Here is a 113366-nt window from a genome sequence, read left to right as displayed (position 1 = left end):
TGTTGGCATTTTCGGGCGTTTTTGAGGGCTTACTGTGCCAAATTTGTGCCAAATTTTCCTTGTGACAAACCCCATAAGATATTACCCTGAAAGGGATTTTTTGAAAATATAGAAAGTTGATGATGAAAATTGGCTAACATTCAAAAGAGGGAAGGCAAGAATGGGCCGACGTACCGTGTTCAGGTGCGCGTCCATGGATTTCCGCCACAAAACAAAACTTTCAGACGGCTGAGCGACGCTAAAACTTGGGCCCAGCAGGTCGAGGCCGCAATCCATAGAGGTGAGTTCAAAAGCTCCCACCAGGAAGCCAAGCGGCACACCCTGAAGGATGTGGTCGATCGCTACCGCAGGGAGATTTTGCCGAACAAGGCCGCTTCTACCCAGCGCTCCGAAAGCACCTGCGTAAAGTATTGGGAAGCGGAACTGGGCGATTACGCCCTCTCCTACATCGATGTGAAGCTCATCAACGAGAAGCTACAGGCGCTCGCACAATCGCGCGATGCCCGCATGTCGGAAGAGAACCGCCAGAAAGCGGCCAAGCCGATTTCAAAGAGAACGCTGAAGCATTACCGGGACATACTGGAAATGCTGTTGAAGCACGCCGGACGTTGGGGCCTGATGGGTGCCAACCCAATGGAAGGCGTCGGGCGGGTCACTAAGGTTGATAACTCCCGTGTGCGCTACCTCGATGACGACGAGCGTGAGGCCCTTCTGAAAGCCTGCAAGGCCAGCGACAACAAGCAGCTCTATCCTATTGTAGTGTTCGCCCTGTCTACCGGCGCACGCTTGGGCGAAATCCTCAAGCTGCAACTGGCAGACCTCGACTTCAAGCGCGGCAGCGCCATTCTGCGAGACACCAAGAACGGCGAAACCCGCGTGGTCCCCGTGGTAGAGCACCTCGCCGAAGTCTTGAAGGGCCACCTCCAGTGGCGCGAAACATTTTGCGAGAAGATGGAAGAACCAACGCCGTGGCTCTTCCCGCGACGCGACGGACGCGCGGCAATCGACATTCGCAAGGCGTGGGTAAATGCGCGTGATGAAGCGAAGATCGAAGACTTTCGCTTCCATGACCTACGCCACTCGGCCGCCTCATACTTGGCGATGAATGGCGCATCCCTTCTTGAGATTGCGGCAGTGCTAGGACACAAGACGCTCCAAATGGTGAAGCGCTATTCGCATCTGTCCGAAGACCATACGCGCGACATCGTGACGAAAATGAACAAGAACATTTTCTAGGACAATTGGCGGGCACCCGTTCAGCTCGGCTGATTCACGCGGGAAACAAACGTTTTCATTGCGAAAAACCCAAAACAACCAACCACTTGCAATGGCGCGCAAGAAAGTTCATTGATTTTTTCGGCGTGCCTCATATTTTCTAACCACGTATCTCCTCCTTTTCCCTCTCTCCGTTTTTTCCGAATAAGAGGGATCATGAAAAATGGTCAACTACGAAGAACTGCGGACGGTGAAACAACTGGCCGCTGAGGCGCCATTCGTCACGGAAGCTAAGCTGCGTTGGTGGATTTTCCACGCAGACACAAACGGCCTGAAGGCCGCCCTGATCAAGATTGGTGGGCGCGTCTATATAGACCGGGCCGAGTTCAACAAGTGGCTTGAGGCCCAACGCCTCGCCCCCAAGACCTCCGCCGCATAGCGGTACAAAAAAGAGTTGGCCAAGAAAGCAGCCCCGCCTTAACCGGCGGGGCTTTTTACAACACAAATCATATTGAAAAATGGAACCTAAACGTCGTTTTTTCAATATGATTGTATCATTTCCAACATTTCATATTGAAAAATGGACAAATAACGTCCATAATTCAATATGATCTTAGAACGCAGCCATAGCCTTCCAATGTTGCTTGAGGAACTTTCGGCCTCAGGCCGCCTCACGTTCACGCGCAATGAGGCAATTGAACGGCTGCAAACGACGCGCGACGTATTCCTCAAGGCCGCCGCACGGCTGCAAAAACAAGGGCGGCTTCTTTCGCCGCGCCACGGCTTCTACGTCATTGTCCCCTCACAGCATAAGACCTGGGGAGCTCCTCCACCGGCTTGGTACATTGACGCGCTGATGAAGCATGAAGAGAGGCCCTATTACGTAGCCCTCCTGAAAGCTGCGGAGATTCATGGCGCATCCCATCAGGCGGTGATGGAGTTTCAGATCATCACCGACAAACAACTGCCGAAGATAAAAGCAGGCCGCTCCATCGTCGCCTTCTACTACAAGAAGAACATGGAGACGGTATCCGAAGGGATTGAGCGCCATAAAACCGAAACCGGTTATATGAACGTTGCCTGTGCCGAGTTGACGGCTCTTGATCTGTTTCGCTATCCGCATGCAGCTTCCGGCGCAAACCACATCGCCACCGTACTAGCTGACCTCGGGAAAAACCTCGACCCGAACAGGTTGAGCTTTCTTGCGACCGCGTTTGAACGGCCCGTCATTCAACGGCTTGGATATACCCTTGATTACCTAGGCCACGACGACGCCGCGCGCCATCTAATGCGGACACTCACCAACACCAAAGGGATGGTGTGGACTGAACTCGAAAATCCGCCACGAAATGTAGATCAAGACCTCATTGCACCGCCGATAGAGCGGGACAGGCGATGGCACATCGTCGTGCGCAATAAACTGGAGGTCGACCAATGATCCCAGCTATGCACATTACCGCGTGGAGCAAATTCGCTCCGTGGGGGGAACAACGGCAGATAGAGCAAGACCTCATTATCAGCCGCGCAATCATAGATATTTTCTCAAATCCCATGCTAGCAAGCGAACTTCGCTTCCGAGGCGGCACGGCTCTCAACAAGCTGCATTTTCCGAGGCCCTTGCGGTATTCGGAAGATATTGACCTTGTTCGCACAACCGAAGGCCCCATAGGGCCGATCTTGAGCGAGATCAGAAAAGTTCTAGAGCCGTGGCTTGGCAAGCCCGCATTTGACAACAGCCCCGTTGCTCCGAAGTTCAATTTCACGGTCGAAGCGGAAGACGGCAGCAGGCTCCGACTAAAGCTTGAAATCAATACGCGAGAACGCGAGGTCTATGATGCCTTGCATGAAATGTCCTATTCGGTTGACAACCCTTGGTTTGCCGGAACGGTGAATGTCCCGACATTCACCAATGAAGAAATGCTCGCCACAAAACTCCGGGCACTTCTCCAGCGTGACAAGGGGCGTGACCTTTTCGACATTTCTCACGCTCTCTCAGTCTTTGAGAATCTCGACACAAATCGCACTGTTGAAATGTTCGGCAGGTACCTAGAAAAATCGGACATGCAGATTACACGCGCCCAAGCTGAGCAGCGCATGTTTGCGAAGCTAGCCAACCCGCACTTCCTTTCCGATATGCGCCCGCTCGTCACCGCTGAGCAGGCGGAGAACATAAATGAAGATACAATCCGAAATGCTTTCGAGGCCGTATTCGTTGAACTTGTTCAACGAATACCCGGAAATGAATGGGCAAAGACACCGGAGATGGTGGAGAAGTTCGGTTTCAACAAAGGCACCTAGTGGACGGCGCCGCCCGCACGCCTCACTTTGAAGATTGCCGGTTTTGTTTCTTCCAGGTGCACAAATTCGTTCATTTTCAAAGTCGCAGCCGCCAGACGAGCGGGCGCACCGAGTGCCTTACATTCAATAGTGCACGGTAATTAAAATTCTGTCCCACAGCCCCTTTCATTGAATCAGTCTTATTTCTCTGCGGTCTGAACGCCGCTTCCATAAGCCCGCATCAACCCGGAACTTATGGAGGTTTTTGCTATGGGGAATTTACGACTACTGATCTTTCTGATCGCAAGTGTGTGGCGGCATTTGCCGTTTGTCGCCGCGCCGATTGGGTATCTGGCTTTTGCTGGGCCGGTGCATCATGGCCTTGTTATGGGGGCGCTGTTTGGCCTCTCAGGGCATCTGACGCGGCGGGCTGCTACGGGCATTCGCCTGCGGTTCTTTCCGCACAAACTCAGCCACGGCTCGGCGCGTTTTGCGACGATGGACGAACTTGCCGCTACCGGGCTCTTTAAGCCCGGCGGCGTGCTGCTCGGCCGCGCCCATGGCCGCATGGTGCGCTATAGCGGCCACGGGCACCTGCTCACCTTCGCGCCGACGCGAAGCGGCAAGGGCGTGGGGTGTGTGATTCCGAACCTGCTCTCCTGGGAGAAGTCGGCCATCGTGACCGATCTCAAGGGCGAGAACTTCGCCATCACCCATGCCCACCGGCGAACACTGGGCCCGGTCTATGCTATGGCCCCATTCGCAGAAGACGGCGAGAGCGCCCGCTACAACCCGTTTGACTTCATCCGCATTTGCACCCACTACGAGTTAGACGACGCGCGGCTTATCGCGGAAATGCTGGTCGCCCCAGAACAAGCGGAAGCCAACCACTGGGAGCGGGAAGCGCGCACGCTGATAACCGGCCTCGTGCTCTATATCCGGCGGCAATGCCTGGTCGGCAAACGCAACCCGGCTTACCTGCGCGAACTGCTGATGGAAGATCAGGAAGGGTTCGAGCTGGTCATACAAAGGATGTCCAACAGCGATATCGACACCGTTGCCCGTATAGCCCGGGGCTTTTCACAGAAGGAAGCCAAGGAACGCTCGGCGGTTATCTCCACCGCCCAAGCGGCAACAGCCGTCTTCGACAGTGAGCCACTGGCAAAGCTGACCGAGTGGTCGGACTTCGACCTGGAGGAACTCAAGGAGAAGACGGGCACGCTCTACATCATCGTGCCGCCTGAGCATCTGGAAGCCTACCGGCCCTTCATGCGGCTGATGGTGGGCCTGAGCATGGCCGCAATGACGCGGCGCGGCACCAGCGAGGCCAATCAAGTGCTGTTTCTGCTGGATGAGCTACCCGCCCTTGGCTACATGCGCCCTATTGAAGAGGGCATCGGCTACATGGCGGGGTATGGCGCGAAGCTGTGGCTCTTCGTGCAGGACTTGAATCAGTTGGAGAAGGTCTATCCGAAGGCCCGCTCGATGATCGCCAACTGCGCGGTGCGGCAAGCATTCAACGTGCAGGACTCCGGCACGGCACGCTTGCTGTCCGACATGCTGGGCGTAACCACGGTCAAGGTGAAGTCGCAAGGCCGCTCGTCACCGCTGCCGATGAACCTCCTGCCGGTGGCTTTTCACAGCGGCCTCTTTGAGACGGCGCGGCCACTGATGACACCGGACGAAGTCAGCACCCTGTCTCGCGACCAGCAACTGCTGTTCGTGGAAGGCTTGCACGGCATGGTGACGCGGAAGCTGCGTTACTTCGACTGGCAGGAATGGCAACTGCGGCAGCGCGCGCAATAAGCGCGCGCCCCTGCTCTATTTCTGCGGCCACTTTGGATAGCGTCCGCCGGTGGCGATTGCATATACAAAGAGCGGAACGAGCGAACCAAACGAGATGATCATCCATACGCTACCCCCTCTATAATGGAATTGGGACGGATAAAGCTGGTACCAAACCAACGCCACCACGGCGGCGGAAAGGACGTACACGCCCATGATTTTGAAGGCACGCCCCCTCAGAAACCGGTTGTACTCTTCCAAGAATTCGTTGGGGCCCATGCTCGCATAAGTGCTGTTCGGCGCTTCACGCTTGATACGCTCATGGTTGGCGGCAGCCACCCTGTTCGTCCGGTCTTCCGTCTTACGCCGCCCCATTGACGACAGAATCGCCAATAGCACCAAAGCCACCAGAATAAAAATTATGATCAAAAGCATAGCAGCCCCCTGCTTGCCGCCAGTGCGGCAGAAGTTTCATCACCAAGGTTGAGTTACGGATTGCCCACGACAATCTTGAGTTTGTCGTCAGACATTTTCGCGACGTAGATGCCGGGAATGCGCTTGAAGTAGCCCTTCCGGGTTGTCTCGCCGTTGATGATCCACTTGCCCGGCGCGACTTCCTCAGCCTTCGTCTCGGCCAGCTTTGCCGCGTTGTCCCAGTCGCGGCAATCCCTAGCGAGTTTTGCTGCACTTGACGGGTGCGTCCGCATGCGGACAAGCGTCTCTACATACCGAGCCACGCCGTAGCCGGGCGCCATGTACTTGGATGTGAGTTCTTCTTCTGACATGGAGCTACAGGCAACAGCCTTCTCAAACTCCACGTAAAAACTATTCGGCGTCTGGGACTCCCAACAGCCTGCAAGCACCATGGTGCTGGCCACTGACAACGCCGCCGCACTGCGGCTCCACAAGTTCTTCATGACTCCCCCCATCGGGCTCGTGAACAAACGTCAGTGCTTACTGGGCGAGTTCCTGCTCGCACTGCATTCCAACACGCGCGCCCTCAATCGACAGATGGTTGCTGACTTTCGTCAATTCAGCTTCTGTCATACCGGCTTTCTCAGCGGCTTCCTGCGCGGTAGTTGCGCCATCAACCGCTACCAAGAGCGTTACCCACGTTGAATAGTCTTCCTTGCTCATCGACTTCATCTTCGCAGCGGTGCATTCGCACAGCGCATCCGATGCACCCGATGAAAGACACCTCTCCATGCCGATCTCCTTGGCACGCGCCTCGTCAGCGGCGGTGTACGTCGCCTGCTCTTCGCCGCACGCGGCGAGTGCGAGCGCACCAACCGCCATGGCCAGCACTTTCAAGCCCATGGGCTTGTTGTTCATAGATTGAGATTTCATCCGTAGACCTATTGGTAGTGTGTTCGGTGGAACACGGAACATTGAAGAATGGAGTTACAGAATCCCCAATTCGGTCACTGCACCCACGCGAACCTGTTAGGCTGGATAGATATGAAATGCCGCATAAGGGAGAGACCGAGTTCAACAATGACCACCACAAGCAATGGAGCCTGTACGACCAATCCGGCCACCGGAAATATCTGACAGCCAAGGAACGCCGCGCCTTCATGGCGGCCGCTGCCGAGCGCCCCGCAGACGTGTACGCACTCTGCTGGCTCATCGCTGAAACCGGCTGCCGCCTTACGGAAGCATTGGAGCTAACCGCAGGCCGGATCGATCCGAGCCGGGGCGTCGTGATCTTCGAGAGCTTGAAGAAGCGCCGGAAGGGCATCTACCGGGCGGTGCCGGTGCGCAAGGAGTTGATCACCGCGCTTGACGGCATCGCCCAGGGCGACAAGGCCAGCCCTCTCTGGAGCTGGTGCCGCATGACGGCCTACCGCCGCATCACCGAAACGATGGAGCTTGCGAAGGTGTCAGGCCCTCAAGCCAATGCGCGCGGCCTCAGGCACAGCTTTGCGATTGCCGCGCTGGAAGCTGGCGTCCCGCTCAATCTCGTTCAGCGCTGGCTAGGCCATGCAGACATGGCAACCACAGCGATTTACGCCGATGCGATTGGCACGGAAGAACGCAAATTAGCCAGCCGACTTTGGAAGGCGGAAATGGGAAAATAGGGGGTTGATTTGTGTGACAAAATTGGGGATTCGGTCACACCGCGACACTAGCACTTTGCCGAGCAAATGAAAGAAGCCGCCCCCAAAGGGGCGGCTTCAATTCGTCGCTAAAAGGCCTAGGATGCTAAGCGCAGCGTTTCTCCAAGCAGGTGGCTAGGATGCCAGTTACCTGCGGATTTGGGGAGCGACTGCGTTCTTGTGGCATCCTCGCGGCCTAGGAAGTTACTTGTACCCTTCCGAAAGCAGCGAATTTTTCAAGGTGCATACCCCCTTTACGGGAGGGTAGCCATGAGATTACCGCCTCATGATAAGCACCCGTTCTGGACTGTCTTGAAAGAGTTGCTGCGGATCATCCGCATCATTCTCGAAACAGTCCTGAACAACCGATAAGACTTGAGGGGGCGGGCTTTGTGCCCGCCTCTTTTCATTGGAGCGCCCAACTTCTTGTGGATTGAAGCGCTTTAGAAAAGGGATGCAAGATTACTCTTACGCCCCTGTTATTGGTGTACGGATCATTTATTTCAAGCCCCGAACGAACATTTTTCTAGCGCCAGTGCGGCCCCGGCATCTCCCTCTCCATCTCTTTCACTTTTTCATTCTTCCGGCTGCGTTCCTCGTAGTCGTGTAGGGCGCGGACGAGCTGGCGCTTGTAGTCATAGGCGTAGTTGCTGGCGCGAATGGCCTTCTCCGTCACCCGTGACAGGGCTGCGGCGCGGCGCTCAAGTGCTCTTCCCAGCATCTTGTGCAAGTAGGCGTCGGTGCCGGTGCGCTGGTGGATCAGCTCAAAGTCCCGTTTGGCGATCTTCACCTGCCGGCGCCCGTCCTCGATCTTGTCGTTCCAGTGGCTGACATCCTGCTGCGCCCTGCGCCAGCGGCTGCGCCGGTGTTTGAGGTAACGCAGAGACACTTCCGCCTTCTTGCGCGTTTCATCCTTGGCGATGCCGACATTCAGGCCGCGCAGCCCTCCGGCAAGGCCGGGCTTCTCCTTGAGCATGCGGGTGGTTTCTTCAACGCCGAACTGCGCCTCCATCTTCATCCAGATACGCTCGGCCTTGGCCGGGTCTTTGAACGTGACCGAAAGCGACTCCCGGAAGCTCTCCCGCCAGCGTGTTTCAAACTTCGTCGCGCGGTCATGCCGACTGTGGGCATAGGCCGCATCCCGCTCGGCGCGGAACAGCCGCCTCTCGCCGTACCGGTAGTGCGCGTCCAGGCCCTTCCAGTAGTGGACGGCCATTTGCGCGTGATCGAGTTCGGTCATGGCATCTCTGGTCTTCTTGCGCGCAACCCGCTCTTCCGCCGCGCGGAGCCGGTCGGCGCGGCGCAGTTGGGCAGGCGTCATGTTCTCGCTGCCGGGGATGGGGTGCTTGCGCTTTTCCGCCGCCACAAGCTCGTCAATCCGCGTCAACTCCCAGTCGTCAAACGTCTCGCCGAACCGTTCCTCCAGCTCCGTAAGCCGCACCCCTTTGCCCATTTGCGAAAGCTTGGCCGCTTCGTCCCCGCGCACCAGCACGAGGCCCCGGCCCTTGCGCTGCAACTGGAGGCCGTAAGCCCCCACCCGCGCGGACAGGTCGGCCCACGACGTGGCGTTGTAGAAGTGCGGGGCCACGCGCTCCCGCAGTGATTTCACGTCTTCCCAGCTTATGTCCGGCATGGGCGGGCGGTTGTTGCGCCGGGCCAGCCAATACTCGGCGTCCGTCACGGCGGCGCGGGTATCGCCAAAATCCTCCTGTAGCTCTTGCTCGGGGATGCGGGCTTTGTCCCGCCCGCGCTCCTTGGCGATGTTGAGGTCGCGCTCGCGGGCGATCTCGCGCACCAGCGCGGTGAGGCGCTTGCCGTCGTTGTGACGGCTGTAGGCTTTGCCGGTCTGCGGATGAATCCGGTTCACCAGGAAGTGGATATGGGGATGCTCGGTGTCCCTATGGGCGTAGATGAGGGCTTGGTAGTCGCTGAGGCCAAGGCGCTCGATGGCGTCGATGGCGATCTCGCGCATGATGCCGGGGTCAACCTTTCCGGCCTTGGCGTCTTTCGGGTCAAAGGCCAGCACGAAGTGGTAGGCCGGATTGCGGCACCGGGTGGACTGGGCGGCGGTGGCCGCCATGATGGCGGCGGCAGCTTCGGGGCTTTCAGTCTGGAGGTTGCGCGTCTCAACCCATTCCACGCGATCGGGGCTGAGCTTGGCGGTGTTGCCCGACAGATAAAGCGCCGATGCGCGGAAGTTCGCGGGCTGCTTTTTCGGGATTTTGAAGCGCATCCATCACCTCCCCCCGCGTGACGGCGGCTCGTGAGACGGGCCCGGCCTCTCTTTCGGCGGCTTTCCTGCGTCCTTGTTGACGGCTGTTGGCGCCACTGAGGCTTCATGCAGCGGCTCCAGTGCTGCGCGCATGGCCTCGAACGCCTCGTCACGAAGCTCGCTTGGCACATCGTGGCCGCTGTTGGCCATATGCGCCAGCCGGTTGACCGTATGCCCGGCCATGTTGAGCGGCTCGATCTGGGCCTCGATCAGTTCAGCGAGATCGTTGCGGCCCAGCAGTTGCTCCACCAACTGCCCGCCGGTGTACCGCGCCCAGCGGGCGTAGACCTCCTCGCCGGTTACGTCCGCAAGCTGCTGGAAGTTCGTCGCTGCCGACTGCAACTCATACAGCATCTTCTGAAAGATGATGAGTTGGGCCGGGCGCGCACGGGGGCGTTTGCCCAGAACCGTCTCCCGCGCATAGCGCCCGAAAGGCATCCCAGCGGCGGCAGCATGGGTCTTGAGCTGCGCCAGCTCCGCATCCGTGAGGCGGATATTTACAACGTGGCGGCGTTGCTCGGCCGGGCTCTTACGCGGCCGTGCCATCGCCGTATCGCCCCGTTGTAAGGCGCAGAATGCGCCCCTCGCTTGCGAGCAAGACGAAGCCCTTGAGACCCCGCCAGGTGGTCGAATGTGGCTGAGTTTTCGCCTGAAAGCCCCTCACAGCACGTCTGACGGCACTGCCACCGGCAGCCGTCCGTGCGAGGAGTTTTTGTAGGCGAAAATACATCTTGCCTCCCTACTGAAACAAAGTTTCTTCTTCCACTGTATGGAGTTACGCGGGAACCAAGGAACAAGTGCACTCAAACACTAGCAATAAAAAGCCTACAATAACAACACCCATATGGGACCGCCAACACCTCTCAATGCCCATCAGCAAGGATTCCCGGTGTCAGGCGCAGCGCGGCTGACAGGGGGTGTCGTAGTGAAAAACGCGACACAAAAAACTAGTAACAGCGCAACACGATAAACTAATTGGCGTTCGGTCTGCTCGGGCGGCATGCCGGTTCGTGGAGGGTCGCATGGCTACGGAGATCGCACTACCGGATGGTCAAACTTGTGACTGAATGTGCCCTAGCGTTCCAGCTCTGGCTCAGTCCTTTTGCGGAGGATTTCGCGCTCCACATCCATGCTCATGTGCAGCACGCGCAAGACTTCAAGTCGCTGCCCAACAACCCTGAAGACAAGAAGGTGTTGTCCCGCCACAAATGTTCTGCATCCACGCTCTATGTCACCGCGCGACACAGCCACACGCGGCATTGCTGCTACTAGTTTCGCCTTCTCATTGAGCTGGCGCAGATACTCTCGGCGCTTGTCAGTTCCCCAGTTGCGCTGGGTATATTTTGCAATCGACTCCAGATCATTTTGTGCCTCGCGCGTGTAAGTCAGCTTCCGCACAAGTTTCTCCGTCATCAGCGCGTGCCTTCATCCATCTCCGATTGAAGTTTCTCTATTGAAAAGTCTTCCGCAAAATCTCCTCGGTCGGCTTGATCAATCCCCACTTGAACAGCGGCCCGAAGCCTCGCCAATTTTTCGCGTTGAGCATCATCAAGTTCCATCATCAACGTCAGAGCTGCTGCAATCACCTCATCAGCACTGTTGAATAAACCAGCTTCAATTTTCTCTTGAATCATCGCCTCTAAATCAGGCGGCAAAGTAATTCTCATCTTAAATTTCCTTCCAAATTTTCTGTATTTTATCAATTTTTGCGCTACCTGCCTTTTGAAAAATCGTTCTCCGTAGCTGCATAAACATTTGGACAACCGCCGCCCGGCGGTGAACCGGGCGGCGTGTCGCGAGGGTTAGCGTTTCCAGGTGAGGACGAACTTGTCGTCTTCGCCTTCGAAGAGGCTGGCGTAGATTGGGCCTGTGAAGCTCGGGTCATCCAGCTTGAGGCTGATGAAGGGCTTGTCCTTCTTCGAGGTGCGGTTCCACGCCGCGCCCAGTTCCGCGTCCCCAGCCATGATCCGAAAATCCGGCGCACCTGCCTTGTCGCTGTTGATGGGAACCAGTGTGACCTCGGCCTTGATTGTCAGCGTCTTGATTTCGCCGGTGTAGCCGTTGTCAGTCTTTGTGAATGTTCCGATGATAGTCATGTTTCAATTCTCCTTTGTCTGTTTCGGGGACCGCCCCATGCGGCCTTTCCGATGGCCGACCGAGAGCACGCGGAATGAGGCGGTGGAGACACCCGAAGGGCGAAGCGCAGCGGCAGACCGGCAGCCGCCTGCTTTTTGGAGCGCAGCGACCGCGAGGAAAGCGCCGCACCGCCAAAGGCGGGACAAGCTGGGGAAAAAGCTGGCGGAAGCCGGTTGGCTCCACCGCCGCCGCGTGCAGGGATGCCATCAAAAGGAAAGGCGCCTGGGAGCGGGCCTGTCAGCCAAAGGACGAAACAGGTGCGGCCACTCGGATCATGAATCCGACGACGGCGGAACCCGGCTCCGGCTCAAACGCTAGTACGGACAATCAGGAGAGGGCTTCTCAACACCATCGACAGTGACAAGCCCTTGCGCCACCTCTTCGCCGCGCTGGGTGAGCGTGAACGGCCAAGCGTCGTGCTCATCCTTCAGGACAACAAGCCCGGCAGACGCCAGCATGCGAATGTCCGCACGCAGTTCATCAGTCGCAACCGCCAGCCCCAGCTCCGGCAGCCAGTTCCGAAACACAAACAGATTAGCTGACCCGCCCGCCGTCCCCGCCAGCGTCCGCAAAATCGCCAGCCGCCGGTGACGGGTCTTCACCTCTTCAATGGTCAGGGACGGGTCTCGATTAGGCGCGCTCATATTTCACATGAAAAATTTGTCAATACGATAAGGTTGAGATATTATTCCGTACACGAATTATATCTTTTGACCTTTTCCAAAATTCTCATTTATCAGAGGACGTCGCAACTCGCGGCGACATTCCGATGCTCGCATGCTCATTTATAAATTGGTGGCCGCTGTTTACCATTTTACTTGTCACAGCCTTGCCCATTTCGATCAGCATCTTCTTTGACACGAAAATATTCATTGGAAACCGAAACATTGCACCGCTTCTTGGCGGTGTGCTGATGGCGTGTTGCCTTATTTCGATAGGCTTTCTTGGCCTATTCGCTTCATGTCCATCCCCATTCTAAGAAACGGTACGACTTATATCTTTTGACCTTTTCCCTTTTTTCAGAATTGACCCACACCTCAACTGAGGTGGGAAAGGATTCTGTTCAAATGAACAAATTTCTCAAGGCACTTCGTGTCACCGCAATCAATCTCATGACACTAGCTGCAGTCGTTGCCATTTCGTCGCCAGCTGGCTATGGCGTCGGTGCAATCATGATGCCCCCGAGCGCAACTGCTCTAATCCTTGTCTCCTTCATATACTCACTTTTCATAGTTGGCCCCGGTGTGTTGCTATCAGCGCTGAGCAGCAACTATCTGTCTGCCTCCTACAAGCAGCTCCGCATCTGCCTATCGCAAACAGCGCTTTATGCATTTTTTTGCGGCTGGTACGTCAGTCCGCAAGCCTCAGACATAGCATCCCTTCTCCATGTACTTATCGGCACCCCCCTAGTTACGATGATACTTGCTGCGATGCTGGTTCTCGGGCTCCCTCTTCTTCTTATCGTGTTCATTGGCGAACACATCGCCACTGAAACCGATTAGCGATAAAGGCCTCACACTTTCAAGTGTGAGGCCTTTCATAATTCAACTAGATGTACGGCTGACGTAACGCTGAGTAACCACGCCGAAGATTCTCTTATCTGCTTTGCTCTTCGCCCCCAACCAGGAAAGTCCGACCGCTAAAATCAAAAAAAGAGGCAATAAGCACAACAATACCAGTTGAACAGGCCAAGGAAGAAACTCCAATCCCACGCTATACAGATTAGGGCCAAAAAAGAGAGCGCCAACAAACAGAAGAATCAGAAAAGCTGGAACGACCGTAAAAATCGGGTGCCACACCCAAGGCGAATACAAAAGTTGTGAAGCCGCTCCTCGAGAGGGTTCTTTTTGATTCGCGCTGCGCCCTACGGCATCAACCCAAAACTTCTTGATCATGTCCAAAGCTTCCAAGTGTTTTTTGATTGCCTCCACCTCACGACTAAAATCAGCGTCATACCGCATCTTTGCAGTTCGCCCTTTAAGAAGACTTGCAGGAGGAAGCGCATATATTGCATGGGCAGAGGCGGCAATTTTCTCGGCGTGTCGTTCCACTTGCTCCATATCACGATAGAAGAAACGGACAGCGGTAATCTCCTCTCCCCACATGCATTCCAGAATATCCGCCTGTATCGAAGGATAGACGTAATGCCGATCCGGACTCAGCCGCAGGTACGGCACGACAGGAGGTTTCTGACTCAAGTCACTAAGCCACTTTGTTAGCCCTTCAACAGCTTTATCAAGAAAGAGAAGCTGATATTCCACATCCACATAGATTGTCCGAGCAATGTGCATCCGACGGAAAGAATAGGAAACGAGGTTCTTCAGAACCCAGAGCAATATAGGAGTGACGACAAACCGCGCTATCGTCAGCGGATCGCTGAGCGACAGCGACACACCGCTTTCTTTCTGCTCTTTATCGTTCTGCTCTGCTTTAGGGCCGCCCTCTTCAGAAGGGGTAGATTCACCTGGCGTCTCTTCACTAGGTTCAGGTGATGGCTCTACTTCGGATTCGACAATTGGCGAATCCGCCTGAGCGAGCGCCACCTGCACTGGCGCGGTCGCGCACGTCAGTGCCGCAAGGCATGTGATGATAAGAAAATGCCGCATCCCGCTCCCCCGACCGTAGCACCCAAAATATCTTAGGGCGCGCGGCACACTGAGAACAACAAATATGGCCGCTCCAACCGGCGCAATCGCCTCGGAAATTCCTCTGCCCACCTCCCAAAACGAGAATGACCGTCGCGCTGAAGCGCGGCGGCCAGTTCACCGGCACACCAATCAAGCGACGATGCAGCCACGCTGCAACGCCTCGCTGGCGTATGCAGACAAGCTCTTCGTGGCTTTGAAGAACCGGTCACGCTCAATGCGCAGACCGGCAGGCCCTCGGATGGCCTCCAACTCCGACAAGCGCACCGTACCCAGCTCCGGGCACCCCACGCCTAAGTCACACAACCCGAAGGCAATGTCCGTCTCTTCCGGATCAAGCTCGGTCAGCAGCCAGGTACCGCCGCCCCACGGGCAGAACAGCTTCACGACGGGGTGAAAGTCATACGTCTCCCCGTCACTATCCGGCTCCGCCAACCGGGCAGCGTTAGCGGCCCCGTTCTTGAGTAGTTTATCTTTTTGCTCCTTTGTCAAAAGTTTCATGGTCAATCGCTCCTTGTAGAGATTTCCCGCAGGGGCCCTTCCCCCGCGCGTTACCTCCTGCCCAGCGGCGAGCGATCAACCTTGTGTAATTGAAATGCTCATATGCGCTCGCGCCGGAGCCCGACGGCAACCGGAAGCCGCCCGCAAGGGGCGCGAACGCGCGGCGGCACAACACGGGAGCAAAGCGAACGGAGCGGGCCGTGCCGCCCGGCGACCTTGGGCCGCCGTCGGCCTCCGGCATAAGCTCAGCCAAAGAGGTCAACGCGCCGCAAAGCAGGCGCACCAAAACAAAAAAGCCGGTCACTCGTGACCGACACTCACCGGGGCGTTGCGGGGTGTCCCCCGCAGAGGGGGTAGCGGAAAACCGCGCTCTACGTGGGTTGCAGCGAGGGGGAGACTTCCCCCACATCACACCCAAATGAAATGCGTGGTGTCGTCTCTTTCACGCGATAGCTAGACTGGACGAAAGCATCAACAAAGCGCCCAAGGTGCACATCGGACAGGTGATCCCGTAGATGGTCCACGTTCACGGCAAAGCCCGCATTCGCCACGCAGAAACCGGCGAAGTCTATGAGATCACTCCGGACATGATCGACTTCCAATCTGTCGGGTCCGAGGAGCGCAGTATGGGAGCGGAGACCACGTACTCGGCAGTTGTCGATCACCCTCAACTCGGGCAACTAGTCTGGTCGATCTGGGAATACCCTGAAGGAGCCGAGAATGATCGAGAGACGGATGTCGGCCAGCACGAGCTTCTTGAGAATGTCGATTTTGAACTCGGACAGGGGCCTTTTGACGAAAGCGAGGCCGACGAAGGTGACGCCGCTGATGATCGCCAGGCGCGGATCGACGCTTTGGTTGAATGGTTTCACGAACACTATGAAGACCCTGCGCACCGACTCCCCTATGAAAGCGCCGAAGGCGGGTATCAATGGATTTACGGCGGTCCTTACGACGCTCAAGAAGCTCTGAGTGACAATTTTCAGGACGAACCGGAGGACATTATTGAAGCCGCCGTCGAGGAAATCGAGTCTGAGGGACAACTCGAATGGTCACCTGTACCAACTTCCGAAGACTACGACCCCTATGACGAAGACGAGCATGAAGACAGCGATCCCAACGAACTGGCGAATGAACTGGCCGGTCTCATTGCTGATCTGCCGATGCCAACAACTGACCCGGTGTTCGAACGGTGTGATGACGGCCTCATTCATATGGCTCTCCCGCCGGACGCGGCGGTTCCAACAGCACAAGATACACTCCTTGATGAACTGCGGGCTGCGACTGAGGACCTTCTTCAATCGCTCGCAGGAACCAATGGCCATCCTGACCTGTTGCGTGCGGCCGAGCGGTACAGCGAAGCCACAAGCGGTGAGACGGTTTCAATCTCTCAAGTCTATGCACGCGGGATACGCCTAACTAACGCCAAGACTGCTGCCGAGAGCGCCATTGCGAACGACGACCAGCCACCTCTGCCGGCAGGCGTTGAGGAGCATTTGTCTTCAGTGGTTGAACTCAACCGCGCATATGTCATGTCGCAACCGGAGGGGCGCGCCATTGCCGAAGGTGCGGACGCCTACCGCCGGACACCCGCAGAAGCAGAAGCGATGCGAAGGGCAGCACAGCAGCTGACAAGCGCCGTCGAAGATGCCTCCAATCTGTTTGGCCATGAAGTTCGGACGCATGTTGCAGAAGTAGCAGCCGATGTCGCCCGAGGACCGCAGCCTGAGCGTTCTAATCAGGCAGCAGCTACAACGTTCGGAAGTTTGACGATCACGCTCTTGAAATACGCCGTTCCATTTACAGCGGCGACCATTGCCAGCCAGGCGATAGGGGGCAGCATTCCCGCCGATGCGCTAGCGGCAGCGGGGACCGCGTCTATCGATCTCGTGTGGACTTTCTTAACCGCACACGCCTCAATCTTCCGCGAACTAGCGGGCGCCTTCGGCGCTGACCTCTCGTGGATGACGCCTATCGCTCGCTTGCTCGAAAGAATCAAACAGCTCATTCGACGATGATGTTTGGTGGCGGATAGACGCTTCGCCTCATCCTCGCAAAATACGCTGTAGCGCATAAAATCATTTTATCTGCTGCAGCGTATAAACCGGAAGCCACTCTTTCGAACCCGACGCTACGGCGACTTCATCGAGCGGATGCACGCTGACCGTCAAAGGCATCTTCGTAGATACGTTCGATGCGCTGTACTTCCTCGTCAGTGAGTGCCTCGAACTCGCGTTCACGGGCACGTTTCGACAACTGCCCTTCATTCTGTTGCAAGAAACGGAACAGAAGGTCGATCAACCGATCCGGCATGTCGATGAAGCCCGTCACCTGTTGCCGGAACTGATCGTAGCGGCGCAGAAAGTCCGTCTCATATGGCAGATCTTCCTCGATGGTCTTGCGCACGCAGGCATAGAGAAATTCAGCGTGCGGCGTCGCATCGAAGAACCGGTAAAAATCGCAGGTATTGTTCAAAACATGCACATTGAAATCTTCGGTTGGCTCCCAATCGATCAAAGGCAACAGCCGCGTAGAATAACTTTCCAGGACACGTCGGTACTCGTCGATCTGCTCCAGGATGGCCGAGGAAACCGGGAACACGACGCCGGGCGGATTAAATTCGCGCTGCGCCAGAACGTGATGAATAAGGTAGCGATGAATGCGGCCGTTGCCGTCAACAAAGGGATGGATATAGACGAAACCAAAGGCGAGAACGGTTGCCGCAATCACGGGATCAAGATCGCGCGCAGGCCCCCTATCGAAAGAGACCATGCCGTCGATCAAACTTGGCAGGTCCTCCGGTCTCGCGCTGATATGATCGGGCAAGGGCATGCGCATATCGCGGTCATGCTCTCCGATGAATCCCCCCTCGTCGCGCAGACCAAGCTTGATAAAGCGCGCATCGCCAATGACGATCCGCTGCAAGCGGAGCAGCTCTTCCAAGTCCAATTCATGCTGGCCTGCTTCGCCAATAGCGCGCCCCCATCGCTGGATGCGATCCTGCGGTGCGCGTTCTCCCTCAATCGCGTAGCTGGATTTGGAATCTTTGAGCAAGAGAAAGGCGGCGGTACGCGCCAGCAGGTCGCGCGAGACATTCGCGACAATCTCTTGCGCGCGCGCCGACAGATTCGACGCAACGAAACGCTCCAGCGTTTCTGTACGAAAAACCAGCGGGCAGAAGTCCGGCGTGCCGGGGAGATTGTTCTTCACGCGATGCCGGGGCGAGGTCTCCCCGGCTACCGCCCATTGCTGCTCCGAGTCGATCACCGGGGCATAACGGCCCGCTTGGGCATCGGCCAGGTCGAGCCTTTCACCGGTCAACCATTCATAGAGAAACCAGAGGCGGCGCGCGTATGTGCCGGTGGGCGTATCACGCACCAAAGCCTCAATGGGAGCAGCACCGACCGTCAGGAAAATCCGCTTCAGGACTGCAAGGTCGAGCCCCTCATATTTGAGAGCGAAAGTGAGATGGCCCTCCAAAGTTGGATGCGGCGCATGTCGCGGCGTCAGGATACGCCAGCCGCCTTCTTCCAGCACACGATGGCGCTCGCCAATGGCGAAGAGCGTTCGCGGCAGAGGCACGGACAATCCGCAGGCCTCGATCAATGCACTGTACCCGGCAGGGGTCGCCCGTTCCGGAAGACGCCTCTCCTGAAAAACAGTTACCGGCCCTGAAAAATGAAATTCTGCCCCATTACCCATGAAAAACGGTTCTCACATATGAATTTTGATACTAAAAATACAAATACCATGAAAAACAAGTATGATTGACGAAAACAGCTTCGTCAAGATCACAACTCATGAAATATCGTCTTTATCTCAGCATCGCATGAAAAATCATCCGGCGCCCGACAACCGTTCTTAAGGAGCGCAAACGCATACCGCCCGGCAACTTCGGGCGGATGCCTGCCTCCAGCATAAGCTGAACCTGGGAGGTCAACGCGCCGCAAAGCAGGCGCACCAAACAAAAAGCCGGTCACTCGTGACCGACTCTCACCGGGGCGTTGCGGGGTGTCCCCGCTCGAAGGGGTGACGGAAAACGCTGCAAGCGATTGCAGGCAGGGGAAGGCTTCCCCCAAGTCGAATCTCACCATCTTTGATATGGTAAAAAATTAGCCCATGCCGATACCGGTGAAATTTATGAACGAAAACCAGCTGCGCGATCATCTATTCGAGAACTACAAGGAAACAATCTCTTCCCTCATCGCCCCGCGTAAATCAGCAACAAGCCTGCCTGACGAGACATTCCCGCGCATATCAGAACTGCTCAAGCGGCGAACGGAAGCGAAGCTCAATGCCCTTCTTGAAGAATTCGAGCTGCTGCACTTGGACGGCAAGGAAGTTCAACTCGTTCGCGACTCTGACACTACAACGCGCATAGACCTGCTGGGCCATATCGATGAATCCGGCGATCTCGCGATCATTGAACTCAAGAAGTCCGGTCAGACCGAACGCCAGGCGTTCACAGAACTTCTCTCTTACGCAAACCACTTCTGCACCCTGTTCCCACCATTGTCAGAATCAAGCTTGCTATCGATCCTGGTAGCGCCAATGGAAGGACGGGGCGTAAGAGACGCTTTCGCCCAAGAGCTTATTATCAACGACAAGAACGTCGCTGCGCTGATACCGAACTTCGAGAATGACGGGGTTTCTCTGGAGCCGTATTACCCAAGCGACCTCTACTATCGCTGGATCGAAAACAACATCCTCGACGACCGCTCCATCACAGTGGTGACGGCATCGTTTCCATTGATTGATGGCTGGATCGATGCCGGTCCGCCCGGAACCACGTCTCCGCCGGACTACACGCGGAGAGCGTTTAAGACGATGACGGGCCTCATCGCACAAAAGCTTGAAGCGCAGGGGCTTCATGGCTTTGTCTTTGCCCGGCAATACTGGAATGAGATATGTCCAGTTTTCCCAAAACCAAACACAATCGTCCTCTGCTTACTCAATCCGTTTGGGCATTTTCGAGCAGGGCTACACGAGGGAGAAGTTGTCGGCGATTCAGACGAAAGCCGTTTGCAGGCTGTGCAAGCTCTCGTCGATCAAGTGGAAGACAATGAGTTTTGGCTTGAAAGCCTTCACTCTGCCTTCATGGGCCAAGCAATCCGTATTGTTCAAGAGTCGTTCAAAGAGTTCTTTGTCAGCAGCACCGGCATTGCGGTTCGCCCGGAAATTGGCCTGCCAGATTGGTGGGGCTTCAAAACGAGCATGATTGAAGCTGTTACCTGCCACAACATGGAAGTCCGGCTCACCGGTCTGCTGAGAACGATCTACACGGAGTATATGGCTCACTGCTACAAACAGGGCATGGACGAGATTTACTTCTCCGACGATCTGCCGATGTACGGCTATATCGCTCACGATCATTTCCTGGCCGTATGGGAGATCATACGCGGGCTCTCACTGGATGACGCCGAGGAAGCGTAGGCCAACAATTCGGGAGCAGTTTAGCATCGACACCCCTAGGTACGCACCACCTTGGCAGCGTCAATGAGCTTATCGACACGGACAATCAGCTCCGCCAGTTTTTCTACGTCCGGCATAACTCCCGCAAATTCATCAGAGTTGGAGTGTCCTTCGAGAAGACGTGAGGTGTCGTCCTGCAATGCAATAACCTCGTCTGCGAGTTCATTCGACCAATTGATTTTTCTAATGCAGCCAAGCCTTATTTGCTCATTCCAGCGACGAACAGTGTCTTTGAAGAGATGAAAAACAACCACCTCTTCAATTGTTCGACGCAGTGCCCCAGCGCCACTGCGCACCAAGTCCACTCTCTCGCCACCATTAGCCTTCCGTGCGCGGGCGAGAAACTCATTCGCTTTTGATGTCTTTCGATAAATTCTTGTGTTCGCTGGTGTTTCGTCGACGCTCACATAACCGGGTGCGCCGTCTTTACGTTCAACCCAATGTCCAAGGAAAGAGACGTCGTCCGCTTCTGCAAATTCTGACAACAAGGTCAGAAACACAAGGTCGTGCGTAAAGACAATTACCTGCCGCGCAGCCGTTTCTTCCACAAGACGCGCTGCAATAGCTCTTTTTCTCTCAAAATCAAGAGAGGTTACGGGGTCATCGAACACGACAGCCGCACTAGCAGGATTGAGATTCACTTCGGTAAGAAAGTCTGCCAAAGCAAGCGCGCGCTGTTCGCCTTCACTGAAAATCTCGTCCGGTTTGTGACCGCCCTTTGCCTTAAGCCTCCGGAGCGTCTTACCTGCGTCCCCTCTTGCTTTAAAGTCGACAGGAAATGAGCAGTCGAGTTTTTCACACTCTTCTTTCAGACGCTTTTTGTATACGCCTTCAATGAGCGTCTGAAACAATGCGCGTTGTTTGTCGGTTACGAAACGTGGACTCGGCTTGGCGTCTCTTGCCTTTGCCGCCCACTTCATGTCCTCAACGAAAATTATTACGTCGTCAATGTTCTTGCTGAGAACTTGGCGTTGCCGAAGAGTGACGTGGTCAGCTTTGAACTGGGTAATGAGCTTATCGAACACTCCGTCCCGGAGCGCGGCGTCCTGAAGGGTAATTTCCTCCAGCGCATTCATGAGAACCTCAGTCGGTAACTCCAAGTCATCGAAGGGCAACTGGTCGGCCTGTCCATCATCTAGTGCTTTCGCAATCAGATCACGACGGGCGGCGAATACGGCGGAAGCTTTATCAATTGCTGCGACTAGTGCTGGGTTCATCTTTGAGAGGTCCGCCCGCATCCGGCTATCGGTCGGCAAAAGGTTCACATCCTTTTCCCTTAACCCCTCAATATACTCATTGACCGCTTCGTCAGCCGCGACTGCTGCCGCACGTGCTTCATGGTCCAAATAGCTCCACATACGCCTGATCAAAGTGGCCGACGGCGCATCGAGCGGTCGATGACATAACAGGCATGGGTCTCCTTCGGCTGGGTACGTCTCTCTTTCCAGTTGTCCCAACGCCCTGCTTGCGAACACAAAGGGGTCCCACGTGTGGCTGCCAGTCTGTGTGAGTTTTGGGTGGGAGACCGTAGCGCTCCCCGCCTTCACGGCCTCCAGAACCGCTGCCTTGTGCGTATCAAGAAGATTGCGGGCGCCCGCCAGAGCATCTTTTCCGAGCGTAGCACCAATTTCGGCCACCTTCTTCTGTAGAGTTTCAATGTCGGTTTTTGCCGCAGCCAAGGCCTTCAATGTTTCCACTGGGGATTTTTCCAGAAGTTCCTTCTCCCGGCGGACGACCTCCGCAAGTCGATTTTGTTCCGGTTCGCCAAAAACACTAAGCGTGCGAAGTTCAGCTAGGTCGGAAGCTGCATTGAGTCCGGCGATTTTCTCGGCCACCGTTCCTTCATCAGCAAAAAGCTGGTGGAACTTGTTAGGCCTTGTCCTGGCGGCAGTGTCGGCCTCCAGCTTTGCGGCAATCAAACCGGTGACACGGACAGTCTCATCAAAAACATCAAAGCCAGCAGGCTGGAATCCAAGTTCGTTCTCTCTCGCAAGGTGAATACGTGCTACCGAAGAGTCAAAAACACTGATCCTCTGCAAATCCGCGTGCTCATCTCCGACGGCAAATAGCACTTCACCGGACTCCCCGTCCTTTTCGAGGACAAACTCGGCTGATGCCGGTGAGTCCGATGCATTCTCATCGTAAATGTTTGCAATTATTTTGGGGGTAGATCGACTGAAGCACGCTGAAGACAGGACCCTGGAAAAACCACTTTTCCCAGCACCATTTTGCCCGTAGATCACCGTCAACTTTGGGCCAAAGGTAATGCAGGCCGACTGCGGGATAGCATTGACGTTCTTCAGCGATCTCACTTCTCGTAGAATGAGAGGGCCAACGACAGCAGAGGTACGCCCTGTTACCGAAGCGGGAATCTCCGGAAGGTCTTCGTTTCCATTGTCTAATTCTTTCTCCCGCAAAAAGAGGCGGTAAGCTTCTCCCACTCTTTCATCGCTTAACTGCCCATCTCTAACGGCATGAGAAACGATGAAACGTTGCCAATCTGGGAGTACCTGGCCCCACGCATTTAACTCATCCCAAATTGTTGCGTCTGCCTGCGGCGTATCCTCGCCTTCAGTTGCCGCGCATTCGAGCGCCCTCACTTCTTCGGCCATGCCAGCCCTCCCTTAGTTCACAGCCATCTCATGACCTTGTGCCATCCTACCAATATTTTTCTTTGTACGGAACGATTATCGGCGCGCACTATCAGTCTCTACGAGTTTTGATAAGACGAGAACGCTGGAAGTTAATCTCATAAGCGGTGCACCGCTGCTGACTAAAACGGCAGCTCTTCGTCAACATCCACAACCTCCAGTACCGCGTCGACCGCCGGTGGCATTTTTTCCAAATGTTTTGCAATGAGAAAGTTGTGAAACGCAGCAGCTACCTGGATAGCGAGTTCGCCATATGCGGGCGCGACCGTCGTTACCTCCGCACCTTGACCGTGACCCGCTAGTTTGTTTCGCAAGAACGGCAACGTCGCGAGAACCTGAGCGACAAACCCGCTGCGAACAGATTCAGGAATATCGTCCAGATACCCTTGTTCCAGGAACGCTTTAGCCAGCCTGTCTGCGTTGACGTGTTCGAGGCCAGTCAAGACTTTAAGGACGCTTTCGTAGCTCTTTCCCGCATGGAGGATCGCGTCTTTGATATCTCCGGTTGCGAGCTCCTGTTTTGCTTTGGCGTATTCGTCGGCCGCACCGGCAAACCGATTGTTGGCGAGCCCTTGGTAAGCGGTCGTCGTCAGGCGTGCACCGACAAAATCGGCATCTAGTTTAAAAAACTCCCCCTCGGAGAAACGCCACGGGCACTCATGCAACTCAAAAACAAGGTTCAGCTTGTCACGAAATTCGCTGCGCTGGTTTTCCCCAACCCAACCCCATTCCAACTCAATCGCATCAAAAATAACGGCTGCATTTCCGCCCTTTACTAGTGACCTCGCTTCAAACACACCTGCATTCTCCTCGCCGTGCTCGCGCGCCAACTCTTCTGCCACTTCCGCGAGTGCCCATGATGAATTCGTCCAGTTGTCGTGAGGATCGGGCTGTACGTAAACGGAGCAATTAAAGTGCTCCATCCATTTCCAGAGCTTCGCCCGCACACGATCATCCAGCTCAACCGTCAATTTGCCCTCAGCGAGAGCTTTGAAATACCGCTGGCTAAAAAGAGGTCTACCCATCGCGCCCCACTCCATCGTTGATAGAAAACACTTTAGCATATTTGTTCTTGGTTTGTGCCGATTTGGGCGGCAGGAAAGCCCAGCATGTACGCTTCAGCGTGCTATGTCAGTTTATTTTTTCTATTAGTTGACTTTGTCAGCTTCCTATGAAATATTGTAACCATAGGAGGATGACCATGAGTGATGGACCGTTCAAAAACCTGAAGCTGGATAATCGGCTGAAGAAGTTTGCGGAGGCCGTTCAAAACGACACCGTTCCAACCGACGAACGGTGCGCATTGGGCCACCACGCAATCGTGTACGGGGTGCTGAGTGAGACCCCTTCGCTCTTCAACGGCCTAGCCGACTATCTCAACGGCAGCCAATTGGACTTCGACCCCAAATCATCCATCGAAGGCGTCTTTGACGCTCATCCGAAGTCACAGTTCACCGACAACTTTCAGAAGGAGGTGAAGCTCCGGCTGCATGACGGGGCATCGCCCGAGAACGCAATTTTCGAAGGTCTTGACGCGGCCATCCAAACCCATATTGACGAAACCAGGACGCGCATTCAGGAAGCGTGCTTGGACAGCCACCAAAATGGGGAGATGCGCAAAGATCAGCTCGACCGTGCCATCGAAGGTACCGACGCCACTTTGAGAGAGCTTGATACTCCTAAAATTCGAGATGCCCTCATGCGAGGTGATCGCGATGCATTCAAGAACGCCACCAAAAAGAAAGACGGTCTAGATGAAGGGCCCGCACAGTGAAGCAGTTGAAGATTGTTGTTGATCCGAGCGAACGCACGCTCAATGTGATTGAAAAAGGATGCGATAAGGCACGCGTACGACTCAAGAGCGACGCTATCGCGCGCATAGGTTCAGAGATTGTTTTCGACAAGCGTATCCTCGACACCTACCACTACGATGGCTGGAAGAGTGTTCATCATGACCTTCTTGTTGTTTGCGCTGCCGTCGAATTTGCGGATCGCAAATGGGCACGCGGTAACACCCATTGGGCGCGGAAATTTCACGTCGTCGTACCTGTTGTAGAATTGGGCGTCTGGCGCGATGAGAGTATCGGGCGGCAGCTCTGCACGACTCTGCGCCATCTGACCGGGGACGAATGGCGCTTCTCTTTTGTGAAATGGGAAGGTGACGTTAGTGAAGACGACCGCCAACGCCCCCTTTTCTTTGATGCGCATAAGGAGTTTGCCATCGCATATAGCGATGGACTGGACTCCCGTTGCGTATCGGGCATCTTCAACAAGAATGATGCCGCTGTTCGTGTGCGCGTCGCCAAGGGAAATCAAAAGCGCCGAAAGAATGAACTCCCTTTTGATCGCATTCCATTCGACGTAAGAGTTTTCCCGTCGCAGGAGGACAGCGCTCGATCACGCGGATTCAAATTTGCGGCAATTACAGCAATCGCTGCTCACCTTTCAGGTCTGAACAAGATCATCGTTCCGGAGAGTGGGCAGGGTGCGCTCGGCCCTGTTTTGGTGCCGCTTTACAATATCTATGCTGACTATCGAAATCACCCAACATTCTTCCGGAGGATGGAACGCTTTATCAAAGCGCTGCTTGGGCACGAGATTACATTTGACCAGCCACGCCTTTGGCGCACCAAAGGTCAAACAATCACCAAGTTCCTAGAGCAACCTGGCATAGACATGGAACAAGTCCTTCATACCCGGTCATGCTGGCAGCAAAGACACAACGTACGACTTGGTGGGGTCCGCCGCCAATGCGGTGTGTGCGCGGCTTGCATGCTTCGACGGACAAGTCTCCACGCAGCTAATGTAAGTGAGAAGAAAGAGACCTACGTCATCTCAGATCTGACGGCCGCGAACTACAGCGATGCTCTGCCGCGAGGCAACACCTTTAATCCCACCAAGACATTGCTCGACTATGGAATTATGGGAGCTCGGCATATGCAGCAACTGGCTGATATGGCTGCGCTTCCCAGTAACAAGCTGAGAAACAATTCACTCGAACTTGCCGAGTCTCTCGGCGCAACAGAAGAAGAAACACTAAGAAACCTGAGAAACCTGTTGGCACGTCACGCAGAGGAATGGCAGCGCTTCCTGACCGACCAAGGACAAGAAAGTTTTCTAAGAGTATGGACGAAAGGAGGCCGCTATGACCGATCTTAATGAAATAAGCGCACAAGAGATTGGACGGCGTCTCCGGCTAGCTCGTGAAAATGCGAAAGTCCTTCAAGAAGAAGCGGCACAATGCATTGGCATGTCCCGCCCGACGTTGGTTTCTATCGAAAAAGGTACGCGCCGCATTCGAATCCAGGAACTTCAAACTTTGGCCAGTCGGTATGGCGTCTCCGTCAACGCATTGCTACGGCGTGAAGCCGTTCATACCGATCTCGTTCCACGCTTTCGCAGACTTCATGAAACTGAGGATCAACACACTGCCGAAGCCGTAAAGCTGCTTAATGACCTCGTTAAGGCCGAAGTGGAGCTGGAGAATGTCCTAGGAATTAGTCGTCGCAAGAGCTACCCCCCAGAGCGCGGTATTAATTCCGGCGATGTAGCTGATCTGGCCGAACAGCACGCGCAGGAGCTGCGCAATTGGCTTGGCCTTGGTTCTGCGCCGATTGGCGATATCTTCACTCTCATCGATCTTGATTTGGGCATCAGGCTGTACCAACGCCGTCTATCGTCCAAATCGAGAGTTGCTGGACTCTTCACCTATGATCCTGAGATAGGCGCATGCATTCTTCTCAACGCGAACCATCCCTTAGAGCGTCGTGTACAGTCTGCGGCCCATGAACTCGGGCACTTTATAGGTACGCGTCACAACCCCGAGGTTCTCGAAGAGAACGAGAAATTCCTGTCCAGAGAAGAGCGTTACGCCAACGCTTTTGGTCGAGAATTTGTGACGCCCCGCAAGGGATTCTCGGAGAGCTTCGAACAACTGAAGGCAGGTTTGCCGCAGCTGACCAGACGCCATGTTATTTTGCTTGCTCACCAGTATAACATTTCGCGTGAAGCTTGCGTGCGTCGCCTCGAAGAGCTTGGTCTTGTGAAGAAGGGAAGCTGGGCTTGGTTTGAAAATAACGGCAGCATCACAAAGGCACATGTGGAAGCCGTACTAGGTGCAAGCGCTGCAAAGCCCGACCACGCGAAGGATGAAGCGAGTAGAGCCCTGCCCCACCGACTGAGTCTTATGGCTTACGCTGCCTGGAAGCGGGAACTTATGTCAGAAGGGCAGCTTGCGGAACTCTTGAAAGTACCTCGTACAGAACTCCGAGCCCTGATCGATCAGTTTGAGCTAGAGGAAAGCGAGACGGATGACCTTCTTACGCTTCCCGGCTAGTGAAACAGTGCCGCTAGTTTTGGACACTAGCGTCATAATCAATCTCCATGCGAGCACATACGGCCACGAAATTCTCAAGGCTCTTAGCAACGATGTCGTAGTCACGGACATTGTCGTTAGAGAGCTTGAGCACCAAACAAGCAGAGAGAACGGCGATCACCAGTTCATTCAAGAGCTTGTGGACACCTCTGTCGTTAAGATGATGTCGCTTGACGATCAAGGCTCCGATCTATTCGCTCAGCTTGTTACCCAAACTGCTTCACTGGGAGACGGAGAAGCCGCAACCATCGCCGCCGCGTATCATCAGGGTGCCACGCCTGTGCTAGACGACAAGAAGGGGCGTACTGTTGCCCAGGGCGTATTGCCTAACACACCCCTTCTCTGGTCACTCGACATGTTCCTCCACCCGCTTGCACAAAACGCCCTTGGCAAGAGTGGGGTGGCTGAGGCTGTTTATCTGGCTCTTCGAGAGGGTCGTATGCGAATAGACGAAGCCCAATGCGAGGCAGTTGTCGGGCTCATAGGTTCGACAAAGGCGCTTGACTGCATCTGCCTTCCCAACTTCAGGGCACGGCGTACTGAATGGCTCTCAGAACTTCATGTCCCCAATAATTCTCAAGTTGCCGAGGTCACCGAAAAGCGTTGAGGCCGCCTAAGCGGCGGCCTCTGTCTCGCGGGGTTGGAGGTTGCCGAGATAGTCAGCCGCTTTGGCGGCTTGGCTGGCGGCGGTGAAGATGGCCTTCTTGTCGGCCTTCATGACTTCAAGCCAGTGGCCCAGGTATGCGGCGTGGTCAGCACGCGGCTCCAGTGAGATGCCAAGCTCGGCGCACAGGAACGCTGCGCCCAGCTCGGCCACAAGCTCTTCCATCGCATAGGCGTTGTCGCCGAACCGCTTGCCGAACTGGCGGTCGCAGCGGTTGGCAGCACCCGTCCAGTGCGTCAGCTCGTGGAGCAGCGTTGAATAGTAACTCTCGGTGGGCGAACTGGTCTCAGTGCCAAGGAAGCGGTCCCGCTCCGGCACCTGAATGGCGTCCGCCACGCGGTCATAATAGGCCCGCTCGCCGCCATGCTTGATGACAGCGCCGGTCGCCCGGATGAAGGCATCGGCATGGGCGATAGTTTCAGCGGGATTGGCCGGTGCCGGTACTGCCGGCAGCGTATAGCCGTCGACCTGATCGGCATTGAAGACGTAGCTCGCCTTGGCGACAAAGCGTTTGCGTCCGTTCTCGCCATCTTCGGCGTCGGGCGTGTCGTCATTTTGCAGCTCTTTATAGAAGACCACCAGACTGGACTTCTCGCCCTTGCGAACCTGCGCTCCTACGGATTGCCACTGGCGATATGTGCCCCAGAGGCCGGATGAGAAACCCGTCAACTCAGCCGATGCCCAGAGGCTTATCACGTTCACGCCCCGATAGTGCGCGCCGGTGGCTACATTCTGCGGCCGGTGGGACGCGAAGCTGCTGCGATGCCAAGGCATCTGGAATATCCCCTGCCCTGCTTCGATTGCAGCGACGATGCGGTCAGTGACCTGGCTGTAAACATCTGCCCGTTGGTTGCTCTTGTATGTCATGTGTCGATCCTCCTTTTGCGGTTGCGAGCCGCGCGCTTCGCGGCCTTGTGAGGCCAAAGCGCAGCGGAGGACCGGAGGCGGCATTCCGCAGAACCGAAACACAGTGGAGGACGGCAAGGACGGCGCTTTTTGCAGCGCGAGGAATGGCGCACGCGGTGCGCCAGGGGAAAAAGCAACGCACCGCGCCGTTGCCAAACCGGGCCCCGATGCGATGGTCCGAACAGATAAGGCCGTGAATGCGCGGCTCTCGTGCCAACCGCTGGAGGTCGCCACGACACACGCACCAATGGGCAGCTACAGCCTGCACCGCTGACTGGCTGCAAAGCCGGGAAGATTGGGGGAAATTCAAAGCCGGTGCGGGGTATCGCGCCGCTTTTTCAGGCGCAGAAATGCTGCACGCGCACTATCCGTGGGCTGATGAGCATCGGATAAGTGAGTGACATGACTTGCGGACTCGGCCTAGGGTTTCAAGATCACAGTAGCCATCGAGGGCAGCGCGGGAGGGAGCGATGGTCTTTGGTCTGTTTGGTAAGAAGAAAGCAAAGCCGCGCGACGATGAACATTGGCGCGATCGGATCGACCCCGCGCACAAGGAAGCGCTGGAGATTCTCGAAGCATCGGGAGAAGTCGGCCCGCCGTGGGTGCCCAGCTACCGGGCGGCACTCCGTTTCGGCAAAATGGACGAGGCCAATGACACCCTACGCGGACACATCGTTCCGAAGTTGTCGAAGGAGACCTATGAGCGCCTGCTGGCTGCCGGTGGCAGCAATTGCTGGGCCGGTTTTGATGACCTCGCACAGTCCGGCTATTTCCAGAAGCAAGGCGAGAAGTCCATAGACCGCGTAAAGCTCGGCTATTGGAGTGATCGGGAAGATCAGCCGGTCAAGCCCGAGATTCTCTTCAGCGGTGATGGCCACCTGCTAACGGTTGCTCCTACCGGTGCAGGTAAAAGCCAACGCTATATCCTGCCTACGGCTCTGACCTACAACGGGCCGATACTGATCCTCGATCCAAAGGGTGAGGTGTACAAAGAAACCGCATGGCGGCGCTCGTGGCACGGCCCGGTGTTCAAATTCGCGCCCTTTGACGAGAACAGCGATCATTTCAATCCGCTGGAGTTTGTGACCGACTGGGACGATGCGCGGGTGCTTGCCGATCTGCTCATCACGGTGTCGGGGAAGGGCGATCCCTTCTGGGATAGCTCCGCCCGCGACCTGGTGCGCGGCCTCATTATGTATGTGGTGAAAGTACGCCCCGGCGGGGTGGCAAACATACGTGAGATACTCCGCCTCCTCTCCCCCAGTGATGACGAGTTTGAGGACATGCTGGACGCAATGCGCACAGCCAATGACGAAGGCCTTCTGGAGCTGGCCAACAGTCTTGAGAAAATGTCCGAGAAGATGCGGGCTTCCATCCAGCAGGTGGCGCGCGCGCAACTGGATGTTTGGCGCTCGGAAGCCGTCGAGCGCGTGACCAGCGACACAACGGAGGAATGGGCGCCGGAAGCTATCTCGACAGACGCCTATTTCAATGAGGAAATGGCGAGCCACGGGATACCTCTAGGCGGCAAGATGGTGGGAGGCACCGTCGTGCAAGGCGTGACGCCGTCCATCTATCTCATCGTGCCGCCTGACAAGATTGGCAGCTATCGCAGCGTGCTGCGGGTGATGCTGGGCATGCACCTGAACGGCGCGATCAAAGCCAATCAGGGAGAGCGTGACCCCAAGCCGTTGCGGCCCTATCTCTTCATTTTCGACGAGTTGCCGCAGCTCGGCTATATGGAGTTGATTGAGAACGCCGTCGCCGTTGCCCGCAGCGCCAATATCCGCCTGTGGCTCTTTGTGCAGGACTTGGCGCAGCTCCGGGAGACCTTCCCCAAGTGGGAGAGCATTCTCGCGAACTGCAAGGCGCAGATATTCTTCAAGCCCGGCGATCTCGGCACGGCTGAGTATCTCAGCCGTCTTCTTGGCCGTAGGCGGGATGTTCTGGGGTCAGATAGGGAGCTTGCGACACCGCAGGAACTGATGGGCCCGAACTTTGACGGCAAGGTCGTCCTGCGACTCGCGGGCCAGAAGCCGGTGAAGGCCGTACTGCCGGAAGCCTTCTACGAGGATGAGCAGCTTCAGGAATACATAGCCACCCACAAGCATAGGAAGCCGTAGCGCGCTCTGATCGCGAACGCGGGGAGGAAAACTGAAGTCCGCTCGCGCTTTCCGCAGTTCCCCTCGCCGTGTCCGTCACGCATCAAATCCGATGCGATTTCAGCCAGTCGATAAAGGCCTGGCGGTCGATATAGACCCGCCCGCCGACTCTCAGCAGGCATTCCCGGAAGCCATTGCGCTCCGCATTGAAAATCCACCAGCGCACAGTGGCCTCGGGGAATGCCGGATACTCTTCGACTAGCTGATTGACTGTCAGAACATCTGAACCATCAATCGTTCCATCCTCCTATTATTACACTTCATAGTTGTAATATGGGGACTGCGATGAACACTTTACACCCCAGTAGCGGCAGATTTCTGCCGTTCGTGTACGGATGAATGCTGTGGGTCGTGAATAGCGCTGGGGGCTGCTGTCAGCGATAGGGCGCCCCATCCCCTCTATTTCGAAGCCTCCCCAGTCACGCCACTGCCTGTGCTCATGTTGGTCGATGATGTGAGCGGTTGACCGGCTTCAGCACTTACTGTGCCAAATTTGTGCCAAATGCAAAAAAGAAGGGCTTAGCATTTCTGCTAAGCCCTTGATTTATTTGGTTGCGGGGGCCCGCAACCGACGATACTTGCGGTTGACGGAACTGAAGATTCCAAGAATGCGAACAAGATTTGAGTAAGTTTACCGTTAGCGAAAGTCCCAAGCGACTAACTCGACGACGTCCCGTCAAGCGATAACATTTGGTCTCAGACGACCAGCTACTGGCATCTGGATTGACCATGTGAATGGAGGTGCCGCCGTTTGGTCATACTGGTACACAATGAGAGACGGCAAATTTCGTTTGTCGTAGAGACTTCCGAAACGCAGAACAAGGCTATTCGGCCCGGCAAAAAACAGGTGAATGGTTCTAACGCCTCTATTGCCAAGCGCTATAGCTGTATCAAGAAACTGCTGCCCCAAGGCCAACTGCTTTTGTTCTGACCAATGAGCATCCATAGGCGCAGCCTCAATATCCGCGTGCTCCAGATGCACTAGCGGAAGCGCGCCACACTTCAATAGAGCTCCTTGTGTGTCTACTCGATAAGAGACCGAGACGGCGAGAACAACCTCGGCCGTACCGTCAGGAATGTCTCCCATGCCCGAGACTTCAAATCTCCTGCCATCATCCTCGGAATTAAGTTCTTGCCACCGCCGTTCATGCCGATTCCAATCCATAAACATGACAGAAGCTTCGTCATCGAGCAGGATGCCCGCCAGAAATGAAAGAGGAACTGGTGCAAGTCCGCCTGCCACATACAAAATATCTCGGCGATCTGCCCCATCTTCCCGCGTGTCTAGCTCTTGGCGCAACGTCATCAACCGATCGACAGCAGCTTGCGGATCAACGATCAATCCGTCGTTTACGCGTTGCCGCAGGTCTACCAGCACTTGCTCTCTTCTTCCGGGCAAGGAATGAGGAATGGCCTCGGCCAAGGGAGAGCCATTCCAGTCCCGAAGCCCTCGGAACTCCAAGACGAACACACGCTTGCGGCCCAGACTTTGATGCTCACGCCAGATCAATATGAGGCCGACGACAATGAGAGTCGCTGCCGCAATGTACGAAAGGGTCGTGAGAATGACCGAAGCTTGACCGGCTTCGTAGTTGAATGTCAGTGGCCCAAATTCGGTTGGAATGCTGACACTAAATACGTTACCTGCGATTAAGAGAGCCAGAAGCGCCACACCTCCTCTGACGAGGAAGTAACCAATTGAACGCTTCCTGAAGGTCCAGTCCGCCAGCGCCCTTATGACATAGTCTAGTGTTCCCATTCTATTCACAATAATTGACTTCTACTCTAAAAGCCTCTTCACCTTTTTGGAACAACAAAGCTGAGCACTCTAACGGCGTCCATAATCTAGTCTTTGATATAAGCAAAATAGCAAAATCTATACTTCGTTCACTCTCGACCAACTCTCGCATCGAGCAGCAATCATCAACGCTGGGTATGACGGGAAACCTCGGATGTGAATGCCATTCTCCCAAATAATTGTAGCGTCGATAATCGTCGCCGGTCCGAGCAAAGAATGAGCGTAGAGCAGCTTGGTGATATTCTGTACTGCGCACAAAGTGCGCCGCCCCTCCTGTTTGATCATCGACTGAGAAATCGGCAAGCCTAAAATGCCCGGGCGCTATCTGTTCGGCCATCAGAATTCCGCCTATCTCACGACGTCCTGCCCACCACAAACGGCGGCGCATTCGGCGTCGCAGGCTGGCAGGAAATTCAATCTTCATCTTGTCTTTCTGCCTCAGAAGCTAATTCCGCAAGCAGTGCTTGCAATTCTTCTGACGCATTCGCTTCTGCCATAGCCCCCCAAACGCCTTCCTTGGTTAGCTCAATCGGCCATGTGTCGAAAGGAGCTTGAAATATCCACCCCTGCCTGAGTCCAAAGGCGTAGGCAGAAGCAGGAAATATAGAGTTGTCGGGGCGGACGAGAGAATCCAGAGCAAACCGGGTGAGATGAGCGGCGACAATCGTTACGTCTGCGTCATCAGCGATAAGAGGCGGCGCTTCTGGTCCTTCCGCCCCATACCCGATGTCGGAATCCTCGTAAGGCCACGGCTGCTGCCTCGCCGCATACCACGACGCGATTTGGTTTCGCGCAATGAGGGGCGGCGGATCAGAGTCAGGCCGTGCGCGCGCTACTACGCCGCCTATCCCTCCGGCATACACAAGCCCCCATATCAGTGGCGTCCTATGGGAGCAGCCCACTGCTGCGCATAGGTTGAAAACGTTAGGATTGGCCGTTGCATCGATCAGCAGGCTGCATTCCGACATTTCGTTCAGCACACTGGTCGTGTAGCCGCTGCTCTCTTGCCCTCCGAGAAGAAGGGGCTTGACCATTACTTCGCAGTTGGCGCTGATCTCCAGAAGTTTGTGTTCGAGTGCGTTTGATTTGTGTGTACCTACCGCCCGGAGATCAAGCTCATTGCGCACCATATTTCCGGGAAGAACGACGTCCGGATCGACAAGAAGGAAGGATCGCACGCCTGACCTGGCAAGCGAGACCGCAACTTTCGAACCCACCGAACCGCAACCGACAATAGCCACTCGCTTGTCGGCCAGCGCATCGTACTCTGCAGGAAGTCTGCCCCCTTCATCGGAAATTTCCAGAGTCGCGTATTTGTAAACGTTGCGTTCGTCACCAAGAATTGTGATCAGGAGAATTTCTGAATCGTCGATCAAGAACACGAAGGGCCAAAATTCTTCTGCGGCTTCTTCGAACCATTCCTCGACACCTAGCTCGGAACAAAGACTAAGAATGCTCTCCATGGTTAGCTTGCGGGGAAGCGTCGTGCCCCGAGGCAGTCGAAGGACATGCGCCTCCTGTTCCCGCATCCCTTTAGTGAGCAACGGCTGCTCGGCCCAATCGGGCGCGTCCTTCACGCCAATTCGAATTGGATAGACAATCCACGCTGAACCGTAATTATGTTCAGAAACCGCGGCCGAGAGAGGCTTACCTTCTTCAACGGCAAGAAAAGCTTCTTTAGCGGACGGGCTGAGAAGCACGCGCAAGTGTGAAGATCGAAGCTTTTGGCCCATCGTCTCTCGATGCGCAGACGGGACTTGCTCGGTATCTGTTTCTCTTTCCCCACTGAGCAATCGATAGGCGCTTTCAATCATCATCGCGCCTGTAACGTCCTGATGCCAATTGTCGGCGCGCCACTCGAGACATAGCTCTCCGCCCGAGCCATACTGGTGCTCTGACAAGCGAATTTTTTCACGCGGCCGGACGATTGGCGGCGTTTGTGGAAAATACTCCGGAAAATAGATAGACAGCGGGAAAGACTCGTCCTCGGCCACGATGTCGAAATCTGCGGCCAATCGAAGCCCGTCAAGTCGCCAATGGAGATTTTGCAACCAAGGCGCTTGTTCAGAGAGGTCAGCGATCTGAGATCGTTCCTCCCTAGCGCGGCCAGGCTGTACCGCCCACCAGATCAAGCGAAACCCTTGGGGGTCGTTGGCATTCTAGGCTGATCAGGGAACGAGACCGTACTTCCGATCACCGGAGCAACCGATGACTTCCGCAGCAATCCTCCGCCCGTTTTCGCTGCCCGCTCTCGTACGCGTTCAGCCAGAGCATCTCCCATAGCAGGGGCTACTCTCTTCGCGATTTCTGCCTGTTCAGTCAGGTTGGCGGCATTGAGGAAGTCTGAACGTGCTTGCTGAAGCCATTGAAAAAAGGCTTCAGCCCGCTCGGGATGTTCCACCCACTTGTCTGCAAAATTTTCAAGTGGGTCAGTTGGGTTGGGAATTACATATTGCCCACCGATTTTCTGAATGAAGCTATCCATCTTTGTGAGGATGGAAGTGAGAGCTTCACCGATAGTCGCCTCACCTGCATAAGCATGAGCCGCCAAGGTGGTGATGATCACTGATATAGGCTTGATTTCGCTATTGCCGGCAAAGCGCCAATCACGGTGGCGCTTCAAAATCATTATGGCCGATTGCAAGGGTGTCTGAACCCGATAGACAGGTATGTCTTCAACACTGGCACGCACAGATTCAGCGAGCGCCCGGCGACGGGTTTCAAATATTTCACCCATGCGCTGAACGAACCATCCGCTGTAACCCTTAGGATTCGAACGCTGCCATTCGGCCGTCATCATTGCGTAGTCAGCGCGTTCGTTGTCCGTAATTGCGATGGCCGTCTGCGTCCAACGGGCGTCAAACCCACTCGTCTCAAGCAACAGTCTTTGGCGATTGGCATCAGGGAGCGCCGGAACAATATCCATATGAAATTGAGCGCCGTCGGCATAATTTAGCACCCAACAGCGGCGGCCCTCACGCACCGGCTTTGTCATAGACTGAGCGCGATGATAGGAGTGGATTTCAGCGCCAAGCAGCTCCTTCAGTTGTTTCTGGGTCAAATCAGCGGTCGTCAGCCCACGAAATTCGCATATCGAGTCAACGTCGTAATCTTCGCGGTCGTCGATGGGACGAATTGCCGTTCCGAGCCGGAAAGAACCCTGCACATAAACCTGCGGCTTGTATTGCCGGATCGTCGACTTTTCCCGGTGAAACCATTCGCCAAGAGCGTTGTAGCTGTCATTGGCTTCCCGATATCTGGCCTCGCTCACTCCAAGATCATCGGCCAGCGCTTCCAGGTAGCTTTCTGCGGCCTGCGTTACTTGAATTCCATTTGCCATCGACTCGGCCTCGCTTCATGGTTTCACGATTTGTTCCACCTGCTTCATTTGTGGTCAAGTCGAATATGGGAAGTTTCACTTTCTATCCACAGGTTTAAGCCGACTCAGCCGAGGCAATCCGAGAGCGGCAAGCTGGCGATCAACCGGCACGGCGCAGCGCGAAAGGCCTGACGTCTCCCGGCGGCTTGGGGGAGTCGCCCGGTGACCATATTTCTTGACTCAACGCTCTGATCGGACTGCGCAGACCTGGCTAAGCGCGCCAAACAGGATGCAGACTAATAACCGTACTTGTCCTGACGGTCCCTGAAGGCCTTTTCGCCGCCCTCCATCGTCGAGGTAATCACCTTGCAGATTTCCGGCTTGTCGATCGCGCCGGCGCACTCGAATTGACGCTCGCCGCTATCCTTGACGTCGAGATATCCAACCAGTTCGGAAGAGCCGTTCACGACGATATTCGCGTTGTGGCTCGCGAAGATGAGCTGGCGGTTCTGCTTGGCGGTATGAAGCTTGTCTGTAAGGTCGGCGATTATCTTGTTATCGAGATCGCCTTCGGGCTGGTCGATAATCAGCGGGCCGCCCGGCTGTTCCAGCAGCATGAACAGTAGTGCGGCGGCGCGCTGGCCCTCGGATGCCTTCTCAAAGGAAATCTCGCGGGCACCGTCGCAATAGGACAAGGTGATTTCAGGTTTGGCTACCGCGGTCGCGATGGCTTCAACTCGCGACGTGTCCATGCGTTCGGTCAGCGCTGACCGAATACGCTCGGTATCGCCGAGTATCTTCATGAGGTCGGGGCACTTCGGCTGCTCCTCGCTGCTAGCCGCTCCCATCTGGCGCCAGTACAGCAGCGAAAGACAGTCTGTACGCAGCCGGTCCGCCATATCCGCTGCTGAATCTTTGGCAAGAGCGTCTTCAAGCCGGTCGATGCGCGTCGCCTCCTGAGACCCCGTCTTGGCGGCAACCGCGTCGATCGCCTCTCTGATCTCCGAAGTATCGCCGGCGGCGGCAACGATGGCTTTGATCTTGCCGCTCGACAGCCTTTCGATCTCTTTCGCCCAAGCCTGGGTGCGTTCTGCCCGCTGATCGTTGACAGTCCTGAGACCGGCAAGAACCTTGGTCAAGGCGGCAGTGGGATCACCTTCGGCCTTGAGCCTCGCTTCGAGATCGCCGATCTGGTTGGTGAGCTCGGTGATTTCCTCGCGGAGCTTGATGATCTGCGCGGTGACCGTCTTGTGGGCGCCGAGCTTTTCCAGCACGGCATCCCGGGCGGTCCGCGCCTGCTGTAACTTCGCGGCCCAAGCGGTTTCGGCACCGGTCAGGACGGTGCGCCTCTTGGCAAGGTCAGCCCGCAGCTGCTTTATGCCGGTGCCGAAAGTCTTGAACAGGTCGCGATAGCTTTGCTGAACGGCTTCCACCTCTCCCTTGAGGTCCGTTGAAAGATCGCGCTCGTTGACAAGTTCGGCGGCGCTCACCTCCAGCTCCTGCAGAATCTGGTCGGCATGCTTTGATGCCTGAAAGCGCTTCGACTCAAAGTCGTTCGCCTTGTCGAAGTGATCCACCTTGGCCTGGTCGTCCGGCGACAGGGTCGGCAACGTCTTCTCAAGAGCCTCGACGCGCTGACGAAGCGAGTCCCTCGTCGTCGTTAGGTTGCGGAGTTTCGACTGCTCCAGCCAATGCTTGGCAACAGCTTGGATCGCCGCCCTGACCTTTCCCTTTGCGGCTTCGATATCGGCGGCCAGCCGGTCATCCTCCTTCTTGAAATCCGGATTGACGAACTGGAGTAAATCGGAGAGTCGGGTTTTCTGGCCCGCCTGCTTGCCAATCTCGGCGAGCTCGCCCTGGCTATACACGACGGCGGGAAACAGCGCGCGCAGCTCCTTGACCGTGATCGTCTGGGTCGAACCGTTGGGATAGGTGATCCGAGGCTGGTAGGTGGTGGCCGGCCCACGGACAATCTTGAAAGGCGCATTATCCTGAATCACGGTCAGCGACACCTGCCCGCCCTTGGAGACGAGCGTATCGTTGATAAGATCGTGCATGCGGTGCGTGCCAGAGTAGTGCTCGCGTGGCGCGTCGTAGCAGCTTCGGCCCAGACCAAACGCGAGGTATTCGAGGAACGAGCTCTTGCCGCTACCGCGCCCGCCGATGACGGCGTTGAATTCCGGACTGAGCGTGATCGAGGTCGGTTGCAGGATCGTGGAGCCTTCTGCCTCAATGGTGGCGGCGACCAGCGAGGGTATCGCGGGCGGCTCAATCCGTATGCGGGACCGATGCCCCAGAAAGGCCTGCCTGATCGCTTCCGCCGTTGGCTCGGCCAGCTTGATCCAAGTGTCATTCGTACCGAGCGCGCCGTAGTCGGCTGACCGGCTGTCCGAGGTCGGGAGAGGGTAAATCTCTCTGGTTGACCACGTCTTGTCAGAACCGGAAAGCCGCGTGCGGTTCTTGGCGCCGAGCGTATTGATGGTCTGGCCGCGATCAAGATAGCCGCCGACATACGGCATTCGGCGAAAATCGCCGTGGCTGCCGTCTGTCAAGACAGTGTGACTGTTCCCCTGCGAAACATTCGGCAGGACGATGTAGCGGCCGCGCAGGTGCTCAACCTCGTCGAGCAGCCTAGCGATCTCGGGATAGGCGCAGGCGAGCTGCGTCACCTTGGGGGCCACGGCACCCTTCTCCTCAAGAGCCGCAAACGCGACCCCGAGCTTCCCTTGCGCCTGCTTGCGCCAGTCCTCGGACAGATCGGCATCGAAGATGATGAGGCACTGCTTGCCGCCGCTCGCCGTCAACTCCATCCCGGGAAAGAGCCAGAGGTCGAAGTCCGGCTCGGCTTTGCGGCGCTGTTCGATCTCTTTCTGAACGTAAGGGACCATGATCATCTCGTGATGATCCGTCAACGCGACCGCCTGCAATCCTTTCGCGACGCACTGGTCCACGAACTCCTTCGCCCATTGCGCTCGCGCCACGTCAACGTCCTGCGTGGTCGCCTTTGCGTCTGTCGTCGTAATGGATTCACCGAGGCCGACGGGCCTCGCGCCCGTCCAGTTCGGATCGCGGGGCGTATGTATCTGGAAATCACATTTTTTCCAAGAAGCGAAGCTCATGAGCAGCGCCACCATAGTCTCGGTAGAGACGCCTGCTGAAGTTGCCATTTCGTGCGTCTGTCATGGTTATCTAGCTGTACCATCGTTCATCTACCCGACATGCGCGAGAACCTCAGTGACCAGTTCACTGACGTTTCTCTGCCGCAATAGCCGTACCTCACGGTCTGCATCTGAAAACCCGCCAGGCTCGAACAGCGCGACGGCGACCGGACCATCCTTGAGATAACCTTCCGTCGTTTTGTCGTCCGTGAAGCGTGTGCGTAGGATGCCGAGCGCGCGGTCAATGACGGCGGCATGCTTACCTTTGTGCGCTTCGCGGAAAAGCGCCGCAACAGCCTCGGGGCCGCCGGGCCAGTGCTCGATGCAGTAAACAAGATCGTGTGCATCCTTGCGTTCACCCCGATCGTCCAGCGCCAGCGCCTTCAGGCACGTGAAGCTCACCAGATCCGCGAAGCGGATGGTTTCGATTGCCATGCCACCATCACCGAGAAGGGCGGCGGTAATCTCTTGAGTGAGATGATGGTCGAACACCATGGAAGCGTGCGGGATGTTCAGGGCCGATATCCGCCCCTCCGTGGGCAGTGGTTTTACCCTGCCACCCGCCACCTCGGGATTGTCCGCCAGAAGTTCAAGAATAACGATTGTGTCCTCGTCAATCCGAGCCTTCCACCGCCAGGAAACCTTCTGGCCTGCATCGTTCTCACCGCGCTCGAACCCCATCTTTTTCAGGTTCTCTTCGACAGTATGGTAGGCTTCAGTCTCGGCTAGCATCTCCAGCGCAACGACAATATCGACATCGCCGGTACCGGCGTGCGCGGGCGCGGCGGGCGGGCGGTCCGGGATCAGGTAGCGGGGAACGAGCCCACCGACGAGATAGACGGACCTTTTCCATGGTCCCAAGCCGTGCAGCAGCGTAACTAGAACTCGCTCGCAGCTTTCTGTAACGGCAGCACTGTAACCGTCCTGGGTTGTAGGCTTGGCCATCAGAAACCGATCCTTTCGTGGCGCAGGTGTGCCGCCATCTCGCGGGACCGCCCCTCACCCGTCAATAGGTCGAGATAGACCTGCACCGGGCTCGCAAGCCAAGCATCATCAACACGTTCTTTGAACAGAAACTCGCCCGATGTCGGCGTCTCTATGACGTTCAGATTTGCGCCTTCGCCGACGCTGCGTGCGCCGAGTTCGGCCAGAGCTTCCTCGGCCGCCGACCCCGGCTTCATACGGCATGCGACCTGCGAAAGCGCTGAAAGGAAAGGAGAATAACGCTGCGCGGCCGCTTCCCGCGTGATGACGTAGGAAACCTCATGCTCCCGGCATGCCGCAGCGAGGCGCCTGATAATTGTGTCCGGTTCACCACGCGGTACGTAGTAACGGCGTTCACCACGCAGCCGTGTCGCCTGCACCTGTTTGCTCCATTCGTCCAGGAGGGCCGTGGGGGCGATCAGGCGCCGCTCTTTGGCGGGACCTTGCCCGCGCGATTCGAGCCAGTCATAGCGCTCTAGCGAGATCAGGGTTTCCGAAGCGGTCGAAGGTGCAACCTCAGCGATCTCGGCCAACGCCGTCGCCCCGAACCATTCACCGCGCTTGACGAGTAACGTGTGGACTATCTGGGCGCGCTTGCCCTTGAACAGGGAGCGAACCGATTTTTCGAGGGTTTTCGGCGGCGGCTTTTCCACGAAGATGTAGGCGCCGGGGGCGGGTACGTAGAGGCTGCCGCCGGTATCGTAGTAGCCGACATTCTCGTGCCGCAGCAACTCCCGCGCGCCCTGAGATATCGATTCGGCCGCCAAGAACGGAATGTTGGAAGCGCCGTGCTCTACCCCCTCACGGTGGACATAGCGGTCAAGCTGCCAGAGGATTTGTCGCACGTCGCGCGGGTAGACCGATTTTTTGACCTCGATGAGAAGGACGATATTGCGCCCACCAACATCTAGGCGCATTTCGGCGTCAATCCTGTACTGACTACCAGAGTCGAGGCGTTCAACGACCGGCTCCGATGCTTCAACTTGCGGCAGCCCCCCAAATGCTTCCCGGAGATGTTCCAGCACGTATTGCTCGTTCCTGCGGGTATTCTCTAACACGATTTGAGCCATTTTCGCTGCACAGCATATAACCGACTTATAGTGCATATACGATAAAATAGCAATATTCACTGCGCAGCGAATTTTGAGGTGGAAGCGAAAGCTCAAGAAATGTTGCTTTGGGTCACAAGAAGCCTTGGCCAAGGTCGCGCCTACTGAACGAGTACCCTGCTCGCACGGGCGACAAACCGCGCACCACCTTTTTGTTAAACACAAATTATTATGTAGATAAATATAATTACATTAAATGTATGGTAATATACAAATTAGCTAGAACCTCGCCTCCAGACGAGATGAGCCTCCTGACCATCCTCTGCCGGAAACAGCGCCGCATGAACGGGCGCCGCAAGTACCGGATCGTCGAGCCGGACACTCAGATACTCTTTCTCACCGCCCCGCTCCCGCCAGGCGGCGCCGACCTCGGAGCGGCCGACATAGAGCTTGAAGGCCGGCGCCCGTTCACTGTCGCGATTGTCGTTCGGCACAAAGCGCAGCTTTGCATCGATGATGAGGGTCCGGATGGTGCCGGACCAGCCACCCTCCTTCGTAGGCGTGAACATCCCGATCACAGACATCTCAATCCTCCTTATCGGTTGGCGGCAACGGCGCGCGAGGTGCACGTCCTCTCGATCCCGGCTGAGCGATACCGGTGCCTTTGCCCTCTCCTTCCGGCAACGCCTTCCGTGCCTTGGCAAAGCCACGATCAGCCTCCAGAAAACTCTGCAGCATGTAGGGAATGAGCTCCGGCACCGATTCAGCCTCGCCATAGGTCTCGCGATAAAGCGCGGCATAGGCCTGCAGCGCCTTGTTGAGATCGGGTGGCGCGATGAAGGTGATCTTGACCGGCGTGCGGTCGGGGAGTTTGCCGAGTTTCAGGTCGGGCATGGTTCTCATCCTCGATAGGGACGCAGGATCAGGTCCTTCTGCACGATGACGCGGATCGGCCAGCCGGGCCTCACCGTGATGGTCGGCTGGATGTTGAGATTCTTTTCGGTGAGGCGCTGGCCGGCCTGCGAAACGTTTTGCTGCGTCGACTGGCGGATCGCGCGCAGGAGATCGCTCTCCTCGCTGCCGAAACCGAGCTCGGTGCCAACGCCCAGAAGCGTCGCCAGCGCCACGCCCTTGACGAGCGCCCATGTGTGGTAGTCGACCTCGTCAGCGACGCCGGCATAACCGGTGGCATCCGTCGCCGGCAGATTGTCGATCACGATCGAGGAACCATCCGGCATCACGATGCGATGCCAGACGAGCAGCGCCCGCGACTGACCGAAGGCGACGACACTGTCGTAACTGCCGATGAGCCTCGATCCTTGCGGAATCAGCAAAGCCCTTCCGCTCACCGTGTCAAAAATATTTTCTGTGATCTGGGCAACCACAAGGCCCGGCAGATCGGAGTTGAGCCCCGTGATCAGGCTCGCGGCGATGACGCTGCCGGCCATCAACTGATGCGCCGAGACCGGTTCCTGCAGCGTGTGGCGGTTATAGATGTCAGGATCCGGTCCCCGGTTCATAAAATCGAGCTTGCGCTGCTGATGGTTCTGGTCGCGCTCCGGATCGAGGTTGAGACGCTCGTCGACTGCGGCGACAGCTTGAAGACCTGTGCTCTCCCTCGCATCAGCCACTCTCGATTGCGAAGCACGCCCCTCGCCGCTTCCGCTCCCCTTCAATTGAAAGAACACGCCTGCTTCCGCCGCCTGCCGCGCCTGTTGCGCTAGTCTGAGCCTTTCGGCGCGAGCGTCGTTCTCCTCGGCGCTCGGCACGAAGGTCGGGCGGAGGCCGGCGCTATTGTCGATGCCGAGTTCCGCCTCGCGCCTGAGGATCGGGCGGCCAAATTCGCCGGGAAGCGGCGCGCCGAGTTCGGGGATCGGCTTCGGGATCTCGTCGTAGCTCACGGGCAGCGCCGCCAGCCCCTCCGCCCTCTCCTTACGCTCCGGGTGGTAGAGCTCCCCACCATCCGGCGCCGCGAGACGAAAGCTTGAGCCTTCCAGCGCCAGAAAGGCGAGCGCGAAAATCGTCGCCGAGCCCGTCGCCGCGACGCCGATGACGACACTGCGCCGGAACCGTGTCACACGGCGCGGCTTGGCGCGCAGCGCCAGCGTTTCGGGATCGACTTTCCCCGACGACTGCGTCTGACCCTGAGGCGAGGCGGGACCGGCCATATCTCTCTCCTATCGTCCCGGCCGCAGCCGCGAGGGGCGATCATCGACGACGCCCGCTACCCTGTCGGTGCGGCTGATGCGCACCACCTGTTGCGGCGCCTCGCCGAGGTGCAATTCCGCCGCCGCGAAGAGGCGATCGACAATGTAGTAATGGCCGCGCAGCCGGTAATTGACGAGTTCGCTGCCGCCCGAGGGGCCGACCACGAAGAGCGGCGGTGCCTCGCCCTGATCGAACCGCGCGGGAAACTCGATATAGACTTTCGAACCGTCATCGAAGGCGCGGAGCGGCCGCCAGGGCGGATTATCGCCCGTGATCTCGTAGCGGAAACGGAGCGCGGCGAGATCGATACCGCTTGCGATTGCCGATGCCGCTTGCGCCCTCGCGTTCCGCGCCTGCAAGGCGAGCAGCTCGTCGCGCGGATAGGTCCAGGAGAGTGCGGCCATGGCCGTCGCCTCGGTGCTCTGAAGCGCCAGACGATAGGCGCGGCGATCGGTGGTGATGACGAGATTGGTCTCAAGCCCGGCGGCGAAAGGCTTCACCAGCACATGGACACGTTTGCCGGTGCCGGAGCCACTTACAGTATCGCCGATCACCCAGCGCACCGTGTCACCCGCCGAGACGGCGATGAGTTCCTCGCCCGGCTGCAATGCGATATCGCTGACGCGCTCCGGCGTCGCATAAAGCCGGTAGAGCGCGCCTTCAGTGAAGGGATAGACCTGGATCGCATTGATATAGCCATCCCGCATGGGTTCGATCAGCGCCTCCTTGTTGGCGGCATCGACCCGTTCCGTCGGCACCCGCTTGTCGGGCTTCGGTTTCGCCGTATCGAGAGGCTGCAACTGACCCGGCAGCGGCAAAGGCTCCGGCAGGGCGACGATCTCGACGGGTTTCGGGGGCTGAGGTTCGAGCTGTGCCGGTTGCAGGTCGACCGCGTCATAGCGGATCTGGGGTGGCGGCACCTTGTCGGCACAGGCGGTCAACACAAGCGCCGAGATGCTTACCATCAAGAACGAACGGATCGGGGTCATCTGGTTCTCCTTGGTCAGGGGGCTTCACCGGCGTTGAGTTCGCGTGACCAGTCGAGCGCCTCGACATAAAGGCCGAGCGGGTTCTTTCGGAGCGTCTCGGCATTGCGGGGCGGCCGAATGCCGATGGTGAGAATGGCGGTCCAGTGGGTCGTCGCGGCGAGGCTGCCGCGCTCGTAAAGCCGCTCGCGCCATTTGACCTGGAAGGAGCGCTCCGAGACGCGGACGACGCTGGTCACCTCGACGGATACATTGCGCGTGCCGACCGATTTGAAGGGATCGCTCTCGCGCGCGAATTCGTTGAGGAATGTCGCCGCCCTGCCGGTCGCATGGTCGTAGGCTTCGAGCCAGTTCTTCCGCAAGACGATAGGGTCGGAGGAAAGCGAGCGGACATTCGAGATGAAGCGCGCCAGCACAAAGGCGATCTGGGCATCTCCCGGCGTATAGGCCTCGATAGCGGGGCGCACAGCGCGGACCTCGCCCGAACGCTCGATCTCGACCACGTACGGGGTCACGTGAGACTGCAGCGATTGCCAGTAGAGGCCCGCCGACAGCCCGGCGCTTAGCGCGAGACATCCAAATGCCATCAGCCGCCAGTTTCGCGCCTGAACGCGCGCCGCGCCGATGCGCTCGTCCCAGGCTTGTGCCGCCTTCTGATAGGGGGTGACCGGTTCGGGGGTGCGGCCATATCGCTCCGTGGCACGTTTGAAGAGCATCAGGACCTCCCATCGTCGAAGGAAGGATTGGCGCCGGCACCCGGCCGGTCGCCTTCGCGGATCGCCTGCATCGCGGTCTGGGTATGGGTGCGGCGGCGCTGCTCGGCCCGGAGACGCCGCGCCCAGTCGGGTGTCCCCGCCGCCATGCTTGAAGACATTCCGGCAGAAGACGATGCGGCCATGCCCGGTACAGGCCCCATCCCCACCGCACCGGCCGTCGCGGTGCCCATGCCGGTGCCGGCCCGAAGTGCCGAAAGTCCGGCCGCACTTCCCATCCGGGCCGCCCCGAGCGCCATGCCGCCGGCCAGCGCCGCACCGGCCGCAACGCCACCGGTCGCCCCGACCACCGCGCCTGCACCAAGCTGCGGCGCGCCGGAGACGAGGCCCGCGGCAATGCCGGGCCCGAAAATGCCGAGCCCGAACAAAGCGAGCGAAGCCAGCACCAGCGCCATGGCGTCGTTGAGATTGGGCTCGCGGCCCTGAAGCGCCGTCACGAAATCGGTGAAAAAGCCCGAACCGATGCCGATGATGACGGCGAGCAGCATCACCTTGACGCCCGAGGCGACGACATTGCCGAGCACACGCTCGGCGAGAAACGCCGTTTTGGTCCAGAGCGCGAAGGGCACCAGTACGAAGCCCGCCAGCGTCGTCAGCTTGAACTCGATGATGGTGATGAAGAGCTGCACCGCCAGGATGAAGAAGGCGGCGATGACGACCGTCCAGGCGAGTACCAGCACGATGATCGTGACCGCATGGTTGAAGAAACTCGTGAACCCCATCAAGGAGCCCGCCTGTTGCAGGAGCGGCCAGGCCGCCTCGAAGCCGATACCGGCGAGATAGCCCGGCCGGAGCAGGTCGTCGGCGGTGAGCTCGTTCTCCGCCGCATGCAGACCGAGGCCTGCGAAGGAACGGAAGATGATGTCGGCAAGGCCTGCAAAATTATTCAGGATCAGCGCGAAGACGCCGACATAAAGGACCTTCCGCAGGAGACGGCCCAGCACATTGCTCTCCTCCATCGCCCAGAAGAGACCGGCCAGCGTGATGTCGATGCCGATGAGGATCGCGGTCAGGAAGGCGACATCGCCCTGCAGCAGTCCGAAGCCGCTGTCGATTGCCTGGGTGAAGGCTTCCATGAACCGGTCGATGACGCCAAGATCGTCCATGCCGCTCGCTCCTCGCCTCTTACTCTTCGTTTGTCACTCTTCGATTGTCACCGCGCCCCGTAGGCTTTTCCCTCGCCCATGAAGCGGTCGAAGCTTGCGCGGGCCTGTTCCTCGGCCTGGGCCTTGCGTGCCGCATCAAGCGCTTCGGCGCGATATTGGGCCGCCATCAGGCTCTGGATCTGAAGCTGTTGTTTCGTCGAAAGCGCGAGCAACTGGTTTGCCGCCTGCTGCGCCTGAAGCGCACCGACCGCGCCTTGCGAGGCGGCGACCAGCGAGACGAGCGCCGCCTGGTCGCTCTCGACATTGCGCGCGATGCCCGCCTGCAGGCGCATCGTGTCGCCGTAGGCCGACATGGCATCGCGCCAGCGCTGTTCGGCATCGGCGAGAAGCACGTCGTGAGTGACCTCCGCGCCGTAGCGCTCGGGATAGCTTTGTTCCAGTGCCTCTTGCGTCGCCTCGATGGTGAAGGCGATGCCCCGCGCCTGATCCATCAGCTGACCGATCCTTGTCAGCCCCGAGACCATGCCCTGCAGCGTCGAGAGATCGAGATGCTCCAGGTTCCGCGCCATATTGTCGAGCATCACGGCCTCGTTCTGGAGCGAGCGGATCTGGTTGTCGATCTGCTCCAGCGCGCGCACCGCCTGCAGCAGGTTCTGCACATAGTTGGTGGGATCGAAGACGGTCATGGCCGTTGCCGGACGTAGGTATGCCGTTGCGAGACCAGCCGAGAGGCAGAGAGCGAGCAGCACGGCCCGCAACGTCTTGCGCGTCATGAGGACGTCTCCGATGAAGAAATTTTCGCTGTATGGATGTCGATGAGATCGGCGGCCCAATCGAGGCCCTTCGCGGCGAGAAATCTCTTCGCGAAACCCGCTGACCCCGTCTCATTCAACACACGACCGATGAGTTTCCGGTCGGCGGAAGAAGACGCGCCGCAAAAGGTGAACGCCACGGGACCGAGCCCGAGTTCGAAAAGCCGGTTGCCGCGGCGGGATTGGAGATAGTAGTGCCGCTTCGGCATGGCTTCCGCGATCAGCTCGATCTGGCGCGTGTTGAGACCGAAGCGCTCGTAAGCCGCCCGCGCCTGCGGTTCGATTGCGCGGTCATTGGGGAGGAATATCCGCTGCGGACAGCTCTCGATGATAGCGGGCGCGATGGCGCTCTCGGCGATATCGGCAAGCGACTGCGTCGCGAAGATGACCGCGACATTCTTCTTGCGAAGCGTCTTCAACCATTCACGGATGCGGGAGGCGAAAAGCGGGTCGTCGAGATAGACCCAGGCCTCATCGAGAATGAGAAGCGTCGGCGCGCCGGTGAAGCGTTCCTCAAGGCGATGGAAGAGATAGGTGAGAACCGGCATCACCGCGCCCTTCTCGTGCAGCAGTGCTTCCATCTCGAAACACTGGATGCCGGAAAGCGCGAGCCCGTCTTCTGCCGCATCGAGCAAATGCCCGAACGGACCTTCCAGCGTGTAAGGCGTGAGCGCTGCCTTGAGCGCGTTCGATTGCAGCAGGACGGAGAGGCCGGTCAGCGTCCGCTCACCGCACGGCGCGGAGGCGAGGCTCCTCAATGCCGACCAGACGGCATCCTTCACCTCCGGCGTCACCTCGAGTTTCTCATGCGTGAGAAGCGATCCGATCCATTCCGCCGCCCAGCCGCATTCCGCCGCTTCGTCGATTCGGGCAAGCGGCTGGAAGGCGAGCACGGCCTCACCATCACCGGTGCCCAGCGCATGATGGGCGCCGCCCATGGCGAGAATGGCGGCACGCGCCGAGAAGCCCTTGTCGAAGAGATAGATCTGCGCATCCTCGTAGCGGCGGAACTGCATCGCGATCAGCGCCAGCAACACCGATTTGCCGGCGCCGGTCGGGCCGACGATCAGCATATGGCCGACATCGCCGATATGGGTCGAAAGACGGAAAGGCGTCGCGCCCTCGCTTTCGGCATGGAGCAGGACCGGACCGTCCAAATGCTCGTTCCGCGCCGGCCCGGCCCAGACCAACGAGAGCGGCATCAGATGAGCGAGATTGAGCGTATGGACGATCGGCTGCCGGACATTGGCATAGACATGACCGGGCAGACTGCCGAGCCAGGCCTCGACCGCATTGGTGCTTTCGCGGATCACGGTGAAGCCGGCGCCGGTGACCGCGCGCTCGACGGCGCGGCGATACTCGTCCGCGACTTCGGCATCCTCATCGCCGACGGTGATCGTCGTCGTCAGATAACCGAAGCTCACATGATCGCCGCCCAGCGCCTGCAGCGCGAGATCGGCATCCACCACCTTGTTGTCGGCATCCGTATCGAGAAGCGGTGCCGGTTCATTGTACATGACCTCGCGCAAGAGGGCCGTCACCGATTTGCGCTTCGCGAACCATTGCCGGCGGAGTTTGGTCAGTTCCCGCGTCGCCTGGGTCTTGTCGAGCGCGATGAAGCGCGTCATCCAGCGATAGGGAAGCGCCAGATGATTGAGCGCATCGAGCAATCCCGGCCGGGTCAGGTTCGGGAAGCCGAGGATCGTCAGCGTCCGCAGATGCCGCGCGCCCAGCATCGGCTCGAGACCGCCACTCAGGGGCTCGTCCACCAGTACCGCATCGAGATAGACCGGCGTTTCGGGCGGCACGATCCGATGGCGCTTGGAGGAGACGGCGCGGTGGAGATAGGTGAGCGTCTCCGCATCGTCGAGCGGATGGAGCTCCGGCATGAAGCCCTTGAGGAGATCGGCGATCCGGTCGGTCTCGGCGATGAAGCCGTCGAGATCTTCGCGCCAGTCGCGCGTGCTGTCCGCCCTCTCCTTCTCAATGAGCCACCGCTCGGCCCGCGAGACCGTGTCCGCCAGCGGCATATAGTAAAGTGTGAGGTGGCAGGCGCTCTCGAAATGCGCCTTCTCCACGAAGCCCGCGCGGCGCTCGCGATCGACAAGCCATGACGCGGCATCGGGAAAGGCGCTGTCGGGATAATCCGCCGCCGCGAGGCGCTCCGCCTCGAAGAACAAGGCCCAGCCGGAACCGAAACGGCGCGCGACATTGTTGAAGCGGGCCGCGACACCGATCAGTTCGGCTTCGGTCGCGCTTTCGAGATCGGGGCCGCGGAACCTCAGCGTCCGCTGGAAACCGCCATCCTTGTTGAGGACGACGCCCGGTGCCACGAGTGCTGCCCAGGGCAGATGATCGGCGAGGCGGTCTGGCTTGCGGCGGTACTCGGCGAGGTTCAGCATGAGAGATACCCCTTCTGCCGGAGATGGCGCGCCAGCACCTGCCCGAATTGCGGATCGCGTTTCGCCGCGAAGACGCAAAGCGTGTGACCGGCAAGCCAGAGGACGAGGCCCGCGATCCAGAGCTGAAGGCCCAAACCAAGGGCGGCGGCAACGGTCCCATTGAGGATCGCAACACTGCGCGGCGCGCCGGCAAGCAGGATCGGCTCGGCAAGGGCGCGGTGAAGCGGCACTTCGAAGCCTTCGAGATGGCCGCTCATGCGATCAGCGCTCCGCCGCCGAAGGCGAAGAAGGAAAGAAAGAAGCTCGAGGCCGCGAAGGCGATCGACAGACCGAAGACGATCTGGATCAGGCGGCGGAAGCCCCCCGCCGTATCGCCGAAGGCGAGCGTCAGTCCCGTCACGATGATGATGATCACCGCGACGATCTTCGCGACCGGCCCTTGCACGGAATCGAGGATCTGCTGCAGCGGCTGCTCCCAGGGCATGCCGGTGCCGGCGGCCTCTGCGGCGCCGATAAACACCATGGTCAAAAACAAGGACAGCGAACCGGTTCGGACAAGACGATTGAGCAAGCGCATGAAGTAGTCCTTTCGGGTCAGACAGTGGGACGATGCGGGCTCGTGGTATCGGTGACGAGATAGTCGCCATTGGCATCGAGGCCGGTGACTTGGGTGATGCAGCCGACGCGGCGCGCGGCCCCTCTTCCCTCGATGAAGACGACGAGATCGATTGCCTCGGCGATAAGGCGGCGCGGCACCACGGCGCTTGCCTCCTGGACGAGCTGTTCGAGCCTGTAGAGGGCGGCCCGGGCCGAGTTCGCATGCAGCGTCGCGATGCCGCCCGGATGGCCCGTGTTCCAGGCCTTCAGCATGTCGAGCGCCTCGCCGCCCCTGACCTCGCCGACAATGATGCGGTCGGGCCGGAGGCGGAGCGTCGAGCGGACGAGATCGGCGAGCGAGACCACGCCCGGCTTCGTGCGTAGCTCCACGCAATCGGGCGCCGCGCATTGCAACTCGCGCGTATCCTCGATCAGGATGATGCGCTCGTCGGCGGTGGCCATTTCGGCGAGAAGCGCGTTCGCCAGCGTCGTCTTGCCCGAACTCGTGCCGCCGGCGACCAGGAGATTGCGCCGGTCGGCGACCGCATCGCGCAAGGCGCTTGCCTGCTCCGGCGAGAGGATGCGGTCGGCGATATAATCGTCCAGCGTATGGATCCGTGCGGCGGGTTTGCGGATCGCGAAACAGGGTGCGGATGCCACAGGCGGCAGCAGACCCTCGAAGCGCTCGCCGCTTTCAGGCAACTCCGCGCTCACCACCGGGTTGCCGGCATGGACTTCCGTGCGGACATGCGAGGCCACAAGCCGGATGACGCGTTCGACCTCGGCCGGCTCGAACGCCACGCCCGTATCGACCCTGCCCTCGCCCAGCCGGTCGAGCCGGAGACTGCCATCGGGATTGACCATCACCTCGACGACCATGGGATCGGTGAGCGCGGCGGCGATCGCCGGTCCCATGGCGGTCCGGAGCATCGAACGGCGCCGCTCTCTCGACTGCGCTTCGGCGTGACCGCTCATGACGCCTCCTCCGTCTCGCCGCTGCGCAGGATCGTGTCGCGGCTCAGATCCCGCCTGCCGCCCGCGAGTTGCCGCCCGACCCGGTCGATAAAGGCCTCGAAACGGTCGCGGCCGACCGCACGGGCCGTCTGATCGGGCTCGGGCAGCGGTGCCGTGACGGTCAGCTGATAGCGGACGAAGAGCCCCAGGCTCTCCATCACGATCGCGAGATCGCGCTCGATGCGGTTCAATTGCCCGCTCATGCGGTCGAGCCGCACCTTGAAGAGATCGTCGAGCTCCTTCGCACCGCGGCGCGCGAGATAGGCGCGCAGCGCGTCGCTGACGATCGCGGATTTGGACGAGCCGGGCTTCGCGGCGAGCTTCTCGAGCTCCTCGGTCAGCGCATCGTCGAGATAGAGATGATGGCGGGGCTTCATCGTGCGCACCTTCAAAATCCGGGAAGAAGCTCTTGCGAAGCGCGTTGCCGGTCGCCGTCGCTCCCCGCATTGGCCGCATAGGCGCGTTTGATCGCGCTGCGTCCGGCGCGTTTTCCCCCATCCATTGCCTTGGGATCGGCACCCGCATCGCCGTCATCGTCGAAAAGGCCGAGCGTCGCCTCGCGAGGTTCGCGCGGCTTCGCGACCTCCTTCGCCTGCAGGCCCGGATGGCGCTGCTGCTGCAGCCCGCCTTCCTCTTCCGCCAGCCCGGCATCGGGATCGGGTACACTTGTGGCGGCGAGCCGATGATCGAGCCCACGCACCTGGCCGCTCCAGTCGTCGGGACGGGCGGCGGGCCGGTCACGGTAACCATTCTCGGCAAGGACCGGCGCCGGCTTCACCCGCTCGGTGAAGTTCCTGTCCTCGTAATAGCGAAGCTTCTTCGCCCGGATCGGCGCGAGGCCCGAGACCAGCACCAGCTCGTCGGCCGGCGGCAATTGCATCACCTCACCCGGCGTCAGCAGCGGGCGCGCCGTCTCCTGCCGCGAGACCATGACGTGGGAGAGCCAGGGCGCGAGCCGATGACCGGCATAGTTGCGCTGCGCGCGGAGTTCCGTTGCGGTCCCCAGCGCGTCCGAAATGCGCTTCGCCGTCCGCTCGTCATTCGACGAGAAGGCGATCCGGACATGGCAGTTATCGAGGATCGCATTGTTCTCACCATAGGCCTTGGATATCTGGTTCAGGGACTGCGCGATCAAATAGGCCCTGATCCCGTAGCCCGCCATGAAGGCGAGCGCCGTCTCGAAGAAATCGAGCCGCCCGAGCGCCGGGAACTCGTCCAGCATCATGAGAAGCCCATGACGCCGGCGCTTCGCCGGATCGCCTTCGAGCTTCTCGGTGAGGCGCCGCCCGATCTGGTTGAGCACGAGACGCACCAGCGGCTTCGTGCGCGAGATGTCGGCCGGCGGAATGACCAGATAGAGCGAGACGGGCCGTGCCGCATCGACGAGATCGGCGATCCGCCAGTCGCAGGCCGAGATGGTCGCCGCGACGATCGGATCGCGGTAAAGCCCCAGAAACGACATGGCGGTCGAGAGCACGCCGGAGCGTTCATTGTCGGACTTGTTGAGGACCTCCCGGGCAGCCGACGCCACAACGGGATGGACCTCCGGGCGGTCCGGCGTGCCCAGATGGTTCGTCGCCATCATGGCGCGCAGCGTGTGCTCGAAGGAGCGTCGCGGGTCCGACAGCAGCGTCGCCACCCGGGCAAGCGTCTTCTCTTCCTCCGCATAAAGGACATGCAGGATCGCGCCGACCAGCAGGGCGTGGCTCGTCTTCTCCCAGTGATTGCGCCGTTCGAGCGCCCCTTCCGGATCGACCAGGATATCGGCGATGTTCTGAACATCGCGGACCTCGTCGGGGCCCTTCCGCACTTCAAGCAGGGGGTTGTAGCGGGCGGAGCGCGGATCGGTCGGGTTGAAGAGGAGGCAATGGGAAAAGCGGCTCCGCCAGCCGGCGGTCAGCTGCCAGTTCTCGCCCTTGATGTCGTGAATGACGGCAGACCCCGTCCAGGAGAGCAGCGTCGGGACGACAAGCCCGACGCCCTTGCCGGAGCGCGTCGGCGCGAAAGCCATGACATGCTCCGGTCCGTCGTGACGGAGATAATGCTCGCCCAATCGTCCGAGAAACACCCCGGCCGCGCGGAAGAGCCCCGCCCGCTCGATCTCGCCGCGCTTCGCCCAGCGCGACGAACCATAAGTGGTGACGAGTTTGCCCTGCCTGGCCCGCCAGAGAGAGCCGACAATGGCAACCGCGCAACCGGCGACGCCACTCGAAGCCGCGATCGCACCCGCTTGCGCGAAGATGTCCGGCGCATAGGCCTCATAGGCATACCACCACTCGAAGAGCCGCCAGGGGTAATAGACGGGCCATGACAGGAGAACGAACCAGGGCGCGCCGAGACGCGTCTGGAAGCCGAGTGCGAAGGCTGCCCATTGCGTCGCGGTCCAGACACCCAGAATGACGATCGCGAAGACGATCAGCGCCTGACCGATCAGAAGTTTTGTCGGGGTCATCCGTCTCTCTCCATCGCGCCAAAGCTCGCGAGAACGAGAGACAGGATTCAATCGGAAGGAGGATTCTGAAAATCGCCTTTATCTGCGCCCTCACGCGACGATGAACGCAGACGAGAAAGAGAGCGCCCGTGAGAATGCATGAACGTGAGAGCAAGGACTCTGGAAACGCGAATTCACGAGGTGTAGAATCCAATAACGAGCGTTGATGCACGAAATCGTTTGCACCGCTCCGATGAAGCGAGAACTCACAGCAACAGATGGAGATCCGACATGATCGCCATGCTTCTGCTTACCGTCTTCGGGCTCGGCGCCTTCTGTATGCTGCTGTTCAGATGCGCGGTCTATGCGCTTCCGGTCATGGTCGGGCTTTCGACCGGTTACTGGGCGATCACATCAGGCGCTGGCATAGTGGGTGGCGCTCTCGTCGGCCTGGTCGTCGGCGGCCTCGTCTTCGGCCTTGGGCAGGCAGCGCTCGCGACGAGCCGCTCTCCGCTGCTGCGGTTCCTGGTTGTGGGGGTATTTGCAACGCCTGCGGCGCTGGTGGGCTACGGCATGATGCTGGAGATATGGCAACTCACCATGTCTGCCAGCATTTGGCAGCACGCGTTCGGGGTTGTCGCAGGCCTTGCAGTCGCCATCGCGACGGCGGCCTGACTTCTGGACGAAAACCCTTTGCCAACAGGCGAGAAAAACGGCGCGGTCTCACCCCGGCTCTGAATGACTGCTTTGCGCCGATTGTGTTGATTAAGTCGGCGGTTGAACCGGCTTCTGGAGCGTGATTCCATCGTGCTGTGCTGATCGGAGGGCAGAGCGATGATGGGAACACAGGCGGTGCCGGCGCAGCTGTTTTATGACTTCTGTCTCGACGATCATGTTCCTGACGATCACCTGTTGCGACGTATCGACCGGTTCCTGGATCTCGAGGCGGTGCGCGCGGAGCTAAAGCCCTTTTACAGCATGATCGGCCGGCCCTCGATCGATCCGGAACTGATGATGCGGATGCTGATCGTGGGCTACAGCCTGGGCATCCGGTCCGAACGGCGCCTGTGCGAGGAGGTCCATCTCAACCTGGCTTACAGATGGTTTTGCCGTCTGGGGCTGGACGGCAAGGTGCCCGACCATTCGACCTTCTCGCGCAACCGGCACGGCCGTTTCCGGCAGAGCGATATCCTGCGGCATCTGTTCGAGACGGTGGTGGAACGCTGCCTGCGCGAGGGGCTGGTCGGTGGCGAAGGCTTTGCCGTCGATGCGAGCCTGATCGCGGCGGATGCCAACAAGCAGCGCTCTGTTCCCGGCGACGAGTGGCACCCCGATGACCTTGGCCCGGATGCAGGACAGGCTGTCCGTGCGTATCTGGCGACACTGGACGATGCGGCCTTCGGCGCCGCCAGCGCGGCGAAGCCGAAGTTCATCTCGCCATCGGACCCGGCCGCGCAGTGGACCGGTGCTCACAAGGGGCATGCCTTCTTCGCCTACGCCACCAACTATCTGATCGACACGGAGAATGCGGTCATCCTCGACGTCGAGGCCAGCCGCGCCATCCGGCAGGCCGAGGTGGGCGCCTCGCGAACGATGATCGACAGGACCAATGAGCGCTTCGGTCTCAAGCCCGGCATCTGGCGGCCGACAGCGCCTATGGATCGGCGGCGAACCTCGCCTGGCTGGTCAAGGAGCGGCAGATCGAGCCGCACATCCCCGTCTTCGACAAATCGAACCGGACCGACGGCACCTTCTCGCGCTCCGACTTCGTCTTCGATGCCGGGCAGGACCACTACACCTGCCCGGGCGGCAAGCTGCTGGTGCAGTTCAGACGGACCTATGCGACGCCGCGTTCGGGCATCACCAAGGACGGAACGCGGCTCTACCGTTCGAGCAAGTCCGACTGCCAGAACTGCGCTCTCAAGATCAAGTGCTGTCCGAACACGCCACAGCGCAAGGTGCCGCGCGACATCGACGAGGATGCGCGCGATGTGGCCCGGGCTCTGGCGAACACGCCGGCCTATGAGCGTTCGCGGCATCGGCGCAAGAAGGTCGAGATGCTCTTCGCCCACCTCAAACGCATCCTCAAACTCGGCCGTCTGCGCCTGCGCGGACCGAAGGGCGCCAGAGACGAGTTCCTCCTCGCCGCCACCGCGCAAAACCTGAGGAAGCTGGCGAAGCTTCGAGCAATGCCGAGCCATGGCCCTGCGGCGGCATGAAGCCACACCGGCCGGGTAACCGGCCCGCCGTCATAAGGCCATCAGGCATCAGGCCCCCGGGCAACGGGCCCGAAATCATCGTCCCACGGACGAACTGTCGATCTCGCAGCGACTAAATCAACAATATCGGCGCTAAGCGGACCTATGAAACCCCTGACCCTCTCTGCCTCCCGATCATCCACGACACCCTCCCCTCCCGGACAATCCCCGAGACCTGCTTGCCGATATGCCGCTCCAGCACCGGCCGCCAGGGCACGAGCGTGAACTCGCGCGATTTCTCGATGACCGCGAAACGGCCGCTGCCGAGATCGACATGCCGGCGATAGGTCCCGGTCGCCTTTTGCCCGGATTCGGCTTCGACGTAGGGCAGACCGAGTTCGCCCGAGAGTTGCCCCGCCACACGCAGCAGTTCGCGGCGGCGCAGGATGCCGAGCATGTTGGCGCGATAGACGATCCGGTCCTGCTCTTCCCGCGCCAGTTCCTGCCCGACCAGCCATTGCCGGCGCAACGCAAGCGCGCCGCGGACATCTCCGCCAAAGCCCCCTTCGCGCAAGGGCTCCGGCTTTTCCGCCACCAGCTCGCGATCAAGCCAGGTCGCGCCATTGGCGGTCACCTGTCGCTCTAGCGGCCAGGCGGAAAGCGTCTCGACGAGGACAGGACTCGATCTTGCCAGACCGCGCTCGAAGGATGCGGCGCGTTCCAGGTGATCGGGCGCGATTGCCCAGCTTCCGTCAGGTTCACGCTCAACCAATCCGCCCTGCCGCCGCATCGCTTCCAGCCGCCGGATGTGGGTTTCGACGAAGTCGCGGCTCGTCGTCGGATCGTGGCACAGATGCGCGTCGATGTCGTAGCGGCCGCCATTCGCGGCGGCGATCTCCGCGATCGTCCGGTCGACCTCTCTTGGTTCCACCGGTTTTGGCGTGATCGCGACGATGGCGCCGTCCGGCAGAGCTTCCACAGATTCTGACCGGCCGATATCCACGTAATGCGCGCGGCCGTCGAGCCCGTCGACGATCAGGTAGTGACGGTCATTGAGTTCGTCCGACAGTCCCCGGCCAATGACACGACCGACAATGCGCCGCGCCTGCCCACCTGCCGGATCGTGAACCGCATAATCCGACGGCGCGCGGGCGAGTCCTTTCTCGGTCATTTCGCGGTGAAGCGTCTTGATGACGTCGCCACGTTCGCCCATGCGGCGAAGCGCCGGTTCCAACCCCTTGGCAAGCTTCCACGTTCCGGGCGTGACCTCCTCCGCCAGTCCCAGTCGCTTCAGCTTCTGCAGCCGGCCCGCCCGCAAGGTTTGCCGGAACGCATCACCTGCGGTCATATCAGAACGGACGTGACCTTCGTCATCCGTCTCCTTCAACAAACCGCGATCGAGACTGGTGAACCGTTCCTGTTCGACTTCCCGCGCGAGGTTCGCCTCAATCTCGAGATCGCTGCGGGGGCCGAGATCGAGGGTGACAATTTCGGCGGCGCGTTCGCGCATGCCTGTCGACAGATAATCCCGCGCGATGACGAGGTCTTGTCCGCGCTCGTCCTTGCCGCGGAGCATGATGTGGGTATGGGGATGGCCGGTATTGTAGTGATCGACCGCGACCCAATCGAGATGCGTCCCCAAATCCTCCTCCATGCGGGCCATGAAGCGCCGCGTGAAACCCTTCAGTTCCTCATATTGCGCTGCGTCCTCGACCGAAACGATAAAGCGGAACTGGTGCCGGTCGCCGTCGCAGCGTTTCAGAAACGCCTCGCCGTCCGCCCGGTCGTGCTCGACGTCGTAAAGCTCGCCCGGCAGCCCCTCGCGCGTCACGCCGTCGCGCTGGATATAGCGGAGATGGAGACGCGCCGCTTTCTGACCCTGCCCCTTCAGCTTCACGATGCGGGATTTGACGACCACGCGCCGCGCGCGAAAGGCAGCATGGGTTCCGCGCGATGCGAGGACACGACCGATGCCGGCGCCGCGGCCGATGCGATTGCCCTGGAACCCCGCCCCCGGCGACGTTCCACCGAAGCGGCGACCGCCCGCCAGCGCCGCCGATTTCAGCACCCGCTGCTGGTAGCGGCGTTCGGCCTTTCCGTCGCGCGCTCCGATCCGGCCGAGACGTGGTTCGAATTTGTCGTCCTGCATCGTCTCCTCTCCGCGATCGCCACCTATCATCAAAAAATGATCGGCTTTTGCTGGCGGACAAGACGGCGCCATGAAGATCGAAGAGACACAGGGACTTGGCGCGACAATGGCGCCACGCCTTCGGCGCATGGCGCCGTCAAAAGAGATGTGCAGACAGGAACATAAGCCCCTCATGGCGCCGTTCTTTTATCTTGCCCTCCCGCGATATCGAGTTCACCCCACGCTCACCTGCGTCGATGCCCTTTCTCCTGGGACTGACTAACGGGAGATGCTGAAGAGCTGCACGAAGAGATCGCCACCACCGGCAGCGAAGTCACCGCGCGATTTGCCGTCAGAACCGGCAAAGAGATACCGCTTTCGACGCTGAACCGTATCGTTCGTCGAAGCAACTTCGGGGCGCGTTTCATGCCCGTCGAGCGGGAAGAAAAGCGATTTTCCGGAGGCGAAAGACACGCGTGCGGTTGCCAATGAGACGACTGCTTTGTCGTCTGTGGGGACGATTTCAACACGCGGGAGAACCACCGCGAGATAGGCGTGGGTCTCTTCGGGAAGGCTCCGCTCGCCCTTCAGATAGGCCTGATAGCGTGTCGGCCCGGCATGATAGGCGGCAAAAAGTCCCGGAAAGCCGAAGCGGTCGCGCATCTCACTCAGATAGGCCGTGCCCGCCAGAATATTGTCGCGCGGATCATGCGGATCGGGGCCGAGCCCATGTCGCGCCCGCAGTTCGGCATAGGTCGCGGGCATCAGCTGCATCAGTCCCATTGCGCCCGCAGGCGATGTGATCGGCGCGTCGTTCAGCAGAGTCCGGCCACCGCTTTCCGCCTCGATGACGGCCTCGATCCAGTGCGCCGGAATACCGAAATGCCGCGCGGCTTCGGCGATGAGGGGCCGCCATCGCGCCATGTTCCTTGCTTCCGGATCGACCACTATGCTCATGGTGGCTAGTGGTGTGAGGCCATGCTCCGGCTCTGCGCTGCGGATCGCATGGGCGAGAACCAGCGTCAGAATATCCATAGCGGTACCAGCCTGCCGATGACGAGCGCCCGCTCGACCAGCCCGAAATACCGCCCATCGAAAGAGCTGGGTTCGCCTTCGGCGAGCAGCAAAACATGATAGCCGCCGAGCCTCTCGCAGCCCCGCCAGCGCGGCATAAGGCGGCCCTCGCCGTCCAACTCCAGCCGCCGCACCGCGTGCCGCCCGTTGATCGTGAGGTCGTTGCCGGTCATGCAGACCGTATCGAACCGGCTGGCCGCAACGCGCTTGATCAGCAGGGCATCGCGCGCGAGATAGTGCCGTTCGTCGGCAATGCGTCGTGCCTCTTCCGGCAAGCGCGCCAGCACAAGATCGCCCCGGACAAAATCCGGCGAGAGACGCAGATAGAGCCCGCGCGGGGCGCTGGCGCTTGCGTTCCAGACGAGACGCGGCAGTGGGTCGAGAAGCGCCGTCGCGCCGATCAGGCCGATGCCGAACACAGTCCAGAGAAGAAGACGCCTGCGGCGGTGCGGGTGTTTCGGGCCGCGCGGAGACCGCATGGGCACCAGCGCGCCGCTCTCGGCGATGAGGGAGAGCCGCTCACTCATCGGAGGTCGAGCGCTTTGCCCGCTCCCGCGACCAGGCGTCGAGATCGTCGATGTGATAGCGCACATAACGGCCATGCTTGCGGTATTCGGGGCCACCGCCGACGACGCGCATCTTTTCCAGCGTGCGCTCGGAGAGGCCGACATAGTGCGCGGCCTGCGGCGTGTTGAGAAAGGGACTGCCCTTCTTGGCATTCGCAGCCCGGGTCGCGTCGTCATCCATGGGGCACCTCGCATGTAACCCACGCGCGAATCGCGCAAGGAAGCCCCACCACGGCAAGGATCGGAAAAAGAGGTCCGGTGACCGAGCGGCGAATATCCGGCCACGTCGTTTCGCCAGCGCAACAGATCGCAGAAGGGAAAAGCCTCCGCGCCCGGAGGGACGCGGAGGCGATGGTGTGACGTCAGTCGACGGGATTCCAGATCAGCGCGAAGGTCTCGTCGTCATCCTGACCGGCGGCGCGGCCGAGATTCGCGTAGAGCCGGCGCGGCCCGAATTCCGGGGCGGCGAGGCTGAGGCTCACATAGTCCCGGCCCGAAGTTTCGCCGGTACGCGTCCAGCCCGCGCCGATCTCGACGCCCTGCGTGAGGACGCGGAAGTCCGGCTGCGCCTCGGCGCTTTTCGCCGCATTGGGCACGATATCGATCTCGGCGCGGATGGTCAGTGTCTTCAACTGGCCCTTGTAACCGCCGCTCGACTGCTTGGTGACATATCCGATTGCAGGCATGGTCTTTCTCCTTCGATGAACGCCGAGGGGTCCATTCCCCTCGCGATGGCGAACCCCGATGGGCGCGGCAGCCGCCCGCCGAACCGGAGGCCGGAGCGCAAGCGCAGGACCCGAGCGCCGGGCTTTTTTGAAGCGAAGCGACCCCGCGAGGAGCGCGCGGCAGCGCGCGGGGAAAAAAGCCCGGCGCGACGGTTTCGGGCGGGCGGTAGCGCCCATAGGTATCGCCGCTCAAGCGAGGGAATGACCCCGGTGACGCCCCTGCCGAAGGAGGAGAGAGCCCTTGCAATCCATGCGCGCCAAGCTTCCTGAGGCGGACGGGCCGGATGATGAAGGCCGGAGCGATAGATCGATTCAACACCGAAGCGACACGCCGACAACACCGGAAAGCGCTCATGCGGGAGAGTAGGATGCGGCAGATGCGTGGCGAAGAGCGAGCGATGAGAGCCCTGCCTTACCACCGGAACGCGGCCAAGCGCGCCCACATCGCGTTCCCGCATGTTGCTTGACGACGGCTTCACTGCCTCTGAAATCATGTCCGCGATCACGCCGCCCTCGCGACTCCGGAGCGCGGCAGGCGATGAATAACGATCTGTTCGCTCATGAAAAAGAGCGGGCGGCGAAGGACGACGCCCGCAAAGTTTTAGGCCTTCCCGAAATATCCCGCGACGCGATGCCATGCCTCGGCGGGCGCGAAGTCGCCATCCTCGCGATAGGCCCGCGCCGGAACATGCATCCAGCGCGGCAGCCATGTGCCGACCTTCGCCCGGCCATTCGTGCCTGCGAGACAGTCGCGGATGATCTGCTTCTGGACGGAGGCCTTCTCGGCGACATTCTGGTCGGCGACACTCTTTCCGGCTATGTCGGCCAGCATCGCATTGATCGTGCTCCTGTCGCGCAGCAGTTCGAAGAAGGGCGCGTCCGGCTCCCAGACCGGGCCCATGTCGCGCTTCAGCACCACCGCCAGCGCCTCGACCGCCGCGCTCCCGACCTGCAATGTCTCGCCCATCACAGTGGCGAGCACATTCATGACCTCCTCGTCATTGAGCATCAGCAGCTTGGCGAAGAGGGCGATGGTCGCCTCCGCGTCGCCGTGCGGCGCGGTGAGGTTTTCGCGCTCTTCCGGAAGACCGAGCAGGGCCCGGATATTGGCCTGCCAGCCCCGGAAGGCACGTTCGGCGACATTGGCCGCGAGGCTCTTCGCGATGGCGTCGGACGCCGCTTTCTGCGGCTCCGGCGTCACCTGCCAGAGCGCCGATCCGGCGATGACATGCGCGAGCATCAGCCGCAGCGCGATGCCGGGATGGTCCAGCAATTCGGCGCGCACGGCGGCATGGCGATGCAGTTCGATATAGTTGCGCATCGCTTTGGTCACCTCGGGCCGGGCGGCGCGGAGCTCCGCTGCATCATTGCCCGCGCCCTCGTGTTTTGCCTTGCGGCGCGCCTCCGCGCGGGAGAGATATCCCTCATGGAAACTGACCTCGCCGCGGCCTGAGACCTCGACATAGACCTTGCCGCCCTTCTTCTTCGGGACCTTCTCGTAGTCCCATGCGGGGAAGTGCTCGCCGGGCTCCATAACGATCACCTCACTCCAGCCCGCCTCGCGCAGCGCGTCTGCTTTGGCTGCAATGGCCTCGCCCTGCTTGCGCCAGAAGAGGTCCGGATCGGCGAAGTACCCTTCCTCGCCGAAAAGATCGGTGACGATTTCGCCCTCGTAAGTATCGAGCGGGAAGAGCGCCGCGCCGGTCGCAATCGACTGGCCGCCGAAGAGCCATTGCTTCAACCGGTGGCCGGTCGGACAGGCGTTCCGGTCCGCCTTCCAGAGCTTCCACCATTCCTTCTGCTTCGCCTGCGAGGCAAGCGTCAGATGGCGGATCGATGCGGCGTCGATCTTCTCCGCCCGATAGGCCGCGCGGATCGGCGCGATCAGCGTGCCGAGCGCGAGGCGGCGCTTCACCATCAATTCGGTAAGACCGAAAGTCGCGGCGATGTCGGCGACGGATTTCCCCTCGCGGGTAAGCCGCGCGAAACACTCATACTGGCTCATCTCGTCGGGATCGAGACGGGCGATGTTCTCGATCAGCGAGGCTTCGAGCGCGGCGGCATCGTCGCCGGACTCCATTACGGCGCAGGGCAAGGGCTCGACTTCGCCCTGCTCTTCCTTCACCGCCTTGGCCGAGAAATAGCGCCGCCGTCCGGCGACGATTTCATAGGCGTTGGGCTCCGCCTCGACGGGGCGCACGAGAAGCGGCTGCAGGATGCCGCGCGCCCGGATCGAGGGCAGGATGTCGTCGATATCGGGCGGGCGCTTGCCATGCCGCATATTGATCGCGGCGGGGCGCAGTTCATCGATCGGGATGTGACGCAGTTCCATTGGTGTCTCCTTTCGTGTTTTCGGGGGTGGGGCTCGGGCTCTCCGCCGCTTCAAGCGGCAGAGAGAAATTCGACCAGTCGGCGAGCGCGTAAGTGCCGCCCGCCGCATCGATATGAAGGCCGGGCGTGCCGGGCGCGGCGCCCTCGGTGTCGTGGTCATGGACATGGACGCGGGCGCGTCCGCCCTCGATCTCGACCTGTTGCACGACGCCGCCGGAAACCGTGACGGTCACGGCGACGGGCTCACCGCGCTCCGAGAAGCGCGGCGGCACAGGGAGCGAGGAGGCAAACTCCCGCCATGGATCGGCATCGTCGCCTTCGGCAACGGCATCGATGAAGGTCGGGCCGCAATCGTCGAGTGGCTTCCAGCCGTCGCTCTCATTGGCGGTGACGATGGCCCTCTCCAGTGCCTCCGCGAGCGTGTCGGCCTCGACCGCCACGATATTGGCGTAATAGGCGGCAAAGCCGCATTGCACCGTCCATTTCTTCATGGGTGTCTCCTTCAGAACAGACTCAGCTGGTTGCGGGCGTCCTCGTCGAAGAGGCCGATGTTCAAGGGCTTCTGGGCTTTGCGCGGGCGCAGCGGCGCGGCCATGAAGGCCGCCAGCCGGTCGCGCTCGCGGATCGGCGCGACGCCCGGCATGAGGCACTGCTCGCCTTCGGGCGTCTTTTCGGAGTCGAGAGGCGGGTGCTCGCTCATGCCGCCCTCCCCGCGCCCGTCTCTGTGCCCTCCGCGCGGAAGGCCAGCAGGAAATCCGCCGCCTTGGAGGCGAGGCTCGCGGCGCGGAAGATGGCACGCTCATCGTCGCGCAACAGGTCGAGCCATGAGGCGATATAGTCCGCATGGCGCACCGTCGGCACGATGCCGAGCGCGGCGCAGACAAAGGCGCTCGCCATTTCGGCGACGAGTTCCTCCGCCGCATAGGCGCGCGAGCCAAAACGCCCGGAAAGATCGCGCGCCAGCCGCGAGGGGTGGCCGGCCCAGTGGCCGAGTTCATGGAAACAGGTGCGGTAATAATTGACCGGCTCGTGAAAGGCCGTTTGCGGCGGCACCTCGATGCGGTCGAGGCTCGGCACATAAAGGGCCATCGCGCCGCCCACATGGAATGCCGCGCCGGTCGCGGCGATCAGCGCCTCGGCGGCGGGCACGGTCTCGCATTCCGGCAGTATGGCGGGCGGTGCAAGCAGCTCGCCCGGCAGGCCATCGCATTGCGCGACATTGAAAACGGTGAAGCGCTTGAGAAAGGGAACGCTCCGGGCCTCCTCACCCTCCGCCGCCGCGCGTTCCCGTTCCGCCTTGGGCGTGAAGCGGTCGGCATAAACGAGGGCCACGCCCTTCTCGCCCTTGCGGACATGGCCGCCAAGCGAAAGCGCTTGCCGGAAGGTGAGCCAGTTCTGGGCGGCGAAACCCCGTTCGATGACGGCGCTCCAGAGGATCAGAATATTGATCCCCGAATAGGCATTCCCCGTCGCCGCATTGCGCGGCAGACCGAGCCCCGCTTTCGCTTCGTCCCAGGGCTGCACCCAAGGCACCCGGCCCGCTTCCAGTTCCGCGACGATTTTTGCCGTCACATCGGCATAAAGCTGCGGCCCCGCCTGCTTCCCGGTCTGACGATTATGTTCTCCGCGCATCGGCCAGCTCCCGTCAAATCCCGCCGCGTCTCTCCCGGAAGCGGGATGGGCGGCGAAAAGCGACCGGAAGGCCCGCCGTCAGAGGCGGGACGCACCGAAGGCCGGAACGAAGTGGAGGACCCGGAGCGCAAGCGGAGGGTTGCGGCCTGCCGCGGCGGGCCTAGAAGGGAGCGCCGCCCATCCCGCGTGACGGGGAGACGCTTCAAACAAAGACGCCGCGCGAAAGCGCGGCGGCCTTAACCCTTGGGCTTGTAGAGTTCCTTGAGAACGTCACCGGGATCGTCGCCAAGCGCCTGCACGACGTCGACGAATTCGATGATGTCGAGACGGCGTTCGCCGCCTTCATATTTGGCGACAAAGGATTGGGTACGCTTGAGCCGCGCGGCGACATCCGCCTGCGTCAGGCCCTTCGCCTTGCGAAGCTTGATCAGCAACGCCAGCAGCTTGCGTTGACGCGGCGTGCGAAGGGTCTTGGACATTCGGCCGAACCGGCTTGAGACAAAACGGTTCGACCAAATAATCCCAGTTTCGGATTATCCCATTTTAGGATATTTTGATGCGGTGCGAACTTGACTGATGGGACGAGATCGCCCTTCGCCACATCCGAAAAACAAGGTGATCGAGTCTCAGCCCGATCTGTCCGGACGCAGGAGATCGAGATGACTGACACCCAACGCGGTCGCGAGTTCATAAAGCGTCACGACGGTTGGATTGCGGCGGCCTTGTTCGAGCCCGCTGATGTATTGCTGGCTGAAACCGGAAATCTCGGCGAACTGTTCTTGGGTCAGACCCTTTTTGAGCCTGATCCGCCTGACATTGTCGCCGACCGTCTTGCGCATATCCATGCGCCAAGGTCAGCGGATTACATACTTTAAGTTTATCAACTATAGTATGTTATTCGGATGGCACGGAACCATGAGCGGAGCGGGACATGCCTAAGCCGGAACTCAATCCAGAGATCGTCGAGGACGTCCCTTGGTCGGAGACAATCACCGACTATGACGAGCGTCATCTGATCGTTTATCTGCGGTTGCTCGACGCCGTCGCAGCCGGCGCGTCGGATGAGGCGATGTCGAGGATCGTTCTGGGTATCGACCCCGCGCGAGAGGCCGAGCGATCCCGCAACGCCCTGGCGAGCCACTTGCGCCGTGCCAGATGGATGTCGGATAATGGTTACCGTCATCTTCTCACTACCGGGGCGCACTGAGCTCCCTCATCGCAACAATTTTAGATAACCGCCATTCATCAGGTCGCGGCCGCGTCTAATGGCGCGGCGCACTTGGTCGCAGAGATGGTTCCGCGGATCGCGCCAGTCAGCCTCGACACGCTCCGCACCGAACAGCGCAACCGCGACCTCGCGCTGGGATGCTCCAGCGAGATAGCCGTCCAGCGCCTGCAGAACTCGGGAGAGGCGTCGAGCGCCAAGGTCCGGCGGATAAAATTTCGTTCGTAGCGTCTCGGTGCACACAAGGTCGTTCAGCCGCCTGAAGCCGCGCCATCTTGTCTCCGAATAGGGCGTCATGGGCAAGACGTTCGCAAGCACCTGCACCGGGCGCGTAAGGCATTCGCCAGTAACAGACAGTTGCAGGAACCGGCCCTGGTCGGCGCACAGAAGATGTTGAATGTCTTCTCCGGGGATGAGGACATTGCGGCATCGCAGGCGGCTTAAATTCAGAAACCGGCCCGACACGTGACCGACATTCTGGCTCGCAACGACCGGAAGAACACTCGGGCAGAACTCCGGCATCCAGAAAATATTCGCCTCGCGCGCGTCGCGATCGGGCGTTTCGAAAAGGAGCAAGCCCCATTCCCGTGCCTCGGACATTTGGTCGCCGGCGGACCAGGTCTCATCGGGCGGGCTGCCATCCGGCGGCCACGTCACGCCAAGATTTGCAGCCGCGCTCCTGTAGGCGCGATTGCGGCGCAAAAATTCCCACGCAAGCCCATGCGCCGACAAGGCCTGAAGCCACTCATATTGCTCTGTGTTTTGCCATTTCATGGGACCGGTTCGAAAAGGAGATAAGTCGCCGGAGCCTTCTATTCCGGTTCGGATATGGTCAATGGACCGCTCATCTGGTGAGGACGATCCATATCTGCGCGAGTGACATGGGGTTCGGGTCTTTGACCGTCGCGAAGGCATTGCGCGCCGGGGTCCGGGACGGGGACACCGTTCCAGAACACCGTGCCGTCGAAGTCGAGTTCGAGATCGACGACCTGCGGCTCCGTCTCGGGCGGCGGGGCTGACAGGTTCTGCGGCATGTCGAGCTTCACCGCATGGGTCTGGATCGGGATGGTGATGATCAGCATGATCAGCAGCACCAGCATGACGTCGATCAGGGGCGTCGTGTTGACCTCCATCATCACGTCGTCTTCCTTGCCGTCGCCGACATTCATGGCCATGGGTTCACTCCTGCTGCGCCGCGCCGGAGACGGGCTCGGTGATGAAGGCGACCTTCTGGATGCCGTCGCGCTGACAGGTGACAGTCACCCGGCCGATGAACTCGAAGCCCGTATTCCGGTCGCCCCGGACATGGACTTCCGGTTGCGGCTCCAGCACCGCCACTTCCTTGATCCGGTCCAAAAGTTCGCGATTGTCCGCCATCTTCTCTTTGTTCCAGAAGACGGCGCCTTCGCCGTCGACCGCCGCACGATGTTCTCCGGCCACGCCTGGGGGACGACAAGCACCTCACCATGATCGAAACCCAGTTCGGCAATATCGATCAACAGCTCAAGCGCTATTCGCGGGCGGCTTGAGCCTGAAGGGTTGGTGGACTGACATAAAAAAAGGGACGCATCCTAGATGGTCCGTCAAAGTCCCAGAACGGCCTTTGCGATGACATTGCGCTGGATTTCGTTCGAGCCGCCATAAATCGAAGCGGCGCGACCGAAATTATAGGCACTTGTCACGCTCACCGCATAGGCGGGCCCGACGGGCGCTTCATTGGCGATTCCCATCAAATGTTCCCTCTGGAACGGCATGGCGTAGAAGGCGGCTGCTTCGACGGCAAGCTCCGACAACGCCTGCTGAACTTCGGTCCCGACAATCTTCAAGGTCGAAGAAGAGGGGCCCGCAGGGCGGCCCGCCACCTCATCCGCGACGATCCGCAGATTGGTATATTCGAGCCCCGTAAGCTTTACCTCGATTTCGGAGAGCTTCGTCATGAATGCCAGATCGTCCGCCAGCGCCGTGCCATCGCCAAGCCTTTCCTGTCTGGCGATTTTTCTGAGGTGCGCGATCTTGCGCTTGGACTCGGGAACACCCGCAATGCCGGTGCGCTCATTGACGAGCAGGAACTTGGCGTAGGTCCAGCCCTTGTTTTCATCGCCGATGCGGTTCGTCACCGGCACCTTGACGTCAGTGAAAAAAACTTCGTTCAAGTGATGCAGGCCATCGATGGAAATGATGGGCTTCACCTCGATGCCGGGCGTCTTCATGTCGATCAGAAGGAACGAGATACCTTCCTGCGGTTTAGCGGTCTCATCCGTTCGCACGAGACAGAATATCCAATCGGCTTCGTGGGCGTACGACGTCCAGATTTTCTGGCCGTTGACGATGTAATGGTCGCCCTGACGCACGGCCCTGGTCCTCAGCGAGGCGAGGTCCGATCCGGATCCTGGCTCCGAATAGCCTTGGCACCACCAAACATCTCCCGACAATATACCCGGCAAATGCTGCTTCTTTTGTTCTTCGTTGCCGAAAGTGTAAATCACCGGCCCGACCATCGACAGACCGAAAGGCGACAGACGCGGCGCGTTAGCGGCGGCCATCTCCTCGTTGAAAATATGCTTCTGCATCGGCGTCCATCCAGTGCCGCCATACTGCCTGGGCCAATTGACCGCTACCCAGCCTTTCTCGTGGAGGTCCTTCTGCCAGCGCCTGAGCGCCCCGCGCTCGCCAGACGCGCCCACTGTCTCTCTCTCCGCGAGCTCCCTGGGGAGTTTTTCCGAAATGAACCGGCGGACTTCCGCGCGAAAGGCATCGTCCTCTTTCGTAAGCTCGATATCCATCTGCTGACCTTTCGCGGCGACGATCCGGGTGATTGTATTTTTATTATAATGAATTTCTCCGGGCGGGCAAAAGACCGAATTGTCCGCCTCTTTCAAAAAATTCCGTCGAAAGGTTGGCCGCGATAAATCCGCCTCTCTCCCCATTGCCGGGCCGATGCGAATATTACCGCGCCGTGAGTCGCGGCAACACACATCGACAACCGTATCCATGCTTCCCGATACCCGGGTCGGGGTCTAGGCAGCCCAGCCCTGCAAGTGCGCCGCTTCGAGACGAACCAGCTCCGGCCCGCCCAACAGCTGCCGATCGAAACCAATACGCTTGAACCAGTAATGCAGGCCAAGCAGATCGGTGAAGCCCATGCCGCCATGAACCTCGGTCGCGGTGCGCGCGACGAAGCGGCCCACTTCCGACAAATGGCTCTTGGCATGACATGCCATGAGGCGCGCGTCGCCCGGCACCTCGTCCAGCGCATGGGCCGCATACCACACCAGCGAACGCGATGGTTCGAGAGCGGCCGCCATCTCGGCGCAGAGGTGTTTCACGGCCTGAAACGACCCGATCACACGACCGAACTGCTTGCGCTCTCCCGCATAAGCAACTGCTTTCTCGATCATCATCTGACCCGCGCCGAGGGTGTCGGAAGCAAGCATGACCCTACCTGCATCTATCACCCGCGCAACCGCGTCGGCGCTGGATCGAGGCAAGGGCTCAGCCGAGACCTGGTCGAAAACAAGTTCGCCAACCGATCGGGTCTTGTCGATGGTGTCGAGCGCCCGCCGCGACAAACCCTTCGCGCCGGGCAAAACGAGATGAAGTCCATGGTCGCTGTCGGCCACGATGTAGAGATCGGCCTCAGCCCAGTCGATTACGAAGAGGGCCTTGCCCGTGAGCGTTCCCTTCCCGGCTTTCACGCCGGCATCTTCGCGGACGCCGATGCTTTCCGTGACGGCCACGCCTGCGATAATCTCGCCTGCGGCGATCTTCGGCAGCCACTTTTCCTGCTGGGCCTCGCTGCCTGCAAGCATCAGCGCGAGCGGCGCCATGACGGCGGTCCCAAGGAAAGGCAGCGGCGCCACATACCGACCGAACATCTCGTAAACGATCGCCGCGTCGAGAAACCCAAGACCCATGCCGCCAAAATCTTCCGGAATCAGCATTCCAGGGATACCCAGTTCGCTGGCGCCCGCCCACAGGGACCGCTGAACAGTATGCGTGTTCCCGGCGGCAAGGCGCACCTTGTCAAGCGGCGAATTCTGTTCAAGAAAACGGCGGACGCTGTCCTGCAACAGGCGCTGCTCTTCCGACAATGCAAATTCCATCGGATAAATTCCTATTTTGCCAGCTTCGGTTCGCGCGGCATTCCAAGCCCACGTTCCGAAATAATGTTTTTCTGAATCTGCGCCGTGCCGCCGCCGATGATGAGCCCAAGCTGAAACATGTATCCCCACTGCCACGAGCCGTGGCTACGCAGATAGGGGCTGTCGTCGTAGAGAACGCCAAGCTCTCCCATGACGTCGATCGCGAGCGCCGATATTTGATGGGTAAGTTCGCAGGACTGAAGCTTCACGATCAGACGCGCCAAGCCGGGATCCTCACCCTTGCTGGCGCTGGTCAGCAGCCGGAGCCCATTGAACTTCATGGCAGCAAGTTCTGCCTGAAGCCTTACCAGGCGGTCCCGGAAAATTGGATTGTCGATGGCCCGCTGCCCGTCGACAGTCTCCTCGTGCATCAGATCGACAAGGGCCTGGAACCTGGTTTCCATAGCGGCCGGATCGCCCAGCATTCCGCGTTCGTGTTTCAGCGTTGCGTTGGCGACGAACCACCCCTGCCCGCGCTGGCCGACGATCTGCGTCTTCGGCACGCGCACATCGGTGAAGAAGACTTCGTTAAATTCGGCATGGCCCGTCATGGTGGTGAGCGGACGGACTTCGATGCCGGGCGTCTTCATCGAGAAAATCAGATAGGAAATGCCTTCATGCTTCGGCTTGTCGGGCTCGGTGCGCACCAGGCAGAAGATCATGTCTGCCTCATGCGCGGTGCTGGTCCAGATCTTCTGGCCGTTGATGACGAAATCGTCGCCATCGACAGTCGCCCTTGTCTGAAGGCTGGCGAGGTCCGAACCGGAACCAGGCTCGGAATATCCCTGGCACCAGACCACCTCGCCGCGAAGCGTCGGCTTCACCCATTTTTTCTTCTGCTCCTCGGTGCCAAGCTCGAGAAGCGTCGGCACCAGCATGGAGATACCCTGGTTCTGCAACGCCGAAGGAACACGAGCAGCGGAAAATTCCTCCGCGATGATGCGCGATTCGAGAATATCCGGCTTTGCACCATAGCCTCCGTAGTCTTTCGGAATCGTCCGCGCGGCATAGCCGTGCTGGATCAGCAGTTGCTGCCAGGAACAGGCTTCGGGAGACGGGCGCCCGGCAGCACCGAGACCCTTAGGCGCCTGACTCTTGTATTTCGTCAGGAACGCCCTGACCTCTTCCCGGAAGGCCTCGTATTTGGGGCCATATGCCAGATCCATTTTCGATCTCCGATGCGTAGATGCGATTGGCTTTGCTTTTATTTCGGCGCAGGTTTGAAACACGGAAGCATGAATCCGTCGCCGATATCCCTGAAGACAAGGACCACAGGCATGTCCAGTTCAACTGCCTCCGGGTCGCAGTCGAGCAAGCGCGTCGCCATGCGGACGCCTTCTTCCAATTCCGCGACCGCAGCTATGTAGGGCACGTCGCGTGCGAAAGCCGGATGAAAGGGCTGGTAGGTCACCGTCCAGGAAAAAATGCGCCCGCGCCCGCTGCTCGGCATCCACTCGTAATCCGGCGAACCGCATTTTGCGCACATGTAGCGCGGAAGGAACCGCCAGGTATCACAATGGCTGCACTGCTGAAACCGCAGGACGCTGTCCTGGCAAAGCTTCCAGAACTCCGCGTCGACCGGATCGACGGTCGCGGGCTGAGGATATTTCGGTTGCTCAATTTCCATTTTTACCTCCTCAAAATCGCGAGGCTGCCATCGCCGAGATCGCCCCATCCGGTCACGAGTCCGATTTCGGCATCCGGAATTTGCCGCTTGCCCGCATCGCCGCGCAATTGGCGGGTCGCCTCAAGCACATGATTGAGGCCCCACACATGCGCCTCGCTCAAAAGCCCGCCATGCGTATTGAGCGGGAACTTGCCGCCGAGCTCGATCTGTCCATCCTTGACGAAATCGAGTGCGCCACCCGGCTCGAAATAACCCAGGGCTTCGAGCTGGAGCAGCACGACATAGGTGAAACAGTCGTAGACCTGCAGAAAGTCCATGTCCTTCGGTGTCACGCCGGCCATGGCGAAAGCGCGTGGCGCGGCGTAGCTCAAACCGATCTTGAAAGGATCCGGCCGTGACGGAATATCGTCGGCAGGATAAGGATGGCCCTCGGCCGCGCCGGAGATATAGACCGGCCTGTGAGGCAAGTCCTTCGCCCGCTCGGCGCTCGTCACCACGACGGCGCAGGCCCCATCCGTCTCGAGACAGCAATCGAATAAACGGAACGGCGAGGACACCATGCGCGACCGCATGTAATCGTCCATCGTCATCGGTTGACCGCAGGTCAGGGCGCGGTCGTTGAGTTGGGCATGCTTGCGGCACGCCATCGCAATCCAACCCGTCGCCTCGGGGCCAACATTGTAAAGTTTCGAGTGCCGCGTCGCGAGCCAAGCATACATCTGCACCGGCAACAGAACGCCATAGGGGAGATAGTAACCCCGGATGGTCGAGGTCAGCGTGTTCATGTTCATTGGCCGGCTTGGCGGCACCCCCGCTTTTGGACGCAGCGCCGAGTAGCCATTCCAGCCGAGCGTGACCAGCACGTTGTCGCAGATACCGGAGGCCACGGCCATGGCGGCATTCTGCAACGCCGTAGTCGGGCTCGCGCCTCCCATGTTGACCGTCGATGCATATCGCAGCACATCGACGCCAAGGTTGGCGGCCAGTTCCTCCGAGGTTGTATAGACGGGCGGCGGCACCATGCCGTCGATGTCCCCAGGCTTCAGCCCCGCATCCGCGATGGCCCGCCTGGCGGCGTCTAGCATCATGGCCACGGCCGTCTGGTCCGACCCTTTTACATAGCCGGTCTCGCCGATCCCGACGATCGCAGCCTTGTCGCTGAAATTCTTCACGAAACTGCCCTCATCATCATTGCCCAGGCACGCAGCCTTTTCGTTGATCCGCCGCACACCTTCCGTAGAAAATATTCTGTAGACAGATCAAGTCGCCGGAATGAGACAGGAATGGACGGATTCCCGCCCCTCGATCTGGCGCGCCAGCGTCTTGATCGCCAGTTCAGCTTCCTCAAGCTCGAAATTATGAGTGTGCATGAGCTCAAGAGGATATTTGCGGCGCTCGATCATCTCGATCGCCTTCTTGTATCCCGACGACGTAACGCCGATCGCGCCCTTGATGGTGATTTCCTTCATGACGATAAGGTCGGACACAAAATCGGAGACAGGCTTGAATCCCTTGACGCCGGCAAGGACGACCGTTCCGCCCATACGGACACAATCCAGGGCTTCACGGACCGGCTGAGTCGCGTAGGACGTAACCTCAACTATGACGTCCGCGCCCTTTCCGTTTGTCAACGCCCGCACGCGATCGACAACATTTTCGTTCTGCACGTCGATGATGTGATCGGCGCCCAGAGCAAGCGCCATCTGGAGCTTTTTTGAATCGGCCGCAAGCCCCGTGACTATGATCTTTCCCGCGCCGGCTTCACGTGCGGCAACGACGCTCGCAAGCCCGCGCTGTCCGGGTCCAAAAATCAAAACGGTATCGCCAACCTGCGTCTGCGGAATCTCGACCGCCCAGCGGAAGCCCGCACCCAGCGGATTGAACATGACCGCCAGTTCCGCCGGAAGGTTCTTGTCCATCTTGTGAAGGATCGTGTTGGGCGCGAGGTACATATATTGCGAATAGGCGCCCCAGAGGCCCGGTGACTCCGTGAGCGGAATATATGAGTAGATCTGGCGGCGGTCGCAGAGGTGATAATGCCCGCCGACACAGGTGTCGCAGCAATGGCACGACAACATCGTCTCGATGGCGACCCGATCACCAACATCGACGCCCCAGCGCCTGGCGGCCTTGTCGCCAATTGCCTCGATAATCCCGAGAGGTTCGTGGCCCGGAATCACCGGCATCGGAGTCTGCAAGACCCCTTCGTATTGTTCGTAGTCGCTGCCGCAAATGCCGCAGGCTTCGATGCGAAGGATGGCGCTGTCGTCGGCGATCTGGGGGATCGGCAAATCTCGGGCTTCGAGTTTGCGCGGAGCCGTCTGCACCATCGCCATCGATTTTTTCGGCAACATTTTCAACTCCCTGCTTGGTGTCGGCACCGACGACGCGTCGATAACACATATATATTTTTTTATCCTTGTATGTGTTATAAAGATTCAAACGTAGAATGCGAAGCCCTAAACTTCCGCTTCGCAAAATTTCGGGGAGGACAAAATAATAATGACCGATGAAACGCCCAGGGTTCCCCTGCTGTCGATAGCGGAAGCGGCGACCGCAGCCGCGAAAGCCGGCATATCCGAACAAATGGCGCCACTCAGCGTATTCAGGGTCTTGCTCCGCCATCCCGATGTAGCGCGCGAGCTTGCCTCGACGCTGAACACCCTGCTTTTCCAGGGCAACAAGCTCGATGCAAGACTGCGCGAACTCATCATCATGCGTATCGGCTGGAAGACGAAATCGCTCTATGAATGGACACAGCATTGGCGGGTCGCCCGCATGCTGGACATTCCGGAGGCGGATCTGGTCGCCACGCGGGACTGGAAAAACGCTTCCTGCCTGTCCGACGCCGACCGTGCCATTCTCGCCGCGACCGACGAGACGCTCGACGGCGGCATGATTTCGGACGCCACCTGGACTGCCTGTGCGGCACACCTGAAAACGGTAGAAGAACGGATCGAACTGGTTGTTGCCATCGGAAACTGGACGCTTTTCTCGCAACTACTCAAAAGCCTGAAGATTCCGCTTGAGGATGGCGTCGTCGCCTGGCCACCGGACGGCAAGAAACCTTGAGCGGACGAGAAATGACAATTGCGGAACAGGATTACGATAATGAGCGGGAAAAAGGCGATTTCGAAGGATCTGGTCGGCATGACGTTTCCGGCCGTCGATGTGGAATGGTCCGACAAGGACACGATGCTCTATGCACTCGGCGTCGGCGCTCGACCCGCCGATGGGCTTGATTTCATTTATGAAGGCAGAGGACCGAAAGTTCTGCCGACCTACGCCGTCATCCCCGGCGGGCGAGGGCTCGCAGGGCTGATGAGCGGCGTCGAGATGAAGTTGGAAATGCTGCTGCATGGCGAGCAATCCGTCGAGTTGCTGCGTCCCCTGCCCTCATCGGCCAAGGTCAAGATAACGGCGCGCGTTTCCGAGGTTTGGGACAAAGGCAAGGCGGCCGTTATCGGAGTTGAGAGTACAGGTTCCGACGAGAAGGGCCCCCTCTTCAAAACTCACGCGACGCTATTTGTACGCGGCGCCGGTGGATTCGGCGGAGAGCGCGGCCCTGCGAGCGTCGACTCGACGCCGCCAGAGCGGACGCCTGACGCAGTGGTCGAGGATATGACGCGTCCCGAGCAAGGGGCAATCTACCGCCTCTCGGGCGACCGCAATCCGATCCACATCGATCCGGACTTCGCCAAACTGGGCGGCTTTGAAAAGCCCTTCGTTCACGGGCTTTGCACATATGGCTTTGTCGGTCGCGCGGTCCTGCGCGAGCTTTGCGGCAACGATCCCGCCCGTTTCAAATCTCTCAGCGGACGCTTTGCCGCTCAGGTCTATTTCGGCGACACCATTATAACGAAGATGTGGAAAACGGGCGACGGAGTCGCGATCGTGCAGGCCGAGACGCAAAACGGCAATGTCGTACTGTCTCAGGCCAAAGCAGAATTCAAGCCCTGACGGACGGAAATTGGTCGAAGTGAAAAAAACGCCAGATACATTTGTTCATCTGCTTGCCCCGCTCGATCTCGGGTTTACTGCGCTCAGAAACCGCGTGTTGATGGGATCGATGCACACCGGCCTCGAGGAGATGCAGGACGGTTTCGAGCGACAGGCCAAATTCTTCGCACGACGCGCAAAGGGCGGCGTCGGAATTCTTGTTACCGGCGGCATCTCGCCGAACAGGGCGGGAAGGCTTGCAGAGCGCGCGTCGGTCATGACCGAGGACCTCGTTGAGAGTCATCGTGTGATCACACGCGCTGTCCACGATGAGGGCGGAAAGATCGTTCTCCAGCTCCTGCATGCGGGGCGCTACGGTCGGCATGCCGAACTGGTGGCTCCCTCCGCAGTCAGGTCCCGCATCAATCCGCTTACGCCCCGCGCCCTGGGCGAAGATGAAATCCTCCAGACCATCGAGGATTTTGGCACCGCTGGGGCACTCGCACGCGAAGCCGGATATGACGGCGTTGAAGTCATGGGTTCGGAGGGCTATTTTCTCAATCAGTTCACCGCAGCGCGTACAAATCAGCGTACAGATGGCTGGGGCGGTTCGGCGGAGAACCGGCGTCGCTTACCGGTTGAGGTCGTCGGGCGTGTCCGCAAGCGTTGCGGACCGGACTTCATTATCGCTTACCGGATATCCGTTCTCGATCTTGTCGAGGGGGGCAATTCCTGGCCGGACGTCGCCGCCCTCGCAAAAGATGTCGAGGCAAGCGGAGCAAACATCCTCAATACCGGCATAGGCTGGCATGAATCGCGTGTGCCGACGATCGCTCATATGGTGCCGCGCGGAGCTTTCACCTGGGCGATCAAGCGGCTCAAGGCGGAAGTCGCGATACCCGTGGTCGCGTCCAACCGGATCAATACGCCGGAGCAAGCGGAGCAACTGATTGCAGACGGACAAGCCGACATGGTTTCGCTCGCGCGTCCACTATTGGCCGATCCCGATTTTGTTGCGAAAGCGGCATCGGGCGCATCGTCGAAAATCAATACTTGCATCGGTTGCAATCAGGCCTGCCTCGACAACGCCTTCACCGGACGGCTGACGACCTGCATGGTCAACCCTGCGGCATGCCGGGAAGTCGAATTCAAGATTGTACCAGCGACCCGAGGAAAATGCATTGCGGTCCTTGGCGGCGGCCCGGCGGGTCTTGCCTGCGCGGTAACGGCGGCCGAACGTGGCCACAAGGTTGCGCTATTCGAAGCCGACATCGATATCGGCGGTCAATTCAATCTGGCACGGCGGATTCCCGGCAAGGAGGATTATGCCGAGACTATCCGCTATTTCAGGAACCGGCTCGACGAACTGGGCGTCGAGGTCCGTTGCGGCCGACCGGCTTCACTCGCCGACCTGGAGAGCGGGGGATTTGACGAAATCGTCGTCGCAACCGGCGTTCGCCCGCGCCATCTCGACGTTCCAGGTGCGGATCACCCATCGGTTATGACCTATGTAGAGGCAATCACGGACACCGCACGCGTCGGTGCCGAGGTTGCCATTGTCGGTGCCGGCGGCATAGGCTTCGACGTGGCGACGCTCCTGTCTCATCCGCACGGCCCGCACGATCCGTCGCATCCCGATGTCGAGGGATTTTCCTCCGAGTGGGGAATCGACTTGAGCTATACGCAGCCAGGCGCTTTGCTGCCGGCCAATCATCAATGGTCTTCATCGCGCAAGATTCATCTTCTCCAGCGCAAGCCGCGTGCCAGCTTCGGTGCCAGCCTGAGCAAGACCAGGGGATGGGCGAATTTTCTGGAGGTGATGTTCCGCGGCGTTACGATGACCGGCGATGTAACCTATCGGAAGATCGACGATGCCGGGCTCCACATCGAGGCAGGCGGCAAGCCGCAGACGTTGAAAGTCGACACGATTGTCGTCTGCGCCGGACAGGAATCGGCGGACGATGCGTTGTCATTGGCGCGGTCCCTGGGCAAACCCGTTCACGCAATCGGCGGTGTCGACAAGCCTCAACAACTCGATGCTGTGAGGGCGATCGAAGATGGCATGCGCCTCGCGCTCTCTCTCTGAGGAAGCAAACGAAAAACGAGGCGCGGAAGAGACCATATAAATCAGAGTTGTCGCCATGAACGCTAATGTCCTCAAATCCGAACAGCCCTCGGCTGCAACGGTAAAATCCGCGACCCGTGTTCTGGAGATTTTCGAGTATTTCGACGAAGTAAGACGCCCGGTGACGATTCAAGACGTAGCGCAGGCGCTGAGTTATCCTCATTCCAGCACCGCCGCCCTTCTGAAAAGCCTCGTGAGCCTCGGCTATCTGGAGCACGACGACCGGGGCAAAACTTTTTTTCCAAGCATCCGGATATCTCTGCTGGGAAACTGGGTGGAAGCCGAGGCGTTACCGATCCGGAATGTCCAGCGCCTTATGAGACGGCTTTCGGCCGATACGGGATGCACGATCATCCTCGCTGCGCGTCTAGGGGCTTATGCTCAATATGTGAAGGTGATTCAAGGTACGTCGCCCATCCGCTTCCATGTCAAGCCAAGCACCAAGCGAATGCTCGCTTTTTCGACGATTGGCCGCGTTCTGCTGAGCGAACTTCCGTTGCCCGAAGCGAGACGTCTGATTCATGATGCCCTTGCCGCCATGCCAGAGCGGCGGGAATCGATGCAGGAGATCGAAGACGAACTGCAAAGAATCAGAAAACGCGGCCTTGCGCTTTACAGCGATCTCGTGACGCCGGGAGCGACCATGCTGGCAATGCCCATTCCGATGGGTCCGTCCGGACGCTCGGTCGCGATCGGGATAGCCGCTCCCAACGAGTATTTTCGCAATCGTAAACTACCGTTCACGGCGTTACTGAAAAACGCTATCGCCGAGCACATATCACAAAACGGGCAAGGCTTTAAGGAGACTGTAGACGACGAGGACCAACTTGAAATCGACGACGATACAGCGCCATAATCATCCGAGCTTTGTATCCAGGAAGCTGGCCATCTCGTCGATCGCCGCGCGGCCTTCGCTCAAGACCGGCGCAAACCAGTGCCAGACATGAATCATCTCCGGCCAGACATGGAGATCGACGGATACGCCGGCCTCTTTCAATCTATCGGCCAATAAGTGGCTATCCGAGAGCAAAACCTCCGAACTGCCTACCTGAATCAGGAATGGCGGCAATCCATTGAGATCGGCGTATACGGGCGATGCCAGAGGCGCCCTGCGCGGGGTTGAAGTTCCCAGATAGGCCGCCGTCCACAGCTCAAGATCGGCATGGCGCACCATCGGGTCCACATTCGCTTTCGCGCCATAAGAGGCACCTTTATTTTCAAGATTGGCCCACGGCGAAATACAAACGGCCGCAGCCGGAAGTCTGAGACCGGCATCGCGCGCCGCCAGAAGCACGGCAACCGTCAGGCCGCCGCCGGCTGAATCTCCCGCCACAGCGAGCTTCGCCGGGTCGACGCCCGTCTCGGTCAACCAGCGATAAGCAGCAAGCGCATCATCGACCGCCGCCGGAAATGGATGCTCTGGAGACCGCCTGTAGTCGATCAGCAGAACCCGGCCTTTCAGGGCAAGAGCTGCGCGCGCCGCAAGATGGCGATGCGAGTCGAGAGAACCAAGCGCATAGCCTCCTCCATGCAGATAGAGCAAAACCCGCTTGCCGGCACCGGCAGCCGGCGCCAGCCATTCGCCAGGAACCCTGCCGGCGGAAACCGGCGTGACCGTCACACCTTCGGGAAGACCGAACGCCTTGCCAGCCTCGTCATACGAGGTACGAAAATCCTCAAGAGAACGAGCCTCCCCGGTCACAAGGCCAGCAAGCAGCTGACGAACGACAGCAAGTTCCTCAAGACTCATTTTTCACGTCCTCCTCAGGCTGCTGCGCCATGGCGCAATAGACGGCCCGGCAAACGACCTTCGGCGCCCAACACATCGACGCCATTGCGCCGGATCAATGTCCCGTTGACGACGACGGCTGAAATGCCCGAGGCATCGGAAATCAGCCGGTCTTCGCCAGCAGGCAGGTCATAGACCCTGCGAAGGGAACTTGCGCCAACCGTTTCGGCGTCGAAGATCAGGACATCGGCGGGCATTCCCACAGCGAGGCGACCACGATCCTTGATGCCGAACACCTCGGCGGGCCGCGATGTCAGCATCCGGACCGCCTCCTCCAGCGTCAAAACGCGCTTTTCACGGACCCACCTTCCGAGAAGATGCGTGGAAAAACATGCATCGCAGAGTTGGCTCGCATGCGCGCCTGCGTCCGAGAGGCCAAGCACCGTGCAGGAGTCGCGCAGCAACGTTGCCACCTCGTCTTCGTCGGCGTTTGCGACAGGCAGGCGGAACCGTGTCTGCAGATCGCTTTGAATCGAGAGATCCAACGCAAGATCGATCGAGTTGCATCCGAGTTCCGCTGCGACGTCGCGCACCAGCCGTTCCGCGAACTCCGGCCGATCCGGACAATAAGCGATGACCGCCTTGTCCCACGCATTGAGAATCGGACCACGCATCGCGTCCCGGAATCCCGCCCGGAAAGAGTTGTCGGCGTAAAGCCTCAGTTTTTCCGCGCGGTCGGCTTTGTTCACCGGCGCGAAGACCGGCATGCTCTGAAACAGAAACGGCTGATCGAATCGAAATTCAAAATTGAGTGGCCTGCAGGTGACCTGCGGAAATACCGCGTAACCAGCCGACTGAAGTTCGTTTGAGCGCGCCAACTGCTCGGCTGCGGAGCCGACATTCAGCACCCCGCCACCGCCCAGCAACGCCGTCCAACTGACATGGCGACCGGAAACGCGGTTCAATTCCGCGAATTCATCAAATGACAGTTCCTTGCCGACAGTCGCCTGTATCACGCCCTCGCCCGCCTCGCCCAGCGCCGACGCGATCTCCCGTATCTCGCTGAACGCCGCCAGCCGGCTTGGAACCGGCCTGCCCTCGTAGCCCACATGCGTCGGCGATTTCGATGTCGCGTAACCGAGCGCGCCCGCTTCGAGGCCCTCGCGCATCAGACTTTTCATATGCCTGACCTCCTCCGGCCGCGCCGCCCGTTCGGTGGATTCAGGCCCGAGGGCATAGAGACGAAGCGGCGTATGCCCCAGAAGAACGGCTACGTTAATCAACGTACCCTTCTTTTCCACGACGTCGAGATATTCGGGAAACGTCTCGAACCCCCATTCGTCGCCGAGACCGGCCTCCAGCGCCCTGACGCTCATGCCCTCGACATTTTCGAGCGTCCGCAGAATAAGGCCGCGGTGCTCCTTGCGCGTCGGTGCGATGCCGAACCCGCAATTGCCCACCACGACCGTCGTCACGCCGTGCCACGGCGAGATCGACAGATTCCTGTCCCACAGAAGCTGGGCATCGTAATGCGTATGTATATCGACGACGCCGGGGGCAACGACCTGCCCCCGGGCCTCGATAGTCGTCCTCGCCCCGGCGGGGGCCTGCCCCATCGCCACAACTTTGCCATCGCGAATACCGATGTCTCCGGCATAGCCCGGAGAGCCGGTGCCGTCGACAATGAATCCACCCACGATCTTCAGATCGTAGTCCATGAAAACGTCCTCCCCGTGAATCGAAAAAACCCGCGCCTTGACATCAGTATACGGATCGTCAAACGGCGAGCTTGTAGAGTTCAGCGACGTTGTCGTGGCATATCCAGTTGCGTTCCTGCTCGCTCAGATTTTTCGTGTGCTCTTCAAGCATTGCCTGCGACCAGGGCCAGGTCGAATCCGAATGCGGGAAATCGTTCGCCCACATCAGACGGCGGACATTACACATATCCTTCATCCTGAAGGCGACCCAGTCGTCCTGGAACGTCACATAGATGTTGTCGTTGAAATAGTCGCTCGGCATCCGCTTGAGCGGCGGCGCCTTCATCCAGTAGCGATGACGCTTGTAGGCATGGTCCATGCGATACATGTAGTGCGGAACCCAGCCCGCATCGGCCTCGACGCAGACAACCTTGAGGTCGGGGAAGCGATCGAAGACACCGCCGAATATGAAGGTGCCCATCACGTCCTGGCAGCCACGGATAATCGACAGGAAGCCGTTGATACGCGGACCCCGGACCTGCCCCGAAAGACTGTCCGATTTGCCGGTCAGGATGTGGAACGAGAGCGGCATGTCGCACTCGACAGCGGTCGCCCAGACCTTGTCGTATACAGTTGAATCATAATCCTCGACGGCGGGGTTTCCGGGCATCATCACACCCTTGAAGCCCATCTCCTTCGCATGCCTGATTTCCGCAACGCCATCTTCCGGCGATCGCATGGAAACCTGCGCAAGACCGTAAAGACGGTCGGGTGCCTCGGCGCAGTATTCCTGCAACCAACGATTATAAGCCTCGAAGCAGGCTTTCTTGTAGTCGAAGTCGGGATGGTTGCAGATCACCATTCCGACCGTCGGATAGATGAATTCGGCCGCAACGCCGTCCTTCTCCTGGTCCGCAACGCGGAACTTGGCGTCCCAGCCGCTCTTCCACAGGTCTTCGAAGGCGACGCCGTCTGTCGTGATCTCCGCCGAATCCTTGCCGGCGGCGGCCACCAGCCCCATCGGAACTGGAGACCCCATACCATCGACGATGAAAGCATCGCCAATCTTGTCGATCCGCTGAATGCGCGGCGCGCGATCGCGGAATTTGGGATCAATGTAATCAACATAGCAATGCGGCGGTTCGGTGATGTGCGAATCCGCGGATATGGGTTTCTTGATCATTGTCTCTCTCCCAGCGTCGCATTTGGTTTCAAGGGCGCGACTTTTAATTTGACAATCCCTGATCATAAATCTTCGCTGGCGGCACAACCCGAGTCCAGATAAATTATATTCATGCAATCAAAAACACATATCTGTTATTCAGGGGAGACGCGAACATGACGATGGAACCGGCCCTGCTCGAAAAAAAGGGCCATATCGCGCTGATCACGCTCAACCGCCCGGAAGCGCGCAACTCGTTCAGTCCGGAGATGTTGGTCAGGCTTGCCGGTCATTGGGAAGAGGTGCGCGACGACGCGAATATCCGCGTCGCCATCGTCACCGGCGCCGGAGACAAGGCGTTTTGTTCGGGCGCGGATCTCGGGCAACTCATCCCGCTCATAAATGGCGCACGCAAACCGCAAAACGAATGGGACCAGAAAATTCTGGACGATCCGAATATCCTGGCCAAAGGCCTGTTGCGCACATTCGATGTGACAAAGCCGGTCATCGCCGCGATCAACGGCTTTGCCGTCGCAGGCGGGATGGAGCTGGCGCAAGGAACCGACATGCGTATCGCCGCGGATACGGCAAAGCTCGGCGTGCAGGAAGTCAAATGGGCGATTTTTCCGGGCGGCGGCTCAACGGTGCGCCTTCCGCGCCAGATACCTTATGCAAGGGCAATGGAACTGCTGCTCACCGGCGACCTGATCAGCGCGCAGGAGGCCTACGATCTGGGATTCCTGAATCGTGTCGTCCCCCAGAAGCAAGTGCTCGACGCGGCATTCGAACTCGCGGAGAAGATCGCCGCGAATGGGCCGATCGCCGTTCAGGCGATTCGCAAATCCGCCCGCGAATGTCTGGGACGCCCCGAGAGCGAGGCGATGGGTATGGAGTCGCGCTTCGCAGCCCCCGTGTTCAAGACCGAGGATGCCCGCGAGGGGCCCAAGGCATTCATGGAGAAGCGCAAGCCAAACTATAAGGGCCGTTGAAGCAAGAAACCGAAATCATTACCACGGGGAGACGTTCCGATGCAGTTCGGCATTCAGATGGTTTTTCAGAATTTCGACAGAGCCAACTCTGGCGTAACCGACGGCCAGGTCTATGACGAGGAGATCCGTCTCGGGCTTTTGGCGGAAGAACTCGGCTTTGACGCATTGTGGCCCGTCGAGCATCATTTCGAGGACTATTCGTTTTGTCCCGACAACACCCAGTTCCTGAGTTACATGGCGGCGCGCACCAAACGCATCAAGTTGGGCACCGGCGCTGTCATCCTTCCCTGGAATGTGCCCGTTCGGATCGCGGAAAAGGTCGTCCTGCTGGATCACCTTTGCCAAGGCCGAACGCTCTTCGGGATGGGGCGCGGTCTGGCGCGCAAGGAATATGACGGCATGGGCGTGAACATGGACGAAGCCCGCCAACGCTTCGATGAAGCAAGCCCGATGATTATAGACGCTCTCGAGACCGGCTTCATCGAAGGAAGCGGCCCCTTCTATCCGCAGAAGCGGATAGAAATCCGTCCCAATCCGCGCGGCTCCTTCAAGGGGCGCATCTATCAGGTCGCCATGTCGCCGGAATCCGTTCTTCAGTGCGCGAAGGCTGGCGCGCGGATGGTGATCTTTGCTCAAAAGCCGTGGGAAGCTCAGGCCGAGGCCGTCAAGGAATACAAGGCTGCGTACAAGGCGCAGCATGGCGAAGACGCACCGCCGATCATGATATGCGACTTCACCTATTGCGACACCGATCCTGCTCGCGCGAAGGAGTTGGGACAGAAATATGTGACCAACTATCTGCTTTCGGTACTCGATCACTATGAACTGGCCGGCGAGCATTTTAAGAACGCCAAGGGCTACGAGTCCTACGCCCAGGCCGTCGACGCCATTCGCGCGCTCGGCAAGGATGGAATGGCCAAGACCTACCTCGATGTCACGGCCTGGGGGACGCCCAAGGAAATCGTCGAGAAGTTCGAATATCGCAAATCGCTTCTGGGCGAATTCGACATCAATCCCTGCTTCCTTTTCGGTGGCATGAGCTACGAGGAAGCAGCCGAAAGCATGCGTTCGTTTGCCAGACACGTCATACCGGCCCTGAGAAAGAGCAGCAAACGCAAGGTGGCTTGACGCGTCCGCTTCTGGAAGCCTCGTGGCGGTCTGATCTGAAAACCAGGCGACGACCCGGCTTGTCGTCGATGCCTTGGTAACGGCGATCTGGCGGCGTGGAAAGCCGGATGCGCCGATGCATCTCTCCGATCACAGGGATGCATGCTCGATGAGCCGGTCTGGAAATTGCCGGGACAGTGCAGCGATGGCGAGCGCCTCTCCTCGCTCAAGATCGAACGCATGGCCCGCAAGATCGAACCCTCACGAAATAAACGAACTTCGCAGGCCGGAAAAGATGACGACAGCGCTGTTATGCTGACACCCGGGAAGAGCGGCGCCGTCGAAGGCAAATGATTTCGGTTGATTCAGCGTCCCAACGCTGCCGACTTTCGGGATCAGCACGAAGACGAGGTTTGGGTCGGAGGAGATCTATCTCGACCCAAGGGGCAGTCGACGCCCGTCTTTCAAGGGGAGGATCGGGGGAGGAACCTCGAAATCCGCACGCCGACTGCGACTAGTGCTGACCGTCGGGTATTCTCAACATGAGACCGTCGAGATCGTCGGTCATTGTGATCTGGCAAGCAAGGCGGCTGTTTTCCGTCGAACCTTCGGCAAATTGTAGCAAGTTGGCTTCCATGCCGCCCGGCTCGGCCATGCCGGCCCGGGACATCCACGCGGCATCGACATGCACATGGCAGGTCGCGCAGGCGCATTCGCCCCCGCAATCGCCGTCGATGCCCGGCACACCGTTGTTGACCGCGGCGTCCCTCGCAGTCGTGCCACTCTTGACCGCGATAGGATATTCAGCGCCGTCCGGCTCGATGAAAATGACTGTGGGCATATTTTTCTCTTTTCGATCATGCTGGATGAAACGGCGAGTGGAGCGTTCGTTTTCGCGATGAATCGGGGGCGCCGCTCCGTCGCGAACTAATGCCCGCGCAGCTTCACCGGCAGACGGGTGAACCCGCGGATGAAGTTGGACAGCGTTCTCTCGGGCGCGCCGACGACCTCCACCTTGCTGAAACGCTTCAGGATTTCTTCCCAGATGATGCGCAACTGCAACTCCGCCACGCGGTTCCCCATGCAGCGATGGACGCCGAAACCGAAGGAAAGATGGTGACGGGAATTCGGGCGGTCGATAATGAACTCGTTCGGGCGGTCAATTACCTCGTCGTCCCGGTTTCCCGAGAGGTACCACATAACGACTTTGTCGCCCTTTCTGATCTTCTTGCCACCGATTTCGGCGTCCATGAGTGCCGTCCGACGCATATGCGTCAGCGGCGTCTGCCAGCGGATGATCTCGGGGATCATTTTCGGGATGAGGCCTGGATCGGCCATGAGCTTGCGGTATTCGGCCGGGTTCTGATTAAGGGCGAGCACCCCGCCGCTGATGGAATTGCGCGTGGTGTCGTTACCGCCGACGATCAGGAGAATCAGGTTGCCCAGAAATTCGAGATACGGCATGTCCCGCGTCGCGGGCGAATGCACCATCATCGAGATCAGATCGGGCTTCGGCGGCTCGTTGGCCCGCTTGTCCCAAAGGCCCTTGAAGTATTGCGCACATTCGAGGAGCTCCTCGCGGCGCTGCTCAAACGAAGAAACCACGCCCGTCTCCGGCGTCGCGGTCGCAACATCCGACCAGCGAGTGAGCTTGCGCCGCTCCTCCCAGGGGAAGTCGAACAGTGTCGCCAGCGTCATCGTCGTAAGCTCGATGGAAACCCGGTCAACCCAGTCGATCTCCTCGCCGACGGGAAGCGAATCGAGAATAAGCCCCGCGCGCTCGCGGATGATGGGCTCCAGCAGAACAAGGTTGGACGGGGCGACAGCCGGACTGACTGCCTTGCGCTGAGCGTCATGCTTGGGCGGATCCATCGCAATGAACATCTCAAGTTCAAGCGACGCTTCGCCGCTTTGCATGTCCTGCAGGGTGATACCACCAAGTTTAGCCTCCGAGGAGAACGTCTGGTGGTTCACTTCGACCTGCATGATGTCGTTGAATTTCGTTACCGACCAGTAAGGGCCATAGGCGCTCTCGGGGCAATAATGGACGGGGTCTTCCCGCCGCAGCCGTGTGAAGTAGCTCCCGATCGTGTCGCTTTGAAAGAGCTTTGGATCGCTGACATCCATCTGAGAAAGCGGGACCGTCGAAGCCGGATCTCTAGTCAATGTGTCGGTCGTCATCTCTCCGTCCTCCCGATCGACAGCTACGCGGCATCCCCCCGTCATGGCGCATGCAATCTTTTGTGTAATTCATTATAATAAATCATATGGACGATTCAGCGTCAAACGCTTTTGTCCCGCAGGCTCCCCCAAAAACCGGCAGCGAGGCTGCCGCAGATACATCAATCCAGGACGAATCCTTCATAATCCTTGGCCGCGGCGGTATTGCACCGGTCCATATACATGGGCACGCCGGGGAAATTCAGAAGCTGCCGCGGTTTCCCGGGAACGTTGGCACCCATGTACCAGGAATCGGCCCGGGGAAAGAGCGTCATGTCGGCGATGGCGTTCAGGAACTGCGTCCATTCTTCCTCCGCCTGAGCGGTCGCCTCGATCCGCCGCTTGTTATTCTCGCGCATATGTTTGAGGCAACCGACGACCCACTCACCCTGCAATTCGGCACATGTCGGGCCGTTGCAGAATCCGGAAGGACTCTGCGGACCGTAAAGAAAAAGCATGTTCGGGAATCCCGACGTCGCGAAACCGAGATAAGTACGCGCGCCTTCGGTCCATCTTTCCTTGAGCGTCACACCGCCCGTCCCGCGTATATCGATCTGTGTCAACCCGCCGGTCACGGCGTCGAATCCCGTCGCCAGAACAAGCATATCGAGTTCAACCAGACCATCCGCCGTGCGCACGCCTTCGGGAACTATTTCCGCGATGGGCGTCTCTCGCACATCTATCAGGCTGACGTTGTCCTGATTGAACACTTCGTAATACCACTGCTCCAGCGAAGGCCGCTTGACGCCGAAGGGATGTGGCGGCTCCATCGGCGCGAGTTTGTCGGCCAATGCCGGATCCTTGATCCGGGCGCGGGTCTTGTCGCGCCAGAAATCGTACATGGTACGATTTGCTTCCTCATTCGTCAGGATGTCGGAAAATCCACCAATCCAGTAGTGGAAGCCGCCTTTCTGCCAAAGCCTTTCATAAAGCGCGCAGCGCTCTTCCGGCGGCACTTCCAGCGCGGACCTTTCGTCCCTCAGGATGTCGAATCCGCCAAACGTCTCCCGCCGTACACGGAATATCTCCGGATAATCGGCCTTCATCCGCTGCTGCGTCTCGACATCGAGCTTGCGCTGCTGCATCGGCAGAGCGAGGATCGGCGTGCGCTGGAACACCGTCAGATGTGCCGCATCCTTGCTGGCTTCCTGTACCACCTGAACGCCGCTCGCTCCGGTTCCCACGACGCCAACCCGCTTGCCCGTGAAACTGGCGCCTTCCTGGGGCCACAATCCCGTGTGAAATGATTCTCCCGCGAAGCTTTCAAGACCCTTGTAGTTCGGAATATAGGGTTTCGACGCAAAACCTGTGCAAAGGATAAAGAACCGGGCGCGCACGACGGCGCCATCGGTCGTGCGGATGACCCATTGATCGCGCGCTTCGTCGAATTCCGCCGCGCTGACGCGCGTGCCAAATCTTATGTCACGGCTGAGATCGAGTTTTTTGTCGACGTAGTGGAAGTAGCGGCGCAGCTCGTCCCAAGCCGGAAACCTCTCGGTCCAGTTCCAGTCGCGCCATAATTCCTCGATCGAAAATTCATAAATCGGGACATGAGAATCGACCCGCGCGCCAGGATAGCAGTTCCAGTACCAGATGCCCCCCATGTCGGCACCGGCCTCAAACAGGCGCACTTTGAAACCTTCTTGCCGCAAGCGGTGAAGCTGATAGATGCCATTGAATCCCGCTCCGACAATGAGGGCATCGAATACCTCGGCATCGTCATTTTTTTGCGTCTGGCCGGATTGTAGCGAACTCATGGAAACAGCTTCCCTTCCTATCCCCGCCACGAAACGGTGGATATCGTTCCGGAATTTACTTCATCAAAACCATATTCGGTCGCCGAGCAATCTTCCTCGCAGCGCCGGGAGGGGAGCTGCGTTGCCTAAGCGGGCTTTGGATCGCGAATGAGAACGGTGCCTTGGGCCGCACAACAGGCGCGGCCCTCGTTCGTCACATCTATACGAACCACCGCAGTCGATTTTGTCATCGCAATCAGTTCAGCCACTGCTGTAACCTTGCCCGACGATACCGGCGCCAGCAGATTGAGCTTGAATTCCGTCGTGGCCGCCCACTGTCCTTTCCGCATATGCGGATAGCAAACGCAGCCGAGAACATGGTCGCACATCGCAGCCAGCACCCCACCATGCATGTTTCCGATCGGCGTCAACAGCCGGTCGGAAACTTCCATCTCGGCAGTGAGCTTGCCCGGCTCGATATGCGTGATGCGGACCCCCAGAAATTCGGGCAACCCTTTCATTGAATTGCTGGCGTTTATGAAACCCTCTGCGATCTCCTGGTTGAACTCCGGCAGTTTTGCAACGATTGTCATTTCGTTTTCTCCGAACCTTCAATAAATGATCCCCAGGGCGCGCAGCCGAGGCTTACAGATAGGCGTTTGCACTGCTCAACGAGCTCTCGGCGCTTTTCACGAGATCGGCCATGACTTCCGCAGCCGGCTTTACCTTGTGAATGAGGCCCATGCCCTGCCCTGCGAAACCGGGAGCGATGTCTTTCCGCTTTACCGCCGCCGCCGCCGCCAGAACCGGCATCGCAACCATGGGCTGGAAGGGCATGGGCAACGGCTCCAGACCCGCCTCGACAAAAGCCTCGGACCACTTGTTGCGAATGATCCGGGCCGGCTTTCCGGTGACCGTTCGCGAAACAAGTGTGTCACCGTCACCCGACTCGACGATCGCTTCCTTCTGGAAGTCCTCGATGCCCGCCTCGTCGGTCGCGAGAAACGCCGTACCGATCCAGGCACCTTCGGCGCCGAGCATCATTGCAGCCGCGATCCCGCGCCCGTCGGAAATGCCGCCCGCGCCGAGCACGGGAATGCGACCCGCAACCGCATCGACAACCTGCGGGATGAGCGCCATCGTTCCGATGGGCGAGTTATGCCCGCCCCCGTCATGACCTTGCGCAACGATCAGATCGATGCCGGAATTGACCACCTGCAGGGCATGCTTTACGGCGCCGACGACTGCCATCACCTTGGTGCCGTTGGCGTGGAGCCGATCAAGCCAGGGTCCCGGATTGCCGAGACCCGCCGCATAGACAGGAACCCGTTCCTCAACAACGACTTCCATTTGCGCTTCGAAGAATTCTTTCGAAAACAACGGCGCGCTCGATTTGGACGACCGGTGAGCTTCCTCGGATTCCCGCGCCCTGGATTTCAGCGGCGGTATGTTTTCCTTCTTCAGAAAATCTTGCGCGAATTTTTGGTACTCAGGCAGCAGATCCATCGGAGACGGACCCGCCTTGCCTTTGTAGGCTTCCCTGCGCACGGAGGCTGGCAGCAGGGTGTCTACACCAAATGGTTTGTCCGTCAACGATCGCGTTTCCCGAATCCATTCGCGCAGCTGATCGGGAGAACAAGCAGCCGCACCAAGCACACCGAGGCCACCCGCATTCGATACCGCCGCCGCAAGCCGTGGAACGCTCGCACCGCCCATACCGGCCAGCAAAATCGGGTATTTGATTCCCAGAATATCACATACTCGGCTATGCAGAGTCATAGCTAACCTCCCATGGGCGACTTCATCGGCCGCGTTATTTATGATCATAAATTAGCGACGCCCAAGGACCGGCGCAAGTGCCGCAAAAAACGACATCGAAATCGCTAGCACTCGCCTAGCGTTTCCGTCGGGGAACCCGCGGCACGCTCAGGTCGTCCACATCCTGCCAACGCACGATCTTGGACATGATGTCGGGATGACGAGATTCCAGATACTTGTCGGATCGGCTTATGAACCGGGACATTTCGGTGAAGGCGAGGTCCGGATTGCGATCTTCAATCGCCTTGAGAAGCCGTCCGTACGCCTTGATCTGATAATCACGCTCACCTTCGGTGTAAGTTATGCCGACTTCCGACGCATTCGTAATGTTGTGAAGCGAACTGATCAGAAATCCGATCAAGGGATTGCCAGACGCCCACGCAAGCACGTCGTGGAAACGCCTGTTCTCCTCCGCATAGGAGTCGCAAGATACGGACAGCGTCTTCAAAGTGGCCAATGAGGTATTCAGCTTGTCGATATCCTCATCGGACGCACGCTCCGCCGCAAGCGCCGCCATGGTCGGGCCGACCGCTTGCCTCACTTCAATCAGCGAACGGAATGTGGTGCCGAGAAACTGCAGCAGCAACGCCATTGTACTGGCAAAATCTTTCGGTCGAGGCTCCTGAACAACCGGCCCGCCGCCGGGGCCGGGCCGCAGAAAAATGATGCCCTGCAGTTCCAGAAACCTGAGCGCCTCCCGCAAAGTCGCGCGGGCCACGCCATACCGTAAGAGCATCTCCTGTTCCGGTGGCAAGCGATCTCCGACCTCGGCACCTTGCTGCTCAATGTCGTCGACAATCTGCCTCGCAACTGTGAGGGCACGCTTGCCGGACCCTTTCGGAAATCGGCCAACTCGCGAAACGGACACGCTCGCTTTCATTCGTATACCTGCATTCTTCGTTTTCAAGACCAATCGCCCCCCATCAGGGAACGGTTGGGCGAACCCGACTACAATACCATCGTCCGTGTTTGCAACATCCCATCAATTTATCATAATGGATTCCGGCTCTTAATACACATACGAAGAACATTGGAAAAAGGCGTTTGATGTCAGAAAACCGGACCTTGTTCACCCTTGTCCAAAATCTCAAAATCGCGGCGGACGCATTCGGCCCCGACCATGGGCGTCCGGTCATGCTCGCCCATGGCGGCGGACAGACACGCCATGCTTGGCAAGCCTGCGGTAAAAGGTTGGGACAAAACGGATACTACACCCTCGCCGTCGATTTGCGCGGGCACGGCGAAAGCGACTGGTCTCCGGACGGAGACTACAGAATGGAGCGTTTCGCGGAGGATCTCCTCGACATCGCGGACGGCTTCTCCGTGCCTCCGGTCCTGGTTGGCGCATCTCTGGGCGGCATCGCGGGCATGATCGCGCAGGGAGAATACGCAAAGGCCGGACGGCGCGGATTTGCGGCGCTGGTCCTCGTCGACATCACCCCTCAGATGAACATGGAGGGTGTTCAAAAAATCCTCGGATTCATGTCGTCGAATGTGGAAGAGGGCTTCGCCTCGCTTGAGGAAGCAGCCGATACGATATCGCGCTACATGCCCGGCCGGACTCGTCCCAAAAATCTGAGCGGACTGGCGAAGAACCTTCGCCTCAGGGAAAACGGCCGCTACTACTGGCATTGGGATCCGCGTTTCGTCACCGGCACGCAAAAGCCGCAAGGCAGCCGCGAACCCGAACGCCTCCAAATGGCGGCACGTTCCCTGAAAATACCGACGCTCCTTGTCCGCGGCCGCGACAGCGACCTCGTGACGGTCGAAGCGGCGCGGCAATTCGCCGAGATCGTTCCTCATTCCGAGTTTATCGATGTCGCAAATGCGGGCCATATGGTAGCGGGCGACAAGAACGACATATTTACAAGCGCCGTTCTGGATTTTCTGACGCGAATGGCACCTGCCGCGAGCGCATCGTAGCCCCAGCCCGGACGTATTCATTCACGCCTGTACGTCTTCGACAGATGAAGACAAGCCAGACAAATTAAGATCGAGAAGAGGAAGGGAGAAAGCCGATGTCGAATCTGGTTCGTCGCAAGGACAGCGGGCGTATTTGTACGCTGACGCTCAACCGTCCGGAAACCTTGAACGCGCTCAATGTCCCGCTGTTCGAGGAATTGCGCAGGCATGTGGATGCGCTTCGTGGACAGGTTCACGAGGTGGCATGCGTCATCATCACGGGCGCGGGCAAGGCTTTTTCAGCCGGCCACGATCTGAAGGACATCCAGAAGGGCGAACGCCCGCCGGAGCCGCATTTCCAGGCGAAGACCATTCAGGCGCTGGCCGAACTGCCGCAACCGGTCGTCGCCTGCATCCGCGGGCATTGCTATACTGGCGGACTGGAGCTTGCGCTCGCGGCAGATATCATCATCGCCGCGCGCTCCGCCAGGTTCGGCGACACGCATAGCAAGTGGGGACTGAGCCCGCTCTGGGGCATGACGCAAAGACTGCCGCGTCGCGTCGGGCTGTCGAAGGCCAAGCAGATGATGTTTACCTCCGATATTTTCGCGGCGGAGGCGGCGGAGCGTATGGGGCTGGTCGACATTTGTGTCGACGATGTCGAACTGGAACAGGCGACAAATGACCTTGCTCAGCGTATCGCCGCCAATTCAACCTACAGCAATCAGGTCAACAAAAGTCTGCTGGGCGCGACCGACGGCATGACCGCCCAGGCGGGGCTGGCCTACGAACTCGCGCATAGCCCCGGTGCCTGCTACGACGCGCGCGAACGGGTCGCCTCATTCGGAAAAAAATGACGGCGGGCCACGCGCCGCGCTGCCTTCGACCTCCTTCGATCTTATGTGGCGGGTGGAAGTTTTCCACCCGCCCCCCCAGGTTCAGCCCGGGATTCTTACCGGCAAGGCCTCATAGCCCTTGATGAAGTTGGAAAAGACCCGCTTTGGTTCGCCGACCACTTCGATCGGCTTGTCGGGCCAGCGCTTCAGGATTTCTTCCCAGACAATGCGGAGTTGCATTTCCGCCAAGCGGTTGCCGACGCAGCGATGAATGCCGAAGCCGAAGGAGAGATGCTGACGCGGCCTTGCACGATCGATGATGAAACGGTTCGGCTCGTCGATGGCCTCCTCGTCCCGGTTGCCCGAGACGTACCACATGACAACCCTGTCACCCTTCTTGATCCGCTTGCCGGCCAACTCGGTATCCTGTAGCGCGGTGCGGCGCATGTGGGTGAGCGGCGTCTGCCAGCGGATGATTTCCGGTATCATGGTTTCAACGAGCGCCGGATTTTCGCGCAGCTTCCTGTACTGATCCGGGTTCTCGTGGAGCGCGAGCAAGCCGCCGGTGAGCGAATTGCGGGTCGTGTCGTTACCGCCGACGATCAGCAGAATGACATTTCCCAAATACTCCGCCGGACTCATGTTCCTGGTGGACTCACCCTGGGCCAGCATGGTGATGAGATCGCCGCCCGGTTCAGTTGCGTTCACGCGCTGATTCCACAACTCGGTAAAATAGGCGGCGCATTCGAGAAGCTCTGCCTCGCGAGCTGCCTCGCCTTCCGGTGTCTTGAAGGCTTCCTCCGAGGTTGCGACGTCGGACCAGCGGGTGAGTTTCCGGCGCTCTTCCCAAGGGAAGTCGAACAGGGTGGCGAGCATCTGCGTCGTCAGCTCAATCGACACGCGATCGACCCAGTTGAACGTCTCGTTCACCGGAAGCGAATCGAGAATCTTGCCGGCGCGCTCGCGGATCGTGCCTTCGAGTTTGGCCAAATTGGCCGGAGCGACGATCGGGCTCACCACCTTCCGCTGCGCGTCATGCTTCGGAGGGTCCATTGCGATGAACATCGGAAGCTTCAGACCCGCATTATTGTCGCGAATCGTAATTCCCCCCTGCTCGACGTCGGACGAATAGACGCCATGATTGGTCTCGACATGCATGATGTCCTTGTATTTTGTCACGGACCAGAAAGGTCCATAAGCGCTTTCCGCACAATAATGCACGGGATCCTCGCGACGCAGCCTTTCGAAATACGGCCACATCCGATTGGACCTGAAGAGCTCCGGATCGCTGACATTGAGTTTGTCGAGCGGAATGGCATATGGATCGTCCAAGGACTGGACGCGTTCGGCTACGTTCATGCTGCTCATGATCTTATCCTCGTTTGTGGACGAATATTCACCGGCGCAACCACCATTGAGCCAACCCCGACCCTCTTGGTGCGGCCAGCCATATAGGTGAGGAACTGCGCCACGTTCGGGCACATGGCCGCCCATATGGAATCGAAGCCAAGCGGCTCGGCCATGCCGGCCATCGCAATTTCATGGGCGTAGACCTCCTGGTCGGTATAACCGCCAGCGAGGTTCTGAAAGAACGTGCTCATGCCGACATGCATGGGAATCTCCTTTTTGTTCAATTCCGCTTCACGCGGTGTCGATCCCCAGCGTCTTTTTTATCGACCGGTGGAAGTATGCAAGAGCCGGCTCGTTGGCGCCGAAAGTCACAAAATCTTGTGCACCCGAGTGAAAATCACGCTGGATATTTTCCGCCAGCGGAAAATCTTCCTGCTGCACGGTCGCCATCAGCAAGTCCATGTTCTTGGCCCAGTACTTCCTGGCCTTGTCGGTCACGGCGGGTTCGGGCGTATAGAGAGAGACGTGCATTTTTGATTCATCCACGCTGTCGCCCGGATAAACCCTCCACGTCTCCAGATGATCGCCCTGCATGATGAAGACCGTATTCGGAAAGAGCACGTATACAAGCGCGGAGTGGCGGACCAGATCCCACTCGCTTTCCGGCCTCTGGCGCAACGCGTCGATCGTCTTGCGGGCGCCAATCATGCGCAGATTTCGTGCCATGCCGTCGAACGTGCCGAGGTTCGAGTGCAGGATCGGCGCGATCGTATTCTTGTGAAGTGTGCTCAGATGGTAGGTTTCGAGAAACGTGTCGATCACGAGCTTCCAGTTGAGGCGGGCCCGGAGCACGCGTGTCTCGTAGTGGCTGTAACTCGCAAGGCCGAACGCGACGAGATCGTCCGCCATCCCCGCAAGGTGGCCGTCGATGTCGATCAACCCGCCGGGCGTCGGCATGACCCAGATCATGCCGTATTTCTCCACCACCGGCAGAGGCCGCAAGCCGTTGCTCGTCTTGTCGACGCTCTCGAAGCCCTGCTCGAACGGTATCGACCTCAGCCTGCCGCTCCGGTCGTAGGTCCATGCGTGATAGGGACAACTGAACACGGTCTTGCCGCTGCCGCAGCCCGACGCAACGCGCGCGCCACGGTGGCGGCAGACATTGATGAAGGCATTGACCTGCCCCGCTTCATTCCGCACCACCAGGATCGGAACGCCCGAAAAATCGTCGGTTACATAGTCGCCGGGATTGGGCAATTCGCAGCTCAATCCGATCAGGAGTGGCTCATGCCGGAACAGCATCTCCCGTTCTCGGCCAGCCTGATCCGGACTGGTGTAGTCACTGACATGATGACGATACACGGCATCGCCCATCGCGGTCTCACCCGCGTCGAGATAGCCGAAGATCTTCCGCAACTGCTCGACCTGGGCTTCGTGTTTCATGATCGCACTTCTCCCGAACAGGTCCCTTGATTATCCGTCAGCGGAATAATGGCTCCCGGCGCTCCCGGAACGCCGCCAGACCTTCCGAAACATTTTCGCCCATCAGCGCGTCCACGACTGCGCTCCGTTCCATATCCAGACCTTCCTGAAGCGATCCGTCGAGTCCGTTTCTGCAAAGCTGTTTCATGGCGGCAAGACCGCCCGGATTCTTTTTGGCGAGGTCGGCACAATAGGCTTCCGCCATGCCGGCAAGCGCGCTGTCGTCAGCGATATGATTCACAAGCCCCCAGGCCAGCGCCTCGTCTGCCTTGAGCCAGCGGCCGCTGAACATCAGATCAAGGGCACGCCGCGAACCGACGATGCGCGCGAGACGCTGCGTGCCGCCCCAACCCGGCACGAGCCCGTAGCGGGCATGCTGGCATCCCATCTGCGCCGACTGCCCCGCAAAAACCACGTCACATGCCATCATCAATTCCAGCCCGCCCGCAAGACACAGACCGTTCACCGCGGCGACAATCGGCAGAGGCGAGACCTCAAGACGGCGCAGGACGCGATGACCGCCCGTGATAAACGCTTCCAGCCGACCCCGCTCCCTGCGAGCGTCGAGGACCTCGTCAAGATCGGCACCGGTGCAGAAGTGCTTGCCACGCGCAAGCAACAGAACGGCACGAACCTTCCTGTCTCCCTCGAACATTGCGAGAGCCTCGTCGAGACCGGCCATGACAACCGACGAGAGGCAATTGAACTTGTCAGGCCTGTTGAGCGCCACGATTCCGACGCCGTCTCGCATCTCGGTCTGGACCGGGGCTTCCGGGGCGCTCGTCATATCGCCTCCCTCACGCATAAGGCACGGCCACCCGGCCGACTTTCTCGCGCGAAATGATCATCTTCTGGATTTGCTCGGTGCCGTCGCCGATCTGAAGCCCCATCACGTCGCGCAATCTCTGCTGATGAGGCAGATCAGTGCTGTAACCGCCATGTCCGTGCGTGAGCAGGCAACGGTGGATGACCTGGAAAGCCGTCTTGGGTGCCCACCATTTGCACATCGCGGCTTCGGCGGTATGCGGCAAATCATTGTCGCGGAGCCAAAGCGTCTTGTAGCAAAGCAGACGCGCCGCCTCGAGCAGCGTCTGGGCTTCGGCCAGCGGTTCCGTGACACCCTGATATTTGGCCAGCGGATTGCCGAAGGCAACGCGCTCCGTCACATACTTCCAGGTCTCTTCCAGCGATGCGAAGGCCGGAGCCAGACATTGCAGGCCGATCAGCGCGCGGGAATAATCGAACCCCTGCATGACCTTCCGGAAACCTTCGCCCTCCGGGCCGACCATGTAGCGCGACGACACCTTAACATTGTCGAAGAATACCGAACCGCGGCCGACCGCTTTCGAACCTACATCATCGAAGCTCGAACAGGTGATACCCGGCGCGTCGAGCGGCACCAGAAAAGCCGACACACCGCCAGCGCCCGGATTGCTTTCATCCGTGCGCGCGAGCACAAGAATGTAATCAGCCTGCTCGGCCATCGAGATCGAGGTTTTCTCGCCCGACAGGACGTAGCCGTCGCCATCGGCGCGCGCTTTCGTCTGCAGATGCGCTGCGTCGGAGCCGCCTCGCGGCTCCGTCAGACCGAGCGCGACGATCGCCTCGCCCGAGCAAATCTTCGGAACGATTTCATCGGCGACTTCAGGCCTTGCATGCGCGGCGACGATCGATCCCATCAGCGAAGCCAGGAGCTGGACATAACCGACACTAATGTCGCCGCGTGATATTTCCTCGATAATAATGCCGGTCGTAACGCTATCGAGTCCCGGCGCCCCGAATTTTTCGGGCAAATCGGCGCCGACGAGGCCAAGCTCACCCATATCCCGGACGAGCTGTCGATCGATCGCTCCGGCGGCTTCGCGCACCTTGTAGGCGGGCGCGAGCCGCTCGCGCGCAAATCGTGCGGCGGTATCTCGAATGGCTCCCTGGTCGGACGTAAAGGCAAAGTCCAAGATACCACCTACTTCATATGCTTGCGGAATTCCGGCTTACGCTTTTCATTGAGCGCGTTGACGCCCTCTTTCGACTCCGCCGAGTTGTAGTAGAGGCGGAGCGCCTGCATGCCAAGACCGCCAATGCCGCGAATATTATCGCTGTCGGCGTTGAACGATTTCTTGGCAATCGCAATCGCCGTCGGGCTACGCTCGACAAGCTCGGCGCACCAGGCATCCACTTCCTCATCCAGCTTGTCGTCGGGAACGACCGCATTGGCGAGACCCATCGCCAGCGCCTCGCGCGCCGGATAACGCCGGCACATGTACCAGATTTCGCGCGCCTTCTTCTCCCCGACCACGCGGGCGAGATAGGCGGTGCCGAAGCCGGGATCGACGGAGCCCATCTTGGGACCCACCTGGCCGAAGATTGCGCTCTCGCCCGCAATCGTCATGTCGCACAACGTCGCCAGCACATTGCCGCCGCCGATGGCGTAGCCCCGCACCTTCGCGATCACCGGCTTGGGCACGTCGCGAATGACCGTGTGCAGTTCCTCGACCGGCATGCCGATGGTTCCGCGCGTCTCGCCGTCGCCATAGGAACCGTCATGATCCGATTGATCGCCGCCGGTGCAAAACGCCTTGTTGCCCGCGCCAGTCAGCACGATCGCACCGATCTCCTCGCTCCAGCCCGCCTTCAGAAAAGCGTCGATCAGTTCGACGCAGGTGCGGGGGCGGAACGCGTTATAGACCTTCGGACGATTGATGGTGATGGTCGCAACGCCATTTTTCTCATCATACAGAATGTCTTCGTAGTCCATGAAAATCCCCCGTCAACCGTGCATTGAGAGACCGCCCGAGACGCTGATCGTCTGGCCGGTAATGAAACTTGCATCGTCGCTCAGAAAGAATGCGACCATGCCCGGATAATCGTCCGGTTGCGCCAGGCGGCGCATCGGGATCGCCTTGGTGAGCGCTTCGGTCAGACGTCCGCCGCCCGACGCATCCACGGAGGCGAGCAGCGGCGTGTCCGTCGGCCCCGGACAGATCGTATTGAAGGTGACGCCCTTCCGGGCGAACTCGCGCGCCATCGTCTTCATGAAGGCGATGACGCCGCCCTTGGCCGCGGAATAGACGGCCTCGCCAGACGAACCCACACGGCCCGCATCCGACGAAATGCTGACGACCCGACCGGCACCCTGCTCGGCAAGCCGACGCGCAACGACATGAGTGAGATTGAGCGGCCCGTAAAGATTGATGTCGATCACCTTTTTCCAGAAATCAGGCTCTGTCTGGATAAAAGGCTTCGCCTCGTCCCAACCGGCATTGTTCACCAGTCCATAAACCTGACCGGCCGCCTTTTCGAACGCATCGACTGCCCGCGCCACTGCCGCATAGTCGGTGATGTCGACCTTATAGGCCCAAGCCTCTCCACCCTTCTGGCGAATTTCGGCGGCGGCGGCCTCGGCACCCTTCTCGTTCATGTCGAAAATGGCGACCCTGGCACTCTCTTCGCCAAGCCTGAGCCCAATCGCCTTTCCGATACCGCTTGCGCCGCCGGTAACGATGACCGGCTTCTGATCGAGTCCTCGCATGTTAGTCGCCTCCCTCGCTGCACCGCTTCAGACACATTTTTAACTTTGCCATAGCAATGGCGGCACACTTTTTCTAATACTAGTTCGATTTTCGAGGGAGGTGCAACATGTTTCGAACGTACATTAGATTTACGGTCGGCACCGCCAAACAGGCGGCGAGGGGGCGTTTGTGACGAGCGAGCAAAGCAAATCCGACATCAGCCGCGCGAGAATACTGGACGCCGCCGCCAAGATGTTTCGGCAAAAAGGCTACGCGGCGACGACCCTGATCGAAATCGCGAGAGCCGCCGGCATGCAGGCGGGCAGCCTCTATTACCATTTCGGTTCGAAGGACGAACTCCTCGAGGAAGTTCTCGACATAGGCATGAGGCGGGTTCACGAAGCCGTCGAGGAGAGCCAGGAACGTCTGCCTGCGGATTCATCGCACCGCGACCGAATTCGCGTCGCCGTCGAGGCGCATCTCACCACACTTCTGAAGCATGACGATTACACATCCGCCAATATCCGCATTTTCGGACAGGTCCCCGAAGAGGTGCAACAGCATCACATCAGGCAGCGCGACGCCTATGCCGAACTCTGGCGGCGCATTCTCACCAAGGCGCAGAAATCGGGCGCATTGCGCAGCGACGTCGATCTCGGCCTCGTACGCATGCTGCTGATGGGCGCCCTTAACTGGTCGGTCGAATGGTACCAGCCCGGCAGGACGTCCATTCAGACGATAGCCGACCATATGTGCCTGATGCTGTTCAGCGGAATCGGGATCGAAGAACCCATACGAAGCGGGGAAAACCAAACGGTCGCGTGACCGAAAACATTCGAGGAAGACGCACATGGAAGTCCACAAGACTCACTTCGGATTTTCCGATGAAGAACTGAAAGCACTGCCCACGGTTTATCGCGCCGATCTTTTTTTCGGGGAAAACGGTCGTCGTTTCCGGCGGCGGAAGCGGTTTCGGCAAGGCGATCGCCTGTCTTCTGGCGCGACTGGGCGCGAACGTCGCCATATGCGGGCGCAACGAAGAAAAACTTGCCGCGACGGTTCCTCTTCTGGAAAGCATCGGCGCGCAGGTCTTCAGTCGGCCCCTGACCATACGCGATCCGGATCAGGTCGACGGTTTTATTGAAGCGGTCTGGGATAAATTCGGCGCACTCGACCTTCTCGTGAACAATGCCGGCGGCCAGTTTCCGCAAATGGCCCTCGACTTCAAGGTCAAGGGATGGAACGCCGTCATCGACACCAATCTCAACGGCACCTGGTACATGATGCAAAGCGCCGCGCGGCAGTGGGTCGATAGAAAGACCCCCGGCTCGATCGTGAACATTATCGCCGACATATGGCGCGGAATGCCAGGCATCGCGCACACATGCGCAGCACGCGCCGGCGTTGCCTACCTGTCAAAATCGGTGGCCGTCGAATGGGCACCGCATCGCATCCGTGTCAACTGCGTCGCACCGGGCGTCTGCGAAACGAGCGGCTTCGTGCAATATCCGCCCGAAGGTCTCAAGACCTATCCTGGCGCAAATCCGATGTTGCGTGTCGGCGATGCCCATGACATCGCTGAGGCTGTCGTCTATCTCGCCTCGCCGGGCGCCAAGTTCATTACCGGCGAGGTATTGACGGTCGATGGCGGCGAGCAGCTCTGGGGTGACCCGTGGCCCCCTGGACGACCGGATTATTTCGAGCCAAAGAACACCTGAAGTTCAAGCCCGCCTGCGAGGGGAGGGTTACCGATGTTCGATCCAGTTCTGACCAGGAAGCGTGTCGAGGCGATGAACGCCGGCGGCTTCTGGCCCGGCAAGACGGCCGCCGGCTACCTCGACGGTTGCATCGCCGAAATGCCGGACAAGACGGCCGTCGTCGACTTCAACTCCATGACGAATGAGGCCACCCGCCTCAGCTACCGCGATTTCGGCAAGATTGTCGAACGTATCGCGGTCGGCCTCGCGGAACTCGGCGTGGAGAAAGGCGATGTTGTTTCCTGCCAATTGCCGAACTGGTGGCAATTCACCGCGCTGCATCTGGCTTGCGTACGGATCGGCGCCGTGACCAATCCATTGATGCCGATTTTTCGCGAGCGCGAATTGTCCTTCATGCTTGGCCTTGCGGAAAGCAAGGTACTCGTCATCCCGCGCGCCTTTCGCAGCTTCGATTACCCTGCCATGGTGGCCAACATCCGGGCCGACCTGCCGCAGCTGAAGTATGTGCTCGTCATCGGCGGCGACGGCGAAACCAGCTTTGAGAAAGTCCTTCTTGATACGCCGTGGGAGCAGCGGCGCGACGCCGGCCGTCTCTTCGCGACGCGGCGACCCGATCCCGACGACGTAACGCAATTGATGTATACGTCCGGCACGACCGGCGAACCGAAAGGCGTCATGCATACGTCGAATACGCTGCTCTCCAATATCCTCATCTGCGCCGAGCGCCTCGGGCTCGGCGCGGACGACGTGATGTTCATGGCGTCGCCGATGGCACACCAGACAGGCTTCATGTACGGGCTGTTGATGCCCGTTCTGGCCGGAGCGACCGCCATTCTGCAGGATGTATGGGAACCGAAGCGCGCCTCCGCGTCGATCTCCCGCGAAGGAATCACCTTCACCATGGCGTCCACGCCGTTCCTGTCCGATCTGACCGAAACGGTGGCGGCGGACGGGGGCGACGTATCCCGTTTGCGCATCTTCCTGGTGGCAGGCGCACCCATCCCCCGCGCGCTAGTCGAGCGGGCGCGGCAAATCCTCGGAACAAATATCGTGTCGGCCTGGGGCATGACCGAGAACGGCCTGGTGACAACGACATGCCTCGACGATCCGGAGGACAAGGCGATCAATACTGACGGACGCGCGCTGCCAGGCATGGAAGTCCGGGTGGTCGACAGCGGGAACAGCCCCCTGCCCGCCGGCGAGGAGGGCATGCTCAAGGCTCGCGCCTGTTCGACTTTTGTTGGCTATCTCAAAAGACCGGAGTGGTACAATCACGACGCGGAAGGCTGGTTCGATACAGGCGACCTCGCGCGGGTCGACGGCCAAGGCTATATCCGGCTGACCGGACGCTCCAAGGACATCATCATCCGCGGCGGCGAGAATATCCCCGTGGTCGAGATCGAAGGCCTTCTCTTCCGTCATCCCGACATTCAGGATGTAGCGATTATCGGCGTACCGGATGAACGGCTGGGCGAACGGGCATGTGCATTCATCGTGCCGAAGCCCGGCCGCGAGGTTGGCTTGCGCGAGGTGGTCGCCTTCCTCGAAGAGCACAGGGTCGCGCGGCAATACCTGCCGGAACGGGCGGAAATCGTCGGCGAACTGCCTCGAACACCGAGCGGCAAGGTGCAGAAGTTCAAGTTGCGCGAGATCGCCGTCGCCCTGTCGGCATGACATTCCGCAGGCAGCCGGTGGCGGAAGGCCGGCAACAGGCGTGTGACGGACTGTTCGGAAAGTTGGCGACACCGCGTCGCCGCCCAATGAATGCAACCTGACAATCCACGGGAATATGCTTATAATGATTTAATGGGAGAGAGTCGGCTAACCGGCACCCCCTATGTCACGCATTCGCAGGCTTCTGGAAACGCAATGGAGACGCCGTCATGAGTGAATCCCTGGGTGCCGATCGAGACAAGCCGATTGCGGACGCCTACGCGATCCCGCTTGAGAAGATCGATGTCAGCAATCCGGAGCTCTTCAGGGCGAATGCGATCTGGCCGTATTTCGAGCGGTTGCGCCGCGAAGATCCGGTCCATTACTGCAAGGAAAGCGAATACGGCTCGTTCTGGTCGGTGACAAAATACAAAGACATCATGCATGTCGACACCAACCACGGCATCTATTCGTCTGAAGCGACCCTGGGCGGCGTCGCCCTCCGCAATCAGGAAGAAGGTTTCTTCCTGCCCATGTTCATCATGATGGACCCGCCGAAGCACGACGCGCAGCGCAAGGTTGTGAGCCCGATCGTCGCACCCGGCAATCTGGCGAAACTCGAAAGCACGATCCGCGAGCGCGCCGGCAAAATTCTCGATTCCCTGCCCATCAATGAAACCTTTGACTGGGTGGATCGCGTGTCGATCGAACTGACAACGCAGATGCTCGCCACTCTTTTCGATTTCCCCTGGGAAGAACGCCGGAAGCTCACCCGCTGGTCGGATGTCGCCACCGCAGGCACCGCCTTCGGCGATGAGGAGGCAGAGAAGGCTCGCAGGAATGAATTGCGCGATTGCGCCGCCTACTTCACCGAGTTGTGGAATCAGCGTGTCAACGCGACCGAGCCGGGAAACGATCTCATCACCATGCTGGCTCAGGGCGAAGCGACGAAAAACATGGGGCCAATGGAGTATCTGGGAAATATTCTCCTCCTGATCGTCGGCGGCAACGACACGACCCGCAACTCGATCACCGGTGGCCTTCTGGCCCTGAACGAGAACCCGGTTCAATACAAGAAGCTGCGGGACAACCCATCGCTCGTCGAATCCATGGTCCCCGAAATCATCCGTTGGCAGACACCCTTGTCGCATATGCGCCGCACCGCGCTTCAGGATACGGAGCTTGGCGGCAAGCAGATCAAGAAAGGCGACAAAGTCGTCATGTGGTACGTCTCGGGCAACCGGGACGAGGAGGCAATCGAAAACGCCAACAGCTTCATCATTGACCGCAAGCATCCACGACAGCATCTATCCTTCGGCTTCGGTATCCATCGCTGCGTCGGCAACCGGCTGGCGGAAATGCAGCTCCGCGTCGTCTGGGAAGAAATCCTGAAACGCTGGCCCGACAAGCCGATCGAAGTGGTCGGCGAACCGACGCGGGTTTTTTCAAATCTGATCAAGGGTTACTCGAGCATGCCGGTCAGAATTCCAGGCTGATGCAAAACACCGGGACGCATTTCCGGGCATCAGTCACAGGATGTCGCGGGCGGGGCCGTGTCGCCGCCGCTACCTGCAAGGAGAGGGCATGCGAAAAATAGGACTCGGCATGTGCTGGAACGACCTCACCGCCGGTGAGGAATTCCGCACCATCGGCCGGACGATCACCGAAACCGACCTGGTCAATTTCATCAACACGACAGGCATGGTGGAAGTGCTCTTCACCGATATCGAATATCTCAAGGCCCATGGCCCCATGAACGGCCGTGTGGTGCCCGGCGCGCTGGTCTATTGCATGGCCGAAGGTTTGCTCGTCCAGTCGATGATGCAGGAGACGGGCCTCGCCTTCCTGCACATGGAGTTCAACGTCAAGGGACCTACCTTTGTCGGCGACACAATTCATGTGGAATGCAAAGTGCTTCAGGCGCGACCGACATCCAGGGGGCGCGGTCTGGTGCGCACCCGCAACCGGATCGTGACCCAACGGAACGAAACGGTGATCGAATATACGCCGTTGCGAATGATGGCCGGCCGGTTCGACGCCTCCCGAACATAAAATACGGCATACGGCCGTCAGCGTTCCTCGGGAAATCCTCGGCCGCGGCAAGAGAGGCCGCCGTGCGCATGGCGCTCAGCATCATCGCCGGATCGGTGGTGCCCTTGCCCGCAATGTCATAGGCCGTTCCATGCGCGACCGTCACATGCAGGTAGGACAGCTCGATGATGATGGCGCAATTGCCGGAAAAGCCCCATGTCTTGACCGCGATGTGTCCCTGATCGTGATACATGGCGAGGACGATGTCGTATCGGCCGCCACGAAATCAGGGCTGATGATTTCGCAAACGCGCCGGAGCGGAATATGGTCGGTCAGATGCGCGACGCGGAGCGGCCCGGTCAGTAGAACAAGATAGCTTTCGCCGGGCGAGAAACACCCAGTTGCGCTCGAAGATGTGTTTCATCTCGAGATCGAACAACTCGGGATCGGTGAATATGGCGCGATCGAGCATGAAGCGCCCGGTCGACATGTCCTCGAAAAGCCAAGAATCGAGCCTGTGGCGAATGCGATCGAGTGGGTTGCTCACACCGGATGCACGCATTGCGCTTCCTTCCTCGCCGTTTGGCCAGCCACGAGACTGACACACGATTATTTTCCTGCCCAGCGACAAACCGGCTTCGACCCTCAACAAATCCGGAGTCCATCGCATCGCAAGGTGTCACATGGTCGTGTAGCCTCCGTCGACGACAACCTCGGAGCCGGTCATGTAGGACGACTCGTCGGATGCCAGAAACAGGACCGCATAGGAAACCTCGACGGGTTCGGCCGGCCGGCCGATGAGCGTGGCGCTCAGGACCTGTTTGGCGACATCCGCATCGCCGAGGAGATCCTTTGTCATATTCGTGCGAATGATTCCGGGGTGCACGGAATTCACGCGAATCTTGAAAGGCGCATAATCCACAGCCGTCGATTTCGTCAGCAAGCGAACGGCGCCCTTCGATGCCTGATACGCCGCCGTGGCGGGCGCACCGATCAGTCCGTAGATCGAGGAAATATTGACGATCGAACCGCCGCCAGCCGCCTTCATCGCGGGTAATATATATTTCGTGCCATAGAATACGCTTTTTACATTGACGTCGAAAACACGTGCGAAGTCTTCATTCGAGGTGTCTTGCACAGCAGAAAAAACGAGAATACCGGCATTGTTCACGAGGATGTCGACGCGTCCGAAAGTGGACTTCGCCTGCTGTGAAATCCGCTCCCAATCCGGGACGCTCGACACATCGTGCCTGAAAAATCGCGCCTGCCCACCGTTATCGTTAATCTCCTCGACCACGGCTTTGCCGCCCTTCTCGTCCATGTCGGTAACGATCAGCGTTGCGCCTTCGCGCGCAAGCAGCAAGGCGTGGGAACGCCCCATGCCATTGGCGCCGCCCGTCACAAGGGCGATTTTTCCGTCTACCCGTCCCATCCAGTCCTCCCGTTGCGAGTGCGGCGGCCGCATCCGGCGCCGTCACTCAAACCGCCGTCTACGCAACCCCGAGCTCGCGTTTCGCGAAATCGGTAACGCTCTTGTAGTCGGCCTTGCCGTTCGGCGCGCGAAGAGGCACGGCGCCCACCAGGATGCGCTTGGGCGTTTTGTAGCCGGCGAGGTGCGAGCGGACGTGCTTGCGCAAATCCTCTTCGTCAAACTTCGCGCCGTTCGCCAGCGTGACGATGCCGGTGACCGCCTGACCCCATTTCTGATCGGGCACGCCGACAACAAGTGCGTCCTCCACGGATGGGTGAGTCTTCAGAACTTCCTCGACCTCCTCCGGGTAGACCTTCTCGCCCGCGGTGTTAATGCAAACGCTGCCGCGTCCCAGCAATGTCAGGCTGCCGTCCTTTTCCACAACGCACCAATCGCCGGGAATGGAATAGCGTTCGCCGCCAATGGTCTTGAATGTCTTGGCCGTCTTTTGCGGATCCTTGTAGTAGCCAACGGGAATCGGTCCCCCTAGGGCGATGATGCCCGGCTTGCCGCTGCCTGGTTCGACCGGCTGATCGTTTTCATCGAACACGCGGCACCGGCCGCCGATCTGGAACTTGGCGGTCTTGACCTCGCCGGCGCCCGTCATGATCGAACTGCCGAAACCGAGTCCCTCCGAGGCACCGAAAGAATCCATCAGAATGACATTCGGCAAATGCCTGAGCAGACCACGCTTCACTTCCGCGCTCCACATAACGCCGGAAGAAATGATCGAGACGACGCTGGCCAGGTTGTATTTGCCAGGCGCCTCGTCGAGCGCCGCCAGCATCGGCCGGGCGAAAGCGTCGCCGACAATCGCCAGCGAATTGACACCACGGCGCGAAACCGCCGTCCAGAGTTCATGCGCGTCGAGGGTCGGGCTCTCCAGCGTGACGATGCAGCCGCCGCTCATCATATTGCCTATAGCCGTAATGAAGCCGGTGCCGTGCATCAGCGGGCAGGCAGGCATCGATACGGGCCCTGGACCGGAAGCCGCGATAAACTCAACCAACTCGGGAAGTGTCTCGGGGATCGGCCCCAGCGCCCGAAGCGTCGTCAGCTGAGCTTCGCGCATGTCGTTGTGCCGCCACATCACGCCCTTGGGCATGCCCGTCGTGCCGCCCGTATAGATGAACAGCAAATCGTCCGGAGACCGCTCGATGCCGAGCGGCGCGCCATCTCCGCCAGTGACGATCTTTTCGTAATTTTCCGCGAAGGGCGCGGCGGATCCGTCTTCGTTCACTTCAATGAAAGTGGCGACTTTTGTAAGCCGGTCTTTCAGTTCGACGATGATGTCCCGGAACTCGGAACCGTAAACGACCGTTTGCGCGTCGGAGTCATTGAAGATGTAGAAAACTTCGTCCGCCTTGTAGCGGTAGTTGATGTTGACATGGACAAGACGGCTCTTGAAACAGGCCGCCATGGTCTCGACATATTCGGGCCGGTTTCGCATATAGAACGCGACCTTGTCGCCGGGCCTGGCACCGCGTGCGATCAGCGCCCGCCCGAGATTGTTGGACCTCCGTGTCGTTTCCGCCCATGTGATCACCCGATCGCCATGAATGAGAGCGGGCGCTTCCTGCGGTAAAACCGCCGAGATACTGTCGAGAATGTCACCGAAATTCCAAGCCATATGATCCTCCCTGAAAAATCCGGTCTTCGGGGGTCGGCTTTTTTTGCGATCACGCCGTTCCGTCCTTAACCGTCCGTTGCCTCAACCGACCCGTCGCCGGACGTTCCGGCAAGCCGTCAAGCACGCCGGAATGCCGTTCATCGAAAATCCCGCATCATACGGGTGTGAACACCGGCAGCGCGTATCCCTCGCCGGCCTCGGTAAATTTGACCCTGACTTTCTGTCCGATGCGAATCTTGTCGATTTCGCAATCGACGATATTCGTGAGCATCGAAACCCCTTCATCAAGCTCAACATAGGCAATGACATAAGGAGGCTTGGCTTGCCGCGTGACCGAATAGCTGTAGATAACGCCATTGCCCGAAGCCTCGACGAACGCTGTGTCCTCCGAGAAGCAATGCGGGCAAATCGTCCGCGGATAGTAATGCGCCTTGCCGCAGGCGTTGCAAACCCGGATCAGGAGTTGTCCCTTGGCGGCACCTTCCCAATAGGGCTTGCTCTCGGAATTGACCACAAGATCGATCTTTTTTTGGTCGGTGTTCATGCGTCTTCATTTCCCAGAATAACGGTTGCGCTGCCCATCCGCGATCCCAGAAGCCCGCCGGTTCCATGCGCCAGCGCAATATCGCAATTGCGAACCTGAACCTTTGGGTGAGCCTCACCGCGAACCTGACGAACCGCTTCAAGAACCTTGGTCATGCCGCCGCGATTGCCCGGGTGATTGTTGCACAATCCTCCGCCATCCGTGTTGAAGGGCAGTTTGCCGACGCCGGAAATCAGATTGCCGTCCGAAACAAACTTTCCGCCGTCGCCTTTTTTGCAAAAACCCAGATCTTCGAGCGTTTCCAGCACTGTAATAGTGAAGGAATCATAGATGGAGGCGTATTTGATGTCGGCGGGCGTGACACCGGCTTCGGCGAACGCTTTGGGCCCGCTCCAACGCGCGCCGGAATAGGTCAGATCGACCTGGCCCGCCGCGAGATGCTTGGGCGCCTCACCGGCGCCGAGAACCTTGACGCGGCTACGCTTCAGCGACTTCGCCACTGCCGGGCTCGCCATTACAATGCCGCCACCACCGTCGGTGATAACGCAACAGTCAAGCCTGTGTAACGGATCGGCAATCATCGGCGAATTGATGACATCCTCCACGGTCACAACATCGCGGAGCCTGGCATGTTCATTGTGCTGGGCGTGATGGGATGCGGCGACCTTGATCCATGCGAGTTGCTCGCTGGTGGTGCCGTATTCATACATATGCCGCATCGCACACATGGCGTACATATTCGTGACGTTGGGGCCATAAGGCATTTCGAACGGAAAGTCCGGCGCCTGCTGGTTGTAGTAACGGACGGGCTTACCTTCTTTCGCGTCGGCAACCGGCCTGCCTGCCAGCGTGATCAGCGCCACATTGCAATGCCCCGCAGCGATGGCCTGCGCTGCGTGATTGACATGGACGATGTAGGAAGACCCGCCGGTCTCCGTGCTGTCCATATGACGCACATTGTTGAGGCCCATATATTCGACCATGTTGATCGGGCCCAACCCCGGTGCGTCGCCGGCGCAGAAATATGCGTCAACATCGTCCTTTGAAAGACCAGCGTCCGCCAGCGCGCCCTTCGCGATCTCGGCGTGAAGTTGCGGCAGCGTCTTGTCCAGCGCCGCGCGGCACGGATGCTCGTAGATGCCGACTATGTAGGATTTTCCGTTGATACCCATCCCTATCCCTTATCATGATTTTCATATTGCTTAGCGCATTCAAGGGGGATACGTCCACCCCGTCCACGAAAGGCAGAAGCGCCGGTTATGGCCGATCGGAAGAAAAGATCGAGCGAGGGGGGAACGGATTGGGGACGGTGAGGATTGAAAACGTGGGTGGCGTCAGGACCATCACGCTTGCACGCGTCGAGAAGTGGCCTGCCCCCCCGAAATGCCACCAATCAAAGGCTAAACCCACCCCAAATTCGGTTTGGCCAACTGAAATGGTCCCGCAGATGCCCGTGCGGCATATCTGCCGTCATTCACCCGTGTCGGGGCACTGGATTCCTGATTATCTCCGCGCTCTCGGACCTGCTCAAGAAACCAGCAACTTCTGCTGACGCTTCCCCGCACACGCAGAGAACACGCAATCCTCTAAACGACAGCCGACGAAGGTAAATCTCCCAAATCCATCGCTGGACGAACAAGACGCATTTTCTCAAGCACCAAGACGCTCACCGATGTTGACGCGTATTGCGGAGTTAGCACTATTGCGCCCACAACATCCTTTAGTGCGCTCTATCGGTGCACATGGAATGCACATGCGATCGCATTCCATCGCGGACCGGGCATGCGAAATCGCCCATCGAATTTTCTCCACGCCCATTTCATCTTTTTCCGCGCCGACAAAGCCACAACTACGACGAAGCAGGCCCAACTACTTCTAAGTCTTTGATGTGGCTTTGCTTCTTGTTGATCCCCTGCTGGCAATCGCCAGATCTTGTTGGTTGCATCCGACACTGGATGCCATGTCAGATGGATGGCAAGATGGCAAAGCGTAATCGAGACGGGCGTCGGCCCGCCGACGGCAATGCGGCAAACTCGGACGTCGACCCTGATCTTGAGAGAATCCGTCTTGCGCTCGTCCCTCTGGTGAAATTGCTTGCTCGGCAAGCAGCACGGGAGTGGTTGCGATCAGCGGCGAGCAGAATTACGCCCAAGGAAGAGAAGGAGCAATCAGGACAGGAGTGAGCATGATGTCCCGTGTCGCCCTCTACGCCCGCTACAGCAGCGACAATCAGCGCGATGCGTCGATTGAAGATCAGTTGCGGCTCTGCCGGCTTCATGCCGAGCGCCAAGGCTGGAAGGTCGTCGATAGCTACTCCGATCGCGCGATCTCCGGCGCTTCACTTCTTCGTCCGGGAATTCAGGAGTTGATCTCCGACGCGCAACGTCAGCATTTCGATACCGTGCTGACGGAATCCCTCGACCGGCTTTCTCGCGACCAGGAGGATATCGCTGGCCTCTACAAGCGCATGCGCTTCGCCGACGTGCGGATCGTCACTCTTTCGGAGGGCGAGGTCAGCGAGTTGCATATTGGACTCAAGGGAACGATGGGTGCGCTCTATCTCAAGGACCTTGCCGACAAAACACGTCGAGGTCTGCGCGGTCGCGTCGAAAACGGAAAATCAGGCGGCGGCCTCTGCTACGGCTACGACGTCGTCCAGCGCTTGTCCGAAAGCGGAGAGCCGGTCCGCGGCGACCGAACAATCAACGAGTCCGAGGCCGCTATCGTCCGGCGTATCTTCCGCGACTATGTCGCCGGCAGCTCATCACGAACGATCGCCCAGGTGCTGAACCGAGAGGGCGTGCCCGGTCCCTTCGGCAAGGCGTGGGGGCCGAGCACCATCCACGGCAATCCAAAACGCGGCACCGGTATTCTCAATAACGAACTCTATGTCGGCCGGCTGGTGTGGAACCGCCAGCGCTACATCAAGGACCCGGACACCGGCAGACGCGTCTCACGCGCCAACCTTGGTTCCGACTGGGTTGTCCAGGACGTGCCAGACCTCCGGATCGTCGAGCAAGCTCTCTGGGATCAAGCCAAAGTGCGTCAGAAAATGATGGCGCTCGGGCCACAAGAGCCGAGCACCAACCCGCTCGTCGACCGACGCCGGCCCAAGTATCTTCTCTCCGGGCTTGTCAGGTGTGGCCGCTGCGGCGGTGGCTACTCACTGATCTCGAAGAACCTGCTCGGCTGCGCCGCGGCACGGACCAAGGGGACTTGCGACAACCGGCTGAACATTCGTGTCGAGACGTTGGAGGCATCGGTCCTAAGTGGCCTGCGCACGCACCTGATGGAACCGAAGCTGTTCGAGACGTTCTGCGAGGAGTTTACGCGGGAGGTCAATCGGCAGCTCATCGAGCGCCGGACGACACTGGTCGCTCAACGCAAAGAAGTCGAGCGCATCGAACGGGATATCGATCGCGCCATCCAAGCGATCTTCGACGGTGTGCCGGGTGCACAGCTCAAGGACAAGATAGGCGCGCTCGAGACGCGCAAGGCGGAGTTGACGGCAATCCTCGCCGAGGCCAAGGAGCCTCCCGCTCTCCTTCACCCCAACATGGCGCAGCTGTACCGCAAACGCGTAGCCGCGCTTCACGATGCCTTGCGGGATGAGACGACCAAAGGCGAAGCACGTGATACCATTCGCGCCCTCGTCGACCGGGTGACGCTTGTGCCCGAGAACGGCGAACTGGTGATCATCCTCAGAGGCGACCTCGCCGCCATGCTTTCCTTTGCAGCCAACAAAAAACCCGGCTCCATTTCTGGAACCGGGCTGCTTGCATCGCAAGTATCGTTGGTTGCGGGGGCAGGATTTGAACCTGCGACCTTCAGGTTATGAGCCTGACGAGCTACCGGGCTGCTCCACCCCGCGTCAATTTCGTTATGCCAAAACCCTCTAGCCCGCCCGCGCACGCGATCGAGACAAGAGGTCAGGATGTGTGCGGATGGCCGCGAGACGGCTCAATCGGAAGAAGGGATGACGATATGTGCTTGGCAGGCCTGGCAGCGACCTACTCTTCCATGCCTTAAGACATAGTACCATTGGCGCAGAGGAATTTAACGGCCGAGTTCGGGATGGGATCGGGTGTAGGCTCCTCGCTATAACCACCAGGCCGGCGAAGAACATATCGTCAGGGTTCGAATGATTGTCGTTTTGGTCTTTCGTTCGTTTTCTCATCCACGCTCATGGAATGAGCAGAGATAAATGAGAGTAATCAAGCCAATCGAGCGATTAGTACCAGTAAGCTACATGCGTTGCCGCACTTCCACACCTGGCCTATCAACGTGGTCGTCTACCACGGCTCTCAAGGGAAAACTGGTTTTGAGGTGGGTTTCCCGCTTAGATGCTTTCAGCGGTTATCCCGTCCATACATAGCTACCCGGCTGTGCCGCTGGCGCGACAACCGGTCCACCAGAGGTATGTCCATCCCGGTCCTCTCGTACTAGGGACAGATCCTCTCAATTTTCCTACACCCACGGCAGATAGGGACCGAACTGTCTCACGACGTTCTAAACCCAGCTCACGTACCACTTTAATCGGCGAACAGCCGAACCCTTGGGACCTGCTCCAGCCCCAGGATGTGATGAGCCGACATCGAGGTGCCAAACCTCCCCGTCGATATGGACTCTTGGGGGAGATCAGCCTGTTATCCCCGGCGTACCTTTTATCCGTTGAGCGATGGCCCTTCCACGTGGAACCACCGGATCACTATGACCGACTTTCGTCTCTGCTCGACATGTACGTCTCGCAGTCAGGCAGGCTTATGCCATTGCACTCAACAGCTGATTTCCGACCAGCTTGAGCCTACCATCGCGCGCCTCCGTTACTCTTTGGGAGGCGACCGCCCCAGTCAAACTACCCACCATGCAGGGTCCCGGATCCGGATAACGGACCGCGGTTAGACATCAGTAAAGGTAAGGGTGGTATTTCAAGGATGGCTCCACCCGAGCTGGCGCCCGAGCTTCAAAGCCTACCACCTATCCTACACATGCCGTCACTAATGCCACTGCAAAGCTATAGTAAAGGTGCACGGGGTCTTTCCGTCTAACCGCAGGAACCCCGCATCTTCACGGGGAATTCAATTTCACTGAGTCGATGCTGGAGACAGCGGGGAAGTCGTTACGCCATTCGTGCAGGTCGGAACTTACCCGACAAGGAATTTCGCTACCTTAGGACCGTTATAGTTACGGCCGCCGTTTACCGGGGCTTCGATTCAAAGCTTGCACCTCTCCTCTTAACCTTCCGGCACCGGGCAGGCGTCAGACCCTATACGTCG

107 protein-coding genes, 1 tRNA gene, 2 rRNA genes and 3 pseudogenes are annotated in these 113366 nt (G+C 59.2%); 33 read left to right on the top strand and 80 right to left on the bottom strand.

The genetic code is table 11. The features are described 5' to 3' along the window. The first annotated feature begins 129 nt into the window (after nt 1–129). The 5 genes from ABJO61_RS03440 (at nt 130) to ABJO61_RS03420 (ending at nt 5298) form a co-directional block, all read left to right on the top strand. Nucleotides 130–1236: a site-specific integrase gene (locus tag ABJO61_RS03440; RefSeq protein WP_348330734.1), complete on the top strand. Its 1107-nt coding sequence runs from the start codon at nt 130–132 to the stop codon at nt 1234–1236. A gap of 202 nt (nt 1237–1438) precedes the next feature. Continuing rightward, a complete protein-coding gene (locus ABJO61_RS03435) occupies nt 1439–1654 on the top strand; it encodes a helix-turn-helix domain-containing protein (RefSeq protein WP_293330622.1) in 216 nt (71 codons plus the stop codon). 198 nt (nt 1655–1852) lie between these two features. Next, nucleotides 1853–2653 (top strand): type IV toxin-antitoxin system AbiEi family antitoxin, encoded by an 801-nt coding sequence (locus ABJO61_RS03430; RefSeq protein WP_348322832.1) that lies wholly within the window; start codon nt 1853–1855, stop codon nt 2651–2653. Continuing rightward, complete coding sequence (locus ABJO61_RS03425; RefSeq protein ID WP_348322833.1) at nt 2650–3513, top strand: nucleotidyl transferase AbiEii/AbiGii toxin family protein; 864 nt, start codon at nt 2650–2652, stop codon at nt 3511–3513. The genes ABJO61_RS03430 and ABJO61_RS03425 overlap by 4 nt, the downstream gene beginning before the upstream one ends. A 249-nt stretch (nt 3514–3762) precedes the next feature. After that, entirely contained in the window at nt 3763–5298 is a 1536-nt protein-coding gene (locus ABJO61_RS03420; protein ID WP_348330731.1) for a type IV secretory system conjugative DNA transfer family protein, read from the top strand. A 15-nt stretch (nt 5299–5313) separates the two neighbouring features. Here the strand turns inward: ABJO61_RS03420 and ABJO61_RS03415 are convergent, their stop codons facing one another. Genes ABJO61_RS03415 through ABJO61_RS03405 form a run of 3 tightly spaced genes read right to left on the bottom strand, consistent with a single transcriptional unit; the run spans nt 5314 to nt 6609 of the window. After that, nucleotides 5314–5712 (bottom strand): hypothetical protein, encoded by a 399-nt coding sequence (locus tag ABJO61_RS03415; RefSeq protein ID WP_348322835.1) that lies wholly within the window; start codon nt 5710–5712, stop codon nt 5314–5316. Nucleotides 5713–5765: 53 nt separating this feature from the next. After that, nucleotides 5766–6194, bottom strand: coding sequence for a hypothetical protein (locus tag ABJO61_RS03410; RefSeq protein ID WP_348322836.1), 429 nt, complete (start codon nt 6192–6194; stop codon nt 5766–5768). Nucleotides 6195–6231: 37 nt separating this feature from the next. Further along, on the bottom strand, nt 6232–6609 hold the full coding sequence (locus ABJO61_RS03405; RefSeq protein WP_348322837.1) for a hypothetical protein: 378 nt from the start codon (nt 6607–6609) through the stop codon (nt 6232–6234). Between the two features lie 131 nt (nt 6610–6740). Between ABJO61_RS03405 and ABJO61_RS03400 the strand changes: the two genes are divergently transcribed. Then, on the top strand, nt 6741–7355 hold the full coding sequence (locus ABJO61_RS03400) for a tyrosine-type recombinase/integrase (protein WP_348322838.1): 615 nt from the start codon (nt 6741–6743) through the stop codon (nt 7353–7355). A 544-nt stretch (nt 7356–7899) separates the two neighbouring features. On the opposite strand, the gene ABJO61_RS03395 is transcribed toward ABJO61_RS03400, so the two are convergent. From ABJO61_RS03395 to ABJO61_RS03370, 6 genes are all read right to left on the bottom strand, one after another. Beyond that, nucleotides 7900–9606, bottom strand: a complete 1707-nt coding sequence (locus ABJO61_RS03395) for a relaxase/mobilization nuclease domain-containing protein (RefSeq protein ID WP_348330728.1) — start codon at nt 9604–9606, stop codon at nt 7900–7902. A gap of 3 nt (nt 9607–9609) precedes the next feature. Further along, nucleotides 9610–10191, bottom strand: a complete 582-nt coding sequence (locus ABJO61_RS03390) for a hypothetical protein (protein ID WP_348323372.1) — start codon at nt 10189–10191, stop codon at nt 9610–9612. 528 nt (nt 10192–10719) lie between these two features. Continuing rightward, nucleotides 10720–11058 carry a type II toxin-antitoxin system RelE/ParE family toxin gene (locus tag ABJO61_RS03385; RefSeq protein WP_348323371.1) on the bottom strand — a complete coding sequence of 113 codons (339 nt, stop codon included), beginning with the start codon at nt 11056–11058 and terminating at the stop codon, nt 10720–10722. Next, on the bottom strand, nt 11058–11312 hold the full coding sequence (locus tag ABJO61_RS03380) for a type II toxin-antitoxin system ParD family antitoxin (protein ID WP_348323370.1): 255 nt from the start codon (nt 11310–11312) through the stop codon (nt 11058–11060). The genes ABJO61_RS03385 and ABJO61_RS03380 overlap by 1 nt, the downstream gene beginning before the upstream one ends. A gap of 135 nt (nt 11313–11447) precedes the next feature. Next, the gene (locus tag ABJO61_RS03375; RefSeq protein WP_322312383.1) at nt 11448–11741 is read right to left on the bottom strand and encodes a DUF736 domain-containing protein; all 294 of its coding nucleotides are present in this window, start codon (nt 11739–11741) and stop codon (nt 11448–11450) included. Between the two features lie 354 nt (nt 11742–12095). Then, complete coding sequence (locus ABJO61_RS03370; protein WP_348323369.1) at nt 12096–12425, bottom strand: hypothetical protein; 330 nt, start codon at nt 12423–12425, stop codon at nt 12096–12098. 423 nt (nt 12426–12848) lie between these two features. On the opposite strand from ABJO61_RS03370, the gene ABJO61_RS03365 reads away from it, so the two are divergent. Continuing rightward, the gene (locus tag ABJO61_RS03365; protein WP_348323368.1) at nt 12849–13283 is read left to right on the top strand and encodes a hypothetical protein; all 435 of its coding nucleotides are present in this window, start codon (nt 12849–12851) and stop codon (nt 13281–13283) included. 42 nt (nt 13284–13325) lie between these two features. Here the strand turns inward: ABJO61_RS03365 and ABJO61_RS03360 are convergent, their stop codons facing one another. Further along, nucleotides 13326–14387, bottom strand: coding sequence for a hypothetical protein (locus ABJO61_RS03360; protein ID WP_348323367.1), 1062 nt, complete (start codon nt 14385–14387; stop codon nt 13326–13328). A 171-nt stretch (nt 14388–14558) separates the two neighbouring features. Beyond that, a complete protein-coding gene (locus ABJO61_RS03355) occupies nt 14559–14933 on the bottom strand; it encodes a DUF2958 domain-containing protein (protein ID WP_348323366.1) in 375 nt (124 codons plus the stop codon). Between the two features lie 509 nt (nt 14934–15442). Between ABJO61_RS03355 and ABJO61_RS03350 the strand changes: the two genes are divergently transcribed. Further along, a complete protein-coding gene (locus tag ABJO61_RS03350; protein ID WP_348323365.1) occupies nt 15443–16945 on the top strand; it encodes a hypothetical protein in 1503 nt (500 codons plus the stop codon). A gap of 124 nt (nt 16946–17069) precedes the next feature. Here ABJO61_RS03350 and ABJO61_RS03345 read toward each other — a convergent pair whose 3' ends face one another. Further along, nucleotides 17070–18629, bottom strand: a complete 1560-nt coding sequence (locus ABJO61_RS03345) for a Fic family protein (RefSeq protein ID WP_348323364.1) — start codon at nt 18627–18629, stop codon at nt 17070–17072. Between the two features lie 438 nt (nt 18630–19067). Between ABJO61_RS03345 and ABJO61_RS03340 the strand changes: the two genes are divergently transcribed. Continuing rightward, a complete protein-coding gene (locus tag ABJO61_RS03340; RefSeq protein WP_348323363.1) occupies nt 19068–20360 on the top strand; it encodes a hypothetical protein in 1293 nt (430 codons plus the stop codon). 35 nt (nt 20361–20395) lie between these two features. Here ABJO61_RS03340 and ABJO61_RS03335 read toward each other — a convergent pair whose 3' ends face one another. Next, a complete protein-coding gene (locus ABJO61_RS03335; RefSeq protein ID WP_348323362.1) occupies nt 20396–23011 on the bottom strand; it encodes an AAA family ATPase in 2616 nt (871 codons plus the stop codon). A 161-nt stretch (nt 23012–23172) separates the two neighbouring features. After that, nucleotides 23173–24075, bottom strand: a complete 903-nt coding sequence (locus tag ABJO61_RS03330; RefSeq protein WP_348323361.1) for a hypothetical protein — start codon at nt 24073–24075, stop codon at nt 23173–23175. 176 nt (nt 24076–24251) lie between these two features. Between ABJO61_RS03330 and ABJO61_RS03325 the strand changes: the two genes are divergently transcribed. The 4 genes from ABJO61_RS03325 to ABJO61_RS03310 are packed head-to-tail and all read left to right on the top strand — an operon-like array spanning nt 24252 to nt 28032. Then, a complete protein-coding gene (locus tag ABJO61_RS03325; protein WP_348323360.1) occupies nt 24252–24824 on the top strand; it encodes a hypothetical protein in 573 nt (190 codons plus the stop codon). Beyond that, nucleotides 24821–26209: a 7-cyano-7-deazaguanine synthase gene (locus ABJO61_RS03320; protein WP_348323359.1), complete on the top strand. Its 1389-nt coding sequence runs from the start codon at nt 24821–24823 to the stop codon at nt 26207–26209. Before ABJO61_RS03325 ends, ABJO61_RS03320 begins: the two co-directional genes overlap by 4 nt. Continuing rightward, nucleotides 26196–27386, top strand: a complete 1191-nt coding sequence (locus tag ABJO61_RS03315; RefSeq protein ID WP_348323358.1) for an XRE family transcriptional regulator — start codon at nt 26196–26198, stop codon at nt 27384–27386. The genes ABJO61_RS03320 and ABJO61_RS03315 overlap by 14 nt, the downstream gene beginning before the upstream one ends. Continuing rightward, nucleotides 27361–28032: a PIN domain-containing protein gene (locus ABJO61_RS03310; protein ID WP_348323357.1), complete on the top strand. Its 672-nt coding sequence runs from the start codon at nt 27361–27363 to the stop codon at nt 28030–28032. Before ABJO61_RS03315 ends, ABJO61_RS03310 begins: the two co-directional genes overlap by 26 nt. A gap of 6 nt (nt 28033–28038) precedes the next feature. On the opposite strand, the gene ABJO61_RS03305 is transcribed toward ABJO61_RS03310, so the two are convergent. Next, nucleotides 28039–28956 carry a zincin-like metallopeptidase domain-containing protein gene (locus ABJO61_RS03305; protein ID WP_348323356.1) on the bottom strand — a complete coding sequence of 306 codons (918 nt, stop codon included), beginning with the start codon at nt 28954–28956 and terminating at the stop codon, nt 28039–28041. Nucleotides 28957–29465: 509 nt separating this feature from the next. Between ABJO61_RS03305 and ABJO61_RS03300 the strand changes: the two genes are divergently transcribed. Further along, on the top strand, nt 29466–31118 hold the full coding sequence (locus ABJO61_RS03300; RefSeq protein WP_348323354.1) for a type IV secretory system conjugative DNA transfer family protein: 1653 nt from the start codon (nt 29466–29468) through the stop codon (nt 31116–31118). A gap of 715 nt (nt 31119–31833) precedes the next feature. Here the strand turns inward: ABJO61_RS03300 and ABJO61_RS03295 are convergent. The 20 genes from ABJO61_RS03295 to ABJO61_RS03200 form a co-directional block, all read right to left on the bottom strand. Then, nucleotides 31834–32916, bottom strand: coding sequence for an SAVED domain-containing protein (locus ABJO61_RS03295; protein WP_348323353.1), 1083 nt, complete (start codon nt 32914–32916; stop codon nt 31834–31836). 1 nt (nt 32917) lies between these two features. Next, nucleotides 32918–33379: a Mov34/MPN/PAD-1 family protein gene (locus tag ABJO61_RS03290; protein WP_293323555.1), complete on the bottom strand. Its 462-nt coding sequence runs from the start codon at nt 33377–33379 to the stop codon at nt 32918–32920. Next, nucleotides 33369–34970 carry a ThiF family adenylyltransferase gene (locus ABJO61_RS03285; protein WP_348323352.1) on the bottom strand — a complete coding sequence of 534 codons (1602 nt, stop codon included), beginning with the start codon at nt 34968–34970 and terminating at the stop codon, nt 33369–33371. The genes ABJO61_RS03290 and ABJO61_RS03285 overlap by 11 nt, the downstream gene beginning before the upstream one ends. 113 nt (nt 34971–35083) lie before the next feature. Beyond that, complete coding sequence (locus tag ABJO61_RS03280) at nt 35084–36295, bottom strand: nucleotidyltransferase (RefSeq protein ID WP_293328708.1); 1212 nt, start codon at nt 36293–36295, stop codon at nt 35084–35086. A 275-nt stretch (nt 36296–36570) separates the two neighbouring features. After that, entirely contained in the window at nt 36571–39405 is a 2835-nt protein-coding gene (locus tag ABJO61_RS03275) for a TrlF family AAA-like ATPase (RefSeq protein WP_348330723.1), read from the bottom strand. Nucleotides 39406–39483: 78 nt separating this feature from the next. After that, on the bottom strand, nt 39484–40377 hold the full coding sequence (locus tag ABJO61_RS03270; protein WP_293328710.1) for an antitoxin: 894 nt from the start codon (nt 40375–40377) through the stop codon (nt 39484–39486). Further along, nucleotides 40377–41582, bottom strand: coding sequence for a type IV toxin-antitoxin system AbiEi family antitoxin (locus tag ABJO61_RS03265; RefSeq protein ID WP_348323351.1), 1206 nt, complete (start codon nt 41580–41582; stop codon nt 40377–40379). The genes ABJO61_RS03270 and ABJO61_RS03265 overlap by 1 nt, the downstream gene beginning before the upstream one ends. 158 nt (nt 41583–41740) lie before the next feature. Further along, the gene (locus ABJO61_RS03260; RefSeq protein ID WP_293328712.1) at nt 41741–42049 is read right to left on the bottom strand and encodes a DUF736 domain-containing protein; all 309 of its coding nucleotides are present in this window, start codon (nt 42047–42049) and stop codon (nt 41741–41743) included. A gap of 1 nt (nt 42050) precedes the next feature. After that, a complete protein-coding gene (locus ABJO61_RS03255; RefSeq protein ID WP_293328713.1) occupies nt 42051–42359 on the bottom strand; it encodes a DUF2274 domain-containing protein in 309 nt (102 codons plus the stop codon). 5 nt (nt 42360–42364) lie between these two features. Then, nucleotides 42365–43633 (bottom strand): TrbI/VirB10 family protein, encoded by a 1269-nt coding sequence (locus ABJO61_RS03250; RefSeq protein WP_293328714.1) that lies wholly within the window; start codon nt 43631–43633, stop codon nt 42365–42367. Between the two features lie 9 nt (nt 43634–43642). Next, a complete protein-coding gene (gene trbG, locus ABJO61_RS03245; RefSeq protein WP_293328715.1) occupies nt 43643–44662 on the bottom strand; it encodes a P-type conjugative transfer protein TrbG in 1020 nt (339 codons plus the stop codon). A 14-nt stretch (nt 44663–44676) separates the two neighbouring features. Then, nucleotides 44677–45375 carry a conjugal transfer protein TrbF gene (gene trbF / locus ABJO61_RS03240; RefSeq protein WP_290891757.1) on the bottom strand — a complete coding sequence of 233 codons (699 nt, stop codon included), beginning with the start codon at nt 45373–45375 and terminating at the stop codon, nt 44677–44679. Then, on the bottom strand, nt 45375–46538 hold the full coding sequence (gene trbL / locus ABJO61_RS03235; RefSeq protein ID WP_348323350.1) for a P-type conjugative transfer protein TrbL: 1164 nt from the start codon (nt 46536–46538) through the stop codon (nt 45375–45377). Before trbL ends, trbF begins: the two co-directional genes overlap by 1 nt. 47 nt (nt 46539–46585) lie before the next feature. Next, on the bottom strand, nt 46586–47311 hold the full coding sequence (trbJ, locus tag ABJO61_RS03230; RefSeq protein WP_290891755.1) for a P-type conjugative transfer protein TrbJ: 726 nt from the start codon (nt 47309–47311) through the stop codon (nt 46586–46588). Next, entirely contained in the window at nt 47308–49752 is a 2445-nt protein-coding gene (gene trbE / locus ABJO61_RS03225) for a conjugal transfer protein TrbE (protein ID WP_348323349.1), read from the bottom strand. The genes trbJ and trbE overlap by 4 nt, the downstream gene beginning before the upstream one ends. Then, nucleotides 49746–50009 carry a VirB3 family type IV secretion system protein gene (locus ABJO61_RS03220; RefSeq protein ID WP_348323348.1) on the bottom strand — a complete coding sequence of 88 codons (264 nt, stop codon included), beginning with the start codon at nt 50007–50009 and terminating at the stop codon, nt 49746–49748. Before ABJO61_RS03220 ends, trbE begins: the two co-directional genes overlap by 7 nt. After that, entirely contained in the window at nt 50006–50275 is a 270-nt protein-coding gene (locus tag ABJO61_RS03215; RefSeq protein WP_348323374.1) for a TrbC/VirB2 family protein, read from the bottom strand. Before ABJO61_RS03215 ends, ABJO61_RS03220 begins: the two co-directional genes overlap by 4 nt. 71 nt (nt 50276–50346) lie before the next feature. Next, entirely contained in the window at nt 50347–51324 is a 978-nt protein-coding gene (trbB, locus tag ABJO61_RS03210; protein ID WP_348323347.1) for a P-type conjugative transfer ATPase TrbB, read from the bottom strand. Next, nucleotides 51321–51740 (bottom strand): CopG family transcriptional regulator, encoded by a 420-nt coding sequence (locus ABJO61_RS03205; protein ID WP_348323346.1) that lies wholly within the window; start codon nt 51738–51740, stop codon nt 51321–51323. Before ABJO61_RS03205 ends, trbB begins: the two co-directional genes overlap by 4 nt. An 11-nt stretch (nt 51741–51751) precedes the next feature. Beyond that, nucleotides 51752–53815 carry a conjugal transfer protein TraG gene (locus tag ABJO61_RS03200; RefSeq protein ID WP_348323345.1) on the bottom strand — a complete coding sequence of 688 codons (2064 nt, stop codon included), beginning with the start codon at nt 53813–53815 and terminating at the stop codon, nt 51752–51754. Nucleotides 53816–54085: 270 nt separating this feature from the next. Here ABJO61_RS03200 and ABJO61_RS03195 point away from each other — a divergent pair, with 270 nt between their 5' ends. Further along, nucleotides 54086–54469 (top strand): hypothetical protein, encoded by a 384-nt coding sequence (locus ABJO61_RS03195; protein WP_293323670.1) that lies wholly within the window; start codon nt 54086–54088, stop codon nt 54467–54469. 159 nt (nt 54470–54628) lie between these two features. After that, nucleotides 54629–56013, top strand: a pseudogene (locus ABJO61_RS03190) (IS1182 family transposase). Between the two features lie 142 nt (nt 56014–56155). Here the strand turns inward: ABJO61_RS03190 and rlxS are convergent. The 11 genes from rlxS to ABJO61_RS03135 form a co-directional block, all read right to left on the bottom strand. After that, on the bottom strand, nt 56156–58141 hold the full coding sequence (gene rlxS / locus ABJO61_RS03185) for a relaxase/mobilization nuclease RlxS (RefSeq protein ID WP_293323664.1): 1986 nt from the start codon (nt 58139–58141) through the stop codon (nt 56156–56158). 258 nt (nt 58142–58399) lie between these two features. Beyond that, entirely contained in the window at nt 58400–59155 is a 756-nt protein-coding gene (locus ABJO61_RS03180; protein WP_293323661.1) for a lytic transglycosylase domain-containing protein, read from the bottom strand. Continuing rightward, entirely contained in the window at nt 59143–59721 is a 579-nt protein-coding gene (locus ABJO61_RS03175) for a S26 family signal peptidase (protein WP_293323658.1), read from the bottom strand. Before ABJO61_RS03175 ends, ABJO61_RS03180 begins: the two co-directional genes overlap by 13 nt. Further along, a complete protein-coding gene (locus tag ABJO61_RS03170) occupies nt 59714–59941 on the bottom strand; it encodes a helix-turn-helix domain-containing protein (protein WP_041535925.1) in 228 nt (75 codons plus the stop codon). The genes ABJO61_RS03175 and ABJO61_RS03170 overlap by 8 nt, the downstream gene beginning before the upstream one ends. A gap of 181 nt (nt 59942–60122) precedes the next feature. After that, nucleotides 60123–60446: a DUF736 family protein gene (locus tag ABJO61_RS03165; protein ID WP_293323652.1), complete on the bottom strand. Its 324-nt coding sequence runs from the start codon at nt 60444–60446 to the stop codon at nt 60123–60125. Between the two features lie 640 nt (nt 60447–61086). Further along, on the bottom strand, nt 61087–62817 hold the full coding sequence (locus ABJO61_RS03160; protein WP_339614569.1) for a ParB/RepB/Spo0J family partition protein: 1731 nt from the start codon (nt 62815–62817) through the stop codon (nt 61087–61089). After that, complete coding sequence (locus tag ABJO61_RS03155; RefSeq protein ID WP_290891738.1) at nt 62789–63307, bottom strand: hypothetical protein; 519 nt, start codon at nt 63305–63307, stop codon at nt 62789–62791. The genes ABJO61_RS03160 and ABJO61_RS03155 overlap by 29 nt, the downstream gene beginning before the upstream one ends. Nucleotides 63308–63318: 11 nt before the next feature. Beyond that, nucleotides 63319–63516 (bottom strand): hypothetical protein, encoded by a 198-nt coding sequence (locus ABJO61_RS03150; protein WP_290891737.1) that lies wholly within the window; start codon nt 63514–63516, stop codon nt 63319–63321. Then, nucleotides 63513–64448 (bottom strand): zincin-like metallopeptidase domain-containing protein, encoded by a 936-nt coding sequence (locus ABJO61_RS03145; protein WP_325403559.1) that lies wholly within the window; start codon nt 64446–64448, stop codon nt 63513–63515. Before ABJO61_RS03145 ends, ABJO61_RS03150 begins: the two co-directional genes overlap by 4 nt. Before the next feature lie 236 nt (nt 64449–64684). Next, entirely contained in the window at nt 64685–64927 is a 243-nt protein-coding gene (locus ABJO61_RS03140) for a helix-turn-helix transcriptional regulator (protein ID WP_012110723.1), read from the bottom strand. 147 nt (nt 64928–65074) lie between these two features. Continuing rightward, the gene (locus ABJO61_RS03135) at nt 65075–65293 is read right to left on the bottom strand and encodes a helix-turn-helix transcriptional regulator (RefSeq protein ID WP_290891735.1); all 219 of its coding nucleotides are present in this window, start codon (nt 65291–65293) and stop codon (nt 65075–65077) included. Nucleotides 65294–65379: 86 nt separating this feature from the next. Here ABJO61_RS03135 and ABJO61_RS03130 point away from each other — a divergent pair, with 86 nt between their 5' ends. Beyond that, nucleotides 65380–65655: a DUF2285 domain-containing protein gene (locus ABJO61_RS03130; protein ID WP_290891734.1), complete on the top strand. Its 276-nt coding sequence runs from the start codon at nt 65380–65382 to the stop codon at nt 65653–65655. 6 nt (nt 65656–65661) lie between these two features. Here the strand turns inward: ABJO61_RS03130 and ABJO61_RS03125 are convergent, their stop codons facing one another. From ABJO61_RS03125 to ABJO61_RS03085, 9 genes are all read right to left on the bottom strand, one after another. Beyond that, nucleotides 65662–66447 (bottom strand): DUF2285 domain-containing protein, encoded by a 786-nt coding sequence (locus ABJO61_RS03125; protein ID WP_293325860.1) that lies wholly within the window; start codon nt 66445–66447, stop codon nt 65662–65664. 38 nt (nt 66448–66485) lie between these two features. Next, nucleotides 66486–66848, bottom strand: a complete 363-nt coding sequence (locus ABJO61_RS03120) for a biopolymer transporter ExbD (RefSeq protein ID WP_012110719.1) — start codon at nt 66846–66848, stop codon at nt 66486–66488. Nucleotides 66849–66852: 4 nt separating this feature from the next. Then, complete coding sequence (locus ABJO61_RS03115; protein WP_293325866.1) at nt 66853–67113, bottom strand: biopolymer transporter ExbD; 261 nt, start codon at nt 67111–67113, stop codon at nt 66853–66855. Nucleotides 67114–67256: 143 nt separating this feature from the next. Further along, nucleotides 67257–68456, bottom strand: coding sequence for an acyl-CoA dehydrogenase family protein (locus ABJO61_RS03110; protein WP_167091721.1), 1200 nt, complete (start codon nt 68454–68456; stop codon nt 67257–67259). Between the two features lie 234 nt (nt 68457–68690). Then, on the bottom strand, nt 68691–69776 hold the full coding sequence (locus ABJO61_RS03105) for an acyl-CoA dehydrogenase family protein (protein WP_348326469.1): 1086 nt from the start codon (nt 69774–69776) through the stop codon (nt 68691–68693). Nucleotides 69777–69787: 11 nt separating this feature from the next. Continuing rightward, on the bottom strand, nt 69788–70981 hold the full coding sequence (locus ABJO61_RS03100; protein WP_293217662.1) for an acyl-CoA dehydrogenase family protein: 1194 nt from the start codon (nt 70979–70981) through the stop codon (nt 69788–69790). Between the two features lie 38 nt (nt 70982–71019). Beyond that, a complete protein-coding gene (locus tag ABJO61_RS03095; RefSeq protein WP_293323277.1) occupies nt 71020–71442 on the bottom strand; it encodes a Zn-ribbon domain-containing OB-fold protein in 423 nt (140 codons plus the stop codon). 2 nt (nt 71443–71444) lie between these two features. Beyond that, the gene (locus ABJO61_RS03090; RefSeq protein WP_045448831.1) at nt 71445–72614 is read right to left on the bottom strand and encodes a transporter; all 1170 of its coding nucleotides are present in this window, start codon (nt 72612–72614) and stop codon (nt 71445–71447) included. An 87-nt stretch (nt 72615–72701) separates the two neighbouring features. After that, nucleotides 72702–73796, bottom strand: coding sequence for a zinc-binding dehydrogenase (locus ABJO61_RS03085; RefSeq protein ID WP_293323270.1), 1095 nt, complete (start codon nt 73794–73796; stop codon nt 72702–72704). Between the two features lie 148 nt (nt 73797–73944). Between ABJO61_RS03085 and ABJO61_RS03080 the strand changes: the two genes are divergently transcribed. Genes ABJO61_RS03080 through ABJO61_RS03065 form a run of 4 tightly spaced genes read left to right on the top strand, consistent with a single transcriptional unit; the run spans nt 73945 to nt 78362 of the window. After that, on the top strand, nt 73945–74514 hold the full coding sequence (locus tag ABJO61_RS03080) for a carboxymuconolactone decarboxylase family protein (protein WP_293323267.1): 570 nt from the start codon (nt 73945–73947) through the stop codon (nt 74512–74514). Between the two features lie 39 nt (nt 74515–74553). Continuing rightward, entirely contained in the window at nt 74554–75402 is an 849-nt protein-coding gene (locus ABJO61_RS03075) for a MaoC/PaaZ C-terminal domain-containing protein (RefSeq protein WP_293323264.1), read from the top strand. A gap of 19 nt (nt 75403–75421) precedes the next feature. Beyond that, entirely contained in the window at nt 75422–77467 is a 2046-nt protein-coding gene (locus ABJO61_RS03070) for an NADPH-dependent 2,4-dienoyl-CoA reductase (RefSeq protein WP_348326473.1), read from the top strand. A gap of 55 nt (nt 77468–77522) precedes the next feature. Continuing rightward, nucleotides 77523–78362, top strand: a complete 840-nt coding sequence (locus ABJO61_RS03065) for a helix-turn-helix domain-containing protein (RefSeq protein WP_293323261.1) — start codon at nt 77523–77525, stop codon at nt 78360–78362. On the opposite strand, the gene ABJO61_RS03060 is transcribed toward ABJO61_RS03065, so the two are convergent. Genes ABJO61_RS03060 through ABJO61_RS03050 form a run of 3 tightly spaced genes read right to left on the bottom strand, consistent with a single transcriptional unit; the run spans nt 78363 to nt 82115 of the window. Next, entirely contained in the window at nt 78363–79256 is an 894-nt protein-coding gene (locus tag ABJO61_RS03060) for an alpha/beta hydrolase (RefSeq protein ID WP_348326475.1), read from the bottom strand. A 14-nt stretch (nt 79257–79270) separates the two neighbouring features. Beyond that, a complete protein-coding gene (locus tag ABJO61_RS03055) occupies nt 79271–80953 on the bottom strand; it encodes an amidohydrolase family protein (protein ID WP_348326477.1) in 1683 nt (560 codons plus the stop codon). 58 nt (nt 80954–81011) lie between these two features. After that, complete coding sequence (locus ABJO61_RS03050) at nt 81012–82115, bottom strand: amidohydrolase family protein (RefSeq protein ID WP_293323253.1); 1104 nt, start codon at nt 82113–82115, stop codon at nt 81012–81014. 155 nt (nt 82116–82270) lie between these two features. On the opposite strand from ABJO61_RS03050, the gene ABJO61_RS03045 reads away from it, so the two are divergent. The 3 genes and pseudogenes from ABJO61_RS03045 to ABJO61_RS03035 all read left to right on the top strand — a co-directional run. After that, the gene (locus ABJO61_RS03045; protein ID WP_348326480.1) at nt 82271–83083 is read left to right on the top strand and encodes an enoyl-CoA hydratase-related protein; all 813 of its coding nucleotides are present in this window, start codon (nt 82271–82273) and stop codon (nt 83081–83083) included. A 39-nt stretch (nt 83084–83122) separates the two neighbouring features. Further along, the gene (locus ABJO61_RS03040; protein ID WP_045448710.1) at nt 83123–84211 is read left to right on the top strand and encodes an LLM class flavin-dependent oxidoreductase; all 1089 of its coding nucleotides are present in this window, start codon (nt 83123–83125) and stop codon (nt 84209–84211) included. 49 nt (nt 84212–84260) lie between these two features. Further along, nucleotides 84261–84460, top strand: a pseudogene (locus ABJO61_RS03035) (IS3 family transposase); the annotation flags it as partial. Nucleotides 84461–84704: 244 nt separating this feature from the next. Here the strand turns inward: ABJO61_RS03035 and ABJO61_RS03030 are convergent. The 6 genes from ABJO61_RS03030 to ABJO61_RS03005 form a co-directional block, all read right to left on the bottom strand. Next, nucleotides 84705–85031, bottom strand: a complete 327-nt coding sequence (locus ABJO61_RS03030; protein ID WP_045448706.1) for a 2Fe-2S iron-sulfur cluster-binding protein — start codon at nt 85029–85031, stop codon at nt 84705–84707. Nucleotides 85032–85117: 86 nt separating this feature from the next. Beyond that, nucleotides 85118–86371: a cytochrome P450 gene (locus tag ABJO61_RS03025; RefSeq protein WP_293217708.1), complete on the bottom strand. Its 1254-nt coding sequence runs from the start codon at nt 86369–86371 to the stop codon at nt 85118–85120. A 161-nt stretch (nt 86372–86532) separates the two neighbouring features. Further along, nucleotides 86533–88167, bottom strand: a complete 1635-nt coding sequence (locus ABJO61_RS03020) for an NAD(P)/FAD-dependent oxidoreductase (protein WP_293326780.1) — start codon at nt 88165–88167, stop codon at nt 86533–86535. Between the two features lie 125 nt (nt 88168–88292). Next, nucleotides 88293–88739, bottom strand: a complete 447-nt coding sequence (locus ABJO61_RS03015) for a PaaI family thioesterase (RefSeq protein WP_293217716.1) — start codon at nt 88737–88739, stop codon at nt 88293–88295. A 52-nt stretch (nt 88740–88791) separates the two neighbouring features. Next, nucleotides 88792–89925 carry a nitronate monooxygenase gene (locus tag ABJO61_RS03010; protein ID WP_293326783.1) on the bottom strand — a complete coding sequence of 378 codons (1134 nt, stop codon included), beginning with the start codon at nt 89923–89925 and terminating at the stop codon, nt 88792–88794. A gap of 115 nt (nt 89926–90040) precedes the next feature. After that, entirely contained in the window at nt 90041–90871 is an 831-nt protein-coding gene (locus ABJO61_RS03005) for an FCD domain-containing protein (RefSeq protein WP_293217722.1), read from the bottom strand. Nucleotides 90872–91011: 140 nt separating this feature from the next. Here ABJO61_RS03005 and ABJO61_RS03000 point away from each other — a divergent pair, with 140 nt between their 5' ends. Then, nucleotides 91012–91887, top strand: a complete 876-nt coding sequence (locus ABJO61_RS03000; protein ID WP_348330716.1) for an alpha/beta hydrolase — start codon at nt 91012–91014, stop codon at nt 91885–91887. A gap of 95 nt (nt 91888–91982) precedes the next feature. Next, nucleotides 91983–92723, top strand: coding sequence for an enoyl-CoA hydratase/isomerase family protein (locus tag ABJO61_RS02995; RefSeq protein WP_293325500.1), 741 nt, complete (start codon nt 91983–91985; stop codon nt 92721–92723). 81 nt (nt 92724–92804) lie between these two features. Here the strand turns inward: ABJO61_RS02995 and ABJO61_RS02990 are convergent, their stop codons facing one another. The 7 genes from ABJO61_RS02990 to ABJO61_RS02960 are packed head-to-tail and all read right to left on the bottom strand — an operon-like array spanning nt 92805 to nt 99063. Beyond that, complete coding sequence (locus tag ABJO61_RS02990) at nt 92805–94070, bottom strand: cytochrome P450 (RefSeq protein ID WP_293217728.1); 1266 nt, start codon at nt 94068–94070, stop codon at nt 92805–92807. Beyond that, complete coding sequence (locus tag ABJO61_RS02985) at nt 94067–94315, bottom strand: LLM class flavin-dependent oxidoreductase (protein ID WP_293325497.1); 249 nt, start codon at nt 94313–94315, stop codon at nt 94067–94069. The genes ABJO61_RS02990 and ABJO61_RS02985 overlap by 4 nt, the downstream gene beginning before the upstream one ends. 28 nt (nt 94316–94343) lie before the next feature. Continuing rightward, a complete protein-coding gene (locus tag ABJO61_RS02980) occupies nt 94344–95495 on the bottom strand; it encodes an SRPBCC family protein (RefSeq protein ID WP_293325494.1) in 1152 nt (383 codons plus the stop codon). Between the two features lie 37 nt (nt 95496–95532). Beyond that, a complete protein-coding gene (locus ABJO61_RS02975; RefSeq protein WP_348326485.1) occupies nt 95533–96321 on the bottom strand; it encodes an enoyl-CoA hydratase/isomerase family protein in 789 nt (262 codons plus the stop codon). Between the two features lie 10 nt (nt 96322–96331). After that, the gene (locus tag ABJO61_RS02970) at nt 96332–97489 is read right to left on the bottom strand and encodes an acyl-CoA dehydrogenase family protein (RefSeq protein WP_339614438.1); all 1158 of its coding nucleotides are present in this window, start codon (nt 97487–97489) and stop codon (nt 96332–96334) included. 8 nt (nt 97490–97497) lie between these two features. After that, nucleotides 97498–98289, bottom strand: coding sequence for an enoyl-CoA hydratase-related protein (locus ABJO61_RS02965; RefSeq protein ID WP_012110682.1), 792 nt, complete (start codon nt 98287–98289; stop codon nt 97498–97500). Between the two features lie 12 nt (nt 98290–98301). Continuing rightward, complete coding sequence (locus ABJO61_RS02960; protein ID WP_339834733.1) at nt 98302–99063, bottom strand: SDR family NAD(P)-dependent oxidoreductase; 762 nt, start codon at nt 99061–99063, stop codon at nt 98302–98304. Between the two features lie 169 nt (nt 99064–99232). Between ABJO61_RS02960 and ABJO61_RS02955 the strand changes: the two genes are divergently transcribed. From ABJO61_RS02955 to ABJO61_RS02935, 5 genes are all read left to right on the top strand, one after another. After that, entirely contained in the window at nt 99233–99868 is a 636-nt protein-coding gene (locus ABJO61_RS02955; RefSeq protein WP_339614440.1) for a TetR/AcrR family transcriptional regulator, read from the top strand. An 89-nt stretch (nt 99869–99957) separates the two neighbouring features. Continuing rightward, complete coding sequence (locus tag ABJO61_RS02950) at nt 99958–100761, top strand: SDR family oxidoreductase (RefSeq protein ID WP_348330736.1); 804 nt, start codon at nt 99958–99960, stop codon at nt 100759–100761. 33 nt (nt 100762–100794) lie between these two features. Continuing rightward, complete coding sequence (gene aliA / locus ABJO61_RS02945; protein ID WP_339614556.1) at nt 100795–102435, top strand: cyclohexanecarboxylate-CoA ligase; 1641 nt, start codon at nt 100795–100797, stop codon at nt 102433–102435. Between the two features lie 209 nt (nt 102436–102644). Next, nucleotides 102645–103910 carry a cytochrome P450 gene (locus tag ABJO61_RS02940; protein WP_293217758.1) on the top strand — a complete coding sequence of 422 codons (1266 nt, stop codon included), beginning with the start codon at nt 102645–102647 and terminating at the stop codon, nt 103908–103910. Nucleotides 103911–103998: 88 nt separating this feature from the next. After that, nucleotides 103999–104466, top strand: a complete 468-nt coding sequence (locus ABJO61_RS02935; RefSeq protein WP_167090817.1) for a MaoC family dehydratase N-terminal domain-containing protein — start codon at nt 103999–104001, stop codon at nt 104464–104466. A 265-nt stretch (nt 104467–104731) separates the two neighbouring features. Here ABJO61_RS02935 and ABJO61_RS02930 read toward each other — a convergent pair whose 3' ends face one another. The 5 genes from ABJO61_RS02930 to ABJO61_RS02910 form a co-directional block, all read right to left on the bottom strand. Further along, the gene (locus ABJO61_RS02930; RefSeq protein ID WP_293217761.1) at nt 104732–105007 is read right to left on the bottom strand and encodes a hypothetical protein; all 276 of its coding nucleotides are present in this window, start codon (nt 105005–105007) and stop codon (nt 104732–104734) included. 117 nt (nt 105008–105124) lie between these two features. Then, nucleotides 105125–105877 (bottom strand): glucose 1-dehydrogenase, encoded by a 753-nt coding sequence (locus ABJO61_RS02925; RefSeq protein ID WP_339614559.1) that lies wholly within the window; start codon nt 105875–105877, stop codon nt 105125–105127. Nucleotides 105878–105935: 58 nt separating this feature from the next. Then, nucleotides 105936–107546 carry an acyl-CoA synthetase gene (locus ABJO61_RS02920; protein WP_348326490.1) on the bottom strand — a complete coding sequence of 537 codons (1611 nt, stop codon included), beginning with the start codon at nt 107544–107546 and terminating at the stop codon, nt 105936–105938. 154 nt (nt 107547–107700) lie between these two features. Then, on the bottom strand, nt 107701–108090 hold the full coding sequence (locus tag ABJO61_RS02915) for a Zn-ribbon domain-containing OB-fold protein (protein ID WP_293217777.1): 390 nt from the start codon (nt 108088–108090) through the stop codon (nt 107701–107703). Then, complete coding sequence (locus tag ABJO61_RS02910) at nt 108087–109262, bottom strand: thiolase domain-containing protein (RefSeq protein ID WP_348326492.1); 1176 nt, start codon at nt 109260–109262, stop codon at nt 108087–108089. The genes ABJO61_RS02915 and ABJO61_RS02910 overlap by 4 nt, the downstream gene beginning before the upstream one ends. Before the next feature lie 795 nt (nt 109263–110057). Here ABJO61_RS02910 and ABJO61_RS02905 point away from each other — a divergent pair. Both ABJO61_RS02905 and ABJO61_RS02900 read left to right on the top strand, forming a co-directional pair. Beyond that, the gene (locus ABJO61_RS02905; protein ID WP_348326494.1) at nt 110058–110273 is read left to right on the top strand and encodes a hypothetical protein; all 216 of its coding nucleotides are present in this window, start codon (nt 110058–110060) and stop codon (nt 110271–110273) included. 2 nt (nt 110274–110275) lie between these two features. Beyond that, nucleotides 110276–111307, top strand: a pseudogene (locus tag ABJO61_RS02900) (recombinase family protein); the annotation flags it as partial. 48 nt (nt 111308–111355) lie between these two features. Here ABJO61_RS02900 and ABJO61_RS02895 read toward each other — a convergent pair. The 4 genes from ABJO61_RS02895 to ABJO61_RS02880 all read right to left on the bottom strand — a co-directional run. Then, nucleotides 111356–111877, bottom strand: a complete 522-nt coding sequence (locus ABJO61_RS02895; RefSeq protein WP_348326496.1) for a hypothetical protein — start codon at nt 111875–111877, stop codon at nt 111356–111358. A gap of 7 nt (nt 111878–111884) precedes the next feature. Beyond that, a tRNA-Met gene (locus ABJO61_RS02890) sits at nt 111885–111961 on the bottom strand. Between the two features lie 126 nt (nt 111962–112087). Next, nucleotides 112088–112202 (bottom strand): 5S ribosomal RNA (gene rrf, locus ABJO61_RS02885). Nucleotides 112203–112300: 98 nt separating this feature from the next. Next, nucleotides 112301–113366, bottom strand: a 23S ribosomal RNA gene (locus tag ABJO61_RS02880); the annotation flags it as partial.

This window comes from Parvibaculum sp. (genome assembly GCF_039973015.1).
Taxonomy (GTDB): domain Bacteria; phylum Pseudomonadota; class Alphaproteobacteria; order Parvibaculales; family Parvibaculaceae; genus Parvibaculum.
This window is presented reverse-complemented; position numbering and strand designations above follow the sequence as displayed.

Bases quoted from the DNA above. Each gene is read 5' to 3' on its own strand.
- ABJO61_RS03040 (WP_045448710.1), top strand. From the start codon at position 83,123: ATGCAGTTCGGCATTCAGATGGTTTTTCAGAATTTCGACAGAGCCAAC.
- ABJO61_RS03000 (WP_348330716.1), top strand. From the start codon at position 91,012: ATGTCAGAAAACCGGACCTTGTTCACCCTTGTCCAAAATCTCAAAATC.
- aliA (WP_339614556.1), top strand. From the start codon at position 100,795: ATGTTCGATCCAGTTCTGACCAGGAAGCGTGTCGAGGCGATGAACGCC.
- ABJO61_RS03020 (WP_293326780.1), bottom strand. From the start codon at position 88,167: ATGAGTTCGCTACAATCCGGCCAGACGCAAAAAAATGACGATGCCGAG.
- ABJO61_RS03330 (WP_348323361.1), bottom strand. From the start codon at position 24,075: ATGGGTAGACCTCTTTTTAGCCAGCGGTATTTCAAAGCTCTCGCTGAG.
- trbE (WP_348323349.1), bottom strand. From the start codon at position 49,752: ATGCTGAACCTCGCCGAGTACCGCCGCAAGCCAGACCGCCTCGCCGAT.
- ABJO61_RS03045 (WP_348326480.1), top strand. From the start codon at position 82,271: ATGACGATGGAACCGGCCCTGCTCGAAAAAAAGGGCCATATCGCGCTG.
- ABJO61_RS03095 (WP_293323277.1), bottom strand. From the start codon at position 71,442: ATGGAAATTGAGCAACCGAAATATCCTCAGCCCGCGACCGTCGATCCG.
- ABJO61_RS03375 (WP_322312383.1), bottom strand. From the start codon at position 11,741: ATGACTATCATCGGAACATTCACAAAGACTGACAACGGCTACACCGGC.
- ABJO61_RS03395 (WP_348330728.1), bottom strand. From the start codon at position 9,606: ATGCGCTTCAAAATCCCGAAAAAGCAGCCCGCGAACTTCCGCGCATCG.
- ABJO61_RS03205 (WP_348323346.1), bottom strand. From the start codon at position 51,740: ATGAAGCCCCGCCATCATCTCTATCTCGACGATGCGCTGACCGAGGAG.
- ABJO61_RS03110 (WP_167091721.1), bottom strand. From the start codon at position 68,456: ATGGATATCGAGCTTACGAAAGAGGACGATGCCTTTCGCGCGGAAGTC.
- ABJO61_RS03085 (WP_293323270.1), bottom strand. From the start codon at position 73,796: ATGTTGCCGAAAAAATCGATGGCGATGGTGCAGACGGCTCCGCGCAAA.
- ABJO61_RS02910 (WP_348326492.1), bottom strand. From the start codon at position 109,262: ATGGGTATCAACGGAAAATCCTACATAGTCGGCATCTACGAGCATCCG.
- ABJO61_RS03015 (WP_293217716.1), bottom strand. From the start codon at position 88,739: ATGACAATCGTTGCAAAACTGCCGGAGTTCAACCAGGAGATCGCAGAG.
- trbL (WP_348323350.1), bottom strand. From the start codon at position 46,538: ATGGACGATCTTGGCGTCATCGACCGGTTCATGGAAGCCTTCACCCAG.
- trbF (WP_290891757.1), bottom strand. From the start codon at position 45,375: ATGCTCTTCAAACGTGCCACGGAGCGATATGGCCGCACCCCCGAACCG.
- ABJO61_RS03180 (WP_293323661.1), bottom strand. From the start codon at position 59,155: ATGGATATTCTGACGCTGGTTCTCGCCCATGCGATCCGCAGCGCAGAG.
- ABJO61_RS02985 (WP_293325497.1), bottom strand. From the start codon at position 94,315: ATGCATGTCGGCATGAGCACGTTCTTTCAGAACCTCGCTGGCGGTTAT.
- ABJO61_RS03305 (WP_348323356.1), bottom strand. From the start codon at position 28,956: ATGACATACAAGAGCAACCAACGGGCAGATGTTTACAGCCAGGTCACT.
- ABJO61_RS03425 (WP_348322833.1), top strand. From the start codon at position 2,650: ATGATCCCAGCTATGCACATTACCGCGTGGAGCAAATTCGCTCCGTGG.
- ABJO61_RS03315 (WP_348323358.1), top strand. From the start codon at position 26,196: ATGACCGATCTTAATGAAATAAGCGCACAAGAGATTGGACGGCGTCTC.
- ABJO61_RS03125 (WP_293325860.1), bottom strand. From the start codon at position 66,447: ATGAAATGGCAAAACACAGAGCAATATGAGTGGCTTCAGGCCTTGTCG.
- ABJO61_RS02965 (WP_012110682.1), bottom strand. From the start codon at position 98,289: ATGGACTACGAAGACATTCTGTATGATGAGAAAAATGGCGTTGCGACC.
- ABJO61_RS03380 (WP_348323370.1), bottom strand. From the start codon at position 11,312: ATGAGAATTACTTTGCCGCCTGATTTAGAGGCGATGATTCAAGAGAAA.
- ABJO61_RS02980 (WP_293325494.1), bottom strand. From the start codon at position 95,495: ATGAAACACGAAGCCCAGGTCGAGCAGTTGCGGAAGATCTTCGGCTAT.
- rlxS (WP_293323664.1), bottom strand. From the start codon at position 58,141: ATGCAGGACGACAAATTCGAACCACGTCTCGGCCGGATCGGAGCGCGC.
- ABJO61_RS03335 (WP_348323362.1), bottom strand. From the start codon at position 23,011: ATGGCCGAAGAAGTGAGGGCGCTCGAATGCGCGGCAACTGAAGGCGAG.
- ABJO61_RS02940 (WP_293217758.1), top strand. From the start codon at position 102,645: ATGAGTGAATCCCTGGGTGCCGATCGAGACAAGCCGATTGCGGACGCC.
- trbG (WP_293328715.1), bottom strand. From the start codon at position 44,662: ATGACCCCGATCCGTTCGTTCTTGATGGTAAGCATCTCGGCGCTTGTG.
- ABJO61_RS03055 (WP_348326477.1), bottom strand. From the start codon at position 80,953: ATGGACTACGATCTGAAGATCGTGGGTGGATTCATTGTCGACGGCACC.
- ABJO61_RS03050 (WP_293323253.1), bottom strand. From the start codon at position 82,115: ATGATCAAGAAACCCATATCCGCGGATTCGCACATCACCGAACCGCCG.
- ABJO61_RS03160 (WP_339614569.1), bottom strand. From the start codon at position 62,817: ATGGAACTGCGTCACATCCCGATCGATGAACTGCGCCCCGCCGCGATC.
- ABJO61_RS02925 (WP_339614559.1), bottom strand. From the start codon at position 105,877: ATGGGACGGGTAGACGGAAAAATCGCCCTTGTGACGGGCGGCGCCAAT.
- ABJO61_RS03270 (WP_293328710.1), bottom strand. From the start codon at position 40,377: ATGGCCAAGCCTACAACCCAGGACGGTTACAGTGCTGCCGTTACAGAA.
- ABJO61_RS03130 (WP_290891734.1), top strand. From the start codon at position 65,380: ATGCCTAAGCCGGAACTCAATCCAGAGATCGTCGAGGACGTCCCTTGG.
- ABJO61_RS03415 (WP_348322835.1), bottom strand. From the start codon at position 5,712: ATGCTTTTGATCATAATTTTTATTCTGGTGGCTTTGGTGCTATTGGCG.
- ABJO61_RS03100 (WP_293217662.1), bottom strand. From the start codon at position 70,981: ATGGATCTGGCATATGGCCCCAAATACGAGGCCTTCCGGGAAGAGGTC.
- ABJO61_RS03350 (WP_348323365.1), top strand. From the start codon at position 15,443: ATGGTCCACGTTCACGGCAAAGCCCGCATTCGCCACGCAGAAACCGGC.
- ABJO61_RS03200 (WP_348323345.1), bottom strand. From the start codon at position 53,815: ATGACCCCGACAAAACTTCTGATCGGTCAGGCGCTGATCGTCTTCGCG.
- ABJO61_RS03385 (WP_348323371.1), bottom strand. From the start codon at position 11,058: ATGACGGAGAAACTTGTGCGGAAGCTGACTTACACGCGCGAGGCACAA.
- ABJO61_RS03290 (WP_293323555.1), bottom strand. From the start codon at position 33,379: ATGAAGATTGAATTTCCTGCCAGCCTGCGACGCCGAATGCGCCGCCGT.
- ABJO61_RS03420 (WP_348330731.1), top strand. From the start codon at position 3,763: ATGGGGAATTTACGACTACTGATCTTTCTGATCGCAAGTGTGTGGCGG.
- ABJO61_RS03150 (WP_290891737.1), bottom strand. From the start codon at position 63,516: ATGAGCGAGCACCCGCCTCTCGACTCCGAAAAGACGCCCGAAGGCGAG.
- ABJO61_RS03165 (WP_293323652.1), bottom strand. From the start codon at position 60,446: ATGCCTGCAATCGGATATGTCACCAAGCAGTCGAGCGGCGGTTACAAG.
- ABJO61_RS02915 (WP_293217777.1), bottom strand. From the start codon at position 108,090: ATGAACACCGACCAAAAAAAGATCGATCTTGTGGTCAATTCCGAGAGC.
- ABJO61_RS02920 (WP_348326490.1), bottom strand. From the start codon at position 107,546: ATGGCTTGGAATTTCGGTGACATTCTCGACAGTATCTCGGCGGTTTTA.
- ABJO61_RS03140 (WP_012110723.1), bottom strand. From the start codon at position 64,927: ATGTCCAAGACCCTTCGCACGCCGCGTCAACGCAAGCTGCTGGCGTTG.
- ABJO61_RS02990 (WP_293217728.1), bottom strand. From the start codon at position 94,070: ATGAGCAGCATGAACGTAGCCGAACGCGTCCAGTCCTTGGACGATCCA.
- ABJO61_RS03120 (WP_012110719.1), bottom strand. From the start codon at position 66,848: ATGGCCATGAATGTCGGCGACGGCAAGGAAGACGACGTGATGATGGAG.
- ABJO61_RS03345 (WP_348323364.1), bottom strand. From the start codon at position 18,629: ATGGGTAATGGGGCAGAATTTCATTTTTCAGGGCCGGTAACTGTTTTT.
- ABJO61_RS03065 (WP_293323261.1), top strand. From the start codon at position 77,523: ATGAACGCTAATGTCCTCAAATCCGAACAGCCCTCGGCTGCAACGGTA.
- ABJO61_RS03365 (WP_348323368.1), top strand. From the start codon at position 12,849: ATGAACAAATTTCTCAAGGCACTTCGTGTCACCGCAATCAATCTCATG.
- ABJO61_RS03430 (WP_348322832.1), top strand. From the start codon at position 1,853: ATGTTGCTTGAGGAACTTTCGGCCTCAGGCCGCCTCACGTTCACGCGC.
- ABJO61_RS03295 (WP_348323353.1), bottom strand. From the start codon at position 32,916: ATGGGAACACTAGACTATGTCATAAGGGCGCTGGCGGACTGGACCTTC.
- ABJO61_RS03280 (WP_293328708.1), bottom strand. From the start codon at position 36,295: ATGGCAAATGGAATTCAAGTAACGCAGGCCGCAGAAAGCTACCTGGAA.
- ABJO61_RS02930 (WP_293217761.1), bottom strand. From the start codon at position 105,007: ATGCGTGCATCCGGTGTGAGCAACCCACTCGATCGCATTCGCCACAGG.
- ABJO61_RS03195 (WP_293323670.1), top strand. From the start codon at position 54,086: ATGATCGCCATGCTTCTGCTTACCGTCTTCGGGCTCGGCGCCTTCTGT.
- ABJO61_RS03255 (WP_293328713.1), bottom strand. From the start codon at position 42,359: ATGCCCGACCTGAAACTCGGCAAACTCCCCGACCGCACGCCGGTCAAG.
- ABJO61_RS03390 (WP_348323372.1), bottom strand. From the start codon at position 10,191: ATGGCACGGCCGCGTAAGAGCCCGGCCGAGCAACGCCGCCACGTTGTA.
- ABJO61_RS03030 (WP_045448706.1), bottom strand. From the start codon at position 85,031: ATGCCCACAGTCATTTTCATCGAGCCGGACGGCGCTGAATATCCTATC.
- ABJO61_RS03105 (WP_348326469.1), bottom strand. From the start codon at position 69,776: ATGGAATTTGCATTGTCGGAAGAGCAGCGCCTGTTGCAGGACAGCGTC.
- ABJO61_RS03370 (WP_348323369.1), bottom strand. From the start codon at position 12,425: ATGAGCGCGCCTAATCGAGACCCGTCCCTGACCATTGAAGAGGTGAAG.
- ABJO61_RS03410 (WP_348322836.1), bottom strand. From the start codon at position 6,194: ATGAAGAACTTGTGGAGCCGCAGTGCGGCGGCGTTGTCAGTGGCCAGC.
- ABJO61_RS02975 (WP_348326485.1), bottom strand. From the start codon at position 96,321: ATGACGAGCGCCCCGGAAGCCCCGGTCCAGACCGAGATGCGAGACGGC.
- ABJO61_RS03135 (WP_290891735.1), bottom strand. From the start codon at position 65,293: ATGGATATGCGCAAGACGGTCGGCGACAATGTCAGGCGGATCAGGCTC.
- ABJO61_RS03145 (WP_325403559.1), bottom strand. From the start codon at position 64,448: ATGCGCGGAGAACATAATCGTCAGACCGGGAAGCAGGCGGGGCCGCAG.
- ABJO61_RS03220 (WP_348323348.1), bottom strand. From the start codon at position 50,009: ATGAGCGGCCATCTCGAAGGCTTCGAAGTGCCGCTTCACCGCGCCCTT.
- ABJO61_RS03215 (WP_348323374.1), bottom strand. From the start codon at position 50,275: ATGGTGTTTATCGGCGCCGCAGAGGCCGCCGGCACCGGCATGCCCTGG.
- ABJO61_RS03310 (WP_348323357.1), top strand. From the start codon at position 27,361: ATGACCTTCTTACGCTTCCCGGCTAGTGAAACAGTGCCGCTAGTTTTG.
- ABJO61_RS02905 (WP_348326494.1), top strand. From the start codon at position 110,058: ATGGATGGCAAGATGGCAAAGCGTAATCGAGACGGGCGTCGGCCCGCC.
- trbJ (WP_290891755.1), bottom strand. From the start codon at position 47,311: ATGACGCGCAAGACGTTGCGGGCCGTGCTGCTCGCTCTCTGCCTCTCG.
- ABJO61_RS03155 (WP_290891738.1), bottom strand. From the start codon at position 63,307: ATGAAGAAATGGACGGTGCAATGCGGCTTTGCCGCCTATTACGCCAAT.
- ABJO61_RS03170 (WP_041535925.1), bottom strand. From the start codon at position 59,941: ATGGATGACGACGCGACCCGGGCTGCGAATGCCAAGAAGGGCAGTCCC.
- ABJO61_RS03250 (WP_293328714.1), bottom strand. From the start codon at position 43,633: ATGGCCGGTCCCGCCTCGCCTCAGGGTCAGACGCAGTCGTCGGGGAAA.
- trbB (WP_348323347.1), bottom strand. From the start codon at position 51,324: ATGAGCGGTCACGCCGAAGCGCAGTCGAGAGAGCGGCGCCGTTCGATG.
- ABJO61_RS03080 (WP_293323267.1), top strand. From the start codon at position 73,945: ATGACCGATGAAACGCCCAGGGTTCCCCTGCTGTCGATAGCGGAAGCG.
- ABJO61_RS03405 (WP_348322837.1), bottom strand. From the start codon at position 6,609: ATGAACAACAAGCCCATGGGCTTGAAAGTGCTGGCCATGGCGGTTGGT.
- ABJO61_RS03300 (WP_348323354.1), top strand. From the start codon at position 29,466: ATGGTCTTTGGTCTGTTTGGTAAGAAGAAAGCAAAGCCGCGCGACGAT.
- ABJO61_RS03025 (WP_293217708.1), bottom strand. From the start codon at position 86,371: ATGACGACCGACACATTGACTAGAGATCCGGCTTCGACGGTCCCGCTT.
- ABJO61_RS02995 (WP_293325500.1), top strand. From the start codon at position 91,983: ATGTCGAATCTGGTTCGTCGCAAGGACAGCGGGCGTATTTGTACGCTG.
- ABJO61_RS03060 (WP_348326475.1), bottom strand. From the start codon at position 79,256: ATGAGTCTTGAGGAACTTGCTGTCGTTCGTCAGCTGCTTGCTGGCCTT.
- ABJO61_RS03360 (WP_348323367.1), bottom strand. From the start codon at position 14,387: ATGCGGCATTTTCTTATCATCACATGCCTTGCGGCACTGACGTGCGCG.
- ABJO61_RS03340 (WP_348323363.1), top strand. From the start codon at position 19,068: ATGAACGAAAACCAGCTGCGCGATCATCTATTCGAGAACTACAAGGAA.
- ABJO61_RS03435 (WP_293330622.1), top strand. From the start codon at position 1,439: ATGGTCAACTACGAAGAACTGCGGACGGTGAAACAACTGGCCGCTGAG.
- ABJO61_RS03175 (WP_293323658.1), bottom strand. From the start codon at position 59,721: ATGAGTGAGCGGCTCTCCCTCATCGCCGAGAGCGGCGCGCTGGTGCCC.
- ABJO61_RS03325 (WP_348323360.1), top strand. From the start codon at position 24,252: ATGAGTGATGGACCGTTCAAAAACCTGAAGCTGGATAATCGGCTGAAG.
- ABJO61_RS02935 (WP_167090817.1), top strand. From the start codon at position 103,999: ATGCGAAAAATAGGACTCGGCATGTGCTGGAACGACCTCACCGCCGGT.
- ABJO61_RS02960 (WP_339834733.1), bottom strand. From the start codon at position 99,063: ATGCGAGGACTCGATCAGAAGCCGGTCATCGTTACCGGCGGCGCAAGC.
- ABJO61_RS03260 (WP_293328712.1), bottom strand. From the start codon at position 42,049: ATGTCTGTGATCGGGATGTTCACGCCTACGAAGGAGGGTGGCTGGTCC.
- ABJO61_RS03010 (WP_293326783.1), bottom strand. From the start codon at position 89,925: ATGACTCTGCATAGCCGAGTATGTGATATTCTGGGAATCAAATACCCG.
- ABJO61_RS03075 (WP_293323264.1), top strand. From the start codon at position 74,554: ATGAGCGGGAAAAAGGCGATTTCGAAGGATCTGGTCGGCATGACGTTT.
- ABJO61_RS03400 (WP_348322838.1), top strand. From the start codon at position 6,741: ATGCCGCATAAGGGAGAGACCGAGTTCAACAATGACCACCACAAGCAA.